102 protein-coding genes, 1 tRNA gene, 3 pseudogenes and 2 riboswitches (1 of these 108 running past the window's edge) are annotated in these 113,279 nt (G+C 70.7%); of the genes and pseudogenes, 47 read left to right on the forward strand and 59 right to left on the reverse strand.

Annotated features, from left to right (window positions below; translation table 11 throughout):
• Positions 1–620: 620 nt before the first annotated feature.
• Positions 621–1,241 (reverse strand): response regulator transcription factor, encoded by a 621-nt coding sequence (locus AB0M54_RS11115; RefSeq protein ID WP_364470447.1) that lies wholly within the window; start codon positions 1,239–1,241, stop codon positions 621–623.
• Positions 1,242–1,307: 66 nt separating this feature from the next.
• Entirely contained in the window at positions 1,308–1,625 is a 318-nt protein-coding gene (locus AB0M54_RS11120; RefSeq protein WP_364322640.1) for a hypothetical protein, read from the reverse strand.
• A gap of 281 nt (positions 1,626–1,906) precedes the next feature.
• Here AB0M54_RS11120 and AB0M54_RS11125 point away from each other — a divergent pair, with 281 nt between their 5' ends.
• The 5 genes from AB0M54_RS11125 (at position 1,907) to AB0M54_RS11145 (ending at position 9,473) form a co-directional block, all read left to right on the forward strand.
• On the forward strand, positions 1,907–2,995 hold the full coding sequence (locus tag AB0M54_RS11125; protein ID WP_364322638.1) for an ABC transporter substrate-binding protein: 1,089 nt from the start codon (positions 1,907–1,909) through the stop codon (positions 2,993–2,995).
• A gap of 180 nt (positions 2,996–3,175) precedes the next feature.
• Positions 3,176–5,920, forward strand: a complete 2,745-nt coding sequence (locus tag AB0M54_RS11130) for an AbfB domain-containing protein (protein ID WP_364470449.1) — start codon at positions 3,176–3,178, stop codon at positions 5,918–5,920.
• Positions 5,921–5,977: 57 nt separating this feature from the next.
• Complete coding sequence (locus AB0M54_RS11135; RefSeq protein WP_364322634.1) at positions 5,978–7,498, forward strand: sugar ABC transporter ATP-binding protein; 1,521 nt, start codon at positions 5,978–5,980, stop codon at positions 7,496–7,498.
• A complete protein-coding gene (locus tag AB0M54_RS11140) occupies positions 7,495–8,460 on the forward strand; it encodes an ABC transporter permease (RefSeq protein ID WP_364470451.1) in 966 nt (321 codons plus the stop codon). The genes AB0M54_RS11135 and AB0M54_RS11140 overlap by 4 nt, the downstream gene beginning before the upstream one ends.
• Entirely contained in the window at positions 8,457–9,473 is a 1,017-nt protein-coding gene (locus AB0M54_RS11145) for an ABC transporter permease (protein ID WP_364322630.1), read from the forward strand. Before AB0M54_RS11140 ends, AB0M54_RS11145 begins: the two co-directional genes overlap by 4 nt.
• A 308-nt stretch (positions 9,474–9,781) precedes the next feature.
• Here AB0M54_RS11145 and AB0M54_RS11150 read toward each other — a convergent pair whose 3' ends face one another.
• Positions 9,782–12,916: a DUF6531 domain-containing protein gene (locus tag AB0M54_RS11150; RefSeq protein ID WP_364470453.1), complete on the reverse strand. Its 3,135-nt coding sequence runs from the start codon at positions 12,914–12,916 to the stop codon at positions 9,782–9,784.
• Positions 12,917–13,062: 146 nt separating this feature from the next.
• Here AB0M54_RS11150 and AB0M54_RS11155 point away from each other — a divergent pair, with 146 nt between their 5' ends.
• Both AB0M54_RS11155 and AB0M54_RS11160 read left to right on the forward strand, forming a co-directional pair.
• On the forward strand, positions 13,063–13,293 hold the full coding sequence (locus AB0M54_RS11155; protein WP_364322626.1) for a hypothetical protein: 231 nt from the start codon (positions 13,063–13,065) through the stop codon (positions 13,291–13,293).
• A complete protein-coding gene (locus AB0M54_RS11160) occupies positions 13,290–13,889 on the forward strand; it encodes a hypothetical protein (RefSeq protein WP_364322624.1) in 600 nt (199 codons plus the stop codon). The genes AB0M54_RS11155 and AB0M54_RS11160 overlap by 4 nt, the downstream gene beginning before the upstream one ends.
• Before the next feature lie 37 nt (positions 13,890–13,926).
• On the opposite strand, the gene AB0M54_RS11165 is transcribed toward AB0M54_RS11160, so the two are convergent.
• Complete coding sequence (locus AB0M54_RS11165; protein ID WP_364322678.1) at positions 13,927–14,529, reverse strand: response regulator transcription factor; 603 nt, start codon at positions 14,527–14,529, stop codon at positions 13,927–13,929.
• Positions 14,530–14,718: 189 nt separating this feature from the next.
• On the opposite strand from AB0M54_RS11165, the gene AB0M54_RS11170 reads away from it, so the two are divergent.
• Positions 14,719–18,015, forward strand: coding sequence for a BTAD domain-containing putative transcriptional regulator (locus AB0M54_RS11170; RefSeq protein WP_364470455.1), 3,297 nt, complete (start codon positions 14,719–14,721; stop codon positions 18,013–18,015).
• A 73-nt stretch (positions 18,016–18,088) separates the two neighbouring features.
• On the forward strand, positions 18,089–21,400 hold the full coding sequence (locus AB0M54_RS11175) for a BTAD domain-containing putative transcriptional regulator (RefSeq protein ID WP_364322620.1): 3,312 nt from the start codon (positions 18,089–18,091) through the stop codon (positions 21,398–21,400).
• A gap of 10 nt (positions 21,401–21,410) precedes the next feature.
• Here AB0M54_RS11175 and AB0M54_RS11180 read toward each other — a convergent pair whose 3' ends face one another.
• The 3 genes from AB0M54_RS11180 to AB0M54_RS11190 all read right to left on the reverse strand — a co-directional run bounded on the left by AB0M54_RS11180 (position 21,411) and on the right by AB0M54_RS11190 (position 23,851).
• A complete protein-coding gene (locus AB0M54_RS11180; RefSeq protein ID WP_364322618.1) occupies positions 21,411–22,130 on the reverse strand; it encodes a zf-HC2 domain-containing protein in 720 nt (239 codons plus the stop codon).
• Positions 22,127–22,636, reverse strand: a complete 510-nt coding sequence (locus AB0M54_RS11185) for a sigma-70 family RNA polymerase sigma factor (RefSeq protein WP_364322616.1) — start codon at positions 22,634–22,636, stop codon at positions 22,127–22,129. The genes AB0M54_RS11180 and AB0M54_RS11185 overlap by 4 nt, the downstream gene beginning before the upstream one ends.
• Before the next feature lie 186 nt (positions 22,637–22,822).
• Entirely contained in the window at positions 22,823–23,851 is a 1,029-nt protein-coding gene (locus AB0M54_RS11190; RefSeq protein ID WP_364470457.1) for a neprosin family prolyl endopeptidase, read from the reverse strand.
• A gap of 357 nt (positions 23,852–24,208) precedes the next feature.
• Here AB0M54_RS11190 and AB0M54_RS11195 point away from each other — a divergent pair, with 357 nt between their 5' ends.
• The 5 genes from AB0M54_RS11195 to AB0M54_RS11215 all read left to right on the forward strand — a co-directional run bounded on the left by AB0M54_RS11195 (position 24,209) and on the right by AB0M54_RS11215 (position 28,061).
• Positions 24,209–25,207: a magnesium transporter CorA family protein gene (locus AB0M54_RS11195; RefSeq protein ID WP_364322612.1), complete on the forward strand. Its 999-nt coding sequence runs from the start codon at positions 24,209–24,211 to the stop codon at positions 25,205–25,207.
• A 40-nt stretch (positions 25,208–25,247) separates the two neighbouring features.
• Positions 25,248–26,492, forward strand: a complete 1,245-nt coding sequence (locus AB0M54_RS11200; RefSeq protein ID WP_364470459.1) for a protein kinase — start codon at positions 25,248–25,250, stop codon at positions 26,490–26,492.
• Positions 26,493–26,723: 231 nt separating this feature from the next.
• Positions 26,724–27,194: a cysteine dioxygenase family protein gene (locus tag AB0M54_RS11205; protein ID WP_364322607.1), complete on the forward strand. Its 471-nt coding sequence runs from the start codon at positions 26,724–26,726 to the stop codon at positions 27,192–27,194.
• On the forward strand, positions 27,191–27,628 hold the full coding sequence (locus AB0M54_RS11210; RefSeq protein ID WP_364470461.1) for a rhodanese-like domain-containing protein: 438 nt from the start codon (positions 27,191–27,193) through the stop codon (positions 27,626–27,628). Before AB0M54_RS11205 ends, AB0M54_RS11210 begins: the two co-directional genes overlap by 4 nt.
• A gap of 64 nt (positions 27,629–27,692) precedes the next feature.
• Positions 27,693–28,061 carry a hypothetical protein gene (locus AB0M54_RS11215; RefSeq protein ID WP_364322604.1) on the forward strand — a complete coding sequence of 123 codons (369 nt, stop codon included), beginning with the start codon at positions 27,693–27,695 and terminating at the stop codon, positions 28,059–28,061.
• On the opposite strand, the gene AB0M54_RS11220 is transcribed toward AB0M54_RS11215, so the two are convergent.
• The gene (locus tag AB0M54_RS11220; RefSeq protein WP_364322603.1) at positions 27,975–29,636 is read right to left on the reverse strand and encodes an MFS transporter; all 1,662 of its coding nucleotides are present in this window, start codon (positions 29,634–29,636) and stop codon (positions 27,975–27,977) included. The genes AB0M54_RS11215 and AB0M54_RS11220 overlap by 87 nt on opposite strands.
• A gap of 51 nt (positions 29,637–29,687) precedes the next feature.
• Here AB0M54_RS11220 and AB0M54_RS11225 point away from each other — a divergent pair, with 51 nt between their 5' ends.
• Positions 29,688–30,422 carry a TetR/AcrR family transcriptional regulator gene (locus tag AB0M54_RS11225; RefSeq protein ID WP_364470463.1) on the forward strand — a complete coding sequence of 245 codons (735 nt, stop codon included), beginning with the start codon at positions 29,688–29,690 and terminating at the stop codon, positions 30,420–30,422.
• Here AB0M54_RS11225 and AB0M54_RS11230 read toward each other — a convergent pair.
• On the reverse strand, positions 30,394–30,999 hold the full coding sequence (locus AB0M54_RS11230; RefSeq protein ID WP_364322601.1) for a flavodoxin family protein: 606 nt from the start codon (positions 30,997–30,999) through the stop codon (positions 30,394–30,396). The two genes, AB0M54_RS11225 and AB0M54_RS11230, sit on opposite strands and share 29 nt — an antisense overlap.
• A gap of 242 nt (positions 31,000–31,241) precedes the next feature.
• On the opposite strand from AB0M54_RS11230, the gene AB0M54_RS11235 reads away from it, so the two are divergent.
• Positions 31,242–32,816: a GGDEF domain-containing protein gene (locus AB0M54_RS11235; protein ID WP_364470465.1), complete on the forward strand. Its 1,575-nt coding sequence runs from the start codon at positions 31,242–31,244 to the stop codon at positions 32,814–32,816.
• 4 nt (positions 32,817–32,820) lie between these two features.
• Here the strand turns inward: AB0M54_RS11235 and AB0M54_RS11240 are convergent, their stop codons facing one another.
• Positions 32,821–33,402, reverse strand: coding sequence for a hypothetical protein (locus AB0M54_RS11240; protein WP_364322599.1), 582 nt, complete (start codon positions 33,400–33,402; stop codon positions 32,821–32,823).
• Between the two features lie 31 nt (positions 33,403–33,433).
• Entirely contained in the window at positions 33,434–33,808 is a 375-nt protein-coding gene (locus AB0M54_RS11245) for a hypothetical protein (RefSeq protein WP_364470467.1), read from the reverse strand.
• A gap of 112 nt (positions 33,809–33,920) precedes the next feature.
• On the opposite strand from AB0M54_RS11245, the gene AB0M54_RS11250 reads away from it, so the two are divergent.
• Positions 33,921–35,363 carry a glycoside hydrolase family 76 protein gene (locus AB0M54_RS11250; protein WP_364470469.1) on the forward strand — a complete coding sequence of 481 codons (1,443 nt, stop codon included), beginning with the start codon at positions 33,921–33,923 and terminating at the stop codon, positions 35,361–35,363.
• A 117-nt stretch (positions 35,364–35,480) separates the two neighbouring features.
• Here AB0M54_RS11250 and AB0M54_RS11255 read toward each other — a convergent pair whose 3' ends face one another.
• The gene (locus tag AB0M54_RS11255) at positions 35,481–36,086 is read right to left on the reverse strand and encodes a TetR/AcrR family transcriptional regulator (RefSeq protein WP_364322596.1); all 606 of its coding nucleotides are present in this window, start codon (positions 36,084–36,086) and stop codon (positions 35,481–35,483) included.
• A 172-nt stretch (positions 36,087–36,258) separates the two neighbouring features.
• Here AB0M54_RS11255 and AB0M54_RS11260 point away from each other — a divergent pair, with 172 nt between their 5' ends.
• Together AB0M54_RS11260 and AB0M54_RS11265 are read left to right on the forward strand one after the other, a co-directional pair.
• Positions 36,259–37,158 carry an ABC transporter permease gene (locus AB0M54_RS11260; protein WP_364322594.1) on the forward strand — a complete coding sequence of 300 codons (900 nt, stop codon included), beginning with the start codon at positions 36,259–36,261 and terminating at the stop codon, positions 37,156–37,158.
• Entirely contained in the window at positions 37,151–37,930 is a 780-nt protein-coding gene (locus AB0M54_RS11265) for an ABC transporter ATP-binding protein (protein WP_364322592.1), read from the forward strand. Before AB0M54_RS11260 ends, AB0M54_RS11265 begins: the two co-directional genes overlap by 8 nt.
• Before the next feature lie 30 nt (positions 37,931–37,960).
• On the opposite strand, the gene AB0M54_RS11270 is transcribed toward AB0M54_RS11265, so the two are convergent.
• The gene (locus tag AB0M54_RS11270; RefSeq protein WP_364322590.1) at positions 37,961–39,004 is read right to left on the reverse strand and encodes a hypothetical protein; all 1,044 of its coding nucleotides are present in this window, start codon (positions 39,002–39,004) and stop codon (positions 37,961–37,963) included.
• A 2-nt stretch (positions 39,005–39,006) separates the two neighbouring features.
• Positions 39,007–39,147, reverse strand: a riboswitch (cyclic di-AMP (ydaO/yuaA leader).
• Between the two features lie 263 nt (positions 39,148–39,410).
• A riboswitch (cyclic di-AMP (ydaO/yuaA leader) is annotated at positions 39,411–39,550 on the forward strand.
• A 3-nt stretch (positions 39,551–39,553) separates the two neighbouring features.
• Here AB0M54_RS11270 and AB0M54_RS11275 point away from each other — a divergent pair.
• Positions 39,554–40,594 carry a hypothetical protein gene (locus tag AB0M54_RS11275; RefSeq protein ID WP_364322588.1) on the forward strand — a complete coding sequence of 347 codons (1,041 nt, stop codon included), beginning with the start codon at positions 39,554–39,556 and terminating at the stop codon, positions 40,592–40,594.
• A 54-nt stretch (positions 40,595–40,648) separates the two neighbouring features.
• On the opposite strand, the gene AB0M54_RS11280 is transcribed toward AB0M54_RS11275, so the two are convergent.
• The 7 genes and pseudogenes from AB0M54_RS11280 to AB0M54_RS11310 all read right to left on the reverse strand — a co-directional run bounded on the left by AB0M54_RS11280 (position 40,649) and on the right by AB0M54_RS11310 (position 50,713).
• Complete coding sequence (locus AB0M54_RS11280; protein WP_364322586.1) at positions 40,649–43,018, reverse strand: glycoside hydrolase family 65 protein; 2,370 nt, start codon at positions 43,016–43,018, stop codon at positions 40,649–40,651.
• 55 nt (positions 43,019–43,073) lie between these two features.
• The gene (locus AB0M54_RS11285; RefSeq protein WP_364322674.1) at positions 43,074–43,814 is read right to left on the reverse strand and encodes a beta-phosphoglucomutase family hydrolase; all 741 of its coding nucleotides are present in this window, start codon (positions 43,812–43,814) and stop codon (positions 43,074–43,076) included.
• A gap of 79 nt (positions 43,815–43,893) precedes the next feature.
• Positions 43,894–44,412 (reverse strand): ATP-binding protein, encoded by a 519-nt coding sequence (locus AB0M54_RS11290; protein WP_364322584.1) that lies wholly within the window; start codon positions 44,410–44,412, stop codon positions 43,894–43,896.
• 46 nt (positions 44,413–44,458) lie between these two features.
• Positions 44,459–45,346, reverse strand: coding sequence for a hypothetical protein (locus tag AB0M54_RS11295; RefSeq protein ID WP_364470471.1), 888 nt, complete (start codon positions 45,344–45,346; stop codon positions 44,459–44,461).
• A gap of 132 nt (positions 45,347–45,478) precedes the next feature.
• Entirely contained in the window at positions 45,479–46,978 is a 1,500-nt protein-coding gene (locus AB0M54_RS11300) for a hypothetical protein (RefSeq protein WP_364470473.1), read from the reverse strand.
• A 334-nt stretch (positions 46,979–47,312) separates the two neighbouring features.
• Complete coding sequence (locus AB0M54_RS11305) at positions 47,313–48,611, reverse strand: ATP-binding cassette domain-containing protein (protein WP_364470475.1); 1,299 nt, start codon at positions 48,609–48,611, stop codon at positions 47,313–47,315.
• 122 nt (positions 48,612–48,733) lie between these two features.
• Positions 48,734–50,713, reverse strand: a pseudogene (locus tag AB0M54_RS11310) (CDP-glycerol glycerophosphotransferase family protein).
• Between the two features lie 146 nt (positions 50,714–50,859).
• Between AB0M54_RS11310 and AB0M54_RS11315 the strand changes: the two are divergent.
• Positions 50,860–51,048, forward strand: a complete 189-nt coding sequence (locus AB0M54_RS11315) for a PspC domain-containing protein (protein ID WP_364322576.1) — start codon at positions 50,860–50,862, stop codon at positions 51,046–51,048.
• Between the two features lie 16 nt (positions 51,049–51,064).
• Here the strand turns inward: AB0M54_RS11315 and AB0M54_RS11320 are convergent, their stop codons facing one another.
• From AB0M54_RS11320 to pdxH, 7 genes are read right to left on the reverse strand one after another with little or no spacing between them, the layout of a single operon-like run.
• A complete protein-coding gene (locus AB0M54_RS11320; protein ID WP_364470477.1) occupies positions 51,065–51,781 on the reverse strand; it encodes a DUF4230 domain-containing protein in 717 nt (238 codons plus the stop codon).
• A 28-nt stretch (positions 51,782–51,809) separates the two neighbouring features.
• Entirely contained in the window at positions 51,810–52,979 is a 1,170-nt protein-coding gene (locus AB0M54_RS11325; protein WP_364470479.1) for an acyl-CoA dehydrogenase family protein, read from the reverse strand.
• On the reverse strand, positions 52,976–53,269 hold the full coding sequence (locus tag AB0M54_RS11330; RefSeq protein WP_364322570.1) for a type II toxin-antitoxin system VapB family antitoxin: 294 nt from the start codon (positions 53,267–53,269) through the stop codon (positions 52,976–52,978). Before AB0M54_RS11330 ends, AB0M54_RS11325 begins: the two co-directional genes overlap by 4 nt.
• A 36-nt stretch (positions 53,270–53,305) precedes the next feature.
• On the reverse strand, positions 53,306–53,911 hold the full coding sequence (locus AB0M54_RS11335; RefSeq protein WP_364322569.1) for a nitroreductase family protein: 606 nt from the start codon (positions 53,909–53,911) through the stop codon (positions 53,306–53,308).
• The gene (locus AB0M54_RS11340) at positions 53,901–54,830 is read right to left on the reverse strand and encodes an aldose 1-epimerase family protein (protein ID WP_364322567.1); all 930 of its coding nucleotides are present in this window, start codon (positions 54,828–54,830) and stop codon (positions 53,901–53,903) included. Before AB0M54_RS11340 ends, AB0M54_RS11335 begins: the two co-directional genes overlap by 11 nt.
• Positions 54,831–54,840: 10 nt before the next feature.
• The gene (locus tag AB0M54_RS11345) at positions 54,841–56,160 is read right to left on the reverse strand and encodes an MFS transporter (protein ID WP_364322565.1); all 1,320 of its coding nucleotides are present in this window, start codon (positions 56,158–56,160) and stop codon (positions 54,841–54,843) included.
• Positions 56,157–56,780: a pyridoxamine 5'-phosphate oxidase gene (pdxH, locus tag AB0M54_RS11350; protein ID WP_364322672.1), complete on the reverse strand. Its 624-nt coding sequence runs from the start codon at positions 56,778–56,780 to the stop codon at positions 56,157–56,159. The genes AB0M54_RS11345 and pdxH overlap by 4 nt, the downstream gene beginning before the upstream one ends.
• Positions 56,781–56,965: 185 nt before the next feature.
• Here pdxH and AB0M54_RS11355 point away from each other — a divergent pair, with 185 nt between their 5' ends.
• From AB0M54_RS11355 to sepH, 3 genes are all read left to right on the forward strand, one after another.
• Positions 56,966–58,072: a citrate synthase 2 gene (locus tag AB0M54_RS11355; RefSeq protein WP_364470481.1), complete on the forward strand. Its 1,107-nt coding sequence runs from the start codon at positions 56,966–56,968 to the stop codon at positions 58,070–58,072.
• Between the two features lie 30 nt (positions 58,073–58,102).
• Positions 58,103–59,224: a phosphoserine transaminase gene (serC, locus tag AB0M54_RS11360; protein ID WP_364322561.1), complete on the forward strand. Its 1,122-nt coding sequence runs from the start codon at positions 58,103–58,105 to the stop codon at positions 59,222–59,224.
• Between the two features lie 167 nt (positions 59,225–59,391).
• On the forward strand, positions 59,392–60,495 hold the full coding sequence (sepH, locus tag AB0M54_RS11365) for a septation protein SepH (RefSeq protein ID WP_364322559.1): 1,104 nt from the start codon (positions 59,392–59,394) through the stop codon (positions 60,493–60,495).
• 22 nt (positions 60,496–60,517) lie between these two features.
• On the opposite strand, the gene thpR is transcribed toward sepH, so the two are convergent.
• Positions 60,518–61,036, reverse strand: a complete 519-nt coding sequence (gene thpR, locus AB0M54_RS11370; RefSeq protein WP_364470483.1) for an RNA 2',3'-cyclic phosphodiesterase — start codon at positions 61,034–61,036, stop codon at positions 60,518–60,520.
• A gap of 68 nt (positions 61,037–61,104) precedes the next feature.
• Between thpR and AB0M54_RS11375 the strand changes: the two genes are divergently transcribed.
• Complete coding sequence (locus tag AB0M54_RS11375) at positions 61,105–62,292, forward strand: erythromycin esterase family protein (protein WP_364322555.1); 1,188 nt, start codon at positions 61,105–61,107, stop codon at positions 62,290–62,292.
• Here AB0M54_RS11375 and AB0M54_RS11380 read toward each other — a convergent pair.
• On the reverse strand, positions 62,270–63,064 hold the full coding sequence (locus tag AB0M54_RS11380) for a hypothetical protein (protein WP_364322553.1): 795 nt from the start codon (positions 63,062–63,064) through the stop codon (positions 62,270–62,272). The two genes, AB0M54_RS11375 and AB0M54_RS11380, sit on opposite strands and share 23 nt — an antisense overlap.
• A gap of 56 nt (positions 63,065–63,120) precedes the next feature.
• Between AB0M54_RS11380 and AB0M54_RS11385 the strand changes: the two genes are divergently transcribed.
• The gene (locus AB0M54_RS11385) at positions 63,121–63,468 is read left to right on the forward strand and encodes a MerR family transcriptional regulator (RefSeq protein ID WP_364322551.1); all 348 of its coding nucleotides are present in this window, start codon (positions 63,121–63,123) and stop codon (positions 63,466–63,468) included.
• Here the strand turns inward: AB0M54_RS11385 and AB0M54_RS11390 are convergent.
• The 4 genes from AB0M54_RS11390 to AB0M54_RS11405 all read right to left on the reverse strand — a co-directional run bounded on the left by AB0M54_RS11390 (position 63,465) and on the right by AB0M54_RS11405 (position 67,584).
• A complete protein-coding gene (locus AB0M54_RS11390; RefSeq protein ID WP_364322549.1) occupies positions 63,465–63,980 on the reverse strand; it encodes a hypothetical protein in 516 nt (171 codons plus the stop codon). The genes AB0M54_RS11385 and AB0M54_RS11390 overlap by 4 nt on opposite strands.
• A 160-nt stretch (positions 63,981–64,140) precedes the next feature.
• The gene (locus tag AB0M54_RS11395; protein WP_364322547.1) at positions 64,141–65,472 is read right to left on the reverse strand and encodes an MFS transporter; all 1,332 of its coding nucleotides are present in this window, start codon (positions 65,470–65,472) and stop codon (positions 64,141–64,143) included.
• Positions 65,473–65,544: 72 nt separating this feature from the next.
• A complete protein-coding gene (locus AB0M54_RS11400; protein WP_364322670.1) occupies positions 65,545–65,991 on the reverse strand; it encodes a MarR family transcriptional regulator in 447 nt (148 codons plus the stop codon).
• 117 nt (positions 65,992–66,108) lie between these two features.
• Complete coding sequence (locus AB0M54_RS11405; RefSeq protein ID WP_364322545.1) at positions 66,109–67,584, reverse strand: NCS2 family permease; 1,476 nt, start codon at positions 67,582–67,584, stop codon at positions 66,109–66,111.
• Positions 67,585–67,698: 114 nt separating this feature from the next.
• Here AB0M54_RS11405 and AB0M54_RS11410 point away from each other — a divergent pair, with 114 nt between their 5' ends.
• Entirely contained in the window at positions 67,699–67,905 is a 207-nt protein-coding gene (locus AB0M54_RS11410) for a DUF2530 domain-containing protein (RefSeq protein ID WP_364322668.1), read from the forward strand.
• Positions 67,906–67,914: 9 nt separating this feature from the next.
• Here AB0M54_RS11410 and AB0M54_RS11415 read toward each other — a convergent pair whose 3' ends face one another.
• On the reverse strand, positions 67,915–68,745 hold the full coding sequence (locus AB0M54_RS11415) for a DUF3027 domain-containing protein (protein ID WP_364322543.1): 831 nt from the start codon (positions 68,743–68,745) through the stop codon (positions 67,915–67,917).
• Positions 68,746–68,840: 95 nt separating this feature from the next.
• On the opposite strand from AB0M54_RS11415, the gene AB0M54_RS11420 reads away from it, so the two are divergent.
• From AB0M54_RS11420 to AB0M54_RS11430, 3 genes and pseudogenes are all read left to right on the forward strand, one after another.
• Positions 68,841–70,649 (forward strand): MFS transporter, encoded by a 1,809-nt coding sequence (locus AB0M54_RS11420; protein WP_364322541.1) that lies wholly within the window; start codon positions 68,841–68,843, stop codon positions 70,647–70,649.
• Positions 70,646–71,257, forward strand: coding sequence for a futalosine hydrolase (locus tag AB0M54_RS11425; protein WP_364470485.1), 612 nt, complete (start codon positions 70,646–70,648; stop codon positions 71,255–71,257). Before AB0M54_RS11420 ends, AB0M54_RS11425 begins: the two co-directional genes overlap by 4 nt.
• 73 nt (positions 71,258–71,330) lie before the next feature.
• Positions 71,331–72,204: pseudogene (locus tag AB0M54_RS11430) on the forward strand (1,4-dihydroxy-6-naphthoate synthase).
• A gap of 143 nt (positions 72,205–72,347) precedes the next feature.
• Here the strand turns inward: AB0M54_RS11430 and AB0M54_RS11435 are convergent.
• The 3 genes and pseudogenes from AB0M54_RS11435 to AB0M54_RS11445 form a co-directional block, all read right to left on the reverse strand.
• Positions 72,348–72,518: pseudogene (locus tag AB0M54_RS11435) on the reverse strand (cold shock domain-containing protein); the annotation flags it as partial.
• Positions 72,519–72,560: 42 nt separating this feature from the next.
• Entirely contained in the window at positions 72,561–73,196 is a 636-nt protein-coding gene (locus AB0M54_RS11440) for an HAD hydrolase-like protein (protein WP_364470487.1), read from the reverse strand.
• A 97-nt stretch (positions 73,197–73,293) separates the two neighbouring features.
• Complete coding sequence (locus AB0M54_RS11445) at positions 73,294–73,491, reverse strand: hypothetical protein (protein WP_364322535.1); 198 nt, start codon at positions 73,489–73,491, stop codon at positions 73,294–73,296.
• Between the two features lie 79 nt (positions 73,492–73,570).
• On the opposite strand from AB0M54_RS11445, the gene AB0M54_RS11450 reads away from it, so the two are divergent.
• Entirely contained in the window at positions 73,571–75,967 is a 2,397-nt protein-coding gene (locus AB0M54_RS11450) for a helicase-associated domain-containing protein (RefSeq protein WP_364470489.1), read from the forward strand.
• Between the two features lie 95 nt (positions 75,968–76,062).
• Entirely contained in the window at positions 76,063–77,724 is a 1,662-nt protein-coding gene (locus AB0M54_RS11455; protein WP_364470491.1) for a DNA repair helicase XPB, read from the forward strand.
• Between the two features lie 4 nt (positions 77,725–77,728).
• Here the strand turns inward: AB0M54_RS11455 and AB0M54_RS11460 are convergent, their stop codons facing one another.
• The 4 genes from AB0M54_RS11460 to ligD (AB0M54_RS11475) are packed head-to-tail and all read right to left on the reverse strand — an operon-like array spanning position 77,729 to position 80,377.
• Positions 77,729–78,172: a hypothetical protein gene (locus AB0M54_RS11460; RefSeq protein ID WP_364470493.1), complete on the reverse strand. Its 444-nt coding sequence runs from the start codon at positions 78,170–78,172 to the stop codon at positions 77,729–77,731.
• Entirely contained in the window at positions 78,169–78,510 is a 342-nt protein-coding gene (locus AB0M54_RS11465; RefSeq protein ID WP_364322527.1) for a PadR family transcriptional regulator, read from the reverse strand. The genes AB0M54_RS11460 and AB0M54_RS11465 overlap by 4 nt, the downstream gene beginning before the upstream one ends.
• 33 nt (positions 78,511–78,543) lie before the next feature.
• Positions 78,544–79,458, reverse strand: a complete 915-nt coding sequence (gene ligD / locus AB0M54_RS11470; protein WP_364322525.1) for a non-homologous end-joining DNA ligase — start codon at positions 79,456–79,458, stop codon at positions 78,544–78,546.
• Entirely contained in the window at positions 79,448–80,377 is a 930-nt protein-coding gene (ligD, locus tag AB0M54_RS11475) for a non-homologous end-joining DNA ligase (protein ID WP_364322666.1), read from the reverse strand. Before ligD (AB0M54_RS11475) ends, ligD (AB0M54_RS11470) begins: the two co-directional genes overlap by 11 nt.
• Positions 80,378–80,479: 102 nt before the next feature.
• Here ligD (AB0M54_RS11475) and AB0M54_RS11480 point away from each other — a divergent pair, with 102 nt between their 5' ends.
• Genes AB0M54_RS11480 through AB0M54_RS11495 form a run of 4 tightly spaced genes read left to right on the forward strand, consistent with a single transcriptional unit; the run spans position 80,480 to position 84,303 of the window.
• Positions 80,480–81,358 carry a Ku protein gene (locus tag AB0M54_RS11480; RefSeq protein ID WP_364322523.1) on the forward strand — a complete coding sequence of 293 codons (879 nt, stop codon included), beginning with the start codon at positions 80,480–80,482 and terminating at the stop codon, positions 81,356–81,358.
• 9 nt (positions 81,359–81,367) lie between these two features.
• Positions 81,368–81,856 (forward strand): NUDIX domain-containing protein, encoded by a 489-nt coding sequence (locus tag AB0M54_RS11485; protein WP_364322521.1) that lies wholly within the window; start codon positions 81,368–81,370, stop codon positions 81,854–81,856.
• Positions 81,857–81,868: 12 nt separating this feature from the next.
• Positions 81,869–83,137: an MFS transporter gene (locus AB0M54_RS11490; RefSeq protein WP_364470496.1), complete on the forward strand. Its 1,269-nt coding sequence runs from the start codon at positions 81,869–81,871 to the stop codon at positions 83,135–83,137.
• On the forward strand, positions 83,104–84,303 hold the full coding sequence (locus tag AB0M54_RS11495) for an MFS transporter (RefSeq protein ID WP_364470498.1): 1,200 nt from the start codon (positions 83,104–83,106) through the stop codon (positions 84,301–84,303). Before AB0M54_RS11490 ends, AB0M54_RS11495 begins: the two co-directional genes overlap by 34 nt.
• Before the next feature lie 60 nt (positions 84,304–84,363).
• On the opposite strand, the gene AB0M54_RS11500 is transcribed toward AB0M54_RS11495, so the two are convergent.
• On the reverse strand, positions 84,364–84,774 hold the full coding sequence (locus tag AB0M54_RS11500) for a DUF6232 family protein (RefSeq protein ID WP_364470500.1): 411 nt from the start codon (positions 84,772–84,774) through the stop codon (positions 84,364–84,366).
• 442 nt (positions 84,775–85,216) lie between these two features.
• On the opposite strand from AB0M54_RS11500, the gene AB0M54_RS11505 reads away from it, so the two are divergent.
• The 3 genes from AB0M54_RS11505 (at position 85,217) to AB0M54_RS11515 (ending at position 87,534) form a co-directional block, all read left to right on the forward strand.
• The gene (locus tag AB0M54_RS11505; protein WP_364322513.1) at positions 85,217–85,663 is read left to right on the forward strand and encodes a DUF2231 domain-containing protein; all 447 of its coding nucleotides are present in this window, start codon (positions 85,217–85,219) and stop codon (positions 85,661–85,663) included.
• A gap of 86 nt (positions 85,664–85,749) precedes the next feature.
• Positions 85,750–86,301 carry a type 1 glutamine amidotransferase domain-containing protein gene (locus tag AB0M54_RS11510; RefSeq protein ID WP_364322511.1) on the forward strand — a complete coding sequence of 184 codons (552 nt, stop codon included), beginning with the start codon at positions 85,750–85,752 and terminating at the stop codon, positions 86,299–86,301.
• A 57-nt stretch (positions 86,302–86,358) separates the two neighbouring features.
• Positions 86,359–87,534: a geranylgeranyl reductase family protein gene (locus AB0M54_RS11515; RefSeq protein ID WP_364470502.1), complete on the forward strand. Its 1,176-nt coding sequence runs from the start codon at positions 86,359–86,361 to the stop codon at positions 87,532–87,534.
• Here the strand turns inward: AB0M54_RS11515 and AB0M54_RS11520 are convergent.
• The 7 genes from AB0M54_RS11520 to AB0M54_RS11550 all read right to left on the reverse strand — a co-directional run bounded on the left by AB0M54_RS11520 (position 87,507) and on the right by AB0M54_RS11550 (position 92,273).
• On the reverse strand, positions 87,507–88,076 hold the full coding sequence (locus AB0M54_RS11520) for a DinB family protein (protein ID WP_364470504.1): 570 nt from the start codon (positions 88,074–88,076) through the stop codon (positions 87,507–87,509). The genes AB0M54_RS11515 and AB0M54_RS11520 overlap by 28 nt on opposite strands.
• Before the next feature lie 31 nt (positions 88,077–88,107).
• On the reverse strand, positions 88,108–88,650 hold the full coding sequence (locus AB0M54_RS11525) for a DUF6226 family protein (RefSeq protein ID WP_364322506.1): 543 nt from the start codon (positions 88,648–88,650) through the stop codon (positions 88,108–88,110).
• Positions 88,651–88,717: 67 nt separating this feature from the next.
• Positions 88,718–88,903 (reverse strand): DUF397 domain-containing protein, encoded by a 186-nt coding sequence (locus AB0M54_RS11530; protein WP_364322504.1) that lies wholly within the window; start codon positions 88,901–88,903, stop codon positions 88,718–88,720.
• 184 nt (positions 88,904–89,087) lie between these two features.
• Positions 89,088–89,279 (reverse strand): DUF397 domain-containing protein, encoded by a 192-nt coding sequence (locus AB0M54_RS11535; RefSeq protein ID WP_364322502.1) that lies wholly within the window; start codon positions 89,277–89,279, stop codon positions 89,088–89,090.
• A gap of 59 nt (positions 89,280–89,338) precedes the next feature.
• Positions 89,339–90,325 (reverse strand): helix-turn-helix transcriptional regulator, encoded by a 987-nt coding sequence (locus tag AB0M54_RS11540; RefSeq protein ID WP_364470506.1) that lies wholly within the window; start codon positions 90,323–90,325, stop codon positions 89,339–89,341.
• Positions 90,326–90,441: 116 nt separating this feature from the next.
• Positions 90,442–90,888, reverse strand: coding sequence for a DUF6232 family protein (locus AB0M54_RS11545; protein ID WP_364322498.1), 447 nt, complete (start codon positions 90,886–90,888; stop codon positions 90,442–90,444).
• A gap of 464 nt (positions 90,889–91,352) precedes the next feature.
• Complete coding sequence (locus AB0M54_RS11550; protein ID WP_364470508.1) at positions 91,353–92,273, reverse strand: AraC family transcriptional regulator; 921 nt, start codon at positions 92,271–92,273, stop codon at positions 91,353–91,355.
• A 144-nt stretch (positions 92,274–92,417) separates the two neighbouring features.
• On the opposite strand from AB0M54_RS11550, the gene AB0M54_RS11555 reads away from it, so the two are divergent.
• Positions 92,418–92,759 carry a putative quinol monooxygenase gene (locus AB0M54_RS11555; protein ID WP_364470510.1) on the forward strand — a complete coding sequence of 114 codons (342 nt, stop codon included), beginning with the start codon at positions 92,418–92,420 and terminating at the stop codon, positions 92,757–92,759.
• A 112-nt stretch (positions 92,760–92,871) separates the two neighbouring features.
• Here AB0M54_RS11555 and AB0M54_RS11560 read toward each other — a convergent pair.
• Positions 92,872–92,945 (reverse strand) — tRNA-Thr (locus AB0M54_RS11560).
• 135 nt (positions 92,946–93,080) lie between these two features.
• On the opposite strand from AB0M54_RS11560, the gene AB0M54_RS11565 reads away from it, so the two are divergent.
• Positions 93,081–94,802, forward strand: coding sequence for a metallophosphoesterase (locus AB0M54_RS11565; protein ID WP_364470826.1), 1,722 nt, complete (start codon positions 93,081–93,083; stop codon positions 94,800–94,802).
• A 4-nt stretch (positions 94,803–94,806) separates the two neighbouring features.
• On the opposite strand, the gene ricT is transcribed toward AB0M54_RS11565, so the two are convergent.
• Complete coding sequence (ricT, locus tag AB0M54_RS11570; protein ID WP_364322492.1) at positions 94,807–95,643, reverse strand: regulatory iron-sulfur-containing complex subunit RicT; 837 nt, start codon at positions 95,641–95,643, stop codon at positions 94,807–94,809.
• Positions 95,644–95,804: 161 nt separating this feature from the next.
• On the opposite strand from ricT, the gene AB0M54_RS11575 reads away from it, so the two are divergent.
• From AB0M54_RS11575 to AB0M54_RS11590, 4 genes are all read left to right on the forward strand, one after another.
• Positions 95,805–97,430, forward strand: coding sequence for a hypothetical protein (locus tag AB0M54_RS11575; RefSeq protein ID WP_364470512.1), 1,626 nt, complete (start codon positions 95,805–95,807; stop codon positions 97,428–97,430).
• A 414-nt stretch (positions 97,431–97,844) separates the two neighbouring features.
• Positions 97,845–98,171, forward strand: a complete 327-nt coding sequence (locus tag AB0M54_RS11580) for a YbaB/EbfC family nucleoid-associated protein (RefSeq protein ID WP_364322488.1) — start codon at positions 97,845–97,847, stop codon at positions 98,169–98,171.
• Complete coding sequence (locus tag AB0M54_RS11585) at positions 98,168–98,470, forward strand: hypothetical protein (RefSeq protein ID WP_364322486.1); 303 nt, start codon at positions 98,168–98,170, stop codon at positions 98,468–98,470. Before AB0M54_RS11580 ends, AB0M54_RS11585 begins: the two co-directional genes overlap by 4 nt.
• Before the next feature lie 25 nt (positions 98,471–98,495).
• On the forward strand, positions 98,496–99,122 hold the full coding sequence (locus tag AB0M54_RS11590; protein ID WP_364322484.1) for a hypothetical protein: 627 nt from the start codon (positions 98,496–98,498) through the stop codon (positions 99,120–99,122).
• A gap of 50 nt (positions 99,123–99,172) precedes the next feature.
• On the opposite strand, the gene AB0M54_RS11595 is transcribed toward AB0M54_RS11590, so the two are convergent.
• Positions 99,173–100,366 carry a DNA polymerase III subunit delta' gene (locus tag AB0M54_RS11595; RefSeq protein WP_364470514.1) on the reverse strand — a complete coding sequence of 398 codons (1,194 nt, stop codon included), beginning with the start codon at positions 100,364–100,366 and terminating at the stop codon, positions 99,173–99,175.
• On the reverse strand, positions 100,359–102,476 hold the full coding sequence (gene tmk, locus AB0M54_RS11600; RefSeq protein ID WP_364470828.1) for a dTMP kinase: 2,118 nt from the start codon (positions 102,474–102,476) through the stop codon (positions 100,359–100,361). Before tmk ends, AB0M54_RS11595 begins: the two co-directional genes overlap by 8 nt.
• 248 nt (positions 102,477–102,724) lie before the next feature.
• On the opposite strand from tmk, the gene AB0M54_RS11605 reads away from it, so the two are divergent.
• On the forward strand, positions 102,725–103,930 hold the full coding sequence (locus AB0M54_RS11605) for an amino acid deaminase/aldolase (protein WP_364470516.1): 1,206 nt from the start codon (positions 102,725–102,727) through the stop codon (positions 103,928–103,930).
• 4 nt (positions 103,931–103,934) lie between these two features.
• Here AB0M54_RS11605 and AB0M54_RS11610 read toward each other — a convergent pair whose 3' ends face one another.
• Positions 103,935–104,564 carry a TetR family transcriptional regulator gene (locus tag AB0M54_RS11610; protein WP_364322478.1) on the reverse strand — a complete coding sequence of 210 codons (630 nt, stop codon included), beginning with the start codon at positions 104,562–104,564 and terminating at the stop codon, positions 103,935–103,937.
• Between the two features lie 149 nt (positions 104,565–104,713).
• On the opposite strand from AB0M54_RS11610, the gene AB0M54_RS11615 reads away from it, so the two are divergent.
• Positions 104,714–106,015 (forward strand): D-arabinono-1,4-lactone oxidase, encoded by a 1,302-nt coding sequence (locus AB0M54_RS11615; RefSeq protein WP_364322660.1) that lies wholly within the window; start codon positions 104,714–104,716, stop codon positions 106,013–106,015.
• Here AB0M54_RS11615 and topA read toward each other — a convergent pair.
• The 5 genes from topA to AB0M54_RS11640 all read right to left on the reverse strand — a co-directional run.
• Entirely contained in the window at positions 106,012–108,783 is a 2,772-nt protein-coding gene (topA, locus tag AB0M54_RS11620; protein ID WP_364322476.1) for a type I DNA topoisomerase, read from the reverse strand. The two genes, AB0M54_RS11615 and topA, sit on opposite strands and share 4 nt — an antisense overlap.
• A 169-nt stretch (positions 108,784–108,952) precedes the next feature.
• Positions 108,953–109,783 carry a hypothetical protein gene (locus AB0M54_RS11625; protein ID WP_364470518.1) on the reverse strand — a complete coding sequence of 277 codons (831 nt, stop codon included), beginning with the start codon at positions 109,781–109,783 and terminating at the stop codon, positions 108,953–108,955.
• Entirely contained in the window at positions 109,774–110,304 is a 531-nt protein-coding gene (locus tag AB0M54_RS11630) for a hypothetical protein (protein ID WP_364322472.1), read from the reverse strand. The genes AB0M54_RS11625 and AB0M54_RS11630 overlap by 10 nt, the downstream gene beginning before the upstream one ends.
• 110 nt (positions 110,305–110,414) lie before the next feature.
• Positions 110,415–112,778, reverse strand: coding sequence for a sodium-translocating pyrophosphatase (locus AB0M54_RS11635; protein ID WP_364470520.1), 2,364 nt, complete (start codon positions 112,776–112,778; stop codon positions 110,415–110,417).
• Positions 112,779–113,010: 232 nt separating this feature from the next.
• Positions 113,011–113,279 carry the 3' portion of an ATP-binding protein gene (locus AB0M54_RS11640; RefSeq protein ID WP_364322468.1) on the reverse strand. The gene runs 172 nt beyond the window's last position, so 269 of the gene's 441 nt are visible here — the last part of the coding sequence; its start codon lies beyond the right edge, outside the window — the gene reads right to left on this strand; its stop codon occupies positions 113,011–113,013.

A 113,279-nucleotide genomic window follows, 5' to 3' on the forward strand; every position in this document is an offset into this window, starting at 1 on the left:
TCGTACGGATCAAGGAGACACGACGTCAGCGAGCGACCAACACCCATTTTCAGCCCGGAACGGGCCACCTCGCCAGAGGCGACAGGGACTAGCCCGCAGGCGACCGGCCCATCCGGGCCGGCGAGAGCGCGAACACGGTCGACGCGGCCCAGCTCAGAATCGTGCACGCGCCCACCGTCCGATGTGGCCCGGCCGACGTGCGGTCGCCGAGGCCACATCAGGCCGTCATTCCGGAGCCGTCCACCTGATGGTTGGCACGAGTCCGCCGGCCATGAAGAGTGGCTCCATGACCTGCATCGTCGGGATCACGGATGGGCGGACCGTGACCATTGGTGGGGACTCGGCCGGAAGCGACGGGTGGCACGTCGCCGTGCGGTCGGATTCCAAGGTGTTCCAGGTGCGGCCGAGCTCACCGAGGGCGTGCGGCCACCCTTCGCCGTGGTGCAGTCGGAGTGACCTCGGGTTCATGCGCGGCTGGATGACGCCGACGCGGAGGGCACAGCCGGCACGGGTGAGTCGATCTTCTCCAGAGCAGGCTCGCTCATGCATGGCAGCGGATCTGCCGGCAAGGCGGCGCTCACGGCCCCGCTTGAGACATTGATCGAAGAATCACCGCGTGGCTAGATCACGCCGGCGCGGAGGGCGTAGGCGACGGCGTGGGAGCGGTTGCGGAGGTTGAGGCGGTGGGTCACGCCGTAGATGACGTTCTTGACGGTGCGCTCGGAGTAGCAGAGTTTGCCGGCGATCTCGTTGGTGTCGAGGCCGTCGGCCATCAGGCGGAGGACGTCGACCTCGCGGGAGGACAGGCCGCCGGCGCCGCCGGTCGGGTTCAGGACCTCGCGCTGCAGGCGCTCGACGTGCTTGATCAGCTCGCCGACCAGGGCCGGCGGCAGCACGCCACCACCGGTGACGGCGGCCTGGACGGCCCGGGCCAGGCGCTCGCCGGAGACCACGGCGCGGGGCAGCACGGCCACGACCCGGCACTCGACGGCGGTGAGCAGGTCGGCCTCGGAGACCTCTTCGACGATCAGCACGACCGGCGCGGTGCTGTCGGCGGCGGAACGACGCAGCGCCGCCAGCGACTCGGGGCGCAGCCGCTCGGTCGCCACCACCCGGACGGACGCCTCGGTCCAGCGGTCCGCCGGCAGCAGGGTCAGCTCGGTGCACTCCTGGAGGTGGGTGAGCAGACCGGCGCGGGTGAGCGGGTCGGACGACTGGACGGCGACGCTGATCTTCTCCATGCCGACCAGTCAAAAGCTTGACGCTTCACGAATCCTTCAGAGTCGCTCCATAAATCTGGAGCGGGCCTAGAGGCGCCGCGCCTGGCGTAGAGCCGAGATGTATTTGGGCAGCTCATCGGCCGCCGCTTCGAGCCGGCCGGGCACTGTCTGGTCTTGGAAGACGGCGTCGGCGACCATCTGGGCGGCGGGGCCGGGCAGGCCGTCGAGAGTGGGCGTGTCGAGTTCGCGCCACAGCCGGATCACGCGCAGCCGTTCGCAGACCGCGGCGAGCGTGCACTCGAGCGCGGCCACCAGACGGTCGGCTTCCTCCGCCTCGATCGTCAGCCGGCCGTCGCCGGCGAGATCGAGGAAGACGTCGCCGGCGAAGGGCTGTTCCTCGGACATGACACAAGTTCATCAGTGTTGGACGCGCGGCGCGACCCCGTGATGCGTGGAGTGCCCGCCCGAGCAGGCACGTCTGCCCAAAAGACGCCATGCATCGGGGTCGATCATGCCCGCCCGCCGCAACCCGGCTCTGACCTGCGAGAGAGCGCTCCATCACGGACCCGTAAACGTTTGCGCGTGCGACCTTGACAACAAAAGTTCGATGGTGGGTGAATGTGTTTCCGGGTGATTACCCCCTGATGTCACTCAGTTCGACGAAAGCCCCTCGAAGGAGCTATGTCATGAGCGCTCGTTCCGGCCGCATGCGGCCGGCGATAGTCACTCTCAGCGTTGCCCTGCTGGCGATCAGTGCGTGTGCGAAGTCGGAGGACAACGGCTCCGGCAGCGGACCCACCACCGGATCGTCCGGAGGCGCCCAGGTCGTGGAGTCGGCCGCGCCCGGCGTCGCCAGCTGCACCCTGCAGCAGTACGGCGGCACCAAGGTGGACCTGAAGACCGCGAAGGTCGGCTTCTCCCAGTCCGAGAAGGAGGCCAACCCGTTCCGGACCGCGGAGACCAAGTCCATCCAGGACGAGGCGGCCAAGGTCGGCATCCCGTCCGGCAACCTGACCACCTCGAACGCCAACTCGCAGTTCAACAAGCAGATCAGCGACGTCGAGCAGATGATCGACTCGGGCGTGCAGCTGCTGATCATCGCGCCGCTGAACTCGGACGGCTGGGACTCGGTGTTCGCCAAGGCGGCGGCCAAGAAGGTCCCGATCATCACCATCGACCGCAAGATCAACGCGAAGTCCTGCACCGACTACCTGACCTTCATCGGGTCGGACTTCGAGAAGCAGGGTCAGCGCGCGGCCGACGAGATGGCCAAGGCGCTGGGCAACAAGGGCAAGGTCGCGATCCTGCTCGGCGCCCCGGGCAACAACGTGACCACGCTGCGGACCAAGGGCTTCAAGGACCAGATCGCCAAGGTCGCGCCGGATGTTCAGGTCACCTTCGAGCAGACCGGCAACTTCTCCCGCGAGGAGGGCCAGAAGGTCTCCGAGCAGCTGCTGCAGTCCAACGGCGACATCAACGGCATCTACGCCGAGAACGACGAGATGGCCCTGGGCGCGATCGTCGCGCTGAAGGGCGCCGGCAAGAAGGCCGGCGACGTGAAGATCGTGACGATCGACGGCACCAAGGGCGCCGTGCAGGCGGTCGCGGACGGCTGGGCCTCGGCGGTCATCGAGTCGAACCCGCGCTTCGGCCCGCTGGCCTTCGAGACGGCGACCAAGTTCTTCAACGGTGAGCCGATCCCGGAGGACATCATCATCTCCGACCGGCAGTACGACGCCAGCAACGCCAAGGCGGACCTGAACAGCGCCTACTGATCCGACCACGACGGGCGACGCCGCTTCCAGCACTCGGAGGCGGCGCCGCCGGTCGTGACCACGCCCGGTAAAGAATGTTTCCAGAAAAAGGCCACATAGACCGACGTCTATTGCCAGCGGATGTGTCCGCGGGACACGATGAGTTCCCCCAACAGCGCACTTTCTCGAAGGAGAGAGAACGTGACTGCACATCCCCGCTCTCGACGATGGCTCACCGGCCTGGCCGCGGCACTGATCGCCTCCACCGGGGCGGTCGTCGTGAACGCCGCGCCGGCCGCTGCCTTCGTACCCAAGACACCCCCGCTGACCACGCCCTGGACCGGCCAGGTCTCCACCACCAATCCCCTGCCGGAATATCCCCGCCCGCAGCTGACCCGCCCGGACTGGCAGAGCCTCAACGGCATCTGGCAGTTCGCCCGGGCGAGCAACACCAACACGCCACCGGTGGGCCAGACGCTGGCCGAGGAGGTGCTCGTCCCGTACCCGATTGAAAGCGCTCTCTCGGGGATCATGCGGCACGAGAACTTCATGTACTACCGGAAGAACTTCACCGTCCCGGCCGGCTGGTCGGGGCGCAACGTACAGCTCAACTTCGGCGCCGTGGACTGGCAGTCGAAGGTCTGGGTCAACGGCGCCCTGCTGGGTACGCACGAGGGCGGTTACGACAAGTTCTCGTACGACATCACCAGCGCCCTCCGGGCCGGCTCGAACGAGGTCATCGTCGGCGTCTGGGACCCGGTCGAGGGCCAGGACATCCCGGTCGGCAAGCAGCGCCTCAACCGCGGCGGCATCATGTACACGCCGTCCTCGGGCATCTGGCAGACGGTCTGGCTGGAGCCGACCACGGCCCAGCGCGTCACCCGGCTCGACACCACCCCGAACGTCGCCGCCGGCGGCCTCGACCTGGTCGTGCAGGGCACGCAGGCCGGCGCCGGCGTGACGGCCCAGGTGCTGAACGGCGCCACTGTGGTCGGCACGGCGACCGGCACGGTGGGCAGCAGCTTCCGCGTACCCGTACCCAACGCCCGGTTGTGGACCCCCGACGACCCGTTCCTCTACAACCTCAGGGTGACCATGGCCGGCGGCGACGCCGTCGGCGGCTATTTCGGCATGCGCTCGGTCGGCAAGGCGATGCTCGGCGGCACGCTGCGGCCCACCCTGAACGGCAAGTTCGTGTTTCAGCTGGGCACGCTCGACCAGGGCTTCTGGCCGGACGGCATCTACACCGCGCCGACCGACACCGCGCTCGCCTTCGACCTGGAACAGCAGAAGGCGCTCGGCTTCAACATGGTCCGCAAGCACATCAAGGTGGAGAACGACCGCTGGTTCTACCACGCCGACCGGCTCGGCCTGATGGTCTGGCAGGACATGCCGGCGCTGGCCAGCGGCCGCGAGCCGTCGACCGTCGGCCGGCAGCGGTTCGAGCGTGAGCTGCGCGAGATGATCGACGAGCACAAGGGCATCACCTCGATCGTGCAGTGGGTGCCGTTCAACGAGGGCTGGGGCGAGTACGACGCCGGCCGCATCGCCGACCTGGTGAAGAGCTGGGACCCGACCCGGCTGGTCAACCACAACTCCGGCTCCAACTGCTGTGACTCCGACCCCGACCCGGGCAACGGCGACGTGATCGACGACCACCAGTACGTCGGCCCGGGCATCAGCCGCCCGCCCACAGCCACCCGCATCTCGGTCAACGGCGAGTACGGCGGCCTCGGCCTGCGTACCCCCGGTCACCAGTGGCCGAGCGGCGGCGAGTTCGCGTACGAGTGGTTGCCCGACTCGAACGCCCTGACCAACCGCTACATCCAGATCACCGGCCGGCTGGTTGACCTGATCAACGGCAACGGGCTGTCCGGTTCGGTCTACACCGAACCGACCGACGTGGAGGAGGAGCTCAACGGCTTCTTCACGTACGACCGGCAGATCCGCAAGATGGACTTCGCGCGCGTCCGGGACACCCACCTCCGGGTGCTCGGGGCGGCCAACGGCACCACGCTGTCGCTGAACAAGCCGGCCTCGCTGCGGGTGACCACCACCGGATACACCGACCGCTACCTGCGGCACCGCGACGGCGCCGCGCGCACCGATGTGATCAACGCGAGCAGCGCGGTCGGCGACAAGCAGGACGCCACGTTCTTCGTGAGGGCCGGCCTGTCGAACAGCGCCTGCTATTCGTTCGAGTCCCGCAACTTCCCGGGCCGGTACCTGCGGCACCGGGCGAACCGGGTGTACAGCGAGGCGAACAACGGTGGCACCTTCACCGCCGACGCCACGTTCTGTGCCCGGCCGGGGCTCTCCGGCGGCGGCACCTCGCTCGAGTCGGCCAGCCTGCCCGGCTCCTACCTGCGGCACCGTAGTGAAGAGGTGTGGGTCGAGGCGGGCACGGGTGGCGCGTACGCGCAGGATGCCACCTGGGCGGTCAACTCGGGCTGGTGGCGCAGCGGCGCCGACCTGCCGATCGGGCAGCGGCGGTCGTTCCGGGTCACCACGCCTGGCTTCGACACGCGTTACCTGCGGCACCGGGACGGGCTCGCCCGCACGGACGTGATCACCGCGAGCAGCGCGGCGGCCGACCGGCTGGATGCCACCTTCATCGTCAAGGCCGGCCTGGCCGACAGCAGCTGCTACTCGTTCGAGTCGGCGAACTTCGCGGGCCAGTACCTGCGGCACGCGAACTACCGGGTGCAGAAGGCGTCGAGCGACGGGACGACGGTGTTCCAGCAGGACGCCACGTTCTGTGCCCAGCCGCCGCTGAACGGCGGGTCGGGGAACGTCTCGCTGGAGTCGTTCAACTACCCCGGCTACCACTGGCGGCACTACGGCGAGGCCGTCTACATCGCCGGCAGCGGCGGCGGCAACGCCTGGGACAACCCGTCCAGCTACAACGCCGACACCACGTGGAACAACGCGGCTCCGCTTGGTTAGCGCTAACAAAAATGTCAGACCTTGACGGATTATGTTGAGAAGTGAGTGAATGCGTTCATGCCGCTGTTAGAGGTCGCCGGCGTCACCAAGACGTTCCCGGGCGTCCGCGCTCTGGACGATGTCTCGTTCACGCTGAACCAAGGGGAAGTTCACGCCCTGGTCGGCGAGAACGGCGCCGGTAAGTCCACTTTGATCAAGGTGCTCACCGGCGTCTACCAACCCGACGACGGCGAGGTGCGCTACCGCGACCAGAAGGTCTCCTTCGGTACGCCGATGGACGCCCAGAAGGCCGGGATCTCCACGATCTATCAGGAGGTCAACCTCATCCCCTTGATGAGCGTGGCGCACAACCTCTTCCTCGGCCGCGAGCCGCGCACCAGGTTCGGCACGCTGGACGAGGGGCGGATGAATCGCGAGGCGGCGGACATCCTGCGGCGCTACGGCGTCACCACGGATGTCCGTCGCCAGCTCGGCACGCTCGCGCTCGGCGCACAGCAGATGGTCGCGCTGGCCCGGGCGGTGATGATCGACGCCCGCGTGGTGATCATGGACGAGCCCACCTCGTCCCTGGAGCCGCGCGAGGTCGAGACGCTGTTCGGCGTGATCCGGGACCTGCACGCCCAGGGCATCGGCATCGTGTACGTCAGCCACCGCCTGGACGAGCTCTACCGGATCTGCGACGCGGTGACGATCCTGCGCGACGGCAAGCTGGTGCACACCGGCCGGCTCGAGAACCTGGAGCGGATCAAGCTGGTGTCGCTGATGCTCGGGCGGGAGATGTCCGAGGTGCGACGGGAAGGCGCGACCGCGTTCTCCGGCGAGCACACCGGCTCGGAACAGGCCGCCCCGGTGCTGAAGGCGACCGGCCTGAACAGCCGGCACAAGCTGCACGACATCAGCTTCGACGTGCGGCCCGGCGAGGTGGTCGGGCTGGGCGGCCTGCTCGGCGCCGGGCGCAGCGAGACGATCAAGGCGATCGGCGGGGCATACCCGCTGGACGCCGGCGAGATCGAGGTCGGAGGCAAGCCGTTCAAACGGCCGACCACGATCGGCGCGGTCAAGGCGGGCATCGCCATCCAGCCCGAGGACCGCAAGGCGGAGGGCATCATCGCCGGTCTGTCCGTACGCGAGAACATCGCCCTCGCCATCCTCCCCCGGCTCTCCCGGCTCGGGGTGGTCTCCGAAGCGAAGATCGACAAGGTCGTCGACATCTACATGCGACGGTTGCGGATCAAGGCGTCCAGCCCCGATCAGCGGGTCGGCGACCTGTCCGGCGGCAACCAGCAGAAGGTGCTGCTGGCCCGGCTGCTGGCCACCCAGCCCAAGGTGCTGCTGCTGGACGAGCCGACCCGCGGCATCGACGTCGGCGCCAAGGCCGAGGTGCAGGGCCTGATCGACGAACTGGCGGCCGAGGGCCTCGGCGTGGTGCTGGTCTCGTCGGACGCCGATGAGCTGATCGAGGGCGCCGACCGGGTCGTGGTGCTGCGCGACGGCGTGGTGGTCGGCACCCTCACCGGCGACCAGGTCACCGCCGAGGACCTGCTGGACACCATCGCCACCGCGGGAGGCAACGCATGACGACTCTTTCCTCTCCCGCGCGCGGTCTGGACCTTGCGAAGATCAAGAGCTGGTTGCCCACGTACGGCGTGTACGCCGCGATCGTGCTGCTGATCCTCTTCAACATCATCTTCACCCCGAACTTCCTGACCTGGAGCAACCTGCGCATCCAGCTGATCCAGGTGGCGCCGATCGCGATCGTCGCGCTGGGCATGGCGCTGGTCATCGGAACCGAGGGCATCGACCTGTCGGTCGGCTCGGTGATGGCGCTCGCGGCCGCGCTGATCCCGCTCTACCTCGGCTACGGCGTGGCCGGCGCGATCCTCATCTCACTGGTCGCCGGCCTGGCCGTCGGCCTGGTCAACGGCACCCTGGTCGCCCGGGTCGGGCTGCAACCGATCGTCGCCACGCTCGCGCTCTTCGTCGGCGGCCGCGGCCTGGCCCTGGTCATCTCCGGCGGCCAGCTCAAGGACATCCGCAACGACGACCTCATCTTCCTCGGCTCCGGTGACCTGTTCGGCCTGCCGGTCCTGGTCTGGATCGCCGCGGCGCTCGTGCTGATCGTCGCGTTCGTGGTGCGCCGCACCGTCTTCGGCCGCCGCCTCCTGGCCATCGGCGGCAACCGCAAATCGGCCGAGCTGGCCGGCCTCCCGGTCAAACGAGTCCTGATCACCGTGTACGTGATCTGCTCGGCCCTCGCCTCGATCGCCGGTGTCCTGGCCGTCGCCCGCATCCAGTCCAGTGACGCCTCGGCGGTCGGCCTGCTGATCGAACTCTCCGCGATCACCGCGGTCGTGGTCGGCGGCACCCCGCTCACCGGCGGCAAGGTCCGCGTGCTGGGCACGGTGGCCGGCGCCCTGCTCATGCAACTGGTCGTGGCGACCATGATCAAACACAACCTGCCGGCGTCGACGACCGAGATCGTGCAGGCCGTGATCATCCTGGTCGCCGTCTACGTCGCCCGCGAGAGGAAGACCCGGTGACTCAGTTGGCTACCGAACCCGAGGTTCCCGCGGTCGTCGCGGCGGACGTGCGCCGGGCGGAGCGCACCGACCGGATCGTCGGCCTGGTCCAGCGCCAGGGCGCCCTGGCCGTGCTCGTCGTGGTGGTGATCATCGCGTCGATCACCTGGCCGAACTTCCGCACGTTCGACAACGCCGGCACGATCCTGGTGGCCGCGGCGCCGCCGATGCTGATCGCGCTGGGCATGACCTTCGTGATCATCACGGGCGGGATCGACCTGTCGGTGGGCTCGCTCTACGTGCTCGGCGGGGTCGTCTCGGCGTACGCGTCGCAGTGGGGCGTCGGTGCCGCGTTCCTGGCCCCGCTGCTGGTCTGCGGGCTGATCGGCATCGCGAACGGGCTGCTCATCGCGTACACCAGAATGGCGCCCTTCATCGTCACCCTGGCCGCCCTGCTCGGGGCGCGCGGCCTGATGCGCGCGATCAGCACCGAGGGTTCGGAGACCTACCTGGTCAAGAGCGACGCGTTCCGCTCGTTCGGCACGGGCTCGTTCCTCGGCATCGGCTACCCCGTGTGGCTGGCCGTGGTGCTGGTCGCGATCGGCATCGTGGTGCTGTCCCGCACCCGGTTCGGGCACGCGGTCTACGCGATCGGCGGCAGCGAGGACGCGGCCGGCCTGATGGGCATCGCGGTGCGAAGGACCAAAATCTGGGTGTACGTCCTGAGCGGACTGCTCGCCGGCCTGGCCGGGGCGATCAACGCGGCGAAACTCGGCTCCGGCGTGACCGTGCTGGGCACCGGCATGGAACTCGACGCCATCGCCGCCGTGGTGATCGGCGGAACCCTGCTGACCGGCGGCGCGGGCACCATCGCGGGCACCGTGGCCGGCGTCCTCCTCCTGGGCGTCATCCAGAACATGATCAACCAGGTCGGCAACGTCCAGTCCAGCTACCAGCAGGTGATCAGCGGCGCCTTCCTGGCCGTCGTCGTGGTGGCCCAGACCTACTTGGCCAAACTCCGCCGCGTGACCTGACAACCCGCCGCCTGACCATCTTGGACGTCGCGCGCGCATCGCCGCCATCTCGCCAACCGCCTGCTGATCTTGGCGATTCGGCGCGCGCACCGCCACCTCCCCCACCCCTCTGGGTGGGCGGTGAATGTAGCGCGCGACTACGACCGGATCCGGCGGTTATCCACAGCCCGGGGTGCCCAGCTACCACTGTGCGGAACGGCCGGGTCGCGGCGATCCGAGGGGCCGCGCAGGGCATGCGCGCCCACCGGCGTCGTCGGCCAGCCCGATATGTAGGGATCCGCCGCAACACGTCTCCGGGTCGTAAGGACCTACCAGTGCGCGGAGAGCGCCGCCCGGGTCGCGGCGATCTGCTGGGCCGCGTAGACCGTGCGGGGCTCCCAGGAATCGTCGGCCGGGCGGGGCACGAGGGGGTCGGCCGCGTAGAGGTACGGGTTGGGGCCCCCGCGCAGGCCTCGGCGGTCGGGGCTCAGGTAACGGGCGGTGCCCGGGTCGTAGTAGCGGCCCCGGTCGTGGTGCAGGCCGGTCTCGGCGTCGCGGTAGTGGCCGGGGAAGCGCAGCGGCGTGGCTGAGGTCGGGTCGAGGCCCCACAGGGTGGCCCGGCGCTGCCAGACGCGTTCGCCGGAGGGGTCGATCAGGTCGGTCGGTGTGCCGGCCTCGTCGGTGACCACCACGCCGATTCGGCCGTCCTCGACCTGGGCGACCACGTGGCCGGTAGCGGGGTGGTGGACCCAGGTGGTCACCCGGACCGGTCCGTCGCCGACGGTGTGGTGCTGTTCGACCAGGCGGTGGCCGAGCCAGCGGAAGGTGAAGCGCTCGAGGGCGCACTCCTTGGCGATGCGCCGGCCCAGGCCGTCGTACCGGTAGGTCCAGCGCACGCCGTCGGGGGTGGTGACCGCGGTCATCCGGTCGGCGTCGTCCCACTCGTGCTCCCAGTGCCGGCCATCGGCCGCGGCGCGGCGGATCAGCCGGCCGGCCGCGTCGAAGACCTGCTGGTCGCCGGTCGCCGGGGTGATGAGCAGGCCGGTCGGGTCGTACGCGTAGCGCTCGGTGCCGAAGCCGGTCACCCGGCCCAGGGCGTCGCGGTCGATCTCGCGGCGCTCGCGGCGGTCCTCGATCGCGATCACGTCGCCGTGGGCCCGCCGGAACTCGCGTCGCTCCCGGCCGATGACCTGCGCCACGGGGCGGCCGGCGGCGTCCCGGGAGGTGGCCACCACGACGGCGCCGTCGAGCCGGCGGGTGATCTCGGCACCGAACCGGTCGTACTCGAAGGTGAGCGTGTGGCCGGCGATCCGGGCGACGGCGTCGTGCTCCCATGCGGCCCGGCCGGTGACCACGCCGTCGAGACTCTCGGCGATCACCCGCCCGGCGTCGTCACGCCACACCTCGACGCGGGCGCCGCCGTGGACGGCCGCCCCGGCCAGGCGGCCGTCGGATGTCCAGGAGAAGCGGGTCACCCGGTCGCCGACGCGTTCCTCGGTCAGCCGGCCGGCGTCGTCGTAGGCGTACCCGATCGCGCCGTCCCGGATCAGGCGGCCGTGCCGGTCCCAGGCGAAGGTCCGCTCCCGCCCCTGGAAGTCGGTCTCGCGTGCGGGGCGGCCGGCCGCGTCGTACTCGAACCGCCAGGTCTGGCCGAGCTCGTTGGTGACGGTCAGCGGGCGGTGCTCGGCGTCCCAGCGGTGGATGCGCCGGCCGCCGGTGGCGTCGGTGCGGGTCACCGGGTGCGCGGCCGAGCCGTACTCCCAGGTGGTGCGGCCGCCGCGGGCGTCGGTGTGCGCGATCGGGCGGTGCTGGGCGTCCCACTGGGTGGTGACGGTCACCCCGACCGGGTCGGTGACGGCGATGACCTGCCGGTGGTCGTTCAGCGTGCAGGTGGTGGCGGCGCCGGACGCGTCGGTCACCACGGTGCGCCCGGGCTCGTACGCGAAGGTGCTCTTGCCGGACCGGACGCAGCGGCCCGTCCGGTCGTACCCGAAGCTGTCGGAGCCGCGCCGGACCACCCGCCCGGCCGGGTCGTACTCGTAGGCCGTGCCCCCGCCGCGCACCAACCGCTCGTCGCCGTCGTAACCAAATGCCACCGCGCCGATCGCGACCACCCGGCCGTCCTCGGTCCCGATCGCGATCCGCGCGCCGCACGTCCGTCGCACCTCGACCGGCACGCCGAGCCCGTTGCGCCGCACGTCGACCCGGTGCCCGCCGAGCGTGATCGCGGTGAGCCACGCCGCCCCCTCGCCGTCGGGCGGGGCGAACCACCACGAACACCCGCTCGCCGGGTCGATGACGACAAAACCGCCTTCGGGGGTACGCGAAAGCGGGCGATCCGTGCCGTGCCGCGGGTGGGCCACCCCGGACGGGCTGGGCGCCGGATAGCTGAACAGCGTCCCGTCCTCGAGCATCAGGTGCAGCCCGTCGTCCTCGACCTGCACCCGCTGGTCCATCGTGGACATCCAGCCCGGCCCGAAGAACCGGCCGGCCTGCTGATCCGACCGATGCGTGCGGGACAACCGGATCGGCAGCTCGCCGGGCACGTCCAGGTCGGTCTCGGTGATCACGACCCGGCCGGCGCCGACGTCGACGTGGTCACGTAACGCCGCCGGGGCGGCCGAGGCTGGGTGGGCCCGCCGGCCGGTCGCGGTCAGGCTCTTCGTGACGACGACCGCCGCCGGCCCCGGCCGCTCCACCTTCACGCCGGCGAAGTCCGCGGCCACCGGCCGCCATCCGGCCCGCAGCCCGGCCACCGTGGTCATCCCGACCACCCCGGGTAATCCGCCGAGCACCCCGAAGACCAGGCCCAGCCCGTTGCCCCGGCCGGCGGTAAGGTCGGCCAGAGCCACGCCGAGCAGCGGGCCACCGACCGCGGGGGCCAGCCAGGACGCCGGGGCGCAGGCGGCCAGCGCCACCGCGCCGGTGGCCACCGACACCCACTTCGCCGATTCGCAGGTCGCCTCCCACAGCATCTGGAAGCCGTCGGCCAGCTTGTCCCAGAACGACCGCGGCGGGATGCCCGCGGCCGAGGCCACCCGGATCTCCTTGGCGCAGGTGGCGGCGGCGTCCTCGCGGACCTGCCGGGCCTGCTCGGCCAGCACCTTGGCCGCGTCGAGGGCGAGGCCGTCACGGGCTTCGGTCAGGGCCCGGTCGGCGTCGGCCTGCGCGGCGCGGAGCCGGGGGACGTACGCGGACAGGGCCTCGGCCGCCATCCGGTGCGAGGCGCAGACCTGCCGGATCTGCTCGGGGAAGTCGCCGTACTGGTCGGCGAACCGCTCCGCCGACAGCCCGGTCCAGGCGAGCACCGCCTCGTCGCCCATCGAGCGGACGGCCAGGCCCGCGGCCTCGGCGTCGTCGGCGAACCGCATCAGCCGACCGGCCAGGGCCTCGGCCGCCTCGCAGGATCCCGGCGCCGGGTCCGACTCCAGGTCCAGGACCCACCAGTCGAGCGGGCGAGACATGCGGTCCTCCTCGGGTGTTGCACAACGCTGCAAATGGTGGGCACCCAACTCCCGCGAGGAAACGACTTGGGGCGAACAGACCTCATGTCAGGTCCGTTCATCCCGATCGGCCATGACCGTCGCGGGGGCTTTGGCACAGTGCTCGTGTGGATCACTCGGAGGTCGAAGGGCTGAGCCGCGCCCTTCAGGACGTGTCGGCGGCGATGTGGACCGCCCCGGAGTGGATCACCGGCACGATCGGCGATCCGGCCGTCGACGGCGCCATCCGGCAGTTCGAGTCCGGCTGGGCCGACGGCCGCGTCCAGGTTCAGGAGAACTGCAAGACGCTGGGCGACCTGGCCGACCGGGCGCTACGCCGGTCCGGGGCGGCGGGATGACGGGCGCCGTCGCGCCCACCGGTTTCGCCCTCTCGGTGCCGCCGAGCTGGTACGAGGTCGACCTGCACCCGCAGACCCGGAACGGCTCGATCACCAGCCTGGTGCGCGACCGGGTGACCGAGGTGCCCGCGCTCGAACCGCACCGCCTCGCGCTGACCCACGCCCTGCGCGCCGCCGCCCGGACCGCCCATTCGCATGGTGCGGTCTACTGCGGGGTGCTGGCCGAGGGCTTCGACGCCGCGCTGCTCACCGCCACAGTGACGGTGTCGGTGGTGGCCGCGCCGGGCGAGGTGGCCGCGGTCGGCAAGCACCTGCGCGCCATCCCGGAACGCGGGGCGGACAAGCCGTGGCGGGTCGTCGAGGACGTCGAACTGCCGCACATCGGCCGGGTCACCCGGACCCGGGGTGTCGAGGACGTGCCGATGCCGGACGGCGCCGGCTGGGTGCGGACCGCCCTGCTGCAGACCTTCGTGCCGTTCCCGGGCGCCGGACCGGCCCGCGTCGCGCTGGTCACCGGCAGCAGCCCCGCGCTGCCGCTGGCGGCCGAGATGCACGACCTGTTCGACGCGGTGACGACCACCTTCCGCTTCCTCTGACCGCCGCGACGCGGAAGGTGGCCGGCGCGTCCGGGTCCTAGAAGACCCCGGCCCGCATCGCGTAGGCCACGGCGTGCGAGCGGCTCTTCAGGTTGAGCCGGTGCGTCACGCCGTAGAGCACGTTCTTCACGGTCCGCTCCGAGTAGCAGAGCTCGGCCGCGATCTCCGGGGTCTCCTTGCCGTCGGCCAGCAGCCGGAGCACGTCGATCTCCCGGGCGGTCAGGCCCGAGGCGTTCAGCCCGTTCGGGGCGAGCACCTCGCGCTGAAGCCGGTCCACGTGCTTGAGCAGCTCGCCGACCAGGCTGGGCGGGATCACCCCGCCGCCGGCCACGGCGGTACGGATGCAGTGGCGCAGCCGGTCCTCGGTCAGCGCCGACCGGGGCAGCACGGCCACCACCCGGCACTCGACGGCGGTCAGCAGCTCACCCTCGTTGAGCTCGCTGACCACCAGCACCACCGGCTTCCCGGTGGCCTCGGCCGCGCGGCGCAGGCTGGACACCACATCGTGGCGCAGCCGGTCGGCCGCCACCACGGCGACGTCCGACGCGGCCCAGTCCTCCACGATCTCCACACCGGGGTCCTTCTCGATCAACCCGGCCAATCCGGCGTGACTCAGTGGATCCTGCGCCTGCAAGACGATCTTCACGGGGTCTCTCTCCTCACGACCAATCGACACTTCTCAGTCTGGGGAGGGGGGCTCCAGGGATTCTTCACACTTCCTCCATCCGGATCAACAACCGTCTGGTGGGACCCGGAGAACAGTGCTTGTAGAGATGGACGACAATGTCCGGGCCGGGGGGCCGAAACGGGGTGGCGTCGAGGGGGGCGGATGAGCGGAGAATTGCACGCGGAGGTGTTAGGCCAATTACGCGCAGTTGTCGACGGCGCCGACGTGGCCCTCGGCCCCTCCCGCCAGCGTGCTGTCTTCGCCGTACTGGTTTCGCAGGTCGGACGGGCGATGACCCGCGACGAGCTGGTCGACGCGGTCTGGGGGGACAGCGCACCGGCCAGCGCGGGAGGCAGCCTGCACACTTATGTGTCCGGGTTGCGGCGCGTTTTGGGTTCGGCTGCGGAGCGTCTTTCCACGGTTGCCGGCGGTTATCAATTGACGGCGTCGTCGGTCGATGTCGAAAAACTGACACATTGGCGGGGCGAGGCCGGCCGGCGGTTCCAGCAGGGCGATCTGCCCGGCGCCATAGCGGCGCTCGACCAGGGAATCGCGCTTTGGCGCGGCGAGCCGTACGCGGACGTTTCCGGACCGTACGTGGAACAGGAACGACAGCGGCTCGCCGAGATGCGCCTGAGCATGCTGGAACAGCGCGCCCGCGCCGCGCTGGAGCTGGGCCGCGGCGGTGAGGTGGTGACCGAGCTGCAGGGCCTGGTCCGCGATCATCCGCTGCACGAAGCGCTCTACGAGCTGTTGATGCGCGCGCTGGCCACCTCCGGGCGTACCGCCGACGCTCTCGAGGTTTATCAGACCGCGCGCGACACGCTGATCGCCGAGCTGGGCATCGAGCCCGGCGCCACCCTGCGCAAACTCCAGAAAGACCTGCTGGCCGGCGACGCCACCGAGACTGCGCCGGCCCCGGCGGCGCGCCCCGAGCCACTCCCCCGGCTCCAGATCGCGCCCGCACACGTCACCCGGGCCCGCTCCGGCGTCCCGTTCGTCGGGCGCCACGACGAACTCAGCCTGCTCAGCGGCCTGGTCGACGACCTGGCCCAGGGGCGGGGCAACGCGGTCTGGCTGGAGGGCGAGGCCGGCATCGGCAAGTCCGAGCTGCTCGCCGCCGCGTTCGCCCGGACCACGGCGGCCGGCTGCCAGGTCGCCTGGAGTGTGGCCGACGAACTGGGCCAGCGGGTGCCGTACCAGGTCCTGATGGAAGCTCTCGGCCTGGAGAGCACGTCCAGCGATCCACGGCTGGCCGCGGAGGCCGAGCGGGTGCAGGGCGAGGGCGACACCGGCCTGCTCGCCTTCGTGCGGGAGGCCTGTCTCCAGGCGCCGCTGCTGCTGATCGTGGACGACATGCACTGGGCCGACGAGTCCAGCGTGCTGGCCTGGGGGCGGCTGGCCGGCGCCGTGCGGCGCCTGCCGCTGCTGCTGGTGGCCGCGACCCGGCCGGACACCCGGCTCGGTCAGCTCCGCCGGGCGCTGATCGGCCGCGAGGCGCACATGCTCGATCTCGAGCCGCTGAGCACGCCCGAGGTCGAGACGCTGATCGGTGGCATCGTCGGTGGCGCGCCCGGCGAAGGACTGCGGTCGCTGGCCGCCCGCGCCGGCGGCAACCCGCTCTACACCCGGGAGATGGCGGCCGACCTGGTCCGGCAGCGGTCGGTCACGGTGATCGACGGCGTCGCCGAGGTCGCCGAGTCGGTGGTGGACAAGATGCCGGCCTCGCTGATCGGCGCGGTCCGGCGCACCCTCGAGTCGCTGTCCCCGGACACCCAGGAGGTGCTCCGGCTGGCGGCGTTGCTGGGTATGGAGTTCGCCGCGGCCGACGTGGTGGCGCTGACCGGCCGGTCGCCGGTGCTGCTGGTGCGTACGTTCGACGAGGCCGTCGCCGCGCACGTGATCGTCGAGTCCGGCCGGTTCCTGACCTTCCGCCACCCCTTCCTGCGCCAGGCGCTGCACGACGCCATCCCGTTCCCGCTCCGGGCCACCTTGCGCCGGCACGCGGCCGAAGCGCTGGCCCAGGCGGGCAGCCCGGTCAACCGGATCGCCGAGCAGCTCGCGGCCGAGCCCATGGTGATCGACACCTGGGTGGTTCGCTGGATCATCGGCAACCTGACCCGGCTCATCGAGCAGGCCCCGCGCATGGTCGCCGACCTGCTCCGCCAGGTGCTGGCCACCGACGTGCCGGCCCGCGACCAGCGCGAGCTGCTGCTCGTGGCGACGACCAAGCTGCTGTTCCGGCTGGACGAGTTCCCGGAGACCGAGGGGCGCGAGGCGTTGAGCGTCGCGACCGATCCGGCCGACCGGGCCGAGATGCGTCAGCTGCTCGCGGCCATGCGATACCGGCGCGGCGACAAGCACAGCGCCATCACCATGCTCAACGAGGCGCTGGAACAGCCCGACGCGCCGGAAATCTGGCGGACCCGGCATCAGGTCCTGCGGGCCCAGTTCAGCCGTGGTGACCTCGGTGACCTGGACAAGGCCGAACATCAGGCGATCGAGACGTTCGAGCTGGCCGATTCCGCGTACGAGGCGGCCTTCGCCCTGCAGACCCGCTGGCTGGTCGATTCGATCCGCCGCGATCACCTGGCCGCCCTGCACCACATCGACACGGCCATCGAGACGCTCGGCGAGCAGGACGCCGCCCTGCTCTACGACCTGATGGACAACCGGGTGTTCTCGCTGCAGAACCTGGACCGGCTCAAGGAGGCCGGCGAGACCATCCGCTCCGGCGCCGACGTGGCCCGGCGCCACGGCCTGCCGGCCACCCTCCAGGTGGCGTCGGCGGTGCAGTTCTACTGGCAGGGCCGCTGGGACGAGGCGCTGACCGAGATCAACGCGGTCACCAGCACCGATCCGGGCATGACCTTCCACGGCACTCGGGAACTGCCGGCGGTCGCCATGCTGCTGCACGGCGTGGCCGCCCTGATCGCCGGCCGGCGTGGCGAGTGGGCCACCGCCCAGGCCCACCTGGACGCCGCCGACGCCCAGCTGCCGACGACCGCCTCCGAGCGGGAGGCCTGTGACTTCCTGCTGATGGCCCGGTCGCTGATGCTCGAGCGGGAGGGCCGGCCCGAGGAGGCGCTGGCCGTGGTGAAGCCGCTCTGGGAGTCCACCTACGCGCCGATGATGCTGCGCCACCAGTGGCTGCCCGACATCGTCCGGCTGGCCGGCGTGGTCGGCGATGACGAGGTGGCCACCAGCGCGGCGGCGACCTGCGCGGACGAGGCGGCGGCCGAGACCGTGCCGGCCCGGGCCTTCACCGCCGCGGCCCGGATCCGCACGCTGCGCACCGGCAACCCGGAACACGCTCGGCAGGCGGCCGAGCACTACCGTTCGGTCGGGCGGGTTCCCGAGCTGGCCGCGGCCCTGGAGGAGGCGGGCGATCCGGCCGCCGCCGAGATCTATCGTTCGCTCGGCGCCGCCTGGGATCTCCGGCGGCTGAAGGGGGCCTGACTTTTAGTTTCAGGGCATCATTCGAGTGGGCGGGGGGCCACGGGAAGAAACGCACAGACGTCGAGGGGGGCGGATGAGCGGTGAATTGCACGCGGAGGTGTTAGGCCAATTACGCGCGGTTGTCGACGGCGCGGACGTGGTCCTCGGCCCCTCCCGCCAGCGTGCTGTCTTCGCCGTACTGGTTTCGCAGGTCGGACGGGCGATGACCCGCGACGAGCTGGTCGACGCGGTCTGGGGGGACAGCGCACCGGCCAGCGCGGGAGGCAGCCTGCACACTTATGTGTCCGGGTTGCGGCGCGTTCTAGGTCCGGCTGCGGAGCGTCTTTCCACGGTCGCGGGCGGTTATCAATTGACCGCGTCGTCGGTCGATGTCGAAAAACTGACACAGGGCCGGAGCGAGGCCCATCGCCGGCTGCGCGAGGGGGATCGCGCGGGGGCGATCGCCGCCCTGGACGCCGGGCTCGCGCTGTGGCGCGGTGAGCCGTACGCGGGTGTCACCGGACCGTACGTGGAACAGGAACGGCGACGGCTGGGCGAGATGCGGCTGGGCATGCTGGAGCAGCGCGCCCGGACCGTGCTGGAGCTGGGCCGCGGTGGCGAGGTGGTGACCGAGCTGCAGGGCCTGGTCCGCGATCATCCGCTGCACGAGGTTCTGTACGAGTTGCTGATGCGCGCGCTGGCGAGCTCCGGGCGTACCGCCGAAGCTCTCGAGGTTTATCAGACCGCGCGCGGTGTCCTGATCGCCGAGCTGGGCATCGAGCCCGGAACGGCGCTGCGGAAGGTGCAACGCGACCTGCTCGCCGGTGAGATCGCCGAGGTCGCGCCGCCGGTCGTCGCGCCGCCGCCACCGCCCGTCCCGGAACCGATCCCGCGGCTGCGGATCGTGCCCGCGCATGTCACCCGGGCCCGTTCCGGCGTCCCGTTCATCGGGCGCCGCGACGAACTGGAGCTGCTCAGCGGCCTGGTCGACGACCTGGCTCAGGGCCGGGGCAACGCGGTCTGGCTCGAGGGCGAGGCCGGCATCGGCAAGTCCGAGCTGCTCACCTCGGCGTTCGCCCGGGCCACCGCGGCCGGCTGCCAGGTCGCCTGGGGCATCGCCGAAGAGCTCGGGCAGCGGGTCCCGTTCCAGGCGCTGATGGAGGCCCTCGGGCTCGAGACCACGTCCAGCGACCCGCGCCTGGCCGCGGCGGCCGAGCGGCTCCAGGGCGAGGGCGACACCGGCCTGCTCGGGTTCATCCGGGAGGCCTGCCTGCGGGCGCCGCTGCTGCTGATCGTGGACGACATGCACTGGGCCGACGAGTCCAGCGTGCTGGTCTGGGGCCGGCTGGCCAGCGCCGTCCGGCGGTTACCGCTGCTGCTCGTGGCCGCTTCCCGGCCGGACACCCGGCTGGGCCAGCTCCGCCGGGCGCTGATCGGCCGCGAGGCGCACATCCTCGACCTGAAGCCGCTCAGCACGCCCGACGTCGAGACGTTGATCGGCGACATCGTCGGCGGCGCGCCCGGCGAAGGACTGCGGTACCTGGCCGCGCGGACCGGCGGCAACCCGCTCTACACCCGGGAGATGGCGGCCGACCTGGTGCGCCAGCGGTCGGTCACGGTGGTCGACGGCGTCGCCGAGGTCGACGGCACGGTCGCCGACCGGATGCCCGCCTCGCTGATCGGGGCGGTCCGGCGCACCCTGGAATCGCTGTCCCCGGACACCCAGGAGGTCCTGAGGCTGGCCGCGCTGCTCGGCATGGAGTTCGCCGCGGCCGACGTGGTCGCTCTGACCGGCCGATCGCCGGTGCTGCTGGTGCGTACGTTCGACGAGGCCGCCGCCGCGCACGTCATCGTCGAATCCGGACAGTTCCTGACGTTCCGGCATCCGTTCCTCCGGCAGGCGCTGCACGACGCGATCCCGGTCCCGCTTCGGTCCACCTTGCGGCGGCACGCGGCCGAGGCGCTGGCCCGGGCGGGCAGCCCGGTCAACCGGATCGCCGAGCAACTGGCCGCCGAGGTGCTGGTGGTCGACACCTGGGTGGTCGGCTGGATGACCGGCAACCTGACCCGGCTGATCAAGGCCGCGCCACGGGTCGCCGGCGACCTGCTGCGCCAGGTGCTGGCCACCGACGTGCCGACCCGGGAACAACGCGAGACGCTGCTGCTGGCCACGACCAAGCTGCTGTTCCGGCTGGACGAGTTCCCGGAGGCCGAGGCGCGCGAGGCGCTGGGCCTGGCCTCGGCGGTGCCCGCCCGCGAGGAGATGCGCCACCTGCTCGCCACCATGCGGTACCGGCGCGGCGACGAGCACGGCGCGATCGGGCTGCTCAACGAGGCCCTCGAACGGCCCGAGGTGCCCGAGCTCTGGCGGACCCGGCACCGGATCCTGCGCGCCCAGTTCAGCCGGGGCAGCCTCGACGACCTGGACAAGGCCGAACACCGCGCGGTGGAGATGCACGAGCTGGCCGACTCGGCGTACGAGAAGGCCTTCGCCCTGCAGACCCGCTGGCTGATCGACTCGATCCGCCGCGACCACCTCTCCGCCCTGAACCACGTCGACCAGGCTATCGAGACGGTCGGCGACGAGGACGCCGCCCTGCTCTACGACCTGATGGACAACCGGGTGTTCTCGCTGCAGAACCTGGACCGGCTGGACGAGGCGGGCGAGACCATCCGCTCCGGCGCCGACGTGGCCCGGCGGTACGGCCTCCCGGCCAGCCTCCAGGTGGCGGCGGCCGTGCAGTACTACTGGCAGGGCCGGTGGGACGAGGCGCTGACCGAGATCAGCGAGGTCACCGACACCGATCCGGCCATAACGTTTCATGGCACCCGGGAGCCACCGGCGGTGGCCATGCTGCTGCACGGTGTGGCCGCGCTGATCGCCGGTCGGCGGGGCGACCCGGCCACCGCCAAGGCCCACCTGGAGGCGGCCGAGGCGCAACTGCCGGCCACCATCGCCGAGCGGGAGGCCTGCGACTTCCTGCTGATGGCCCGGTCGCTGACCCTGGTGCAGGAGGGCCGGCCGGAGGACGCGCTGGCCGTGCTCGCGCCGCTGTGGGAGCCGACGTACGCCCCGCTGATGCTCCGCCACCAGTGGCTGCCCGACATCGTCCGGCTGGCCCGCTCGGTCGGCAACGAGGAGGTGGCCGCGACCGCGGCGTCGACCTGCGCCGACGAGGCGGCGGCCGAGACCGTGCCGGCGCGGGCGTTCGCGGCGGCGGCCCGGATCCGCACGCTGCGCACCGGCAACCCGGAGCACGCCCGGCAGGCCGCCGAGCACTACCGCGCGGTCGGCCGGCTCCCGGAGCTGGGCGCGGCGCTGGAGGAGGCCGGCGACCCGGCCGCCGCCGACATCTACCGCACCCTGGGCGCCGCCTGGGACCTGCGCCGGGTCAAGGGAGTGTGAGGGCCGGGCCCTATTTGAGGTGGGCGGTGCCCAGCACGTGTCCCTGCCGGTCGGCGATCGCGACCGCGCTGACGTTGGGCAGCTGGATCGAGCTGGCTCCGATCACCTTGGCGCTGCCGCTGGGCGTCGGCCCCCAGACGGCGGCCTGCTCGACCTGCCCGCCGTAGTTGCGGATCTGGCAGATGAACGGGCCCTCGCCCTCGAGCCGGGACACGTCCAGCGACACCGAGACGCCCCAGGTCTTCGGGGTGAGCACGGCCTCGCCGGAGAGGCCGCTGCCCGCCTCCGACTCGAACTGGGCGGTGACCAGCTCGGGGCTGGGCAGCACCTGCGGCTGTCGCTGGCCGCGGTCGGCGGTGATCACGCCGAAGCCGACCGCCACCGCGACCAGCACCACGGCCGCGGCGGCCAGCCAGCGGACCCGGGCCAGCCGCTGGGTGCGGGACTTCTCGGCGCGCATCCGGCGGAGCAGGCCCTCGATGCGTTCCGGGCTGGGCCGGGTGCCGATGGCCAGCGCCGGCCCGGCCGCCTCGGTGCCGCCGTTGGCCCGGACCGTCTCGGGCAGCCGCTGCAACAGCTCGGGCACCGGCGCCAGGATGTCGAGCTCGCCGCGGCAGTCGTCACAGTCGCGCAGGTGGGCGTCCAGACGGTCGGTGTCCGCCTCGTCCAGGCCGCCGAGGAGGTAGCCGCCGAGGAGGCGGCGCAGCTCGTCGTGATCGCTCGTGCTCATCGCAGCACCCCCATCTCCTCGAACGCGGTACGCAGAGCCCGGACGGCGTAGTAGGCCCGCGACTTGACCGTTCCCTCGGGAACGGCGAGCTTGCGGGCGGCGTCGGCCACGCTCTTCCCCTCGTAGTACATGGCGCGGACCACGGCCTGATGCTCGTCCGACAACCGCTCCAGCGCCTCGGCCACCAGCCAGCCCTCGACCAGCTGGTCGACGTTGTCGGCCGAGGGCACCGCGTTCACCGCGGCCTCGTCGGCGACCAGGTGGGGGCGGCGCTGCTCGGCCCGCCAGGCGTTGGTGACCACGTTACGGGCGATGGTCAGCAGGTAGGAGCGGGTCCGTCCCGGGTCGGTGTCCAGGTGGTCGATGTGTTTCCAGGCGCGCAGCAGGGTCTCCTGCACCAGGTCTTCGGCCTTGTGCCGGTCCCGCACATAGCGCGAGATGAAGCTGAGAAGCACCGCGTAATGCTCCGTGTAGAGCGCGGTCATCAGCTCCTCGTCGGGACTCACCCGTCTCTTCATCGCCCGCCTGGTCTCTCCTCGGTGTGCGGTCCGGCCACCTCCTTGTACACCGTGAAGCTGGGTTCGGTTCGACCCGGGTGCGGACACGCGGTCGAGACACCTACAGGGAGATGCCCGGTCCCCCCTCGCCGGGGACCGGGCATCGTCTTGGGACGGACACCGCTCAGGTAGTCGTCAGCAGTCGCCCGGACCGCCGAACTTGAAGGTGCGATCGCTGTAGAAGTCGGTCGGGTACACCGGCGGCTTCTTGGGGTCGGGATCCGGGTCCGGGTGCGGGCTCTTCGACTCGAGCGTGTACGCCACCTTCGGCCCGTTGATCAGCGAGAGGCTGTTGAACCGGTTCGCCGTGTCCTTGCCGGCCAGGGTGCCGTTGCCCATGTCGGTGCAGGGCTCGTACTTGGACGACGCGACCTCACCGAACCACTGGACCAGTCCGCCCTTGGTGTACCGGTCCTTCCACAGCTTGTTGTCGAAGTACCCGATCCACACCGAGTCGTACGCGATCCACCAGGCGTCGTCGAACTGCTGGATGCCGAACTTCTTGTAGACGCCGGTCGGCAGCGTGTCGCCGGGGACCACGTCCTTGCTGATCTGCGTCCACCCGCACGAGTTCCAGCAGGTCTCCTTGTCGTCCACCCAGTGGTAGACGAACAGGTGCGGGTCGACGTCGCCGTTGACGTTCCGGCTGACCACCCAGCCGACCTCGACCTTCTGCATGCCGTCGGCGGACTGCACGGTCATCTCGGCCAGGGTGTGGTAGTCGCCCTCGGCGAGGTACGGCTTGCTGATCAGCACGTTGGCCGAGGTGCCGTCGGTCTCCGCGTACTGCCAGCCGGAGGCGTAGTGGTACTTGACGTCCTTCGCCTTCTTGGGCTCCGCCTCGCGCAGCGCGCCGACGACCGGCGGCGCGGGAGCGACTGTCGTACGGCTGTGCCGCAGCGTGCGCTTCTTGTTGGTGAAGCCCTTGGGACCGAACTCCGGCACCGGGAGGGTCGACGCCTTGGCACCGGCCGGCGCGATGTCGGCGCCGGTCGCGGCGAGCGAGTTGCTGGTGGCGCCGGGCGCACCCTTCTTCACCGGCGACGGCTTCTCCCCCCACGGCAACAGCGGCGGCGGCTGGCGTAAGCCGTCATCGGCGGCCGCGGCGGGAGCGGACGATTGCGCGGCGGCGGCCGCGGGCACCTCGTCCGCGTTGGCGTTCACGATCGAGAGGACACCAACGGATCCGGCTACGGCAGCGGCTAGGCCGGCGGCCAATAAACCGCGGCGGGGAATCGACACGTGTCCGTCCTCGTTCATCGGGGGATCGGAGGCTGAGTGTGCGAGGGACCTCCGGCACCGGCTCTTGAGCGGCGACGCCACCATATAGCTTCCTCAATTGCGCAGTCGCGCTCTGAGCTGCTTTTCCGCCTTGACGGTCGGCCGTGTGGACCGATCAGGTGATGGCACGACCATTGTGGTCGACGGAGCGTGTCGGTGTCGTCGCTGAACGCCGACTTCAGCGACCGTTCAGAAAGAGGCAAACTGCAGGGTGGCTCTTTCGGGTCTAGCGTGAGATCCATGTCCGGCGTGCGCGTACTCGCTCTCACCGCGGACGGGGCCGAGGAGCACTCGATCGCCGACGTGGCGGCGCTCCTTATGCGGGAAGAAGTCCTGATCTGGGTGGACATTCCAGAGTGCAGTGACGAGGCCGTCGCTCTGCTCACCGATGTTCTCGAGTTGCATCCCCTTGCTGTCCGCGATTGCCTGCAGCGCAATCGGGTGCCCCGGGTACGGATCTATCAGCATCAACAATTGCTGATCCTGCATGGTCCCGAACGTGGTCCTTCCGGACATGTCCATTACATCGAATTGGACCAGATCATCGGTGAAAAGTATGTGGTCACCGTGCACGGCCCGATCAATCCCGCTGTCGACCCAGACGTCGCTTTGCGCGAGACGAGCGCAGTCCGGCGGCGGATCGAGTCGGGCCGGCTGCGGCCCCGGACGCCGATCGAGCTCTCGTACGCGATCGTCAGCGCCCTGACCCACCGCCTGGAGCAGTTCATCGAGGATCTCACCCGGGACGTGTGGATGCTGGAGCAGCGGGTCACCGGCGGGCACATGGGCAATCCCGAGGAGTTCCTGGAGGAGCTCTTCCAGGCCCGGCACGGCCTGCTCGCGGCCCGCACGATGGGCGCGCTCGGCGCCGAGGTGTACGGCCGGTTGGCCACCCTGGGCAACCGCCTCCCCCACGCCGAGGTCGACCTTCCGCTGGTCAACGACGTGGTGGACCAGCTCAACCGGATCCGCGGCCTGGCCGACGGCGAGCGCGAGTACCTGCAGGGCGTGATCGAGTTCTACCGGGCGCGGGCCGAGACCAAGATGACCATCGCGGCCGAGCGGCTGGCCGTGATCGCCGTGGTCACACTGCCCATCACGGCGCTCTCCTCGATCTACGGCATGAACATCATCGTCAACGACCGCACCCACGTCAGCGCGCTGATCGGCGTCCTGGCCGTCATGGTGATCATGTCGGTGTTGCTGCTGACCTGGGCCAAACGGCGCGGCTGGTGGTGAGCCGACCCATCCGCCGGCCCCGCGGCTCCGAATCAGGCGTGTGGACGACCTGGTCAACGGCCGCTACCGCCTGCTCGATCTGATCGGCGCGGGCGGGATGGGCCGCGTCTTCCTGGCCCACGACGAGCTGCTCGACCGGCAGGTGGCGATCAAGTCGCTCTACCAGGACGAGGTCATCCGGGAGGCACGGGCGGCCGCGCGCCTCGACCATCCGAACGTGGTCCAGGTCTTCGACGTGATCGACTCGCCCGGCGACTGCTGGATCGTGATGGAGTACGTGCCGTCGCGCTCGCTCCAGCACGCCGCCCCGGTCACCCATCGCGAGGCGGCCCGGATCGGGCTCGGCGTCCTCGACGCGCTGCGCGCCGCGCACACCGCCGGCGTGCTGCACGGTGACGTCAAGCCGCACAACGTGCTGCTCGCCGACGACGGCCGGGTGGTGCTCACCGACTTCGGCCAGGCCACGGTGGACCGGGCCGGGCCCGACCCGGCGATCGGGTCGCCGCAGTACCTGGCGCCGGAGCGCATCCGCGGCGAGCGGTCCGGGCCGGCGGCCGACCTGTGGTCGCTGGGCGTGACGCTGCACGCGGCGGTCGAGGGCCGGTCGCCGTACGCCCGGGACACCGCGCTCGCCTCGCTGCACGCGGTCCTCACCCAGCTGCCGGATCCGCCGGCGAGGCCCGGGCCGCTGACCCCGGTCATCGCGAAGCTGCTGGTGCCGGCCCCGGGCGCCCGGCTGACCGCGGACCGGCTGGAGCCGTTGCTGCGGCGGGTGGCCGACCGGACGATGGGCGTCTTCCCGGTGCCGGCCCGGAAGGCCGGACGACGGCTGGCCCGCAGTACGAAGATCAGCGTCGCGCTGGCCGCGGTGGTGCTGGCCGGAACCGCCGGGACGGCCCTGGCCCGCGAGGCCGTGACCCCTCCATCGGTACGCCCGTCCGCCTCCCCGCCCGCCGCCGACCTCTGCGACGAGGTGTCCGTGGCCGGCTCGTACGTCGATGACGGCCCGGACGCGCCGGGGTATCGGCCGGCCGGCTGGGCCGGGTTCGACGATCCGCTCGGATTCCGCCTGGCCCTGCCGCCGGGCTGGACCCGCGCGTCCGACGGCCGGGCGGCCTGTTTCCGCGATCCGGGGAGCCGGCGCTCGTTGCGCGTACGGCCCGATCTTGCTCTGGAACCCACCCCGGCCAACCCGTACGACCACCTCATGGACCAGATCGTGGCGAGCTTCACCCCGCTCCCACATGGTGGTACCGGCATTGACCCGTCGCCTCGTGGCCGATGACCATGGTCGCATGAATCGGCAGGGCCTCCTTCTCACCGCCCGCCTGGCGATCGACCTGGCGCGGTGCGCCAGCGCGCGCTGTCCGCGCTGACCAGCGCCTTCTCTCCCACATTTCCCCCTTGCGCGACCGGATTTCGCACCGGCGGATCCGCGTGTCTGCGCACGCTTGGTCGCCGTATCGCGGTAAACCTATAGAACTGATAGGCAATATATGCAAACGGAGGAGCTCCCGTGACCGCCATCGACCTTCGCCTCGACCACCTCGCCATCGCCCGGCAATACGCCGACGACCCGTCGAGCTGGCCGGTCGCGCCGCGGTTCACCCCGGGTGAACGCTGGTACCAGCGCCTCAACGTCGCCGACGACCACGAGGTCTGGCTGCTCACCTGGCTGCCCGGCCAGGGCACCGACCTGCACGACCACGGCGGTTCGGCCGGCGCCTTCCACGTCTACGCCGGAACGCTCACCGAGGACACCGTGGCCGGCGAGGACGGCCCACCCCGGATCGCCGCCCGCGAGCTGGGCGAAGGCGCCGGTCGCCGGTTCGGCACCCGGCACATCCACCGGATCACCAACCGGTCGAACCGCCCGGCGATCAGCATCCACGCGTACGGTCCGGCGCTGACCACCATGACCCGCTACCGGATCGCCGAGGGTGGCCTGGCCGTGGAGACCGTCGAGCGGGCGGGAGCGCAGTGGTGACCGCCGTCCTCCGTACCACGCCCAGCTTCGTCGCGCCGCCGCCGGGCTCGACCGGCATCGACGACCTGCTCGCCGCCGCCCGCACCCGCATCCGCCGGCTGGACCCCCGGCAGACCTTCGTCGCCGTCGAGCGGGGCGCCGTCCTGATCGACATCCGCCCGGCGGCCCAGCGGGCCCTGAACGGCGAGATCCCGGGCGCCCTGATCATCGAACGCAACGTGCTGGAGTGGCGCCTCGACCCCCGGAGCGACGCCCGGCTGGGCTTCGCCACCCGCTACGACCTCGAGGTGATCATCACCTGCCAGGAGGGTTACACCAGTTCCCTGGCCGCCGCCTCACTCCAGGACCTGGGCCTGCACCGGGCGGCCGACCTGGCCGGCGGCTTCGCCGCCTGGAAGGCGGCGGGCCTGCCTACCGTTGGTACTAGGGGATAAGTCAGGGGATCTGGTGGGGTTAGCACCACCCCTCGCGCGGCCGGGCGGCCCTAGGTTTGTCGGCATGAAGCGAATCGGTAGCGCTCTCCTCTGGCTCGCCGGGGTCTACTTCGTCGCTCGCGCCGTGGTCGAGCCGTTCACGATCGACTTCGGCGACCCCTCGACCTATCTGCACGACTGGGGCGGCCCGGGCCTGATCGGCGTGCTGTTCGTGCACTGTGGACTGGGCGTGGTGGCCGCCGCCCTGATGGCCTGGCGGCTGATGCGGAGCTCGTCGCTCCGGCTCCAGGCCGACCGGTCCGCGCCACCGCCGGACGGCGACGCGGACCGGCCACACCGGGTGCTGTCAATGGCCGGCGTCGGGGCGGGCCTGCCGGGGCAGCAGGAACGCGGCGGCGAAGGCGACCAGGATCATCAGGAACGCCACGCCTAGGCTGCGCACGGCCGAGTCGCGGAAGGCGTCCTTGACGACACCCTGCGCGTACTCGCCGACCCGGTCACCGGTCGGGCCCGCGGGGGCGGCCCGGCAGGACGCGGGCTGCACGTCCGGGTCGTCCTCGGCGACCCGGTCGTGCAGGCACGCACGGATCCCGGCCGCGACGCCCGCCTGCTGACCGGCGGGCACGCCCGCCTCGGCCAGCACCGCGGTCAGCTTGGCCGGCGACTGGTCGACGTGCGAGGTGACCGACCCGGGCAGCAGGCCGAAGAAGACCGTGCCGAGCAGCGCGATGCCGAACGCGCCGCCCAGCTGCTGCACCGAGGTGAGCGCGCCGGAGGCCGAACCGGTCTCCTCGTCGTCCACGCCGGCCAGCACGATGTTGAAGAACGGCGCCATGGCCAGGCCCATGCCGACGCCGAGCGGGAGCAGGCCGGCGATCAGGTGCCACGGTTCGAGGTCGGCGCCGGACAGCGCCACGGTGGCGGCCACCACGCCGGTCCCCACCAGCATCACGGCGATGCCGAGCATCAGCAGCCGCCGGCCCAGCCGCTCGGTCAGCCCCGACCCGGCCGCGATGAAGCCGGCGATCATGCCCACCGCCTGCGGCAGCGTGGTCAAACCGGCCTTGATCGGCGAGTAGCCGAGCCCGACCTGCAGGTAGAGCGTGAAGATCAGGCCGACGCCGATCAGCGCCCCGAAGAACACCATGCCGACCGCCAGGCCGCCGGTGAACGCCCGCTTGCCGAACAGGCTCGGGGTGACCAGCGGGTCGAGGCCACGCTTGTCGCGCCGGTTCTCGTAGGCGCCGAACAGCCCGAACACCACCAGGCCGGCGGCCAGCATCACGAAGATCCAGACCGGCCAGTCCAGCTCGCGGCCCTGAACCAGCGGGAAGAGCAGCAGGAAGCCGCCGATCGCGGCGAGGACCACGCCGGCCAGGTCGAGCCGCAGCGGCCGCTCGGACTTGAACTCGGGCAGGAACTTGAGCGCGCCGATGATCGCGAAGAGGCCCAGCGGGAGGTTGATGAAGAAGATCATCCGCCAGCCGGCCCCGAAGTAGTCGGCGTCGACCAGCCAGCCGGCCAGGATCGGGCCGCCCACCGCGCCGAGGCCCATCACCGGCCCGAACGCGCCGAAGGCCTTGGCCTGCTCGGCCGGCGAGAACATCTGCCGGATCATGCCGAGGCCCTGGGGCAGCATGAGCGCGCCGAACAGGCCCTGCACGGCGCGGGCGCCGATCAGCATGCTCGGGCTCCACGACACCGCGCAGAGCATCGAGGCGAGGGTGAAGCCGGCCGCGCCGATCAGGAACATCCGGCGGCGGCCGAAGATGTCGCCGAGCCGGCCGCCGGTCAGCAGGCCGATGGCCATGGCCAGGGTGTACGCGGCGCCGAGCCACTGGATCAGCGAGTACGACCCGCCGATCTCCGCCCTGATCACCGGCCCGGCGATCGACGTGACCAGGGCGTCCAAGAGGTCCATGACCTCGACCGCGAGGATCACGAACAAGGCGGCCCAGCGCCATCGATACGGAGTTTCGGTCTTGTCCAGAACACTGTTCGTCGTCACGAACACCGTTCTACGGCCGAACACTGTTCGCGTCAAGTACATTGTTCGATGATGGACATCCCCCTGCCGCCGTGGCGCCAGCCCTCCCCCACGCGGGCCCGCGCCGCCCGCCCGCCGCTGACCCGTGACCAGATCGTTCGGGCCGCGCTGCGCATCGTCGCCGCCGAGGGGCTCGACGCGGTGAGCATGCGCCGGGTGGCCGCCGAGTTCGACACCGGCGCGTCCAGCCTCTACGCCCACGTGGCCAACAAGGACGAGCTCTATCAGCTGATGTTCGACGAGATCTGCCGGGACATCCCGATCCCGGCGCCCGACCCGGCCCGCTGGCAGGAACAGATCAAGGAACTGGCCCGGTCCGGGTACGAGGTGATGGTGCGCCACGGCGACGTGGCCAAGGCCGCGATGGCGCAGATTCCGACCGGGCCGCACGCGATGCGGGTCTCCGACGCGATGTTCGGCCTGCTGCTGGGCGCCGGGATGGACCCGACCAAGGCCGGCTGGGCGCTCGACCGGATCTTTCTGTACATCGTCGCCGACGCCTACGAGAACTCGCTCTACCTCCAGCGCTTCGGCGACTCACCGGAGCGGGTGCACGAGTACTTCGTCGAGTTCACCGGCCAGCTGCGCGACTACTACGAGTCCCTGCCGGCGTCCCACTATCCCCACCTGCGCGCCCACGGCGAGGCGCTGACCAGCGGCGACGGGCGTCAGCGGTTCGAGTTCGGGCTCGACATGCTGGTCGACGGGCTGGCCCGGCTCATTCCGGCGGCGCCTGCATCGGAGTAGCGGCCAGGGCCCGCGCCACGGTGACCAGGTTCTGGGCCATGGCCCGGCCGGTCTTGTCGGCCCAGTCGTGGCCACGCTGCTCGTCGAGGTAGTCCGGTCCGGCGCCCGGGCCCAGGTGCCAGTAGGTCCAGGACTGCCCGGGAATGGTGTAGCCGATGTCGCCGAGCGCGCCCGCGATCTCGCCGATCACGTGGTGGGCGCCGTCCTCGTTGCCGGTGTTCACCACGCCGGCGACGCGGTTGTAGGCGACCGGGCGACCGCTGTCGTCGGTCTCGGTGATCAGCGCGTCCATCCGCTCGATCACCCGCTGGGCCACCGACGAGGGCTTGCCCACCCAGGTCGGGCTGGCGATCACCAGGATCTCGCTGGCCAGCACCTTCTCGCGGATGGCGGGCCAGGCGTCGCCCGGGCCCATGTCGTTCTCGACGCCGGGCTTGATGTCGTGGTCGACCGCCCGCACCCACTCCACGGTCACGCCGTCCTTCTCCATCGCCTCGGCCACCACGCGCGCGAGGGCCTCGGTGTTCGACGGCTGAGGCGACGGCTTGAGCGTGCAGTTGATGACCAGGGCCCGCATGAGGAAGAACCTTTCCGGTGTACGCCGTGACGATCAGGACGTACCCGACGATGAGCCTTCTACACCCGGCGGCGATTCGAGGCCGTCCCGGCCGCGACCGGCTCCTCCCGGTCGTTCACCAGCGGCTTTCCGCGCTCTGCACGATCAACTTCGGGCCGCGGTGGGAGTTTTCGCGAAACCGAAAAGTCAGGCGTTTCGGTCTGGGCTATTGGCACCAGCAGCAAACTGCCGATACTGGGGTCATGTCGGAGTGGATCGAGCCGCATGACCGGTTTCCCGTGCCGGTCACCGCTTACGGTCCACTTCATCTGCTCGCGCGCCGGGCCTACGAGCTCGCCACCGGCGGCCACACCCCCGAGGCGATCCGGGCCGCCGAGGCCTACCTGACGATCGCCGAGGCGGTCGACGACCAGCGGACCATCGCCTTCCTCCAGCAGGCGAAGATGTACGCGTTCCTCTACGGCGGCCGGATCGACGACGCCACCGCGGTGGGCGAGCTGCTGCTGGCCACCCACCGGCGCACCGGCAACGTGGTGGCCGAGGCCAAGGTGCTCTGCGACCTCGCACAGATGCGGGTGCTGCAGACCCGCTACGTGGACGGCATGCGTTACCTGGCCCGGGCCGGCATGCTGCTCGACCTCTGCCCGCGGTCCGAGCGCCACCGGTCGGCGATGTGCTCCTTCGCGCACGCCGCGGCCGTGGCCCAGATGTACGAGACGGCGGCCGACGCGTACGAGCGCCTCACCGCCCAGGACGGCGACAGCTCCCGGACCACCACCTTCGACCTGGTCTACTCGCGCACCCTGCTCTACTGGGGCGTCCGCCTCGACCACGTCGGCCGCTTCGACGAGGCGGCCACCCGGCTCCGGCGCACGGCGGCGATCACCCGGCGCTGGCTCGACCAGCACCCCGGCGACCCCTGCATGACCGCGGTCCAGGCCCTGGCCCTGGCCAAGCTCGGTGACACGGCGGTGGCCGAGAAGCTGGCCGAGTCCGCGATCATGCCGTTGCGTGAGGGCGAGAGCTGGGAGTTCGCCCGGATGGCCCATCTCGCGCTGGGCATCAGCAGGCGCGCCTCGGGCCGGCTGTCCGAGTCCCGCCGCGAGTTCCTGGCCGCTCACCAGCTCTGCGACTTCTCCGCGCCCCATCCCGACGAGCGCCCGATCATCCGCTATGAGATGGGCCTGACCGCGGTCGCCCTGGACGGCGGCCAGCCCAGCCGCGACCTGTTCGCCGCGGTCGCCAACCAGGTGCGCGAACTGTGGCAGCTGCGGCTGCAACGGGTCGGCATGCTGCGCCAGGCCCGGCAGCGCGAAGAGGTGGAGGCCGCGCGGGCCGACGCGGAACAGGAGAGCCGCCGCGACGCGCTCACCGGGCTGGGGAACCGGCGCCGCTTCGACCTCCTGCTCGGCCAGGTGGACGCGGGCGAGCTGGGCCGGCCGCTCACCCTGCTGCTGGTCGACCTCGACCACTTCAAGGCGGTCAACGACGCGTACTCGCACAGCGCCGGCGACCGGGTGTTGCGCGAGGTGGCCACGTTGCTGGTGAGCCACTGCCGGCCGGGCGACGAGGCGGTGCGGTACGCCGGCGACGAGTTTGTGCTCTTCCTGCGCGGCGACGCGGCGCACGGCCGGGACGTGGCCGAGCGGATCCGGCAGTCGGTGGCCCGGGCCGAGATCCTGGCCGGGGTGCGGCTGACGGTCAGCGTGGGCATGGCCGAGCTGACCGACGGGATGACCGCCGAGGCGCTGTTCCGCGCGGTCGACGACCGCCTCTACGCGGCCAAGTGGAGCGGGCGCAACACGATCGCCGCCTGACCCTTCAGTTCGGATAGACCACGCCGGACTCACCGGCGTACGTGTGCCTCGTGCCGTCCTTCCAGTAACCGGAGGCGGGCGCGTCCAGCCACACCACGTACGGCAGGCCCTTCTTCAGGCCGGAGATGGTGGCGGTGACCGTGCACCCGCCGGCCGGCGCGACGTCCTGCCACACCGGGTCGGGCTGCTTGCCCGACCGCAGCGGCTGCGGCACCGCGGTGATCCGGTAGTTCGAGGCGCGCTGCCGCGGCCAGGACACGGTCAGCGAGCCGGCGCCGGGCGTGATCGTCATCGGGATCAGCACCGGCTCGGCGGTCCGGGCCCTCGGGCAGGACGGGTCCCGCGGCGGGAACGAGACCGGCGGCAGCGAGGCGCCGGCGTACTTGCCGTTGCCCACGGTCGGCGTCGGGCTCGGCGTGGCCTTGCCGGTCTCACCGACGATCCAGCCGGCGTCGCTGACCGGGCCGCCCGCCGAGTCGCTCGCCTCGGTGTTCGGCTTCATCGACATGTCGAAGCCGAGCGCCGCGCAGCCGCTCAGCAGCACCGGCACCAGCAGCGCGACCACACCCACCACCGCTTTACGCATGACCTCACGATCGGCGGCGGCCCGGGATGGCTTAGGCCGGGAACAGCTCGTGGCCGGCCAGCTCGATCAGGCCGTCCTCGGTGACCCGGGCCAGGGTACGCAGCCCGTCGTCGTCGCGCAGCCGCAGGTCGGAGCCGTCGACGGCGTAGGAGCCGTGCGCATTCCGCTCCCGGCCCTGGACGCTCAGCTCGTACGTGAGATCGCCCCGGAGCACCAGCCTCACGGTGCCGTCGGCGCTGCGCCAGGACCCGGCGACGGCCGGCGGCTCGACGGTCCCGGTGACCACGGCGGGCGGCGGCGCGACGGCGAGCGCCTGCACCCCGCCGCCGCCGCTCAGGGCGATGGCGAGCAGGGAGGTGGCACCGAGAACGGTGATGTTGAGGCGGGGGCTACGGCGGTTGCGCATGGCGGTTCTTTCGGCCGATCCGTCCCCCCGGAAAAACCGTCCGACCGTGGCAAACCGGTTGCTTATCCCCCATCCATTGACGTACGCGAATCTTTACGGTTTGTTGACAACTATGTCGAAGCGCAGACTGGCTCGTCTGGCGATCGTCTCCGCCGTGGCGGGCCTTCTCACCGTCCCCTTCATCCCCTCATCCCCCGCGCAGGCCGCAACGGTCTGCAACCGTTACTGCGACGGCCGTGACGCGGCCCTCGCACCCGGCGACCGGCCCACGGTCAGCGCCACGATCTACGGCCGCACCCTTCGCGTGCACGTCAACGACACCGATGCCATGGCGTGGGGCACGGTCGAGGGCGGCCAGGCCACCGACGAGGTCTGGCTGGACCGATCGTTCGACGGCGGCCGCGGCTGGGCCGACGGCAGCCGGCTCGGCGCCACCCGCATCCCCACGGGCGGCACCTCGACCCGCACCACCCAGTTCAACGTCGACGACTGGAACAACGTCGGCGTCGGCGCCCTGCGCGCCTGCGGCAAGGCCGGCGATCGCCCCGAGATCGCCTGCACGCCGTGGACCCGGAGCAACTGGAACGCTTGGGACCGGCGGACCTCGGCGGCGACCGCGCTGATGATGCGCTGGGACCGCGGCACCGGCCTGTTCGACACGAACGGCTGGTGGACCGGCGCCAACGCGCTCACCGCGCTCGAGGAGAACATCCGGGTCAGCGGGATGAACAGCTACCGCTACGCGATCGCCGGCACCTACGACAAGAACGTCAACTCCCGGCTGGGCCAGTTCCGCAACGAGTACCTGGACGACACCGGCTGGTGGGGGATGGCCTGGGTGGCCGCGTACGACCTGACCGGCGACAGCCGCTACCTGAGCACCGCGCGGGCCGACGCCGACCACATGTTCGCCTACTGGGACACCCGGTGCAGTGGCGGCGTCTGGTGGAGCACCGCCAGGACCTACAAGAACGCGATCACCAACAGCCTCTACATCCAGCTCAACGCGGCCCTGTCCCAGCGGATCTCCGGCGACAGCGTCTATCGGCAACGGGCCGTGGCCGGGTGGACCTGGTTCCAGACCACCGGGATGGTGAACGGCCAGAACCTGGTGAACGACGGCGTCAACCTGAGCACCTGCCGGAACAACGGCGACGTCACCTGGACCTACAACCAGGGCGTGCTGATCAACGCGCTGGTCCAGATCAACCGGCTGACCGGGGACGCGAACGCGCTGACCGTGGCCCGCCGGATCGGTGACGCCATGACCACCAGCACCTATCTCTCCCCCAACGGCATCCTCACCGAGCCGAACGAGTCCGGGTGCAGCGGTGACGGCGCGTCGTTCAAGGGCGCGGCGATCCGGGGCCTGGGCGTGCTGAACTCGGCGACGGGCGGGGCGTACAACGCGTACCTGCGGCGGCAGGCCGACAGCAACTACGCCACCAACCGGGACACCATCGACGCGTACGGCAGCCACTGGGCCGGACCGCGGGTGGCCACCAACCACAGTTGCCAGCACAGCGTCCTGGACTTGCTCAACGTCACTAACTGACTACTTTTCGCGACTCTCGGGTCCGGCCGGGCATTCCGTCTGCCGACCGTGTTGGTGAACGCCAACACGGTCGGCTTCGGCGCGTCCCTGGTCCTGAGCCGCGCCGATGCCGGCCGATCAGCTCTCCGGACCGCTCCGCAACGCGGCCAGCACGGCCGAGGTCAGCTTCTCCAGGTAGTCGTCGCCGAGCTCGGTGCGGGCGACCGCGAGACGCCAGTAGAGCGGGCCGAGGATCAGGTCGACGGCCAGTTCCGGGTCGGCGCCGGCCGGCAGCTCACCCCGGGCCACGGCCTGGCCGACCAGCTTGTCGCCGACCGCCTGCTGGTGCGTGCGCAGCGCCTTCTGCAGGGTCGCGGCGATCTGCGGGTTGCGCGACGCCTCGGCCATCAGGTCGGGGATGATCTGCGACGCTATCTGGTGCTGGAGCGCCTTGGTCACGATGAACATCAGCAGCTGGAGATCGCCGGCGAAGCTGCCGGTGTCGGGCAACGGGACAGCCCGGCCTGCGACATCGGACACGATCTCGAGGACCATCTCGAGCTTGTTGCCCCATCGGCGGTAGATTGCGGTCTTACCGACGCCGGCCCGGCGGGCCACCGCCTCGATCGACAGGCGGCCGTAACCGACCTCGGCCAGTTCACTCATCACCGCGTTGCGGATCGCCACCGTGATGTCCCCACGGAGGACGGCGGCCCCGGCCGGTGCACGCTTGACTGTCGCCACACGGTGACTATAGCGCTACGACGGAACGGTTGCGTTCCGCCGTTAGGTCGGATAGCGTCATTCGTACGTCGATACGAATGCGTTTCGTCGACGGAAGCTGGTTATCGTGTTGTCGCGCAAATCCCCCTGGTCCCGGAGATCCGCGGGACCGACCAGATCGGAGCGCCACCTCATGCCCCAGACGGCGGTCGCCGATTCCGGCACCGGCATCCCGCTCAAGGAGCTGGCCGCGCGGCACGGCCTGCATTCGGCCGCCGCCCTGCCGAGCCTCCCGGCCTATTTCCGGGAGATCTGGGCGTACCGGCATTTCATCACGGCCTATTCGGCCGCCCGCATCACATCGTCGTTCGGCCAGACCCGGCTCGGCACGTTGTGGCAGGTCATGACGCCGATCCTGAACGCCGCGGTGTACTACCTGATCTTCGGCGTGCTGCTCAACACCAAGGGCGGCGATGTCAGCAACTTCATCGCGTACCTCTGCACCGGGGTCTTCCTCTTCGGCTTCACGCAGACGGTCACCCAGGCGGGCATCAGCTCGATCCACGGCAACCTGGGCCTGATCCGGGCGCTGCACTTCCCCCGGGCCGCGCTGCCGATCTCGATCCTGCTGATCGAGCTGCGCAACATGACCGCCTCGATGACCGTGCTGTTCATCATCGTGCTGGCCACCGGCGAGCCTCTCACGGTGGAGTGGTTGCTGGTCCCGCTGATCCTGGCCTGCCTGGCCACGTTCAACTGCGGGCTGGCCCTCTTCGGCGCCCGGCTCGGCTCCAAGCTGACCGACATCCGCCAGTTGGTCCCGTTCTTCATCCGGGTCTGGATGTACGGCTCGGCGGTGCTCTACCCGGTCCAGCGGTTCACCGACCACCTGCACGGGTGGAAGCTCTGGCTGATCGAGGCCAACCCGATGCTGGTCTACATCGAGCTGATGCGGCACTCGCTGATGGAGAACGTGAAGCTCGCCAGCCCGGTGTCCCAGCTCTGGATCGAGGCCGGGGTCTGGGCGGCGCTCATGTTCAGTGTCGGCATCGTCTACTTCTGGCGCGGAGAGAAGGGCTACGGGCGTGGCTGACCCGACCGAGGAACGCGTACCGACCGTCGTCGTCGACGACGCGCACGTGGTCTACAAGGTGCACGGTTCGCCGGCCTCCGGCACCGGCTCGCCGATCGCCAGCCTCAAGCGGCTGGTGACGCGGACCAAGATGGCGAACATCCGCGAGGTGCACGCGATCAAGGGCATCAGCTTCGTGGCCTACAAGGGCGAGGCGATCGGGCTGGTCGGCAGCAACGGCTCCGGCAAGTCGACGCTGCTGCGGGCGATCGCCGGGCTGATGCCGGCCGAGCGCGGCGCGGTCTACGCCGCCGGGCAGCCCTCGCTGCTGGGCGTGAACGCCGTGCTGATGAACGACCTGTCCGGCGAGCGCAACGTGATGCTCGGCTGCCTGGCCATGGGCATGTCCCCGGCCGACGCGAAGGCCAAGGTGAAGGAGATCGTCGACTTCTCCGGCATCAACGAGCGCGGCGAGTTCAGCACCATGCCGATGCGGACCTACTCCTCCGGCATGGCGGCCCGGCTGCGGTTCTCGATCTCGGCGGCCAAGAAGCACGACGTGCTGCTGATCGACGAGGCGCTGGCCACCGGTGACGCGCGGTTCCGCCGGCGCAGTGAGCAGCGCATCCGCGACCTGCGCGCGGACGCCGGCACGGTGTTCCTGGTCTCGCACAGCGACTCGACCATCCGCGACACCTGTGAGCGGAGCATCTGGCTGGAGTCGGGTGTGATCCGGGCCGACGGCCCGACCGAGGACGTGCTGAAGGAGTACGCGACCTTCATGAGCAAGTAGGTCGCGTACTCCCCTGGTGTCCCGTCCGGCTTACTTCACCGACAGATGCACGTGGTTGGTGTGGTCGGTGGACGGGTCGCCGCCCGCACCGGAGTACGACTTCCACCCGCTGCTGGGCAGCCAGATCCGCCGGAACCAGATGACGTAGAGCACACCCAGCGTCTTCGCGTTGCTGATGAAGTAGTTCGCCAGGTTGTTGCCGTACGTCTTGCTACTGCCGGTGGCGTCGCCGCCGAAGCCACCCTTGTCGGCGGCGAAGTCGCAGGCGCGGCCCAGCGGATGCTCGCCGCTGTTCTGCTCGCGGAAGCAGTGCACGTAGTGGTTGAACCCGTCAGCCTGCGCCTCCTTCATGGCGTGCAGCAGGCGCGGCGTGATGCAGCCGCCACTGGTCGGGTCGTTGACCGTGCAGCCGCCGTTCAGGTTGCCGCCCGGGCTGGCCTTGGCGCTGCTGCCGCCGCCACCCGGTGACCCGGCGTCCTGACCCTGACCGGCCGCCTTCAGCACGCCCTCGGCCTGCGCCTTGCGCTTGGCCATCACGGTGAGCTGCTTCTGCTGGTCGGCAATCTCGGCGTCGACCGCGGCCTTGGCCCGGAGCTGCTCGTCCCGGGCGTCCTTGAGGTTCCGCAGCGCGGCGTCCTGCTTGACCGCGACGGTCTCCAGGATCTGCACGCGGTCGAGCATCCCGGTCGAGTCGCCGGCCGACGCGTTGATCAGCGCGCCCATCGTCCCGAGCCGCCCGGTGCGGTAGCTCTGCCGGGCGATCTCGTCGAGCTCGGCCTGCCGCGGACCGAGTTCTTTGTCCAGTTCCTTGATCCGGGTGACCAGCTTGGCCTGCCGGACCTTGGAGGTGTCCAGCGCCTCCTTGGCGTCCACGTAGCCCTTGGACGCGGCCTCGACCTGCTGGATCAGCGACTTGGAGCCGCCTTCGCCGTCGTCGCCGTTGTCGCCCGGTGCGGCCAGGGGCCGGGGCGCGGCCAGGGCCGGGCCCGCCACGGTGGTGGCCGCGAGCCCGCCGAACGCGACTGCGATGGCGAGGGCGCACGCCAGTCGCTTCCGGACAGAGTTCTGCCTCATGCCGTTCCTTCCGTCGGCCGCCGACCGGGTTAGCTGACGGGTTCGGGAGGGAAGCGCTCCCTACCGCAACGAGTGCGGATACACCCCACTACCTGGGATTTGGGTCCCCGGCTCGCCGTGTGGCGATTGAGCGGCGATCACCGTTTGATAACGCTGACCGACAGGAACGATACCTACGAATCCGATATTCGCCACCTTCGCACTGAGAGCCACTAGGCATGTGCTATCAGTTATTTCGACTACGGTGAGAATGCGACGACTCACATTGATGTGAGGTCACCAGGTAATGTCACCTAAAGTCGTTGCTCAATAACGCCTTTTGACCGGTTCAGCGGGCTGAAGACGGGCGTTTCGTCAGGTAAGCTGGCCGCCGGTCACTGCCAGGAGGCACTACCCCCAAAGTGCCGGCAGGCCACCACCTAATCGCCCGAAAGGCGAGCCGGGGAACCATGTTCCTCCGGGGTGAATCCGCGGAACCTCGCGGTAGGGAGCGCTTCCCTCCCGAACCCGTCAGCTAACTCGGCCGGTGGTTACACGGAAGGATTGTGCATGACGGCAAGCCCACGCCGGTGGCTGGTCCTCGCCCTGGCACCGCTCGTCGCTGTAACCGTTTCGGTGTTCGCACCCGCGTCACCGGCGAGCGCCGAGCCGGGTGACGGCAAGAACTCCACGAAGAGCGGTTCCGCCGAGGCGCCCGAGGAGGGCAAGCAGGACGCGCTCCTGGAGGATGTGCTCGACTCCACCGGTCGTCGTTACCTGGCCGCCAAGACCGCGGTGCAGAAGTCGACGAAGACCCAGCTCAACCTCTCGGTGCAGGTGAAGCAGGCGGAGGCCAAGCGCGATCTCCTGCTACCCCAGGTCGGCCGGATCGCCGGGCAGCAGTACCGCAACGGCGGCCTGTCCACGGCCAGCTTCCTGCTCGACAGCCCCGGCGCCGGCGGCTTCCTCGACCGGGCGATCTCGCTCGAGGAGCTCAGCGCGCTGAACGACAACAAGCTGCACGAGCTGAACGAGGCGATCGACGAGGTCGCCCGCAACAAGGCCCGCCTCGACCAGGAGGTCAAGGAGCAGAAGGCCAACATGGTGCTGATGCAGAAGCAGAAGGACGCGGCGGACAAGGCGCTGGCCCTGGTCGGCGGCTCGCTGACCGACGGCTTCGTCGACGCGACGTCCAAGGTCGCCGAGCCTGCGCCGCGAGACAAGAACGGCGACTTCGGCCCGCAGAGCTGCAACGTCAAGGACCCGACCACCAGCGGCTGCATCACCGCCCGCACCCTGCACATGTACCAGCAGGTCAAGAAGGCCGGGTTCGACCGGTTCGTCGGCTGCCACCGCAACGGCGGCCCGTTCGAACACCCCAAGGGCCGGGCCTGCGACTGGTCGCTGCAGAAGTCGGGCTTCGCGAAATACCACAACGCCGACACCAAGAAGTACGGCAACGACCTGATGGCGTTCCTGGTCCGTAACGCCGACCGGCTCGGCATCCTCTATGTGATCTGGAACAAACAGATCTGGTTCCCGACCCGCGGCTGGGGCAACTACCACGGCGTCAGCACGCACGAGGACCACGTGCACGTGTCGATGCTCTAGGTGTGACGAAGAAAAAACCCCTGCCCTCCGAAACCGGAGAGCAGGGGTTTTTCGTCAGTGGCCGCTGGTCGCGCGCCGGACCGGGGCACGGCCGGCGGGCTGCTGCGGCGGCGGGCCGGTCGGTGTCCCGGGCGGGATCGGCACGGTCATCGACTTGCCCTGCACCACCTCGATCTCCTTGCCGTGGTGCACGAGCTGGAGGCGGGACGAGCCCTGCCCGTTGCGCAGCGAGTAGGTCACCTCGTCGGCGGTCACGTTGACCCGCAGCCGCAGCCCCCGCCAGAGCAGCGAGAACTCCAGCTTGGTGATCCGGCTGGGCAGCCGCGGCGCGAAGGACAGCTGACCGTTGAAGTCACGCATGCCGCCCAGGCCGGCCACGAGCGCGATCCAGGACCCGGCCAGCGACGCCACGTGCACGCCGTCCCGCGCGTTCTGGTGCAGGTCGTGCAGGTCCATCAGGGCGGCCTCGCCCAGATAGTCGTGGGCCAGCTCGAGGAAGCCCACCTCGGCCGCCATCACCGCCTGGATGCAGGCGGACAGCGACGAGTCCCGGACCGTACGCGCGTCGTAGTAGGCGAAGTTGCGCGCCTTCTCCTCCGGCGTGAACGCGTCGCCGCGCACGTACATCGCCATCACCAGGTCGGCCTGCTTGACCACCTGCTTGCGGTACAGGTCGAAGTACGGGTAGTTCAGCAGCAGCGGGTACGCCTCGGGCGCGGTGTTCTCGAAGTCCCACTCCTGGAGCCGGGTGAAGCCCTGCGACTGCTGATGCACGCCCAGCTCACGGTCGTACGGGATGTGCACGGCGGCCGCCGCGTCCCGCCAGGACGCCGTCTCCTCGTCGTCGACCCCGAGCCGGCGGGCCACCTCGGGATGGCGCTTGGCCACCTCGGCGGCCGAGAACATGTTCTGCTGCGCCATCAGGTTGGTGTAGATGTTGTCGTCCACCACGGCGGTGTACTCGTCCGGGCCGGTCACGCCGTCGATGTGGAAGCGGCCGTGCCGGTCGTGGTGGCCCAGCGAGCGCCACAGCCGAGCGGTCTCGACCAGCAGCTCCAGGCCGACCTCGCGCTCGAAGTCGTCGTCGCCGGTGGCCTGCACGTAGCGGCGCACCGCGTCGGCGATGTCGGCCCCGATGTGGAAGCCCGCGGTGCCGGCCGGCCAGTACGCCGAGCACTCCTGACCGCGGATCGTCCGCCACGGGAACGCCGCGCCCTGCAGGCCCAGCGTCTGTGCCCGCTCCCGGGCCAGGTCCAGCGTGGAGTGTCGCCAGCGCAGCACGTCGGCCGCGGCGGACGGCTGGGTGTAGGTCAGCGCCGGGAGCACGAAGGTCTCGGCGTCCCAGAACGTGTGGCCGTCGTAGCCCGGTCCGGTGAGCCCCTTGGAGCCGATCGGCCGCTGCTCGGCCCGGGCGCCCGCCTGGAGCGTGTGGAACAGCCCGAAGCGGACCGCCTGCTGCACCTCGGGGTCGCCCTCGACCTGCACGTCGGAGTGGTCCCAGAACGCGTCCAGGTATTCCCGCTGTGCGTCGACCAGCCCCTCCCAGCCGTCCAGCCGGGCACTGGCCAGCGCGCCGCCGACCTGGTCGCGGACGGCGGGCAGCGAGCGGTGGCTGGACCAGCCGTAGGCGGCCAGCTTGACCACCCGCAGCTTCTGACCCGGCTCGAGCTTGCAGGCGACCGTGGTCCGCAGCCAGTCCGGGTGGCCCTCGGTGGTGATGGCGTGCTTGCCCGGCGTCTCGACCAGGTGCTCCATCGCCGCGGCCATCCGCAGGTCGCTGGCCTTGGTGCGGTGCACCAGCAGGCCGCCGGTCTTCTGCTCGAGCATCTCCTCGGCCTGCAGCGGGTGGTCGAGCACGGCCGCCACCCGCGGGTCCTTGCTGGTCGGCGGCAGCTGCTCGTTGGCCACCAGCTCGGACTGCAGGATCAGCCGCGCGCTCTGGTCGAGCGGCTCCACCTCGTACAGGATGGCCACGACGGCACGCTGGGTGAACGACACCAGGCGGACGGTGCGGATGCGGATCGCCTGGCCGGAGGGCGAGACCCACTCGGCCGTCCGCTCCAGGGTGCCGGCCCGCAGATCCAGAACACGTTCGTGCGAGCGCAGGTCGCCGTACCTGACGTCGAACGGCTCGTCGTCGACCAGCAGCCGCATGAGCTTGGCGTTGGTCACGTTGACCATCGTCTGGCCGGACTCCGGGAAGCCGTAGCCGGCCTCGGCGTACGGCAGCGGGCGCAGCTCGTAGAACGAGTTCAGGTACGTGCCGGGCAGGCCGTGCGGCTCGCCCTCGTCCAGGTTGCCGCGTACCCCGATGTGCCCGTTGGCCAGCGCGAATACCGATTCGGACTGGGCCAGGAGATTCAGGTCGAGCCGGGTCTCCCGGATATGCCAAGGGTCGACGGGGTACGCCCGTTCACGGATCACGGTGGTGCCTCTCGATGAACTGAGGAAGGACAAAAGTCTGAGCGAAAGTACGCGCCTAGCGCGTCAGGAGTTCGGACAGATCCTGAACCACGATGTCGGCGCCGTGTGCCTTGAGCGCCTCGGCCTGGTTCACCCGATCGACGCCGATGGTGATCCCGAAACCGCCGGCTCGTCCCGCCTCGACGCCGGCCAGCGCGTCCTCGAAGACGGCACAGTTCTCCTTGGGCACGCCGAGCAGCTCGGCGGCGTAGAGGAACGTGTCCGGCTTCGGCTTGCCCGGCAGGCCGCGCTCGCGGGCCACCACGCCGTCCACCCGGACCTCGAGGAAGTCGGTGATGCCGGCCGCCGCGAGGACGTCCTTGCAGTTGGCGCTGGCCGACACGACGGCACGGCGCAGGCCGGCCTCCTGGGCGGCGCGCAGGTAGTCCACCGATCCGGGGTAGACCTGCACCTTGCCCTCCCGGATCTTCTCCAGGACCAGGATGTTCTTCTTGTTGCCGATGCCGTTGACGGTCTCGGCGTCAGGACCGTCGTCCGGGCTGCCCTCGGGCAGGGTGATGCCTCGCGAGGACAGGAAGGTGCGTACTCCATCGGCGCGCTGCCGGCCGTCGACGTACTGGTGGTAGTCGGCGCCGGAGTCGAACGGCACGTAGGGCTCGCCGCGCTGTGCGTACCAGGTCTCGAGGAACTGGTCGAACGTCTGTTTCCACGCTGCGTTGTGGACGAGGGCGGTCTGCGTGAGCACACCGTCGAGGTCGAAGAGGCAGGCCGTTACGTGAGGAGGAAGACCGAGCACGCGCCCCAATGTAGTCGTCATGCCGTGTGGATACGCCGCAACGGGGCACCCAAGGTTTCCGGCGCGCTGCACTGAGGTTTCAGGCGGTCGACGACCCGCCGTTGACCAGGTCAGACGTGGTGTGAGCAGCCGGGCCGGCCATGCGCAGGCCGATCGTGGTGCCGATCGGACCGGTCGCCATGCTGACCTCGTCGCACAGCCGGTACGCCAGCCAGATGCCCCGGCCGCCCAGATCGAACACGTCCGGCGCCTCGGGCGGGCGTTGGTAGGGAAGCGGAATGCCCGGCCCGGAATCGGTGATTGTGCACCAGACGGACTGACCGGACCGGCTCAGCACGACCCGCCCGCGGCCACCCGCGTGGAGCACGACGTTGGTGATGATCTCGTTGATCGCCAGCACGAAGGCCTGCAGCCGGTCGGGGCCGAAACCCGCGTCGAGCAGCCAGGCCCGGACGCCGTGGCGGATGACGGCGATGTCGTCGACGCCGAAGACACGGTCGTAGAGGTCGGCGGCGACCGCGGCCGTCGCGACCCGCTCGCGCGACGCTGCCGGACGCACTGCGTCCAGGTCACGGCGTCGCCCACGTGTTTCGTCCACCGACGAGCAGCCTACGCGGGTCTGCTCGCCGGTGGCAGATGCGACCTCAGAAGAGATCGGCGATGGTCCGGAAGATCTCCGCGTAGAAGTTGCCGTCGAGCTGCCGGTAGAGGCTGAACTTCATGTCCGGGCTGCCGAAGAACGGCCGCAGCGTCCACGCCAGCTGGGTGCCGACGAAGCCGAAGAGCAGGATCCAGATGTAGAGCAGCGTCATGCTGGGCGGCGCGGCCGGCTTGGGCGCCATCGGCGGCCGGGCGTACGGGTGGTGGGTGCCCGGCGGGAACGGCCGGGCCTGCGGTCCGGGCACCGGGACGGGCTGCTGCGCGGCCGGCGCCTCGGCCGGGGCGAGCGCGGCGACCAGCACCGGCACCGGCGGGCTGACCGGCGCCGCGTTGTCCTTGATCTCGGGCCGGGCCTCGGTCTTCACCTCGGGCGACAGCAGGCCGTGCTCGTTGAGCACCCGCATGCCGCCGGTCAGGAAGCGCAGGCCGACCAGCGCCGACAACGCCAGGATGGCCACGTTGAGCAGCTTGAAGAAGCCGTAGTCGTTCGCCGTGATCAGGAAGAACAGGCTGATCGGGGCGAAGGCCAGGGCGAGCATCGCGGTCACCGTCAGCGCGACCATGACCAGCGACAACGACTGCCGGACACTGAGCCGCGCACCGAAGACCAGATTGAACAGATAGAGCGTGGGCAGACAGATCGCCAGCGTGACGAGGAAGAGCAGCGGCAGCTTCACCGCCGACGTCAGCGCCATCTGCACACTGTGGAACGAGCCGAGGACGGCGCCGTAGACGGCCAGCGCGACCACCGAGCTGACCAGCATCTGGCCGGTCAGCCTGGTGAGATCACGATCCTCGACGACTTGCTGCCAGATGCCTTGCCGGTCCCGGAGGATGCGCTCGATAACCAGCAATCCCGATGTCTTGGCCACGCCGGTTCACCCCTTAACGACAGGTCGCAACGTCATCGTCGATACGGCACCGCACCGACGTGTGCCAGGGAGCATAGACCGAAAGGTCAAGGGTTGGTAACAACGACCTTCATTAATCGCCTGAACGAAGACTCAGGAACCCGGGCGAATGACCGCCGGGGTGGTGAGCAGCCACGCCGCGGTGGTCCGTGAGCTGGTCGGGAGCCGGTCATCGGCCCTCACCTCGGCCAGCAGCGTGCGGTGGCCGTCGGTGCCCATGCCGTAGGTGACCCCGTGCAGGATCTGCTCGCCCAGACCGCTCCGGGCGCGCTGCCACGCCTCGAACTGGGTCTGCAGGATGCGCCGCCAGGTGTCCTCGTCGAAGGCGCCGGCGCAGTGCGGGGTGGCCCACGCCGCGGCGTGCCGGGCCGCCTCGCTCGACCCCGGCGCGGTCAGGATCTGCCGGATCAGCGTGCGGTGCTCGGTGGCGCCCAGGATCGTGAGGGTACGCAGCGTCGGCGCCAGCCCGGCCTCACTGCGCCGCCGGAAGTCGGCCACCACGTCCTGCAGCAGCGCCGTCGCGACCGCCGGGGCGTACGGCGTGGCCGCCACGAACATCGCCGCGTGCATCCGGTCGTCCGGGTTCGCGCTGAACAGGGCGTCGTCGACCAGACCGGTCAGCACCGGGTCGGGTCCGTGACCGGGCAGCACCTCGGCCGCCGCCACGATCGCGGCCCGGCGCGCCACCGGCCGGGGCGGGCGCGTGTGGTCCGGCCCGCCGGGCGCGGGACCGCCGGCCAGCGATCGGCCCACCTCGAAGATCAGCGGGCGCAGGTCGCGGGACAGCACCGAGTCGTCCAGCAGCCCGGTCATCGACGCGCCCAGCCGCCCGAGCTCGTCCGGCGTGAAGTGCCCGGCCCGCACCTTGCGGACGCTGGCCAGCAGCGCGCCGTAGAGCGACCGGCCGTCGTCGGCGGCCGCGATGGTCCGGCAGATGTGCCGGTTGGCGTCCGGGTGGGCGGTGGCGTCGAGCAGCGACAGCGGCTCCACCACGACCGGCGTGCTGCGGTCGACGGCCAGGCTGATGCACGCGTCGACCGCGTGCACGCCGGCGTCCGGGTGGTCCAGCAGCCGGCTCATCGCCTCCTGCCGCTGCAGCCAGGCGGTGTCCTCGGCGACCACCAGCTCGCCGAGCAGCCGGTGGGAGACCCGTTCCCACAGCCCCGGCGGGTGCAGCACCAGCCCCGGGCAGGCCTGCACCAGCTCGCTCAGCTCACCCCAGCGCTGCCCGGTCATCGGCTCGCCGGTGGTGGCCCGCTCGAGCAACTCGTGGAAGCGCCGCTGATCGGGCACGGCGCCGGCGGCGATGATCAGCGGGCTCGTCCCGGCCGCCCGGTCGACGGCGTCCTTGAGCGCGGTCAGCGAGTGCGGCGCCAGGCCGAGCAGGTCCTCGTACCGCCGGATGGTCTCGCGCCGCGGCACCACCGTGCCGTCCTCCCACCGGGTGACCTGGGAGGGCGCGAGGGGACGCTCGCCGCCGGCCCGGAACGCGGCCGCGAACTCCTTGCCGGCCCTCAGCCGCGGGTCCCGGGCGAGCCGCCGGTTGACACGCAGCAGCCAGCTGATGCGCTCACGGACCGGCGTGGCTGACACGGGCGCAAAGGTACCGCTCCATGACAGATCCACTCAATGACTCGCAAGTCCAGCATTGGCCGAAAGCGATCTCCGTCCTGGCCGATTGCAGTCCACTGGGAACGCTGCAATTGATCATCCAGCGGAGCGCGCTCAGGCGCTAACGTCCGGAAAGGCTCATCTGGCGGGATGAGCCGGGCCCTGTGCCAGGTGGCGGCGGCACAGGGCCTCAAATCAGGATCAAGGGCATGAGGTCGTAGCCGGGTGGGTGGTCCCGACCGTCGCTCCCGCCGAGGGTCGCTTCGCTCCACGTGCGTAAACGGTCACCCTTCGGCGCTTCGCGCCAAACCCCTGGCTATCGCCAGCCGACGTCGATGCGGTCGCCCTTGTCGTCGAAGAAATGCAGGGCGTCCATGCGGACGGACACCGCCAAGGGGTGACCGGGTGAGACGGCGGGGTAGGGGGCCAGGCGTACGGCCAGTTCGGCGGGGCGGCGGTGGTGGCGGCCGTTGTCGCCGAGGACGCTGGTCTGCTCCGGGTCCTGTACCGCGGCCGCCGCCGTGCCGCGTCCGGTCAGCCGGGACAGCGCGCCGCCGATCTTGCGCAGGGTGCCCGGCTCCTCGGTCGCGTTCTCGTGCGCCGCCTGGCCCATCTCGTCGACCACGATCGCGGTGGCGCCGATGTCCAGGAACGCCAGCGACTCGTGGCCGTGGTGCTCGAGGTAGCGGATCCGCCCGTGCATCACGTCGCCGGGGGCGTCGGGGGCGACCGGCGTGAGGGCCTCGGCCCGCATCCCGACCACGATCCGCTCGCCGTGGTAGCGCGCCACGGCCCGGGCCCGGATGTCGGTCCACGGCAGGTAGAGGGCCTGCTCCCCGAAGTTGAGGGCGATGTACCGGTCGAGGTGGACGTAGACCTGCGCCTCCAGCAGGTTCATCCGGGGCGCGCCGAGGAACGCGGCGACGTACAGGGTGGCGGGCCGGCCGTACACCTCGGTCGGTGTCCCGATGTCCTGCAGGACGCCCTTGCGCAGGATCGCCACCCGGTCGGCCATGGTCAGCGCCTCGGCCTGGTCGTGGGTCACGTACATGGTGGTGACGCCCAGTTCCCGGGTCAGCCCGGTGATCTCCGCCCGCAGTTCGGCCCGCAGCCCGCTGTCCAGGTTGGACAGCGGCTCGTCCATCAGGAAGAGCTCCGGCCGGCGGACGATCGCCCGGCCCATCGCCACCCGCTGCCGCTGCCCGCCGGAGAGCTGGCTGGGCCTGCGGGCCAGCACGTCGCCGATGCCCAGCGCGCTCGCCACGTTGCCGACCTGCTCGCCGCGCTGCTGCGGTTCGATGCCGGAGAGCTTGAGCGGGAAGCCGATGTTGTCGTTCACGCTCATGTGCGGATAGAGCGCGAAGTCCTGAAACACCATCGCGATCTTGCGGTCCCGGGGCGCCACGTCCAGAACCGGTTCGCCGTTCAGCAGGATGTCGCCGGCGGTGGGGTCCTCGAGCCCGGCGATCATCCGCAGAACGGTCGACTTGCCGCATCCGGACGGGCCGAGCAGGACCATGAATTCGCCATGCTTCACGTCGAGGCTGACCCGGTCGACCGCCAGCGTTCCGTCCGGCCAGACTTTGGTGACGTCGTTGATACTGACGGTGGACACCGTCTGCCTCCTGCGGTCCCTGAGCAGCGACCATGACGGTCTGCGATCGCGACCACTGTGACCAGCGATATAGACGTTCAACCATCGGTCGAACGTTCCATTTGCCCAGTGTGATCACTTGACTACGGAGGCATGACCCGCTGAACCACCCGTTCCGCCGCGTGTCCGTCGTCCAGGGCACAGAAGCGCGCACGGAACGCCGCCCTTGCCGCGGTCGCCTCCGGGTCCGAATAGGACTCCGATCGCATAGTCGCCAAAAGTTCCGAATACGTCACTGCGACCGATCCGGGAGGTTGTGCGAGCAGATCGAAATAAACTCCGCGCACCTCGCGATAGGCGGCCCAGTCCGGCGCGAAGATCACCACCGGGCGGTCCAGCACCGCGTAGTCGAACATCGCCGATGAATAGTCCGTTATGAGAACGTCGGCGTCCAGATAGAGGTCCTCCACCACCGGGTACGCCGACACGTCCACCACCCGCCCCGAGGACGACCACACCGAAGCGTGGAAGTAGTGCGACCGCACCAGCAGCACCGTCCCCGGTCCCAGCCGCTCGGCCAGGTCCTCGACGTCCAGGACGGGCGTGCCCGGCGGCTTCCACTCGCGGTGCGTGGGGGCGTACAGCACGACGCGGTCGTCCGCCGCCAGGCCGAGCTTCGCGCGTACCCCCGCGATCTCGCCCGCCGTGACCACCGCCAAGCGATCGTTGCGCGGATAGCCCACCTCGAGGGTCTCGTGCCGGGCCGGATAGGCCCGCGCCCAGGCCGCGGTGGTGTGCGCGTTGGCCGAGAGGCTGAAGTCCCAGCGGTCGGCCCGGGCCATCTGCGCCGCGAAGTCGGTGTTCATCGCGCCGGCCGGATGCTCGACCTGGTCCAGGCCCATCTTCTTGAGCGGCGTGCCGTGGTGCGTTCAGCGACGCCACCGCACCCCGGCTGACCACCCAGACGCCGCGGATGTCGGGCCGGAGGCGCTCGGCGGCGGCCGCGATGGCGGCCGGGTTGCAGGCGACCCCGCGGTACCAGTACGCGGCGTACACGGCGAGCCGCGGATCGATCGGCCGCCGCAGGTGGAACCGGTAGTAGCCGCGGTAGACGGCCTGCCGCGCCTTCCCGGCCCGCCCCCGGAGCGCGGCCACCCGGTGTGCCACGGCCGCCATCAGGTCGTACGCCCGATAGGCCGGCCAGTGGCCGCGCGCCACGAGCCGGTGCCGGACACCCTCGCCACCGCCGGGCCGCGGGTAGCTCCCCTGCCGCACCACCTCGTCGTGGAGCCGGGCGAAGAATCGTCGCCGCGACCGGCGCGGCACCCGCTCGGGGTTGGCCAGCACGACCAGGCCGTGCCAGACCATCCGGCGGACCAGCCGCCTCCGCAGGTCCGGGCCGGCGTGCTCGGACACCGCGGCCAGCGCGTCGGCCCACTGGTCGAAGACCTGGAAGTGGCGATCGTCCAGGGTCCGGGTGATCGCCCGGTCCGCCGCTGCCGGTAGTGCACGCACACCCGCGGCAGCACGCTGATCCGCTCGGCCACGGCCAGCAGCGGGTAGGTGAACGAGACGTCCTCGTACCAGCCCGGCGCGAACCGGATCTCTCGCTTGACCAGCAGCTCCCGCCGCACCACCTTGTTCCAGGCCACGTGCAGAACGTCGAGGATCTCGGGGTACGCCTCGGCGGTGAAGCCCTCCGGCGCCGCCGCCAGGACGTCCCGCCCCGACCCCGGCTCGACCCGTCCGTCCCAGTGCACCCGGTCGAACCCGACGAAGAGCACGTCGGGGTCGGCGTCCCGGAGCCGGCGGGCGATCGCGCCCAGCGCGCCGGGCGCCACCCGGTCGTCGCTGTCCACGAACCACACGTAGTCGCCGAGGGCCGCGTCCAGCCCGGCGTTGCGGGCCCGGCCCAGGCCGACGTTGGCCGGCAGGGTCAGCACCCGGACCCGGGGATCACGCCCGGCGTAGGTGGCGAGGATGGCGCCGCTGCCGTCCGGCGAGCCGTCGTCGACCGCGACGATCTCCAGGTCGGCGCCGGCTGGGCCGAGCAGCGAGTCGAGGCATTCGGCCAGATAGCCCTGCACTCTGTGTACTGGAAGCACCACGCTGAGCAGCGTCATCGGAGCCGAGGTTAGCAAGTCCGCACATCAGGGAACCCCCGTGTCCAGATCTACGGGGTTCACCCGAGGCGGGACGCGCCCGGGATTCCTACCGTGGAAGGAGGTCGCGGCACCGCGCCGCGGCCGATCCGAAGGAGTGAGTTGCCGTGACGACCCGCCGCCTGTCCCGCCCCCGGAACGACCGCTGGATCGCCGGTGTGTGCTCCGGCCTGGCCCGCCGCTTCGGCATCTCCAGCAACATCATGCGCCTGATCTTCGTGCTCTCCTGCCTGCTGCCCGGCCCGCAGATCCTGATCTACATCATCCTCTGGGTCATGCTGCCGCAGGAGGTCTGACCCCGGCGGCCGGCCGTCAGGGGCTGCCGAAGGTGACCGTGACCGAGGTGTAGCCGAGCCGGGTGAGGAGAGACTCCAGCATCTTCTGGGTGTTCTCCCTCGCCCGCTCGTCCAGTTCGCTGCCCCGGGCGGCCTCGGTGATCCGCTTCTGCGCCTCCTGGTAGACCCGCTGCTGCTTGTTCGGGTCGGCCTTGAAGGCGTCGCCGATCCGGTTGAGCAGACCACGCTCCTCGGCCACCACATAGCTGCGTTCCATGTCGAGCGCCGCCTGCGACAACTGCGGCGGCGGCAGCGTGATCCGCACGGACTTGTACTTCTCGTCCACGACCAGCGCGCCGTCGGCCAGCGTGCCGAAGTCCACGTAGGCCTCGACCGTGCCCGACCCGACGAACAGCGTGCGCTGGTTGATCAGGAAGTCCGGGATGTTCTCCTTGTTCTGCTGCAGGTCGACGATGACCTGGAAGGTGCCGTCGGCGGCCACGTACCGGCTCAGGTCGCGCATCGACTGGAGCAGCACCGGCTGGCTGCGGTCGGTCTCCTGGTCGTCGAACGGGTTGTCGAAACCGGGCAGCACGTTGAGCGCCCGCATCCCGAAACACAGCCCGATCAGCACGGCGAAGACCACGCCGGTGAAGGCGAGAACACGCAGGCCGCCGCGCCGGCGCTCGACCGGCGTCTGGTCCGGCGGCTCGACGGGCGGAAACTCGCGGGTGGTTTCCTCTACCTCAGCCATGTCTTCACGGTAAGGCCGATCGGGCCATTTAGCCCGCGAACGCGTTCAGACCCGTCAATGCCTGGCCGATCACCAGCTGATGGATCTCCGAGGTTCCCTCGTACGTGAGCACGCTCTCGAGGTTGTTGGCGTGCCGCATCACCGGGTATTCGCCGGAGATCCCGTTGCCGCCGAGGATCGTCCGGCACTGCCGCGCGATCGCGATCGCCTCGCGGACGTTGTTGAGCTTGCCCACGCTCACCTGCTCGGGGCGCAGGGCCCCGGCCGCGTCCCGGCGCCGGCCCAGATGGAGCGCCAGCAGGAAGCCCTTCTGCAGCTCGAGGGCCATGTCGGCCAGCTTGGCCTGGGTCAGCTGGAAGCCGGCGATCGGCCGGCCGAACTGCTCACGGCTCGTCGCATAGTCGATGGCCGTGTGCAGGCAGTCACGAGCCGCGCCCAGAGCGCCCCAGATGATGCCGAATCGCGCCTCGGTCAGGCAGGAGAGCGGCGCCTTCAGGCCGCGCGCCCCGGGCAGCCGGGCCGACCCGGGCAGGCGTACCTCGTCGAGGGTGATCTCGCCGGTGCTGGACGCACGCAGCGACATCTTGTGCCGGATCTCGCGGGCGGCGAACCCGGGCGTGTCGGCCGGCACCGCGAAGCCGTACACACCCTCGTCGGCCCGGGCCCAGATCACCGCCACGTCGGCCACCGGCGCGTTGGTGATCCACATCTTGCCGCCGGTGAGGACCCAGTCGTCGCCGTCGCGGCGGGCCCGGGTGGACATGTTGGCCGGGTCGGAACCGTGGTCGGGCTCGGTCAGCCCGAAGCAGCCGATCAGCTCGCCGGCCGCCATGCCGGGCAGCCACCGCTGCTTCTGCTCGTCCGATCCATAGGCGTGAAGAGCGAACATCGCCAGCGAACCCTGCACGCTGACCAGCGAACGCACGCCGGAGTCGGCCGCCTCGAGCTCCATGCAGGCCAGGCCGTACTGCACGGCCGAGGCGCCGACGCAGCCGTACCCCTCCAGATGCATGCCGAGCAGGCCGAGCTTGCCGAACTCGCGGGCCAGGTCGCGGACCGGAACCGTGCCCTGCTCGTACCACTCGGCGACCTGGGGGCGGACCCGGTCGTCGGCGACCCGGCGGACCAGGTCGCGGATGTCGCGCTCCTCGTCGCTGAGCAGCTCGCTCAGGTCGAGAAGATCGAGCGGGGCGGTCATGGCACGACCAGCACCCGGGCGTGGATCTGGTTGCGCTGCTGAAGCGCCGCCCGGAGGGCCCGGTGCAGGCCGTCCTCCAGGTAGAGCGAGCCGCGGTACTCCACGACGTGTGGGAACAGGTCACCGTAGAACGTCGAGTCCTCAGCCAGCAGCTTGTCCAGCGCTAGCTCGCGTTTCGTGGTGATCAGGTCGGCCAGACGGATGGGTCGGGGCGGGATCTCGGCCCAGTCCTTCAGCGTCGTGTTGTGGTCGGGGTACGGAGCTCCGTCCCGGACGCCTTTGAAGATCACGACGGCACGCTCCCTTCCGACCCTGCCTTTCCGGCCTTACCCAGTCCACCGGCCATGATGCACCACTTCGTCGACCGGGCGGTGACCCCGGCGTAGTGACGGTGACCTCTTGTCGGCCGCGCGGTAGCCGACAGTGAGCGCGCCGATCGGCGTGAACTCGGCCGGCACGCCGAACGCCTCCCGGAACGCCGGGTGCGATCCGGCCGGCAGACCGATGAAACAGGAGGCCAGACCCTGGTCGACCGCGCTCAGGTGGATCAGCAGCGCGGCGAACCCGGTGTCGATGTCCCAGTAGGGCACCGGCCAGTGGGCCTCGTCACGATCGGTCCAGCCCTTGTCCGACTGGGCGTACCGATCGAGATAGACCGACTTGTTGGACATCGGCACGATGATCAGCGGCGCCCGGCTCATCCGGGTCAGCCAGTCGTCCGGGAGATCTTCGTCCCACCGGGTGACCGACCAGTAGAGTTCACGGTCGGCCGGCTCCTCCAGCACCAGGAAACCCCAGCCCTGGGAGAAGCCCGCCGACGGCGCCCGGAGCGCGTGCGCCAGCAGCTTGTCGCGTACCCCGGCCGGGATCGGGCGGTCCGGGTCGTAGTTGCGGACCATCCTGCGCCGGCGGAGGACCTCGTCAAACTCCATGCGGCCGGATGCCCCAGGTCGCCGACCAGGTCTGGCCCGGCGCGAGCACGATCAGGTCGCGGCCCGAGCGGAACGCGTCCGGCGGGCAGGTCATCGGCTCGATCGCCAGCGACCGGCGGAACCGCTCGCCGGTCAGGGTGTCCCCGGAGAACACCTGCCACCACTTGAAGTTCTCGTCGGCCCAGACCTCGACCGAGGCCGAACCGTCCGGCGCCGCGATGGTCACCGCCGAGCCACCGTCCGGACCGTGGTCGATGTCGCCGAAGGTGGTGTCCAGCACCACGTCGCCGACCCGGCGGGGCTCGGTGAAGTCGTACTCGCTGCCGGTCACCTTGACCGCGCCGATCGGCAGCAGCCGCTGGTCGGCCAGCACCCGGGTGTGGCCCGGCACGTGCAGCAGGATGTCGTCGACCGCGACGCCGGCCAGCTGCAGGTAGGGGTGCACCGAGTAGCCCCACGGCGCGTCCGCGTCGCCGGTGTTCCGCACCTCCTGCTCGCACCGCAGGCCGTCGGCGCTCACGCTCCAGCGGGTGCGCAGCAGCAGCGACCAGGGGTAACCGACCTGGGGCGGAAGGTCGAACTCCAGCGTGACGGCGCCGGCCGACTGCTCGGCGACATGCCACCGCGACCAGTTGGTCAGGCCGTGGATCGCCACGTTGCGGGGCGGCTCGGTGATCGCGAGCTGGTGGCTGGTCCCCTGGAACGAGTAGTGCCCGTCGCGGATCCGGTTGGGCCACGGGGCCAGGATCTGCCCGGCCGAGGCCGGCGAGATCTCGTCCGGGCCGAAGCCGTCGAGCACCTCGCGGTCACCGGCGCGGTACACCCGCAGCACGCCACCGACCTCGGCGAGCACGGCCTGGTGACCGTCCGCCTCGATGGTCCACTGGGTGCCCGATCTCGCCCGTACGACGCTTGTCATGGGTTGGACATTAGCGGGTCGCCTGGCCGGTATCGTCGCGTCCCTCGTCCTCGGCCGGAGGCCGGTAGCGCAGCAGCGCCGGGAAGGCCAGGGCCAGCGCGATCGCCACGCCCGCGGCCGCGAATCCGCCACCCGCCCAGGACGCGGTCGGACCGGTCAGATCGGCGGTGGCGCCCGACCTCAGGTCGCCCAGCCGGGGCCCGCCGGCCACCACGACCGTGAACACCCCCTGCAACCGCCCACGCAGCCGGTCGGGCGCGAAGACCTGCAGGATCGACTGCCGGTAGACCGCGCTGACCAGATCGGCCGCGCCGCCCACGGCGAGGAGCAGCACCATCAGCCAGAGCTGCCGGGCGAACCCGGCGAAGCCGACCGCCACGCCCCAGCCGACCACGGCGATGACCAGCGCCACCCCCTGCCGCCGGACCTTGCTGATCCAGCCCGAGGTGAGCCCGCCGATCACCGAGCCGATCGCGATCGCGGCGAACAGCCAGCCGACCGCCGACCCGCCGCCGAACCGGTCCTCGGCGATCTCCGGGAACAGCGCCCGCGGCATGGCCAGCACCATCGCCACGATGTCGACCGCGAAGGAGAGCAGCAGCACCGGCTGGGTGGCCAGGAACCGGAGCCCGGTGGCGATGCCGCGCAGCCCGGCGTTCGGCTTCTCCTCGCCCTCGACGTGTTCGACCGGTGGGATCGGTGGCAGCCGCCAGGTGGCCCAGAACGTCACCGTGAACAGCAGCGCGTCCACCGCGTAGGCCAGGACCACGCCGCGGTCGGTCGAGTACGCCCCGAAGATCAGCCCCGCCGCCAGCGGCCCGAGCACCCCGCCGGCCGTGGTCGTCGTGTAGCCCAGCGTGTTCGCGGCCGGCACCAGATGGACCGGGACGATCCGCGGGATGATCGCCTGCCGGGCCGGCGAGCTGATCGCGAACCCGGCCGACTGCACCGCCATCAGCACCAGCAGCACGACCGGGCTGTGCACCCGCATGACCGCCTGGAGCAGGAAGCCCAGCGTGGACAGCCAGGTCAGCGCCGAGCTGGCGAGCAGCAGCTTGCGGCGGTCGACCACGTCGGCCGCCGCGCCGCCCCACAGCCCGAAGATCAGCAGCGGCACCAGGCCGGCCACCCCGAGCAGGCCGACCCAGGCCGACGACCGGGTGATGTCGAACATCTCGACCGGCACCGCGACCGAGGTGAACTGGAAACCGAAGAAGCTGGCGCCGTTGCCGATCCACATCCGGCGGTACGCCAGCCCGCGCAGCGGCCGCGTGTCGATCACCCAGCTGCGGGTCGCCCGTTCGGTGGCCTCGACGGGCTCCTGAGTCACGGTGCGAGCCGTTCGATCACCCAGGTCGCGCCGTCCCGCCGGTAACGCAAGCGGTCGTGCAGCCGGCTCGTCCGGCCCTGCCAGAACTCGACGGTGTCCGGAACGACCCGCAGGCCACCCCAGTGCGGCGGCGGGGGCACCGGGCTGTCGGCGAAGCGCTCGGCCGCCTCCTCGTACCCCTCATCGACCCGAGCCCTTGAATCGAGCACCTGGGACTGCGGGCTGGCCCAGGCGCCGAGTTGCGAGCCGCGCGGCCGGGACGCGAAATAGGTCTCGGTCTCGGACCGGCTCACCCGCTCGACCGCGCCCGCGACCAGCACCTGCCGCTGCATCGGAAACCACGGAAAGACCAGGCTGGCGTACGGGTTGACGGCCGCCTCGGTGCCCTTGCGCGACTCGTAGTTGGTGTAGAACACGAAGCCGCGCTCGTCGTAGCCCTTGAGCAGGACCGTCCGGGCGCTCGGCCGGGCCCCGGCGTCGGCGGTGGCGACGATCATCGCGTTCGGCTCGGGCAGACCCCACGCGCGGGCCTCGGCGAACCAGGCCGCGAACTGCGCCGGCCAGCCGTCGGCGAGGTCGTCCTCGAGCAGTTCGCCGTGCTCGGTGTAGTCACGACGCATCCCGGCCGGTTCCGCGGTCACCCTCTGGCCCCTCTCGATAATCACTTATGAACCTAAGTCGCCACCCGTGATCCGTCAGGTCCGTCAGGATGGATGTCGCGGAGAGCACATTCGCGCCGGGTCGCCCGCCGGTTACCCAGCGGGCAAGATGAATCACTTACGGGTCCCAAGCTCCGGGAGGCGACGTGACCGACTTCAAGCCTGGCCTCGAGGGTGTGGTCGCCTTCGAGACCGAGATCGCGGAACCCGACAAGGCCGGTGGCTCGCTGCGCTACCGCGGCGTCGACATCGAAGACCTGATCGGCCAGGTGTCCTTCGGCAACGTCTGGGCGCTGCTGGTCGACGGCCGGTTCGGTCCGGGGCTGCCGCCGGCCGAGCCGTTCCCGGTGCCGGTGCACTCCGGCGACATCCGGGTCGACGTGCAGTCCGCGGTGGCCATGCTGGCGCCGTACTGGGGGCTCAACCAACTCCTCGACATCACCGACGACCAGGCCCGCTCCGACCTGGCCCGGGTGTCGGTCACCGCGCTGTCGTTCGTGGCCCAGGCGGCGCGCGGGCTGGGTCTTCCGGCCGTGCCCCAGAAAGACATCGACAAGGCGCAGACCGTGGTCGAGCGGTTCATGCGGCGCTGGCGCGGCGAGCCCGACCCGCGTCACGTCAAGGCCGTCGACGCCTACTTCATCTCGGCCGCCGAACACGGCATGAACGCGTCCACGTTCACCGCGCGGGTGGTCGCCTCGACCGGCGCCGACGTGGCCGCGTGCATCTCCTCCGGCATCGGCGCGCTCTCCGGCCCGCTGCACGGCGGCGCGCCGTCCCGCGTGCTGCACATGATCGAGGGCGTCGAACGCAGCGGCGACGCCGAGGGGTACGTGCGGGGTGTGCTCGACCGCGGCGAGCGGCTGATGGGCTTCGGCCACCGGGTCTACCGCGCCGAGGACCCACGCGCCCGGGTGCTCCGGCGCACGGCCAAGGAACTGGGCGCGCCGCGCTTCGAGGTGGCCGAGGCGCTCGAGCGGGCCGCCCTGGCCGAGCTCAAGGCCCGCAAGCCCGACCGGGTGCTGGCGACCAACGTGGAGTTCTGGTCGGCCGTGGTGCTCGACTTCGCCGAGGTGCCGTCCCACATGTTCACGTCGATGTTCACCTGCGCCCGGGTGGCCGGCTGGAGCGCGCACATCATGGAGCAGAAGAAGCTCGGCCGCCTGGTCCGCCCCTCGGCCCTCTACGTGGGACCGGCCACCCGCAAGCCGCAGGACGTGGAGGGGTGGGACCGGGTCCCGCATAATGCATAGCGGCCATCCCCCCGCCGGAAGGATCCCCAGGTGACCGACGCGATCCGCATTCCCGACGACCTCAGGCCGGTCGACGGACGGTTCGGCTCCGGGCCGAGCAAGGTCCGTCCCGAGGGGGTCGAGGCGCTGGCCGCGGTCTCGCGCACCTACCTGGGCACCTCACACCGGCAGCGCACGGTCAAGGACCAGGTGGCCCGGCTGCGCCGGTCGATCGCCGAGTTCTTCACCGCGCCGGCCGGCTACGAGGTGGTCCTCTCCAACGGCGGGACCAGCGCGTTCTGGGAAACCGCGGCGTTCGGGCTGATCCGCGACCGGGCCCAGCTGGCCGAGTTCGGCGAGTTCGGCGGCAAGTTCCGCAAGGCCGTCGCGGACGCGCCGTTCCTGGCCGCGCCGTCGGTCCGGCAGGCGCCCGGCGGGCAGGCCGCGTTCCTGGCGGCGGAGCCGGGGGTGGACACGTACGCGAGCGTCCACAACGAGACCTCGACCGGCGTGGCCGTGCCGGTGCGGCGGCCGGCCGGGGCCGACCCGGGCGCGCTGGTGCTGACCGACGCCACCTCGGGCGCGGGCGGCCTCGACGTCGACCTCACCCAGACCGATGCGTACTACTTCGCGCCGCAGAAGGCGTTCGGCTCGGACGGCGGGCTGTGGATCGCGCTGCTGTCGCCGGCCGCGCTCGACCGGGCGGCCGAGATCAAGGCGTCCGGGCGCTACATCCCCCAGTTCCTCGACCTGGTCACGGCCATCGAGCAGAGCCGGCTCGACCAGACGTACAACACGCCCGCGCTGGCCACCGTCTTCCTGGCCGCCGAGCAGACCGAGTGGATGAACGCGCAGGGCGGTCTGGCCTGGTCGGCCAAGCGCAGCGCGGAGAGCGCGGCGGCGATCTACGGCTGGGCCGACCGGTCCGAGTTCGCCACGCCGTTCGTCACCGACCCGGCCGTGCGCTCGAACGTCGTCGCCACCATCGACTTCGCCGACGGGGTCGACGCCGCGGCGATCGCCAAGGTCCTGCGGGCGAACGGCATCGTGGACACCGAGCCCTACCGCAAGCTCGGCCGCAACCAGCTCCGGGTGGCCCTCTACCCCACGGTCGACCCCGCCGACGTCGAGGCGCTCACCAGGTGCGTCGACTATGTTGTCGAACGGCTCTGAATTTCCGCCACGGACTACCACGAAGATCATCTCTGCTGCTCAACGACTCGCCCGGCGTGGCTTACCCCCATCGGGTGACCGGGGCGCGTAGCGTGTTCCTCAAATGCGCCCGGGTGACCGAGTCTCGGGAGGCAGCAGGCCAGCGAGCGACGAGACGGAGGCAACGCATGCGGCCGGTACGCTTCGTCGCTCTCTCCGAGGACGGCCAGGCGCTGGTGCTCGCCGACGAGGTCGGCCGGCTCCTCGCCCTGCCGATCGACGACCGCATCAACGGTGCCATCGTCGAGGGCCCACACCCCCACCCGACCTCGGGCGCCGGTTCGGCCGTCGCCCTGGCCACAACCGAACACTCGATGGCGGTGCTGTCCCCGCGCGACATCCAGTCCCGCATCCGGTCCGGTGAGTCGGCCGAAGACGTCGCCCGCATCGCCGGTGTGCCGGTCGACCGGGTGCTCCGCTACGCCGGCCCGGTGCTGCAGGAGCGGGCCATGCTCGCCCAGCACGCCCGCCGCACCCGGCTGAAGACCTCCGACACGGGCGCCCCGCTGGCCGAGGTCGTCGACAGCCGGCTGGCCCAGCACGGCATCGACGCCGAGAAGATCTCCTGGGACGCCTACCGCCGCGACGACGGCACCTGGCGGATCATCGCCACCTGGCCGTCCGGCAAGGCCACCGCCCAGGCGGTGTGGGACCTCGACAAGGCTCGCCAGGTCGTGTCGCCCCACGACGACATGGCGCAATACCTGTGCGCCGAGCGGCCGACCCAGATCCTCGGTCAAGAGCCGGCCCCCGAGCGCAGTGCCGACCGCGGCCACGGCCTGCCCGGCCCGACCCGCTCGGTCGAGCCCGCCCGCGGCGGCCACGGCCTGCCCTCGTCGGGCAACGAGCCCTCGCGCCCCTCACGCGACCCGATCCGCGCCGGCCGCGACGCCCTGCTGGCCTCCCTCGACCGCCCGCTCAACCCGGCCACCGGCCGCGGCCTCGACGCGGTCCCGTCCGACACGCCCCGCCGCCCGGTCGCCGGTGGCGCCGCGGCGCTGCTCGGCAGCGGCGCCGGTTCCGCCTTCGACGAAGACTCCGACCTGCCCAAGGAGGTGCCGGCCGTGCCGTCCCTGGCGGTGCTGCGGCCTCGCCGCACGGTGGGCCAGGGCGGTCAGCAGCAGAACTCGGCCACCACCGACGAGTCCGGCGAGCAGAAGCCCCGCAAGCGCCTGCCAAGCTGGGACGACGTCCTCTTCGGCGGCGGCCCGGCCGCCCGCGAGTCAAGCTAGCGCAACCCGCCCTGCGCGCGGGTCAAGCCTGAGCGACCCGCCCATCGCACGGGTCAGGCTGGAGCGGCCAGGCGCTGACCCGGTCGTAGCCGAGCCCCTCGGCATGCCGGCTGTGTACCAGCACCAGCTCGCTGGCAGTCCAGGGTGGCCCCGCATAGGCGTTCAGCGCCGCCCGCACCTCGGCGTGATCCCGGTAGGACACGGTCAGATGGGGCGTGAACGGTCCGTTGCCGAGCGGCAACCGGGCGCGGAGCCGGAAGAACGCCGGCAGGTCGCCGTCCACCCCGGCCCAGAGCGCCGTTCCGAAGTTCCCGCCGCCCGCCAGCCGCAGCCGGATCGGCCCGCCGCCGGCCGCCGCCGCACCGACCGCCTGCGAGATCTCGGGCAGTTCCTCGTCGGGATTCTCGCCGAGGAACGCCATCGTGATGTGCCACCGTTCGACCGCGGTCAGCCGGACCGGCCTGGTCATCGCGTCGCGCAGGTGCCGACGCAACTCGTCGCGGACATCTTCGGGCGGGAACAGGGCAACAAACAGTCGCACGAGCGTGACCCTAACCCGGTAATCTTCGCGGCGTTCCACCCGGGACGTCGGCCCTTCAGGAGGGTTCGTTGCATTCGCTCGACCTGACGTCCTTCCGCGACCTGGTGGGCGACGCCCGGATCGTCGGCCTTGGCGAGTCTTCCCACTATGTCCGGGAATACACCGTGGTGCGCCACGAGATGACCCGGCTCCTGGTCGAAGACCTGGGCTTCACGCTGGTCACGGTCGAGTCCGGGTTCAGTGAGGGCCTGCTCGTCAACCGCTGGACCCATGGCGGCGAGGCGCCGGTGGCCGAGGTGGCCGCCGAGGGCATGACCTACCGCTTCGGCGAGTACCCCGAGATGCACGACTTCCTGACCTGGATGCGCGACGTCAACGAGGGCGGCGGCAGCGTCACGTACGCCGGTCTCGATCTGCCCGCCGATCTGGCGTCGCTGCTCCCGCCGCTGGACAGCCTGGACGGCTACCTGTTCGACGTGGACCCGGACGGGTCGGCGCTGATCGGTCAGGCCCGGCGGCTGGCCGAGCGGTTCGCCGGACCGCACACGATGGCCGCCTTCGCCGCGTACCGGGCCATGGAGTCGGCCGACCGCAACCACCTGACCCTGCTGCTGGCCGGGCTGAGCGCCCGCTTCGACGCGATGCGCCCGCTCTATGTCCGCCGCACCGGCGCCGACCGGTACGAGACCACGCGGCACGAGCTGCGGCTGGCCGTGCGGCTCGACCAGATGCTGCGTACGCAGACCGAGGCCGCCGAGGCCGGCATCCCCACCGTGGTGAACGTCCGTGATGCCGCCATGGCCGACACCGCCCTGCGCCTGCTCGACCGCGCGGGCGGGCGGATGGTCCTGCTGGCCGCCAACACTCACCTCCAGCGCGTCCCGATGCGCCTCGACCAGTACGAGCTGCCGGTGGCCGGCGTCCATCTGGCCGACGCCCTGGGTGACGCCTACGTGGCCGTGGCCCTGACCTGCGACGGCGGGAGCACCCCGAGCCGCCGCGCCAACCCCGACTCGCCGGGTGGCGTCGACCTGGTCAGCGTCGACCTCCCCGACCCGGCCGAGGGCAGCGTCGAGGCCTATCTGCGTACGCTGCCGCACGGCGACCGGGTGACCGACCTGCGCCCGTTGCGCCGGGCGGCCGGCTTCGGCCCCCAGCGTCTCCGCGTGATGGATGGGTACCTGGACGTTCCCGTGGCGCACGCCTTCGACCTGATCGCCGCCCTCCCCAAGATCACCCCAGCAACGCGCTCCTGACCAGGTCTGCGGCGTTGACGTCGTGGTTCGTCGGGCCGAGGATGCGGGGCGCGTCGGCCGGGCCGGGGACGGTGTGCCCGGCCCCGTGCAGGGTGTAGAGCACGACCGAGGGCCATTCCGCGCGCTCCACCGACGTCCCCGGCAGCGTCGTGGTGACCGGTTCGCCGGCGACGCCGTTGCGTTCCGCGAAGTAGCGCGCCGTCTCCGGCATCGACCGCATCGGCCCGCCGACCCGGAAGAACTTGCGCAGCAGCCATCTCATCTCGCCGCCCTCGTACGCGACGATCGGGTCCTTGGTGCCGTGGATGAGCAGCATCGGCACGGGCGCCGGCGCCGTTCCCGGCAGGAGGAAGTTCGCGGGCGCCGGCATGGTCGCCCCGATGACGGCGGCGCCGGAGAGCAGCGAGGGCGTCTCGTGGAGGAGCCGCATCACCATCTGCCCGCCGTTGGAGTAGCCGACCCCGAAGACCCGGCTCGCTCCCAGCTGATCGATCACGGCCCGGGTGAACCCGACGTCGTCGATGTTCGCGAGCCGGGCCGGGAAGGAGCTCTCCCGCCGGGCGTCGTTCCAGTTGCCGCGGTAGCCATCGAGGTAGGCGACCGCGGTCCCGTCGCCGGCGAGCGCGTCGTAGATCCCGCCGGTGAACGCCCGATGCTTGGCGCCGGTCTGCTTGGACCCGTGGAAGACCAGGATCAGGTCGGCCGCTCCGGGCGCCCCCACCAGGGTGAAGGTGCGCTTCCGGCCGGCCACCTCGACGCTGTCAACGATCATGGGACGACGCTAAACTTTGACATCGTGTCAAGGTCAAGCGTTGAGGACGGCCGCCGATGATGATCAGCCAGCTGAGCGCGAAGACCGGCGTCAGCCCCCGTTCCCTGCGCTATTACGAACAGCAGGGCCTGATCACGGCGGTACGCCGGCCCAACGGCTACCGCGACTACGACGACGGGTCGGTGATCACCGTGCTGACCATCCGCTCGCTGCTCGACCTCGGGTTCCCGAGCGACCTGATCCGCACGGTGCTGCCCTGCACCACCGGCGGGAAGGTCGACCAGGCCGTCTGCCAGGGCGTGGTCGAGCGCGTCGCCGGCATCCGCGACGACGTTGCCGCCCGTGTCATTCACCTGGAGCGGACCAGGGACGCGCTGACCAGCTTTTTGAACGAGAACGTCTAGCTGGGCCGGATCGGCGGCAGGCCGGCCGCCACCAGCTCGGCCTCGACCCGGACGCGTTCGATCTCGCGGTCCAGGCTGTCGGTCAGGCAGGACAGGTGGTGTGAGACCGACAGGTAGGTGCAGGCGACCTGGAGCCAGCGGTCGTAGGCGCCGACCACCGCCTGCGCCCACTGCTCGGACTGTTGCGTCACCCCGCCCAGCCGCTGGCGGTCGAGGCGCCGCAGCTCGCCCAGCATCTGGTCGAAGGCCGGCAGCGGGTTGAACGACGACACCGGGCCACATCGGCAGGACGGGCCACCGGCGGCGTCCAGGCCGGCGCACTCGGCCTCGGCGAGGGCCATGAAGCCTCGCTCGAGCCGGTTCAGCCGGGCGCGGTCCCATCGGGCACGCTGCGCCCAGGCCCGGCGGAGGGCCTGGCCCTCGGCGGAGCGGATCATCTTGAACAGTGCACACGTCAGACCAAACAACGCGGTCAGCGCTGCCATGAGCACCACGGTGTGCGGAGTCATCACCAAGCGACGCTATGTTCCCGCCGCCGCTGACACTTCGACTGTTCGGCCGAGCCGCCGTGCCATCCCATTCTCCGTCCCACTCTGCGAACAACCACAGAGGACGGTGAAAGCCCGATGAACGTCAGGTGACCAGCGCATTCACCGCCGCTCGGGCCGTGACTCAGGCGGCGGGGCGGACCTCGGTAATCGGCTCGGGCTTCAGCACGGCCGTGGCGGCGGTGGGCATCGGCACCAGCGAGAGCGACGGCCGTGGGCGTACCCGGAACCGCAGCCGGTCCCCGCTGGAGCGCAACTGCCAGACCAGCGCGCCCACCCCGGCGACCGCGCACACCGCGCCGGCCCCCCAGATGCTCGACGGCACCCCGTAGTGCTCGCCCCACCAGCCGGCCAGCGACGCTCCGATCGGCGTGGTGCCGAGGAAGACCAGCACGTAGAGGGCCATCACCCGGCCCCGGTAGGCCGAGTCGACGCCCATCTGCACCCGGTGGTTGGCCGCCTGGGCCAGGTAGATCGAGCAGAACCCGGTCGGCACCAGCAGGATCATCGCCACGATGAAGCTGGGCGCGAACCCGACCGCGATCTCGAACAGGCCGAAGCCGATCGCCGCCCAGACCACCAGGTACGGCCCGGGCCGGGCCCGCCGTCCGCTGCCGGCCAGCGCGCCGCAGAGCGAGCCGAGCGCCAGCGCGGTGGTGAGCAGCCCGAACGTGGACGGACCGGCCTTGAAGTCGATCTTCGCCAGCGAGGCCAGGGTGACCGGGAAGTTGAAGCCGATCATTCCGATCACGGCCATCAGCACGATCGGCAGCACCAGGTCGGGCCGCCGGCGCACGTAGCGCAGGCCGTCCTTGATGCTGGTGTCGGCGCCCTTGTCCGGGCGTTCCGCCGAGAACAGTTCGGTCACCCGCATCGCGCCGTAGCTGAACGTCGGGGCGATGCAGAGCACGGTGGCGATCACGAAGACCGGGCCGGTGCCGAACAGGGCCAGGGCCACACCGGCCAGCGCCGGTCCGCCGATCCGGGCGGTGTTGAAGGTGGCCGCGGAGAGGGCCAGGGCATTCGGCAGCAGCCGCATCTCGACCAGTTCGGAGACGAACGCCTGCCGGACCGGGGTCTCGATGGCGCTGGCCGTGCCGAGCAGGCCGGCGAAGAGGAAGACGTGCCACAGCTCCACGACGCCGGAGGCGACCAGGATCGCGAAGACGATCGCGGTGACCGCGAACACGGCGTTGGCCGCCACGAGCAGCTTGCGCTTGTCGTACCGGTCGGCCAGCTTGCCGCCCCACAGGGTGAGCAGCAGCACCGGGGTGAACTGCAGGGCGGTGACCAGGCCGAGCGCCTTCGGTGAGTTGCCGGACAGGTCGAGCACGAGCCAGTCCTGGGCGGTGAACATCATCCAGGTGCCCAGCAGCTTGATCAGCTGCCCGGTGGCGAAGAGCCGGTAGTTGCGAACCTGCAGGGACCGGAATGTCGTGCCTAGCACTGCCCGCACTCGGGTTGCGCCTCCTCAACGGTCGTACGCGTCATCGTCGTGTGACGGAACGACCGGAGGCTGGCCCGACGATCAGGCCTTGGCCACCTGGTGCATGATCTCAGCCGCGCGGGCGAGGGTGTCGCGGTCGGAAGGACTGAGGTCGGCCAGGTGCCGGGCCAGCCATTCGTTGCGCGCTCGCTCGAACTGTGCGTACACCGCACGCCCCTGTTCGGTGGGCGCCAGGATCACCTGGCGTCCGTCGCTGGGGTGGGGCGTACGCACAACGAGTCCTTGTTCTTCCAGCTTGCCCACGATCTTGGTCATCGTGGGCGGCTGGACCCGCTCGACGTCGGCCAGCTCACGAGGAGTCAGCGCGCCGGCCAGCTGAAGGCTGGTCAGCGCGGACAGCTGACTGAACGTGAGGTCGCCGACCGGGCGGGCCTGGCGGACCCGTCGGTTGAGCCGGGTGATCGCGTCACGCAGTGTCGCAGCCAGATCATCGGCTGTAGCGCGCTCCGTGGTCACCGACCGCTCCATCACGTTGTTTAGCCTAGCTAATGAGCTTGGCTAACGACATCCGTTGTGCGGTGACCTAGGACATGTTCCACATTCAGTCCCAGTCGTCCCGCCCCGAAAGCGAATGTGGAACATGACCTAGAGCACCAAGCTCTCCAGCGGGCCGCGGAGGAAGTACAGGACGAAGATAGCGGCCACGCCGTAGAGCAGCGGATGCACCTCCCGCGCCTTGCCCACGGCGAGCTTGATCACCACGTACGAGATGATCCCGGCCCCGATCCCGTTGGAGATCGAGTACGTGAACGGCATCAGCGTGATGGCCAGGAAGGCCGGGATCGCGATCTCGTAGTCGGTCCAGTCGATCTGCCGCACCGCGGTGATCATCAGGAAGCCGACCAGCACCAGCGCCGTCGACGCGGCCTCGAACGGCACCACCGAGACCAGCGGCGCGAAGAACATCGCCAGCAGGAACAGGCCGCCGGTGACCAAGCTCGCGACGCCGGTGCGGGCGCCCTCGGCCACACCGGCGGCGCTCTCGATGTACGAGGTGTTGCTGGACACGCCGGCCGCGCCACCGGCGGCCGCGGCCACCGAGTCGACGAGCAGGATCTCGCGGGTACGCGGCGGCATGCCCTCGGCGTCGAGCAGCCCGCCCTCCTGGCCGACCGCGACCATCGTGCCCATCGTGTCGAAGAAGTCGGTGATCAGCAGCGTGAAGACGAACATGATCACGACCAGGAAGCCGGCCCGGCTCCACGAGTCGAAGACGTTGAAGTTGCCCAGCAGCGACAGATCGGGCAGGTCGACGATCTTGTCGGGCAGCGCCGGCACGTTCAGCGACCAGCCACCCGGGTTCGGCTTGCCGTCCACGAAGGACGGGCCGGCGTGGGCGATCGCCTCGACGACGATGGCCAGCCCGGTGGTGCCGAGGATGCCGATCAGGATCGCGCCGCGCACCTTCCGGACGAACAGCACGATGGTGAGCAGCAGACCCAGCACGAAGACGAACAGCGGCCAGGTGGTCAGCTTGCCGCCGAGGCCCAGCTCGACCGGCACCGTGGTGTTGGCGGCGTCCGGGATGCGGCGGACGAACCCGGCGTCGACCAGCCCGATGATCATCAGGAACAGGCCGATGCCCACCCCGATCGCGGTCTTGAGCTGGGTCGGCACCGCCTTGAAGACCATCGTCCGCAGCCCGGTGAGCACCAGGATGGCGATCAGCACGCCCTCGATGACCACCAGGCCCATCGCGTCGGCCCAGGTCATCTCGGGCGCGATCTCGAACGCCACCAGCGCGTTCACGCCCAGCCCGGCGGCCAACGCGAGCGGGAACCGGCCCACCACGCCCATCAGGATGGTCACCACGCCGGCCACCAGCGCGGTCGCCGCGGCCAGCGCCGGAATCGCCAGCGAGTTGCCGTCCGCGTCCACACCGCCGCCCAGGATCAGCGGGTTCAGCACGACGATGTAGGCCATCGTGAAGAACGTCGCCAGCCCGCCGCGCACCTCCCGGCCCACCGTGGATCCGCGCGCGGAGATGTCGAAATACCGATCAAAACCGCTCTTCGGCGTACGCGATGCCGGCGCTTCTGATTCGGGCGTGCTCGTGGCCATGGGCGCATCGTGTCAGAACGTCTGTGACGGAGGAAGATCACCGATGTTACGAACCGGCCACCGCGTACCCTGGTCGCCGTGACCAAGCCCCGCCCTGAGCCCCTGGACCCGCCGATGGTGCCGTTCGCGCTGGGCGGCATGGCCCTGTTCGCGATCGCCCTGCTCGTGGTCTGGCTGGCCGGCGCGCCCGGCTACTGGCTGTGGACCTGCGTGGCCGGCTTCATCTGGGGCATCCCCGGCCTGCTCACGATGTTGCGCCACGACGCCAACCGGCGGCGCCGGCGGGCCCTGTCACACCCGCAGTTCGAGGTGCACTCGTAACGACGCGGGTCAGGAGTGGCCGTAGTCCTCGGCCGGCTCCGACTCTTCGACCGAGCCGTGCGGGCGGCTGACCGCGACCGCCTCCACCTCGGAGTCGTCGTAGATCGTGGGCAGTTCCTCGACCGGCGCCTCGGCGTTGCCCAGCATCGTCTCGGAGTGTGCGCCGCAGCCGTGGTCGGCGCTGACCGCCCGGGCGTCATCCGGCGCGTAGAGATTGCCGCAGACCCCGAACATGCCGCGCATCGACCCGGCCAGCGGCATGTAGAAGCCGCAGGTGCCGCAGCGGGCGTTGCGTGGCGCCGCGGTCGAGATCGCCGCCTCGGGGCCGGACTCGCCGTCGTACCAGCGCTGGGCGGTCTCCATCCGCCCTTCCTGGGACATCACCCGGGACCGGCCCAGGCCGAGTTCCCAGGAGACCTCCTCGACCGCGGGGTCGTCGCTCAGCACGTACCCCTGAGCGAGCCTGTCGTCGTCCGGCGCGGTCGGCATCAGGTCGCCGACGCCCAGGTCGCCGGGCTGGAGCCGCTCGTTCCAGGGCAGCCAGCCGGGCGCCAGCAGCGCGTCGGGCCCGGGCAGCAGGACGGTCTCGCACACGGTCACGTGCCGGCTGCGCGGCACCCGGGTCACGGTCACCGCCCACCGCCAGCCCCGGTAGCCGGCCAGATGGCTGTCGAAGAAGTGGGTCACCACGCGGTCGCCCTCGGCAATCGCCTCCAGGTGGTCACCGATGTCCTCGGCATCGACCTCGGTGATCGCTCCCCTGGCCACGCCGATGGCATCGGCGCAGACCTGGTCGAGCTTCGCGGCACGGGCGGTGGTCCTGGTGGTCACGTGGCCCATTGTCCCCTACCGGGACTCTCCCCACGCACCGACTCCCCCGGATTCGATGTGCGGGGGGCGCGACTCTCTCGCTTCGATCAGTCAGGATGGTTCACATGCCGTTGCTTCCCACGCTCGGGCAGACCTTCGCAACCGGGGTCCGCGCCGTCCGCGCGCTTGTGCGTGGGTCGGTGCGGGGCGGGGCGTGGGCGACCCGCCGGGTGGGCGACGCCCGGGCCCGGGGCGCCAACAACGAGGCCGGCATGGTCCGGCTCTTCGACCTGCACGCGCTGTCCGTCGCCGGCGACACCCTGATCGCCATCGGCCTGGCCGGAACCATCTTCTTCGACGTGCCGCTCGGCGAGGCCCGCAGCAAGGTCGCCCTCTACCTGCTCATCACCATGGTGCCGTTCACGCTGCTGGCCCCGGTGGTCGGCCCGCTGCTCGACCACTTCCGGCACGGCCGCCGGTACGCCCTGGCCACGACCATGCTGGGCCGGGCCTTCCTGGCCTATGTGATCTCCGACAACCTGCTCGGCTTCGGCCTCTACCCCGCCGCCTTCGGCGTGCTGGCCCTGTCCCGCGCCTACGGCGTGGCGAGATCCGCGGCCGTCCCCCGCCTGCTGCCCGCCGGGGTCGGCTTGTCGCAGGTCGGGGCCAGAGCGAGTGTCTACGGTACATTCGCCGGCGCCATCGTGGCACCGATCGGCCTGGCCGCGTTCTGGTTCGGCCCGCAGTGGTCGCTGCGCGTGGCCAGCGTCATCTTCGTCGTCGGCATGGTCATCGCCCTGCGCCTGCCGGCCAAGGCCGACTCCGACCCGCCCGAAGAGATGCCCCGCCCGCTGCGTACGGTCCTCCGCCTCCGCCGCGGCTCGGACCGCCCGCTGTCCGGCGCCCTCGTCATCAACGCCCTGATCGGCAGCGCCTGCCTGCGGCTGCTGTACGGCTTCCTGCTGCTCTACTTCGCCTTCGCCATCAAGGCCGGCCAGCTCGGCACCACCCTGCTCGGCCGCGACATCGGCGACGCCGCCGCCGTGGCCCTGGTCGGCGGCGCCCTGGTGACGGGCACCTTCCTGTCCACCGCGATCGGCACCCGGCTGCAGATCCGCCGGCCGGCCGCGCTCCAGTCGGCCGGCCTGACCATCACGGCCGGCACCGCGGTGATCGCCCTGGTCTTCTACAACCTGGCCCTGGTCGCGCTGCTGGCCCTGGTGGCGGCCACCTTCAGCGGCATCTCGAAGCTGGCGATCGACGCCAGCATCCAGGAACGGGTCCCCGAGCGCCTCCGCGCCAGCGCCTTCGGCCACTCCGAGACCGTCCTGATGATCGCCTGGGTCATCGGCGGCGCCATCGGCATCATCCCGCTGACCGGCCGCCTGGGCGTGGCCCTGGCCGCCGCCATCGCCACCGCCGCCGCCATCCGGGCCGCCTTCGTAGCCACCCGCCTGCGCCACGAACGCCTGCACGGCCGCCCCGACGCCACCCCCGAGCCACCGACGGACCCGTCCGCCCCGCCCCACCCGACGGCCCGCCCCAGCACGGGCAACCTCCCCGCCGACCCCTGGCCCACCGCCCCCACGGTCACTCCACGCCAGGACGCCATGCCCCCCTTCCCCAGAACCGCCGAGAGAACCCCCGCCCGTCCTCAGCACGGCGACGAGACAACCGTGCGCCACCACCCCCGCCGCCCCGAGCCCGACACCGAGCTCAACCCCACCCTGGTCGACCAGCCCGAGGCCAAGAAACGCCGCCCCTGGCAACGCAAGGACAAGGACAAGGCAAAAGCAACCCCACCCCCGCCGCCTCCGCCCCCACCGCCTCCGGCCAAGCCCGATCCGGCCCTGGCCCCGCCCGGCTTCCACGTCTACCGCCCCAGCTCAGCCGACCGCCCCAACGGCAACGGCGCCAACCACGACGACCGATGACCCTGCTGATCATCACGGCCGTGGAGCCCGAGGCGGCCGCCATCCGCGCCGGCCTGTCCCGAGCCGACGTGGCCGCGGTAGGCGCCGGCCCAGCCGCCGCAGCCGCGGGAACAGCCCGCCGGTTGGCCCTCAAGCCGTACGAGGCAGTCCTGTCCGCCGGCATAGCCGGCGCCTTCCCAGGCCGCGCCGCACTGGCCGCCACCATCCTCGGCGCCCGCAGCATCGCCGCCGACCTGGGCGCCGAGTCCCCAGAAGGATTCCTGCCCATCGACACCTTGGGCTTCGGCACCAGCACCCAGCCGGCCGACCCGGCCCTCCTCAAGACCTTGCAGAACGCCCTGCCCCAGGCCTTGACCGGCGACATCCTCACCCTGACCACAGTGACCGGAACCGCCGAAACAACCGAAAGGCTGGCCGGCGCACATCCCGAGGCGCTGGCCGAGGCGATGGAAGGCCACGGCGTGGCCACAGCGGCCGCCCAGGCCGGCGTGCCATTCGCCGAGCTACGCACCATCTCCAACCTGATCGGCCCCCGAGACCGCAAAGCCTGGCGCCTGCCGGAGGCCCTGACCGCCCTCTCTCAAGCCGCAGCCAACCTCCCCTGGTAGACCCACCCACCAAGAGTGTGGCGTTGCAGACAGACCCAGGAGACCCAGGAAAAACAGGACTACGGTCGCGAACGTGGCCCTCTCCTTGGCAGTCTCCCCCTGTCCGAACGACACGTTCGTCTTCCACGCACTGGTCCACGGCAGAGTCCAGGGCGCCCCACCCATCGACCTCACCTTCGCCGACGTCGACGTCACCAACACCGCCGCCGAGAAGGGCGAATACGACCTGGTCAAGGTCAGCTACGCCGCGCTGCCATGGCTGCTCGACGACTACCAGTTGCTCCCCTGCGGCGGCGCGCTGGGCCGGGGCTGTGGCCCGCTCGTGCTGACGAACGGCCGTGAAGACCTGGCCGGCGCCACGGTGGCCGTGCCCGGCGACCGGACCACGGCCTACCTGCTGTTCCGCCTCTGGTCGGCCGGCCGCCCGCCCGCGAACATCGAGGTCGTCCCGTTCCACGAGATCATGCCCGGCGTGGCCGACGGCACCTACGACGCCGGCCTGGTCATCCACGAGGCCCGGTTCACCTACCCGCGCTTCGGCCTGACCGCCATCCAAGACCTGGGCGAGTGGTGGGAACGTGACACCGGCCTGCCCATTCCGCTGGGCGCCATCCTGGCCAAGCGTGGCGTCGTCGATCCGGCCGAGGCCACCGAGTGGATCCGCCGGTCGGTGAGCATGGCCTGGGCCGACCCGACCGCGAGCGAAGAGTTCGTGCTGGCCAATGCCCAGGAGATGGAGCCCGAGGTGGTCAAGCAGCACATCGACCTGTATGTGAACGAGTTCACGCTGGACCTGGGCCAGGAGGGTTTGGCCGCCGCCGACGCCCTGCTGGGGCGTGCGGCGGCGGCGGGAATCACGCCCGCGACCCGGGGCCTAGCCCTCTAGTTCCTTGGCCACCGCGTGGACGAGCTGCGCGATCTTCTGGGCCGACCGCTTGTCCGGGTAACGCCCACGGCGCAGGTCGGGCTGCACCTTCGCCTCGAGGATCTTGATCATGTCCTCGACCATGCCGTGCAGTTCGTCGACCGGCCGGCGCCGCAGCTCGGCCATGGACGGCGGCGCGTCCAACACCTTCAGGCCCAGCGCCTGGGCGCCCTTTCGGCTGTCGACCACGCCGAACTCGACCCGCTGACCGGTCCTCAACTCTTCGGTTCCGGCCGGGAGCGCGCCCTTGGGCAGGAACACGTCGCCGCCCTCATCGCTGGTGACGAACCCGAATCCCTTCGCCGCGTCGTACCACTTCACTCGACCCGTGGGCACCGCTGACCTCAACTCACATCAAGAATTTCGCCGGGGGGAGAACTACGTCTCCAGGCTATCCAAGGTGTCGGTCCGACTCCCAACCGTTATCTCGTCCAGGAGGGCGGGAAAACCGGTCAGGTCGGGGAGCACGTAGGAGGCCCCGGCGGCCCGGAGATCAGCGGCGGAGCACGGTCCGGTCGCCACGCCGATGCCCGGAATGCCCGCTGTGCGGGCGGCGACCATGTCACCCGTGTGGTCACCCACATACCACCGGACCCCGTGCTCGGTGAGCGCCGCGGCCTTCCCCTCGGCGAAGAGGTCGCCGGCCAGTTCGTCGTAGGCCAGGCCGAGGTGGTCGAGGTGCAGCTCGGCCAGCCGGCCCAGCTTGGAGGTGACCACGACCACGCGCAGGCCGTGGGCGCGCACGGCGTTCAGCGCGGCGGCGGCGCCGGGGGTGGGCAGGGCCGGTTCGATCGCGTACGCCGGGTAGAGCGCGCGGTAGGTGGTGACCGCCTCTTCCACCTGCTCGGGCGGGAACCACTCGCGCAGCTCGGTGCGCAGCGGCGGCCCGAGCCGGGTGACCGCGAGGTCGGCGTCGACGTGGACACCGGTCTTCGCGCTCAGCGCCCGGTAGGCCGCCGCGATGCCGGGCCGGGAGTCGATCAGGGTCATGTCCAGGTCGAACCCGACTGTCATGACCGACTGCACCGAGCGGCACTCAGCCGCACCTCACAACGGCCTCGCAGGCGAGGGCCAGAAGGGCATGACGAAAGCAGCTCAGCTTCCCGTTGGCTCACGGAGTCAGGGTCGGGGTGTAGGTCAGCTGGTCGACCGGCAGCGGGAAGGTCTGGTCGTCACCGAACGGCGAGGGCGCCGCCGGCTTGTCGGCCGTGATCTCGGAGATGGCCAGGTGGCCTTCCTTCGGCGACCGGGCGCGGCTCGGACCGCCCTCCCGCACCTCGGTGCCCGGCACCTTCGGATGTGCTTCCACGCCACTGCCCCCTCGAGGATCGACATCGGGCCCACGCTGGACCCGCCACCATCGTCCCATGGCCAGTAACGTGGAAGGGATGGCCACGACATTCGCCGATCAACTCCGGTCCCTGCCCGATGAGGCCCTGGGCGCGCTGATCCAGCTGCGCCCCGACCTCGTCGTGCCGGTGCCTTCGGACGTGTCCGCACTGGCCGTGCGCGCACAATCCCGGGGTTCGGTGGCACGCTGCCTGGACTCGCTGGACGAGTTCACCCTGACCATCCTCGATGCCGCGCGCCTCAGCCGGGCGCCGGAAACCGCGCTGACCTCGACGGATGCGATCGTCGAGCTGGCCGCGTCGGCGCCGCCGGACGACGTTCGGGTGGCCATCGGCCGGCTCCGGGCCCGCTTCCTGCTGCACGGGCCGGAAGACGCGCTGCAGATCGTCGGCGCCGTGGACGAGGTGACGTCGCCGTACCCGGCGGGCCTGGGCCGGCCGGCCGACTACCTCGATCCGTCGGCGGCCGGGCTCTGCCTCGACCGGGCCAAGCTGCGCCGCACCGTGATGGAGGCCACGCCGGACGCCCGCAAGGTGCTCGACCGGCTGGCCGCGGGCCCCCCGATCGGCGCGCTGGGCGGCCGCAGCGCCCATGACGGCGTGGTGTCCGAGCCGGTGCGCTGGCTGATCGATCACCACCTGCTGGTGCGGGTGTCCGAGGCGGGCCGGTCGCCGCGGCCGGACGGCGAGCTGGTCGAGCTGCCTCGCGAGGTGGGCATGCTGCTGCGCCGCGAGACCGGGCCGCTGGGGCTGCTCCGGCCCTGTCCGCCGGCGCCCGAGACCCCGGTGCGGGACGGCAAGGCGGTGGACGCGGCCGGCGCGGGGCAGGCCCTCGAGGCGGTACGCACGACCGAGAGCCTGCTGGAGGCGCTGGCCGCCGATCCGGCGCCGGTGCTCAAGGCGGGCGGGCTGGGCGTCCGTGACCTGAAGCGGCTGGTCCGCGAGGTGAACGTCGACGAGCCGACCGCGGCCCTGATGCTCGAGGTGGCCCACGCGACCGGTCTGCTCGGCGAGGCCGACCGCAGCGGCAACGGCCGGTCCCTGGCCGGCGGCGGCGACGAGATCTTCCTGCCCACCGGCGCCTACGACCTGTGGAAGGCGCAGAGCATCGCCCAGCGCTGGACCGCCCTGGCCCGCGCGTGGCTGATGATGACCCGGCAGTCCGGTCTGGTCGGGCAGCGCGACGAACGCGACCGCCCGATCACCGCGCTCTCCCCCGAGGCCGAGCGGCCGGCGGCGCCACAGGCCCGGCGAGAGGCCCTGATGGCTCTGGCCGCGCTGCCCACCGGCACCGCGCCGCCGGTCGAGGACGTGCTGGGACTGCTGTTCTGGCAGGCGCCACGCCGGGCCCGGGGCCGCGAGGCGGTGCACCGGGACGCCCTGGACAACGCCGCCCTGCTCGGGGTGACCGGGCGGAACGCGCTCACCTCGTACGCCCGCCTGCTTCTCGACCCCGAGGACGGCGACCCGCTGGGCGCGGAACCGGCCACCGACACCGTCCGCGCGCTCGACGGCCTGCTGCCCGCCCCGGTCGACCACGTGCTGGTGCAGGCCGACCTGTCGGTCGTGGTGCCCGGCCCGCCCGAGCCCGAGCTGGCCACCGAGCTCGACGTGCTGACCGAGAAGGAGTCGGCGGCGATGCGCCGGGTGACCGCGGCCAGCGTGCGGCGGGCGCTCGACGTCGGGTATTCCGCCACCGACGTGCACGCGCTGTTCCGGCGCCGGTCGCGGACGCCGGTGCCGCAGGCGCTGACCTATCTGATCGACGACGCCGCCCGCAAGCACGGCGGTCTGCGGGCCGGTTCGGCCGGCGGCTACCTGCGCAGCGACGACGAGGCGTTGGTGGCCGAGGTGCTGGCCGACAAGCGGCTGAGCACGCTGGGCCTGCGCCGGCTGGCGCCGACCGTGCTGGTCAGCCCCCATCAGGTGAGCCGGCTGCTGGGCGCGTTGCGAGATGCCGGTTACGCGCCGGTCGCCGAGGACGCGGGCGGGTCGGCGGTGCTCAGCCGGCCGAAGGTTCGGCGCGCTCCGTCGCGTACCCCCTTCTCGGTGAGGCTGGCCGACCACCAGGCCGGCGCCCCGCAGCTGGCCGGGCCCCGCCTGGCCGGGGTGGTCGAACAGATCCGCAAGGGCGACATCGCGACCCGCGCGGCCCGCCGCGCGCCGGTGAGCGTGCGCGCCTCGACCGGGGCGGGGGTGCCCGGCCTGACCGCGGTGCAGGCTCACAGCCAGGCGATGGCGATGCTCGAGAAGGCGGTGCGTGAGAAGACGCGGGTCTGGGTCGGGTACGTCGACTCGCACGGCGCGACGCTGTCCAGGCTGGTCCGTCCGGTGTCGGTGAGCGCGGGCTATCTGCGCGCCGAGGACGACCGGACCGAGACGCTGCACACGTTCGCCCTGCATCGCATCACCGCAGCCGTACCCGAGGAGCAATAAAAATGTTTTTGGTCCGGTCTATGGGCGGCGGCGGGGCCGAGGACGGCGTGTCAGACTGGAGGGTCTTTTTCAACACCCAGTGGAGAGGCTGCTAAGTGAGCGGCGGACCATTGATCGTCCAGTCCGACAAGACCCTGCTCCTCGAGGTCGACCACCCGGATGCCCAGGCCTGCCGGATGGCCATCGCGCCGTTCGCCGAGCTGGAGCGCAGCCCGGAGCACGTGCACACCTACCGCCTGACCCCGCTCGGCCTGTGGAACGCGCGGGCCGCCGGGCACGACGCCGAGGGCGTGGTCGACGCGCTGATCAAGTTCTCGCGCTACCCGGTGCCCCACGCCCTGCTGGTCGACGTGGCCGAGACGATGGACCGGTACGGCCGGCTCCAGCTGGTCAACGACCCCGGGCACGGCCTGGTGCTCCGCGGCCTCGACAGGATCGTGCTGATCGAGGTGGCGAAGAGCAAGAAGCTGGCCGGCATGCTCGGCGCCCGGATCGACGACGAGACGATCATGGTGCACGCCTCCGAGCGGGGCCGCCTCAAGCAGGCGCTGCTCAAGCTGGGCTGGCCGGCCGAAGACCTGGCCGGGTACGTGGACGGCGAGGCCCACGAGATCGCGCTGGCCGAAAACGGCTGGACCCTGCGGTCGTACCAGCAGGAGGCCGTCGACGGCTTCTGGGCCGGCGGCTCCGGCGTGGTCGTGCTGCCCTGTGGCGCCGGCAAGACGCTGGTCGGCGCGGCGGCGATGGCGACCGCCAAGGCGACCACGCTGATCCTGGTCACCAACACGGTGGCCGGCCGGCAGTGGAAGCGTGAGCTGGTCGCCCGCACGTCGCTGACCGAGGACGAGATCGGTGAGTACAGCGGCGAGCGCAAGGAGATCCGCCCGGTCACCATCGCGACATACCAGGTGCTCACCTCGCGGCGCGGCGGCGCGTTCACCCACCTCGACCTGTTCGGCGCCCGCGACTGGGGCCTGGTCATCTACGACGAGGTGCATCTGCTCCCGGCGCCGATCTTCCGGTTCACCGCCGACCTGCAGGCCCGCCGCCGGCTCGGGCTGACCGCGACGCTGGTGCGCGAGGACGGCCGCGAGGGCGACGTGTTCTCGCTGATCGGCCCGAAGCGCTACGACGCGCCGTGGAAGGACATCGAGGCGCAGGGCTGGATCGCGCCCGCCCTGTGCACCGAGGTGCGGGTCACGCTGACCGAGGCCGAGCGGATGGCGTACGCGGTGACCGACGCCGAGGAGCGCTACCGGGTGGCGGCCACCGCCCGCACCAAGCTGCCCGTGGTCCGCGCCCTGGTCAATCGACACCCGGACGAGCAGGTGCTGGTCATCGGCGGCTTCCTCGACCAACTGCACCAGCTCGGCGAATACCTCGACGCCCCGATCATCCAGGGCTCGACCACGAACAAGGAGCGGGAGCGGCTGTTCGACGCGTTCCGCTCCGGTGAGCTGCGCACGCTGGTGCTGTCGAAGGTCGGCAACTTCTCCATCGACCTGCCCGAGGCGGCGGTGGCGATCCAGGTGTCCGGCACGTTCGGGTCACGCCAGGAGGAGGCGCAGCGGCTCGGCCGGGTATTGCGGCCCAAGGCGGACGGGCGGCAGGCGCATTTCTACACCGTGGTGTCCCGGGACACCATCGACACCGAGTACGCCGCACACCGACAGCGGTTCCTGGCCGAGCAGGGTTACGCGTACACCATTGTGGACGCCGACGACGTGCTCGGCCCGCCGCTGCCGCAGATCGACTGACCCGCTAGCGGGTCGGCAGCGGGTCCGGCTTGACCGGGGCCTGCTCCACCATGTCCTGGGCGGGCGCGGGCGCGTCGCTCACCCGGACCATGGCCACCGCCGCGCCCAGTCCCAGCAGGAAGACCACGAAGATCCCGGTGATCATGAAGATCACCCAGGGGGGAACGCCGCCTCGTGGCGCCGGCGGCGGCGGCGGTGTGGGCGTCGCCCGCGGCGGCTGCGGCCCCGCCTCCCAGTAGGCGGCGGCCGCGATCGCCTCGGGGCTGCCCAGCCGCTGGAGCACCTCGATCATCTCGCTGTCCGAATACGCGCCCCGCTCACGGGCGGTCTCGATGTGCGCCGAGAGGTCGGCCAGCAGCTCGTGGCGCTGCAGCAGCGGCAGCCCGCTCAGCCGCAGCTCGACCTCACGCAGGTATTCGCCCACCACATCGGTCTTCTGAATGCTCATGCCCCACCGGTCCCTACGAGTCGGTCGACGGTCTGCCGGAACGACGTCCACTCGGCGCGGAAGGCGCTCAGCGCCGCCCGCCCGCTGTCGGTGAGCGAGTAGTACCGCCGGGGCGGCCCGGCCGGCGACTCGCTCCACTTGCTGTTCAGCCAGCCCACCCGGCGCAGCCGGGACAGCAGCGGGTAGATCGTGCCCTCGGTGCTGGCGAGGCTGCGCTCCTCACCGAGCCGGCGGACGATCTCGGTGCCGTAGATGTCTTCCCGCTCGACCATGGCCAGGACGCAGAACTCCAGGGTTCCGCGGCGCAGACTGCTGGCGAGCTGGGCGACGTCGGTCATGCGTGACACGGTACCTTGCGACGCAAGGTACGCCTAGGGCAGCTGTGGGCCACGCTCCAGCAGCGGCGCGAGCAGGTCGCCGAACTCGTCGACCCGCTCCAGCACCTCATCCGCCTCGAACTGGCGCGCCTCCGCGTCACCCGTACCCATCGCCTCGACCTCTTCCCAGGTCAGCGGCGTCGACACGGTGGGCGCGGGCTGGGCCCGCAGCGAGTAGGGCGCGACCGTGGTCTTGGCCGCGGCGTTCTGGCTCCAGTCGATGAAGATCTTGCCCGGCCGCAGGTTCTTGGCCATCTTCGCGGTGATCGACCTGGGCACCATCGCGGCCAGCTCCTCGGCCACCTTCTTGGCGTAGAGCGAGACCTCCTCGGCGTCCTGCTCACCGGAGATCGGGCAGCACAACTGCATGCCCTTCTTGCCCGAGGTCTTCGGGTACGCGGCCACCCCGTCCGCCTCCAGCCGGTCGCGCATCAGCACCGCCACCCCGCAGCACTCCTGCAGCCCGGCCGGCGCGCCCGGGTCGAGGTCGACCACCATCAGGTCCGGGTTCTCGCCGACCCGCCACTGCGGCGTGTGCAGCTCCAGCGACGCCAGGTTGGCCACCCAGACCAGGGTCGCGAGGTCGTCCACCACGACGAAGTCGATCGTCTCCCGGGACTTGGTCGACCCGGGCACCGGCAGACGCTCGGTGTGCACCCAGTCCGGCGTACCCCCCGGCTTGTTCTTCTCGAAGAAATGCGCGCCGTCCACGCCGTTGGGGAAGCGGATCCGGGTCAGCGCCCGGCCCTCCAGGTGCGGCAGCAGGAGCGGGGCCAGCCGCGTGTAGTAGTCGATGACCTCACCCTTGGTGAACCCGGCGGCCGGATACATCACCTTGTCCAGGTTGGACAGCTCCAGGTCCCGGCCCTCGATCGTGACCGGGTACGTCTTGCGCTGCTCAGGAGCCATCGTCATCCTCCTCGTAGCAGTCGGCCGGACCCTTGTCCGGGCGCAGCCGCAGGAATCGAGGGAACCGCAGCCGGCCGTCCGGCGTGCGGTTGCCGTAGCGGACCTCGACCACCAGATCGGGACGTACCCAGTGCGCGCCGCGCGCATCCTCCCGGGGCACCGCCCCGGCCGGGAACGGCGACTTCTCGGCGGCGATCGGGGCGAGCACCTCGAGCAGTTCCCGCTCCGACGCGCCGCTGATCCCGCCGCCGACCCGGCCGCGATAGCGCAGCCGGCCGTCCGGCCCGGGCGAGCCGACCAGCAGGCCGCCCAGCCGCCGCGCCCCGGTCCGCCACCCGCCGATCACGTAGTCGCCGGTGTGCTCGAACTTCACCTTGACCCAGTCCGGCGACCGCAGCCCCGGCGTGTACGGCGTGCCCACCCGCTTGGCCACCACGCCCTCCAGCCGGTACTCCCGGGCCGCGGCCGAGGTCGCCTCGCCGTCGGTGAAGACCGGCGGGACCATCCAGTTCCGGCCGGCCAGGTCGAGATCCTCGAGCAGTTCGCGGCGGACCGCGTACGGCTGCTTCTTGAGGTCCTCGCCGTTCAGCCGGAGCAGGTCGAAGATCATGTACGTGACCGGCAGCGTCGCCGCCAGCGAGGCCGCCTTGTTCCGGTCCCGGACGTGCATCCGCTCGGCCAGCGCGGTGAACGACGGCACGCCACGCGCGTCCATCACCACCATCTCGCCGTCCAGAAGCGTGTCCGGCGGCAGCCGTAAAGATGCTATTTCCGGATATGCGATGGTCACCGTGGTGCCCGACCGCGCGTACAGCCGGGGCGGCTCCTGCCCGCAGGCCGCGATCACCCGGACGCCGTCCCACTTGAACTCGTAGCTCCAGCCGGGCCCGCGCGGCAGCGGGCCCGGCGTCGCGAGCATCGGGGACAGCGGGGCCGGCACCTGATCACCATAAGCACTTACGTCAGCTTCGGCGGGCTGCCATCCTTGATCCGAGCAGCGCAAACAGGTTAGGTGGCAGACATGCGTGCGATCTGGAAAGGCGCGGTCTCGTTCGGCCTGGTGTCGATCGCCGTGAAGCTCTATTCCGCGACCGAGGAGAAGGACATCCGGTTCCATCAGGTGCACCGCACCGATGGCGGCCGGATCAAGTACAAGCGCACCTGCTCGGTCGACGGCGAGGAGGTGACCTACGACGACATCGCCAAGGGCTACGACATCGGCGGCGGCGAGATGGTCATTCTCACCGACGACGACTTCGCCGACCTGCCGCTGACCACGTCCCGGGCGATCGACGTGCTGCAGTTCGTGCCGGCCGACGAGATCGACCCGATCATGTTCGCCAAGGCGTACTACCTCGAGCCCGAGGGCCAGGCGGCCAAGCCGTACGTGCTGCTCCGCGACGCCCTCCAGGACGCCGACCGGGTGGCCATCGTGAAGATCGCCATCCGCCAGCGGGAACAGCTCGCCACCCTCCGGGTCCGCGACGACGTGCTGGTCCTCAACACGATGCTCTGGCCCGACGAGGTCCGCGGCGTCGACTTCGGCTTCCTCGACGAAGACATCGAGACCCGGCCGGCCGAGCTGGCCATGGCGAGCTCGCTGATCGACTCGATGGCCGGCAGCTTCAAGCCCGAGGAGTTCACCGACAACTACCGGGCCGCGCTCCAGGAGGTCATCGACGCCAAGGTCGAGGGCCGCGAGGTGGTCGCGCCCGAGGAGGCCGACGAGGAGCCGGCCGCCGCGGTCGACCTGATGGCCGCGCTCAAGGCCAGCGTCGAGCGGGCCAAGGCGGCCCGCGGTGAAGCTCCGAAGGCCGCTCCGGCGAAAAAGACCGCGGCCAAGAAGACCGCCGCCAAGAAGGCCGCTCCGGCCAAGCGCGCCGCCAAGAAGTCCGCTTAATCTTGCGGCGTGGGATTGTCTTGGGCTGAGTCATACCTGGGCCGTCAGCGGGCCTTCGCCGGCGATGACGAGCGGCTGCTCTTCGTCGCCTCACGCGGTGTCATCATCGACGACCAGAACCGTCTGTTGCTGATCCAGCGCTCCGACAACCATCGCTGGGCCATCCCGGCCGGCGCGATGGAGCTGGGCGAGAGCATGGAGGAGTGCGCGATCCGCGAGACCTGGGAGGAGACCGGTCTCACCGCGACGTCGCTGACCCCGTTCGCCTTCTACTCGCGGGCGCAGTTCGTCAACGACTACGGGCACGCGTACCAGCAGATCCTGATGGCCTTCCGGATCCACACCTGGGAGGGTGAGCTGCTCAAGGCGACCGACGAGACGATCGACGCCGGCTTCTTCCCGCTGGACGCGCTGCCCGGCGAACGGTCGTTCATCATCGAGGAGACCCTGGCCGACCTGGCCACGTTCGAGTCGACCGGCCGGCTGGTGCTCAAGTAGCCCATGCTGGGAATGGATCTCTCGCCCCTCCGCACGTCCCGCGACTTCCGGCTGATGTTCACGGCCGGCGCGGTCTCGGGTTTCGGGTCGTTCATCACCTACGTCACGATCCCGTTCCAGGTCGCCGCGATCACCAACGACCCGCTGATGGTCGGCCTGCTCGGCGTCTGCGAGCTGGTCCCGCTGATCGTGATGAGCTTCGTCGGCGGGGCGCTGGCCGACTTCGTGGACCGCAAGCTGCTGGTCCGGCTGGCCGAGATCGCCCAGACCGCCCTGTGCGGCGTGCTCCTGCTCAACGCCCTGTCCGACGAGCCCCACCTCTGGCTGCTGTACGTGGTGGCCGCGCTCGCCGCGACGTTCGGCGGGCTGGCCCGGCCCGCCCTGGACGCGATGATCCCCCGGCTGGTCGAGCCCGAGCAGATCCCGGCCACCATGTCGCTCCAGTCGCTGCAGTACAACGTGGCCCAGCTGGCCGGCCCGGCGCTGGCCGGCATCCTGATCGCCACCATCGACCTGGCCTGGGTGTACGCGTTCGACCTGCTCACCTTCGCTGTGTCGCTGGTCTGCATCACGCTGGTCCGGGCGGTGCCGCCGCCCGGCGACGCCGACCGCCCGTCGCTGCGTTCGGTGGTCACCGGCCTGCGTTACGCCCGGAGCCGCCCCGAGCTGCTCGGCACCTACCTGATCGACGTCAACGCGATGTTCTTCGGCATGCCGCAGGCGCTCTACCCGTTCCTGGCCAACCAGCTCGGCGGGCCCAAGATCCTCGGTCTGTTGTACGCCGCCCCGGCTGCCGGGTCGATGCTGGCCACGCTCACCTCACGCTGGTCGGGCCGGGTGCACCGGCACGGGCTGATGGTGGTCATCGCGGCCGCCTGCTGGGGCCTCGGCATCGTCGGCGCGGGCCTGTCCGACTGGCTCTGGCTCACCCTGTTCTGCCTGGCCTTCGCCGGCGCGTCCGACATGATCTCGGGCATCTTCCGGGCGATCATCTGGAGTCAGACCATCCCCGACCACCTGCGCGGGCGGCTGGCCGGCATCGAGATGCTGTCGTACACCACCGGTCCGCTGCTCGGTCAGGTCCGGTCCGGGGCGATGGCCCGGACCGGCCTGGGCGTGGCCGGCTCGATCTGGGTGGGTGGGGTGCTCTGCATCGTGGGTACGGCCGTCCTGGCCGCCCTGTTGCCCAAGTTCGTCCGGTACGACGGCAAGGACGGCATCGCGCGCAAGAAGGCGGAGGACGAGGCATGGCTGGCACGGTCCACGACGACACCCGGGTGAGGGCCGCGACGCGGGCCGTCTACGTCGCGTTCATCGGCTCGGGCTGGGCCATGTCCAGCTGGGCCACCCGGATCCCGCAGGTCCGCGACGGCCTCGACCTCACACCGAGCCGGCTGGGCCTGGTGCTGCTGGCCATCGCGTGCGGCTCGATCGTCGCGCTGCCGCTGGCCGGCACGATCGTCACCCGGTTCGGCTCGCGGCTCACGATCACCGCGATGGCCGTCGTCCTCTGCGTCTCGATGACCGGCATCGCGCTGGGCTACCACCTCGGCGTCGTACCCGTGGTCATCTCGCTCTTCGGGTTCGGCTTCGCCCAGGGCGCCTGGGACGTGGCGATGAACGTCCAGGGCGCGGTGGTCGAGCAGAAGATCGGCCGGTCGATCATGTCCCGGTTCCACGCGGGCTTCAGCGTGGGTACGGTGGCCGGCGCCCTGACCGGCACCGCCACGCTCGCCCTGGACATCTCGGTCACGGCCCACCTGATCTTCTTCGGCCTGGTCATCGCCGCCTGTGTGATCGCGGCCGTCCGCGGCTTCGTGCCCGACACCGATCCCGTCTCCGCCGCCGACCCGGCCGCCGGCCCGAAGCCGTCCGTCCTGGCCGCCTGGATCGAGCCCCGCACCCTGCTGGTCGGCCTGTTCGTGCTGGCCTTCGCCTTCGCCGAGGGCACCGGCGTGGACTGGATCGCGGTGGCCGTCATCGACGACTACGGCGCGGCCGTCACCAGCGGCACCCTGACCTACGCCATCTTCCTGGCCGCGATGACGGTGGGCCGCTGGTTCGGCCCCGGCCTGCTCGACCGCTACGGCCGGGTCCCGGTGGTCCGCGTCCTGGCCCTGATCGCCCTGGCCGGCCTGGCCCTGTTCGTCTTCGGCACCGCCCTGCCGATCGCCGTCGCCGGCGCCCTGCTCTGGGGCCTGGGCACCTCCCTGGGCTTCCCGGTCGGCATGAGCGCCGCCTCCGACGATCCGGCCCGAGCCGCGGCCCGGGTGAGCGTGGTCGCCTCGGTCGGCTACTGCGCCTTCCTGGGCGGCCCCCCACTGATCGGCTTCCTGGGCGACCACATCACCGTCCAGAAAGGCCTGATCGCCGTGGCCGCCCTGCTGGCCGTCTCGCTGATGGTCGCCTCGGTGATCCGCCCCCTCGACCCCACCCGCAAGAACTGACGGCGTCACCGACCGATGCCCGGATGCCCGGGCGTCGCAACCCGGGCATCCGTGTTCGCGTCAGTCGTTCCACTCCTCGATCGCTCGGCGTAGCGCCCGGGCGACCTGGTTGAACACCTGGGCGTTGGTGCTCGCGAAGAGGATCACGCCGTCGCCGCGGTAGGTCGCGTGCAGTTCCCAGAGGCGCGGACGACAACGCCACCAGGCGTGGACGGCGATGCCCGGGATGCTGATGGCCAGCAGGCCCAGCGCGATCATCGCGGGGGTCTCGACCACGGGCCAGATGGCCACGGCGAGGGCCACCGAACCGGTGGCGGTCTGGACGGTGGGCGGCCGGCTGCGGTCGACGGCGGTGTTCGTGATGCCGACGTCGTGCAGCTCGCGGATCGCGAAAATCTTCCCCGGCATGGTGCGCCAGACGAAGAACTCGCTGGTCACCACGACATCAGGCCCACGGTAGTAGGTGCGCATGGCGAACTCCTTCCCCGGACTCCTTGCGAGGAGAGGGAACAGCGAGCCACCATTGGCGCAGAGAGAATTCCCCGCCTCGCTCGTTGCAACTGCCGCACGGAGCTCAGAGGCGACAAAGGCACCCGGTTGCCGCCGGGTGCCTTTGCTGTCTTCCCTTCGAGTTCCGCCCTGTTGCCTGCCTGTAGTACAGCACGGCTACCCGGCTGTCCGCTACACATCAACCTGCCACCTTGCAGATTGCGTACAGGCCAAGTCGGCGTACTCTCCAAAGAGACCCAGAGTGAGCTGGGCAAACGTGATCGGGTGAATTCTCTGGGGCCGGTGGCGGTCGCGGGGGAGAATGACAGCGTGAGTCACCTGACGTCGGGTTTCACCAGAGATGGGCACGGGTACGGCCACTGACGACCTTGGATCGCGAACAGCTGGGGAGGCTGGTCAACCCATGGAAAGTCGACTCCGGATCGCCGGCGAGGCTATCCACCCGGTCCTGATCATGTTCCCGTTGGGACTGTTCACTATGGCCGTCCTCTTCGACCTGGCCAACAACCTGGGCGCCCCCGCCATCATCGGGCAGCTCGCCTACTGGAACATCCTGGCCGGCCTGATCGGCGGCATCCTGGTCGTGCTGGCCGCCGCGATCGACGTGGTGTTCGTCCGCAACGGGCGGGCCAAGCGGGCGGGTGTCCTGCGCAACCTGATGCACATGGGTGTGCTGATCGTCTTCACGGTCGTCCTGATGCTGCGCATGCAGTCCCCCGACCGGGTCGCCGGCTGGGGCATTCTCGCGGTCGAGGTTCTCGCGCTGACCGGCTCGTTCTACGCCGCGTGGTTCGCCGGCGAGCTGGCCAACCGCCGCTCGGTTCCCGCGCTCGCTCCCCGCCGCAGCTGAGCTCCCGGATCCATACCGGATCTGGTTTGCCACCTTTCCTCCCGGGCACGCAAGGAAGGTAGGACAAGCGCAATCGAGGAGGAGAGATGACCGCTTCGATCAAGGGCAAGCGGGTGGCGTTCCTGGCGACCGACGGCGTCGAGGAGGTCGAGTACACCGAGCCGCGGAAGGCGGTCGAATCCGCGGGCGGCTCGGCCGAACTGCTGTCGATCAAGTCGGGCGAGATCCAGGCCGTCAATCACATGGACAAGGCCGGCACCTACCCGGTCGACAAAGAGGTCAAGAACGCCAGCCCCGATGAGTACGACGCGCTGGTGCTGCCCGGCGGTGTGGCGAACCCGGACTTCCTGCGCGCCGACGCCGACGCGGTCCGGTTCGTCCGCGAGTTCGTGACCTCGGGCAAGCCGGTGGCGGCGATCTGCCACGGCCCCTGGACGCTGGTCGAGGCCGGCGTGGTCGACGGCCGGACGCTGACCAGCTGGCCGAGCCTGCGCACCGATCTGACCAATGCCGGCGCGACCTGGGTCGACGAGCAGGTCCACGTCGACGACACCCTGGTCACCAGCCGCAAACCGGACGATCTGCCCGCGTTCTGCGACGCGATGCTCGATCAGATCAGCCAGCCCGCGCACGCGTGATGCGGTCCGTGGGGCCGGTCTCCCGGCCCCACATCCATCGGCCCTAGACTCTTCAGGGTGATCGCTGAGCCGGACTTCGACGTGGCCGTCGTCGGGGCCGGCCCGGCCGGGCTGGCGGCGGCGCGGGCCGCCGCCGCGGCCGGTGCCCGCACCATCCTCATCGACCGGGCCGAACACCCTCGTTACAAGACCTGTGGTGGCGGCCTGATCGGCACGTCGCTCGCGTTGGCCGCGCCCCGCATCCAGGTGCCCAGCCGCGACTCGATCTCGTCGATCACCTTCACCGACGACGGTCATCGGGCCTTCACCCGGCAGTCGGCCAGGCCGCTGCTGACCATGGTCCGGCGCGACGAGTTCGACCACGCGTTGCTCGAGGCCGCCGCGTCGGCCGGCGCCAAGGTGCTGCAGAACGCCCAGGTGCGCGCGCTCGACCAGGACGCCGAGTCGGCCACCGTGACGTTCGGCGACGGCGTCTCGCTGACGGCACGGGTGGTCATCGGGGCCGACGGTTCGGCCGGTGTCACCTCCCGCTACGTCGGCGTCGCCTTCGAACAGCAAGACCTCGGCCTCGAGGTGGAACTGGCGGCGACCCGGGAAGACCGGGAGGCGCGGCGCGGCCGGGTCCAGCTCGACTGGGGCGCCGAGCCCGGCTCGTACGGCTGGGTCTTCCCCAAGGACGACGAGCTCACCGTCGGCGTGATCATGGCCAAGGGCAAGGGCGCCGAGACCAAGGACTACCTGACCAAGTTCCTGTCCACGCTGGGCCTGAACGGTCGCGACGTGCGCCGCGACTCGGGCCACCTGACCCGCTGCCGTACGCCGGACGCCCCGCTGACCCGCGGCCGCGTGCTGGTCGCCGGCGACGCCGCGGGCCTGCTCGAGCCGTGGACCCGCGAGGGCATCAGTTACGCCCTGCGTTCCGGCGCCTGGGCCGGCGAAGTGGCCGCCCGGGCCGCCGAGCAGGGCGTCGGGGCGCTGGACGGCTATCCCGCCCTGGTCCGCAAGCACCTGGTCCCCGAGATGACGGCCGGCCACCGCCTGCTCGGCGTCTTCTCGCGGCACCGTCATCTGGTGCACGCCGCGATGGCCACGCCGATGGGCTGGCGGGCCTTCGAGAGCTTCTGCCAGGGCGACCTGTCGATGGCCGCCGTCCTTCAGCGCTCCCCCATCCGGGTCGCGGTCGGCCTGCTCGGCGGCGACGGCGATCAGGCCGCGGCGAAGCCCGCCCGATAGAGGTCGCGGAGCAGGCCGATCTCGCCGCCGTGGTGGAACGTCTCGCGGTTCAGGTGGAGCGCCAGTTGGGCCATGCTCTGCTCGGCGAAGAACGCGGCCCGGGGGCCCAGCGGCGCCTCGAACGCCGCCGCGTCCATGGACAGCAGGCCGTCACGCCACCATTCGTACGACCGCTGCAGGAACTCGATCGCGCCGACCGCCGTGGCCGGCAGCGACACCGGCCGGTGGCGCGGGTCGAACATGTCGGCGTCGGCGGGCACGCTGCCGTCACCGAAGAACGTGCTGGCCCGGGTGTGGAAGCAGCCCACCGCGATGTGATTGATCCGCCAGGCCAGCGTGGTCACCGGGGGCGGGTCGGGTTCCTGGCCAGGTTGCGCCTCGTCGGCGGCCTGGTTGCCCGCCGCGTCGGGACGCACCGACCAGGCGCCGGGCGCCGGCTCCCACAGGTATTCCTCGTCGCTCAGGCCCCGCAACCGTGGCATGAGCGTGTAGTCCCAGTAGAAACCGAGTTGGTCGACCGCGATGGCGCGTACCCAATCCATGGGGTCCGGTCTATCACCAGGGTCTGACAATTCAGGAGATCGACCGGCGGGTCCAGGGCGCCCACTGCACGGCCGCGGCGAAGCCCTCGCGCCGGGCCGAGCGGGCCGCGGCCGTGTCGAGCAGGGTCTCGCGGCGGACGTTCAGGTCGGGGCCGATCAGGCGCACCTCGGACCACGAACCACCGACGCCCCGGCGCACCCGCTCCCAGAGACCGCCCTCGACCAGCGCCGACGTCTGGGCCCGCAGCGCGTCGGCGAGCGCGTCGGGCTCTTCCCCGCACGCGTCGCAGCCACAGTTCGGCAGGCTTTCCTCGTACCACCGCCCGAACCGGAGCACCACGCTCGGGAAGTCGGTGAAGGCGATCGCCAGCGGCGCTGCTGCCGGGGTACGAGGAACCAGACGGACCGTCCGGTAGAGCTCGGCGCCGAGCGGCTCCTTCGCTTCCCGGCGTTCGACGGTGAACTGCTCGGTCAGCTCGGCGAGCACGTGCTCGGCCGCGTCGTGCAGCATGGCGAAGCGTCCCGGGTTGGTGACCCGGGAATACTCCTCAGGCTTGCCGTCGCCGTCTCTCATCAGAGCAAGTATGCCGTCGCGCGCGTGTCGTCCGGCCAGGTTCGGCACACGTCCGCCGGCCCGGGGATCAGCGGAACTCGCGCGCGCCGTCGAGGAATGCGGCCCATTCGGCGTGGGTGAACGTCACCACGACCTCGGGATCGGCGGAGTTTCGCACCAGAACGTGATGGTCGAGCTTCGCCACTTCAACGCAGTCACCACCCTGGCACCTGCTGCTGCGGCGCCAGATCGGCTGTTGTTGCGACTGGATCATCGTGCCTCCTCCGTGACTCCGCGTTCCACGGTAAGCGACACCCTGATGATCAAGCAGCGATGAACATGAATGAATAGACGGTTCTATGATGTTTCACGACAAAGAACCGCTATGCGCTTTTCTGCGGGCGTCCGATCCGCGTCTCCGACCGTGAAGCCGAGGTCCGGACGCCCGTTTTTTAAGACTAGAAGCGGAACTCTCCGGCGTTGACGCCCTGCACGAAGGCCTTCCACTCGTCAGCGGTGAAGTGAAGCGGCGCAGTCTCCGGGTTCTTCGAGTCACGGACCAGGTATTGGTCCGCGACCTTCGCAACCTCGACGCAGCTGCCCCCGCTGCAGCTGGAGCTCTTCAGCCACTTCGGCTCGACAACAGTCACTCTGTGGTCTCCGGTTCAAGGAGGGCACCGTTCGGTGCCAGGGTGTATATAAAAGAAGATTACGCGTCGTCACCGGCGCTGATCATGTTTTCGAGATAAGAGATTCGGTCTCCCACGAACGTGGCAGTCTCGTCCTCGTCGAGGGACACCTTCCACAGCTGTTCGAAACGCTGCAGGTGCCTCGAGGTCGCGTTCTTGTCCTCGATGATCTCGTCGGTGATTCCGTTCTCTCGATACATGACCTCATTGCCGGGCCCGACACCGCCCAACGACAGCAGATCGAAGCTGGCATTGTTGGCGATGGGCACATCGAGGTCGAAGGGCAACATCCGCATGCGGATGAGATCTTCGGTCGCCAGGCGCTGCATTTCGCGAAGCTGCCTGACGAACACCGCCGGACCGCCCGTCGAGCGCAGGAACACGCCCTGGTCCAGAACGGTGCGGTACTCCATCGACCCGAGCCGGCTCAGCATCGCCTCGCGACGCAACCGCCGAGCCTCGATCACCGCCTCTACCCGGTCCGCGGAAAGCGGGTCCCCCGAGAACGGCTGCGCCTCGTCCGCGAACGGGCCGGTGAGGGCACGCGCGTACTCGGGCAGCTGCAAGGCCCCGGGGAAATACCTGATATTGAAGGTGCGGACCGCGACGGCGACCGACTCGTACTCGAAGAATTGCCGCAACTGCGGACTTATGTCGCGGAAGGAGGCGTCTTGCCACCACGCGACATGCTGACGCAATCGAGCAATTTTCGCATCACCGATCAGCGCACTGATTTGCGCCCGATCCTTGATCTTCAGGTAACTCAGCAACGGCCGAAGGTCATTCGGTGAAATGCTGACATCGCCATTCTCGATGCGAATGACTTTGCTGAGAGACCATTCCATCTCTTCAGCGACCTCGAGTTGGGTCAGGTTCGCGGCCTCTCGCGCCTCACGCAGCGCCAGCCGCACGCGTCTACGCGCGACGGTGGGCGACACGGGTGGCGGGACGGCCTCGGCCATGACTCCTTCATCTTCGCCGTTGAAGAGATCCAGCAAATCTGCCACCTCGCTGCTTGCCTGTTGGCAGGCAGCGAGGTCGCGGTCACTCTACATGGAAACGATGCGGAAGCTTCTTGGGTTCACCGAAACGAGATGAGTCACACGGTGGAGCCCGACGGTGATCATGAGGCGGCGGCGAGGCGGTGGTCCGAGTGGTCCCGGCGGCCGTTCTCCAGGCTGCGCCGGAGAGCGCGAGTGACCTGGTTGAACACCCGAAGGTCGCGGCTCTCGTAGACGGTGGTGCGGGCGCCGCGGACGGTCGCCACGACGCGGTAGACGCGGGCGCTCGACATCTGTCGACTGCAGACGGCGACGACGGCCGCCGACACGGCGAGTGCGGCCAGGGGGATGCCGGCCACCGCCCCGGCGGTCAGTCCGGCCGCCCCGGCGAGCGCGGCCAGACCGGCCGACGCGACGAGGAGGGCGTCCGCGAAGCGGGCCCGCGCGGTCTGCTCGACGCGCTGGATCGCCCGCAGCTCGCGTACCGGAACGATCCTGGGGGTGGTGCCGAGCCAGACGAAGTTGTCGGCGGTCACGAAGGCGTCGGGTCCACGGTAATAGGTGCGCATGGCGTTCCCCTTTTCGCTCCTGGTCGAGGAAGGAAAGGGCCGCTGAGCGGCACGGAGAGAATTCCCACCTCGCTGAGTCGGAGAGCGGAAATGTGCGGAGGCAGTAACGGCACCCGGTTGCCGCCGGGTGCCGTCCTTTTCTTCCCCCTCGATGTTCCGCCCGTTTGTGCCTGAACTCAGTACAGCATGCGGGGGTGGCTGAACGCCACCGTTCAATGTGCCACCTGGCAGATGGCGCACTAGCAACCTGCCTGGTGATCGGTGATCAGGGCGTGACCAGCGAGAACGAGCCGCCAGGCTCGGCAGCGAAACGCCGCTCCCGGCGGGGCGGTATCAGGGTCGTGCCCGAACCGCCACCCCAGTCGACCAAGATCAGCCTGCGGCGACGCCTGACCCGGCACGCCCAGGCCCGCCGGCCGGCCCCGACCGTTGTCAGCGTGCGCTACCGCGCAGACCACTGAGGATCAGGCAACGCGTGAATGACGCCGGAATTGTGCGGGCGGTGCCGACATCTCGCGGCGGAACGCGCGACTGAAGGCGTAGACCGAGGTGTAGCCGGTCTCGTTCGCAATATTCTCGATGGAGTCATCGCTGTCGCGGAGGCGCCGCGCCGCAAGGTTCATCCGCCACCGGGTGAGGTACGCGGCTGGGCCTTCGCCGGTGGCCGTCTCGAATCGCCGGTTAAGCGTCGTCCGGGACACCGCCGCCTGTTTCGCGAGGGCGTCGGCGGTCCAGGCATGGGACGGATCGCGATGGATCGCGGCGACGGCCGAGACGACGACGGGGTCGCGGAGCGCCCGCCACAGGCTCGATTCGCAATCAGTCTCGCCGTTCGTCCAGGACCGGAGAGCGTTGGCGAGAAGCACATCGACGAGCCGATCGATGATGACGCGCGATCCGGCGCCGAGCTCCTGCAACTCGAGATCGAGCAGGTGCAGGGTCGCCGCCGTTCGCGCGCCGGTCGACTCAGCGCGGACATGGATCACATCGGGAAGGTGCTGGAACCACGGCAAGGGCGCGAGCGTGTCGCGAGAGTAGGACGCGGCAACCAATTGGGCGGTAGTCGGCCCGTGACCCAGCCTCATGAAATCTCCGCTGTGCTGCGCCCTGATGACCGTCTGCCCGTCGCACATCGCGGCCTCAGTGGTGGGAGAACTCGCGAGGATGTGCGCGATCCCGGAAGGCATCAGGAAGACGTCGCCCTCAGCGAATGTGCGAATGCCGTCCTCCCGCGTGACGACCACACCCTCGCCGGATATCACGCCGTAAAGGGCGGCGTCGGTCCACTCGGGCCTCATCATGCCCCATTCGCCACCCCCGACGATCCGCACGCCCGAACTCGCGGTGACGCCGGACGCGGTCAACACCTCAGACAGAACGTCCACCTCGCCACCCTACGGCTTCAATCCCGGCGAGTGGTCCAAACGGACAAAGAACTGGGTTGATTTGGCATTGTTCGGCCCGTCCGTCGTTTCTAGGCTTCTCGTGGGCAGCGAACCCCCGCCGGCCAAAAACGAGAGGGATCACGGATGAGTGACACCGACGAAGGCCCCCTTCCGGCCAGGATCATGGCGGCGACCAGTCCGGTCGCGATGTTCGGTGAGGCCCGGATCCGGCCCGGAAAAGTAGCCGAATTCGAGGAGCTGATCCGCTCCATTCTCCCGAAGATCCGACAGGAGGACGGCTGCATCCACTACACGGTCAACCGCTCACACGACGACGACTCCGCCTTCGTCCTCTATGAAGAATGGGAGAGCGGGGCGGCGATCCTCGCGCACCTGCAGCAGCCGTTCATGGCCGACTACTTCGGCAAGGTGCCCGGTTTCACGGTCCCCGGGGCTGAGCTCCCCGGATGGAGCTCGCCACTCTGACCGGGCAAACCCGGCCATCTCCGCGTCCAGCGAGTTTTCGGGGGTGACTCACATCTTCATCGATAAATATGATGCCCTGACCAGCGTCTCCCGCTGGTCAGGGCATCCTGTGAGCCGCCTGACGGAATCGAACCGTCGACCTACGCATTACGAGTGCGTCGCTCTAGCCGACTGAGCTAAGGCGGCAACGGTACGCAAGTGTACGGCATGTCCACCGCCGGATCGGAACGGGTTACCGGGACTGTCGACCGGCGGGTCTAGAGTCCATCGGTGATGAACGATCACTCCGCCCCATCGGACGGGCCGCCGGCATCCCGGCCGATGCCCGTCGAGGCCGAGCACCCCGTCCGCCGCCGGCCCCGCAGTCTCGACCCTCAGGAACTCGGCTTCACGCCGCAGCGGCCGGTCGGCTGGCTGGCGCCGTTACTGCTGCTCAGCACGGGCGTGCGGACGCTGCTGGCCGTCCTCTTCGGCGCCTATCTGGACAAGCGTGAGCTGCAGAACGCGCTCTCCGGCGACGTCTTCGAGCAGCCGGGCACCGACGGCGAGATCTGGATCGACTACGTGGCCGACCTGGGCGACGGGTTCCCGGCGACGTACTCGGTGGCCTATCTGCTGGCGCAGCCGTCGCTCGAGGCGGGCGGTCAGCTGCTCCCCCGCGGTGATGTGTTGCTGATGGGCGGCGACCAGGTCTATCCGCTGGCCAGTGGGGACGGCTACGAGAACCGGATGAAGGGGCCGTACCGCGCGGCGCTGCCGGAGGCGCCGGCCGAGCGGCCGCCCACGCTGTTCGCGCTGCCCGGCAACCACGACTGGTACGACGGGCTGACCGCGTTCATCCGGCTCTTCGCACGGCGTAAGGACGGTCACATCGGCGGGTGGCGGACGGCGCAGCGCCGGTCGTACTTCGCCGTGAAGCTGCCGTCGAACTGGTGGCTGTTCGCGATCGACGAACAGTTCGGGGCGTACATCGACGATCCGCAGCTGCTCTACTTCGAGAAGGCGGCGGCCGGGCTCGGGCCGGACGACCGGGTGATCCTGATGACGCCGTCACCGACCTGGGTCAAGGCGGCGACCAAACCCGAGGCGTACGACGCGGTCGACTACTTCATCCGGACCATCCTCGGGCCGACCAAGGCCCACGTGCGGCTGCTCGTCTCCGGCGACCTGCACCACTACGCCCGGTTCACCGGCGAAGACCGCGAGCTGATCACCTGTGGTGGCGGCGGCGCCTACCTCCTGGGCACGCACACGCTGCCCGAGGAGCTCACCGTCCCGCCGGAAGACACCCTTACCCGCAGCGCCAGCCGCAGCCGGAAGTACTCGCTGACCTCGACGTTCCCGTCGTTCGAGACGTCCCGCCGGATGGGCTGGGGCGTCTTCCGCCGGATCACCGTGCGCAACCCCGGCTTCGCCACCATGCTCGGCATCGTGCAGACGCTCACCATGCTGGCCATGTCCGGCGCGGCGAGCATCAGCGGCGGCCCGATCCAGCGGTTGTTCAGCATTCCGCTCGTACTCATGTGTGTGGTGATCCTGGCCGGCGCCATCGCCTTCGCCCAGCCACCGAAGGCCGGCGTGCCCAACCACGCGGCACATTGGATCCTCGGCATCATCCACGGTGGACTGCAGATCGCGCTGGCCGCCGGCGGCACCTGGGTCTGGCAGCAGCTGCCGTTCCGCGACTGGATGTGGCCCGGGCCGCTGGTCGTCGCCATCGTGCTCTACCTGCCGGTCATCGGCTTCGTGGCGACCCAGCTCTGCGCGCTCTATCTGCTGGTGGCGAGCCGGTTCAAGGTCAACGTCAATGAGTTGTACGCCGGGCAGGGCATCGAGGACGCGAAGAGTTTCCTGCGCATGCACATCGAATCCGACGGCACGCTCACCATCTATCCGCTGGGCGTCGACAAGATCTGCCGAACGTGGGTGGCCGACCCCGAGGGCTCGCCGGAGCAGTCATGGGTGCGCCCCGACGAGCCGCTGAGCGTACGCCTCATCGAGGAACCGATCCGCGTCGCCGGACCACAAGCGGCGCGCCACTAACGGATCAGCCGTAGGCCTCGTCGTGGGCCTGGCGAGGGGCGCACACCGAGGCGCGGCTGCACGAACAGCGCGAACCATCCGATTCCAGGCGCACCACGACCTCGTCCTTCGGCACGCTGTGGCCCACGACCCGGCCGGCGCCCTCGGGCGTGGTCACCCGGCTGCCGACGGCCGGTGCGGTCTCGGCGAACTTGGCGTACAGCGGATGTTCGTACTTGAGGCAGCACATCAGCCGGCCGCACGCGCCGGAGATGCGCAGCGGGTTGAGCGGCAGGTCCTGATCTTTGGCCATGCGGATGGTGACCGGCTCGAAATCGGTGAGGAACGTCGCGCAGCACAGGTCACGGCCGCACGAGCCGATGCCGCCCTGGACGCGGGCCGAGTCGCGCGCCGACAGCTGGCGCAGCTCGACCCGGCAGCGCAGGGTGGCGCCGAGATCGCGCACCAGCGACCGGAAGTCGACCCGGTGGGGCGCGGTGAAGTAGATCGTCGTCCGCGCGCCGCCGTTGTCGGCCTGTTCCAGCACGTGGTCGACGGCGACCACCTTCATCGGCAGGTCGTGTGCCTTGATCAGCTTCTTGGCGGCGACCTTGGCCTCGGCCTTGCGCTTCCGGAGCATCTCGTCGCGGCGCAGGTCACGGTCTTCGGCGAGGCCGGCCAGCTTGGGGAACCCGCTGGTGTCCTCGCTCACCCACTGCGCGGCCCAGACGCACTCCGCCACCTCGGGGCCGTCGTCGGTCGGCACGAGCACCCGGTCGCCGACGACGGGCGTGAACTCACCCGGATCGAGGTAGTAGAGCCGGCCGTAACGGTTGAAGCTGACCGCGCACAGCATGCCCATGGCGCTGACTCTACGTCGGATCTTCACGTGGGGCGAAATGTCCGTGTTTGGGGTACCCGCGTGGGTTGCGGCATTGATCCGACGCAACCGTGGTGATCGACCGTCGTTGTGAAGTCCCGTAGATGCCGCTCGCTGCGGCTGATCTTCGGGGAGGACTCGCCATGACGCCCGCCAGGCCGATGGTCGCCAGGACGTTCGCCGCCAGTGTCGCCGCGCTCGGGGTTGCCGGGATCATCGCCGCGCCGGCCTCTGCGACGGTCGTCCTGGCGGCGCCGGCGCCGGCTGGGGGCTGCGCTCAGCCAGAGCGCTATGCCGCCCAGTCCGGCGCCGAGCTGCTCAAGATTTCCAAGCTGACCGTACGGTCGAACGGGAAGCCCGGCGACGGACGCGGCAGACACATGGACGCCCACGGTGATCGTGCCGGGCGCACGCCGTCGCCCGGCACGCTCCGGACACCGGTCGGGGATGCGCCGACGCCTGGTCCGGGCACGACGGCGGGTTCATCGGCCGATGCCGGGCCGGCCGGCGGTGATCGGGGCAAGCCTCGCCCGAGCGGCGGGTCGCTGCTCGGGAACCTCGGCGGGGCCGTCGGGCTGGGCAGCGGCGGCCCGGGCGGTGGCCAGGGCGGCGGCCAGGGCGGCGGCCAGGGCGGCGGGGCGCCTGCCGATCCCGGGCCGCGGGAGGTCACGGTTCGTGGGCTGCATGTGGGCGAGGCCAAGTCGGCGATGATCGGGCTGGCCGGGCCGAACGCCGCGGCGCTCACCCGGATGGTCAACAGCGCGGAGCAGTCGCGGGCCACGTCGCCGCTGGTTCAGCAGGCGCCGCCGAACCGCAAGGCGCGCAAGCAGGAGACGCCGGCCGCCGAGGCGGGACCGATCCTGATGGACGTCGGGTCACTGGCCACCGACGCGACGTGGCGGAGCGGAATGGCGTGCGGGAAGGCGTACGGCGACATCACCCGGGCGGCCGCCACGCTCGGTGCCGCCCAGGTGAGTGGCAGCGGGAGTTCGGCGCTGGTGGCCGTACCCGAGAAGGCGCAGAGCGTGAGCACGACGGCGCTGGAGCGGACCGCCCAGGGCGCCCGGACCGTGTCCCACGCCCGCCTGAGCGCGACGGCGTTCGAACTGCTCGACGGCGCCGTGCAGATCGAAGTGCTGCGGTCGCCGAGCCTGCGAACCACGATGTCCACCGTGGAGGGTGGCGACGTGCGTTACGTTCCGGCGGCCATCCGGATCACCGGCGACGGCATCAAGACCACAAAGCTGGACGCGGCCGGTGACAGCATCGAGCTGACGTTCAGTGAGCGGCAGACCGAGTCGTTGCGCCTGCCGGACCTCGGCCCCAGAACCGTCGGTGATCTGCCGCTGCCGACCATCCCCGGCCTGCCGCAACTGCCCGCCGGCGAGCCCGAATCGGCCCCGTCGCCCGGCCCCGGCACCAGCGTGAAGATCAGCCTCGGCCGGGTTCGCCAGGCCACCGAGGGGCGCGCGATCGCGGCGAAGGCGTCCGCGATCACCGTCGGCATCACCCAGGGCGGCCCGGCCGACGACGGCTACGGCCGCAACGCCGACGTGGCCCTCGACCTGGCGATCGGCGCGCTCGAATCGGCGGCCGTCGCGCCCGAGCCCGCACACGGCGACGTCGAGAGCGCGTACGCCGGCACCGGCGGCGGCCTGCCGGTCACCGGCCCCGGGGCGAGCGTGATGGTGGTCATCGGCGGCGCCCTGCTGGCCTCCGGCGTGGTCGCCGTCCTGCTCGGCCGACGCCGGCGGCGCTTCGAGGCCTGACCTCTCGAATGCTGGGATCCTGTCGTCGACTATCGTCGGGACCGGCATTCGTCCGGTTGAATCGGGGGCGCGCCGAAGATTCTTCACGAGCACCGTTATGGTCTTCGATGGATTGGACCTGCGGGGGGTGCAGGTGGCGGCGGCGCCGCATACGGAGGCTTCCGTGTGCGGCGCCGCCGCACTCCCGCGGCTGCCTGGCACCCCACCTCGCTGGGGGGTGGGTTGCGTGCATCGACGCGCCGCCGCCTCCCCCACCCCGGCACTGGGTGGGTCGGAATGTAGCTCGCGGGAGCGACGATCCGGGTTGGTTTTCCACAGGGCGAGGCTTTGTCCACAGGGGATCTCGCGTGTGGTGGCCGAATTCGATACCGTTCCGGAACGCAAGCACGGCGGTACGCCCGGTGAGGAGTCTGCATGCCCCGCGAGATTGACGAGGCGTGGATCGACGAGGCCATCGAGCGCTACCGCCGCATCGACACGCTGCGGGCGGAGTATGAGAAGGCGGTCGCCGCGCATGTTGTCTCGGTGCACAGTCCGGACGATTCGGTGGAGATTCTGGTGACGGCGGCCGGGGAGATCACCGACGTGCGGATACGGGGCAGTCTGCAGCATCGCCAAGCGGCAGACCTGGCAAGGGAGGTGCAGGCGGTGGTGACCAACGCGACCGAGGCTGCCCGCTGGGCGCGCGAGAAGCTGCACGACGAGGTGTTCGGCGCGTTCCGGTCGCTGGGGGAACCGTGATCGCCGACTCCGTTGCCACGAATCTGTCGGCGGCCGCGTCGACGCTGTCCACGGTGGATCGCCGGCTGCCGTTGCTGGAGGGTTCGGCGTCGGCCTTCGGTGGGGACGGGGGCGGGCTGCCGGGACGGCTTGGTCGGCGGCTGCACGCCCATTGGTCGGCGGTGCTGGAGGCGCGGGCCCGGGAGGCTGCCGACACGGCCGCGCGGCTGGCCGAGCTGGCCGAGTCGGTGCGGGTGACGCAACGGGACTATGTGGAGTCGGATGAGAGCGCCGCCCGTCGGATCAAGCGGGCCGGGTGATGATGTGCCGATCCGAGGGGTCGTCGTGAGCGACCGGCTCGATGCGGTGCTGGAGACCGCGGCGCCGCTGCTCAAGCGGGTCGGTGAGGTGCTGGCCGCGGTCGGTGCGCCGGCGGGGCATGAGGTGTGGCCGGCGTTGCGGCGGGTGCGGTTGCTGCCGTGGGACGCGGTGCAGGCGGTGGCGGCGCTGCGGCCGGATGATCTGGCCGATGCTGGGCCCGAGTTGCGGCTCCATGCGCGTGACTACGCCGGGATCGCCGAGTCGCTTCCGCCGCCGGGCATCTGGGCGGGCGAGGCCGCGGATGCTTACGAGGCCTCGCGCCGACGGCTGGCCGGGCATCTGAGCGGCGATGACGCCGGCCTCGACGAACGGCTGGCCACGACGGCGGCGCTGGCCGACGATCTTGCCGCCTGGATGTCCCGGGCGCGGTCCGACCTGGCGTCGACCCTGGCCGGCATTCTGACCTCGGCCGAGGCGCTGAGCCTGGCCGCGCGGGCGCACAGCACGACCATCGACCCGGCGGCCGCCGGCGAGGCCGAGGCGGCGGCCCGGGTCGCGGTCATGGTCCTCGACGCGGTCGCGGAGACCTACGACGCCGCGGCCGATCTGATGGCCGCCACCGAGCCGCTGGCTGAGGTCCGCCGACCGTAGGCCGTGTCTCGAAACCCCGGCAGCCAGGTGAGAACCGCGGCCTGGATCGGTCAGCCGCGCCAGAGGTTGACCATCATCGCCTCGACGGCGATCTTGGGCTTGACGTTGAGGTCGATGGCCTCGCGGCAGGCCAGGACGGCCTCCAGGCGGCGCAGGGTGCTCTCGGAGGTCCACTTCTCGGCGGCGGCCGCGGACTGTTCGGCCGTGTCCGAGTGGACCACCGCCACGGGCGCCTTCAGCTTGGTGATCAGCACGTCGCGGTAGAAGCCGGCCAGGTCGACCAGGGCCCGGTCGAGGGCGTCACGCTGGGAGCGGGTCGCCCGGGAGCGTTGCCGTTTCTCCAGGTCCTTGAGCTGGCCCGCGGCGCCTCGCATCGCGCCGGCCGCGCCACGGCCGGTGCCGCCGGCGCCCAGGGCCTGCTCGAGCGCGGAACGCTCGGAGGTGTCGGTCTCGGCGACGGCGGACGCCGACTCGGCCTCGGCCGCCTCGATCAGGGCGGACGCCGCGTCGAAGCAGGCGCCGATGCCGGTCAGGCGGCGCGGGACGGCCAGCACGGCCTCGCGGCGTTTGCGGGCGTCGGCGTCGCCGGCCAGGCGCTTGGCCCGGCCGACGTGACCCTGGGCGGCGGCCGCGGCCCACGCCGCCACGTCGGGCTTGACGCCGTCGCGGCGGGTCAGGACCTCGGCCACCGCGGCGGCGGGGGGCTGGCGCAGCGGGATCACCCGGCAGCGGGACCGGATGGTGACCGAGATGTCGTCGGGGTGGGTGGACGGCGTGCAGAGCAGGAACACCGTACGCGGAGGTGGCTCCTCAATGGCCTTGAGCAGCGCGTTGCCGGCCTGTTCGGTGAGCCGGTCGGCGTCTTCCACCACCACCGCCTGCCAGCGGCCGTTCGACGGGGCGCTGCTCGCCCGCAGGACCAGCTTGCGCATCTCGTTGACCCCGATGGACAGGCCGTCGGGTACGACGAAACGCACGTCGGCGTGCGTACCCCCCAACGCGGTGTGGCATCCGTGGCACTCGCCGCAGCCGGACCCGTCGCGTTCGCACTGCAGGGCCGCGGCGAAGGCGCGGGCCGCGACCGAGCGGCCGGAGCCGGGCGGGCCGGTGAAGATCCACGCGTGCGTCATCGCGCTCGGGCCGGTGACCGTGCCCGTGACGATCCGGGCGGCCGACCCGGCGGCGCGGCGCAGCACCTCGACCGCCTCGTCCTGGCCGACCAGGTCGGCCCACACGTCACTCACGGCGGCCATTGTTGCTCGTGCCGGGCGACTCGGCCAGATCTTCCATGACCTCGACCGGCGTCTCGGCCGTACGGACGTCGTCGGGGTGGGTGACGCGCTCGTCGGTGGTGATGGGTGAGGTCTCGGCCGGGGCGGGATCGACGTGGTCGGGAGTGGTGGCAACCAGGCCGTCGACCCGCTGGGAGACGAGTTTGGCGATGTCGTCGGGCGTCGAGGAGGCGTCGAGGACCAGGTAGCGCTTGGGGTCGGCGGCGGCCAGGTCGAGGAACGCGTACCGCACCCGGTCGTGGAAGGCGCGCGACTCGCTCTCCAGCCGGTCCGTGCCCTGCCCCCGCGAGTCGACCCGGGCCAGCCCGACGTGCGGGTCGACGTCGAGGAGGACCACCAGGTCGGGTTTGAGCCCGCCGGTCGCCCAGGACGACAGCCAGGAGATCTCCTGCACCGGCAGCGTCCGGCCGGCGCCCTGGTAGGCGAGCGACGAGTCGACGTACCGATCGCTGATCACCACCGCGCCGCGGGCCAGGGCCGGGCGGACGACGGTGGCGACGTGGTGGGCGCGATCCGCCGCGTACAGGAGAGCCTCGGCTCGTGGCGCGGGCGCGTCGGTCTTGTCCAGCAGCAGGCCCCGGATGCGGACGCCGACGTCGGTGGCGCCGGGCTCGCGGGTCACCACGACGTCGCGGCCCTGCGCGTGCAGCTCCGAGGCCAGGCGGGTGACCTGCGTGGACTTGCCGGCGCCCTCGCCACCCTCGAAGACCACGAAGATGCCCTGCCGGGTGAACTCCTCGTTCGGCGACAGCGGGCGCCCGCGGATCGACCCCCAGAGGTCGGCGAGGACGGGTACGCCCTTCTTGTCGTCCATCTGCCTGAACGCGCTGATCCCGCTCCACACGCCGAAGACGCCCGCGACCAGGAGCAGGATCCGGGTCGCGGAGATCGAGATGTCGACCGGGCCGACCTCGATGATCCGGGAGCCGCCCAGGCCGACCAGCACACCGGACAGCGCGATGGCCAGCAGCAGCACCATTCGGGTGCCGATCTGGACCACCGCGACGACCCGGCCGCGCACGTCGTCGCCGACCTGGCCGCCGAGCAGGGTGAGGCCGGACAGGAAGGCCATGCCCGCGCCGGCGCCGACGAAGATCGCGCCGACCAGCGCCATGGACAGGTGGATGGCGATGGCCAGGAACATCACCGAGCCGCTGGCCAGCACGATGCTCAGGCCGAACCAGCGGCGCCGGGAGAGCTCCTTGACCACCATCGGGCCGAGGCCGATGCCGATCGCCAGGCCGATGAACAGGGTGGCGAAGAGCAGCGAGAACGCCGCGTCACCGGCGCCGAGCGAGGCGGTGAAGAAGCGGGCGGTGCCGATCACGATGCCGGCGCCGGCGAACGCGCCGAAGATGCCCAGGACCAGGCCACGGACCAGGGGCGTGGTGCCGATGTACTTCCAGCCGTCCAGGAACTGCCGGAGCATGCTCTGCTCGGCCGCCTTCTGCTTGCGTTCCCGGACGCCGAGGCTGATCTCGCGGATGCCGAAGTAGACGACGATCGCGGTGGCCAGCCGGGACCCGGCGTTGACCCACAGGCCGAGCTGGGACGGTTCGGCCCAGTCGGGCATGTTCGGAAACGGGCCGCGGACCAGACGGTCCAGCGCGGCGAGGCTCAGGGCCGCGAAGATCGGGGTGATGCCGTACGTGGTGATCAAGGTCAGCTGGTTCGACACCTCGAGCCGGCTGCGCGGGATCAGGTTCGGTACCGCGGCCTCCTTGGCCGGGATCCACATCAGGGTGACGGTCTCGCCGATGAAGGTGGCGGCCACCGCCCAGGTCACGATCAGGCCGCCGTTGTCACTGATCAGCGCGACCGCGGGGATCGACCCGTACACGAAGAATCGGATGATGTCGCAGATGACCATCGTGTAGCGGCGGTCGAAGCGGTCGGCCATCACGCCGGCGATCGGGCCGAGGATGAGCGCCGGCACCAGCCGGATGGCGATCGTGCCGCTGAACGCGCCACCCTGGGCGACACTGCCGGTGACCTGCTGCGACGCGAAGAGCGCGGTGGCCAGCAGGCCGAGCCAGTCGCCGAACGAGGCGACGCTGAGCACCAGCCAGAGCCGGCGGAAGGGGCGGATCCGCAACACCGAGCGCAGAGCGGCCACCCCGGAGAGGTCGACCGGGGGTGCGTCGTCCTGGCGCGAGTCGGTGTCGATGGCCGTACCTCCCGTGGTCAACTGCCGCTGAGCACTGTATCCGGCCGCCGATGGGGCACGCCGAGAGGACGTTGGCATGCCCGAACGAGTGGCGCATAGATGAACCTGTTTCGCATTGCTCGCGGAGGCGTTATGTTCCCCAAGTGACCGCCCCACGCCTCAAGCTGCGCGAACGCCTGGATCGCGCCACCGCGCATCTGGAGACCCCGATCGCGGTGGTCGATCTGGCCGCCTTCGACGCCAACGCGACCGCGCTCGCCGCCCGGTCGCGTGGCAAGCCGATCCGGGCGGCCAGCAAGTCGGTCCGGGTCCGGGCCCTGCTGGAACGGGTGCTGGCCCAGCCGGGCTGGCGCGGCGTGATGGCGTACACCTTGCCGGAGGCGATCTGGCTGGTCCGCGAGGGCGTCACCGATGACGTGCTGGTCGCGTACCCGACGGCGGATCGCTCGGCCCTCGCCGAGCTGGGGAAGGACGACCAGCTCGCGTCGGCGATCTCGCTGATGGTCGACCACCCGGCGCATCTCGATCTGATCGACCAGGTCGCGCCCTCCAGCCGGCGGGCCGAGATCCGCGTGTGCCTCGAGCTCGATGCGTCCTGGCGACCGATCGGTCAACTTCATGTCGGGGTACGCCGCTCGCCGGTGCACTCCGCCGGGCAGGCGGCCGCGCTGGCCCGGCGCATCACCTCGCGTCCCGGGTTCCGGCTGATCGGGATGATGTCGTACGAGGCCCACATCGCCGGCCTGGGTGACGCGCCCACCGGCCGGGCGGCCCGCGGCCGGGCGATCCGCGTGATGCAACGCATCGCCCTGCCCGAGCTGCTCCGGCGCCGGCAGGCCGCGGTGGCCGCCGTCCGCGAGCACGCCGACCTGGAGTTCGTCAACGGCGGTGGCACCGGCAGCCTGGCCGAGACCGCCGCCGACCCGTCGGTCACCGAGATCGCGGCCGGTTCCGGGCTGTACGGCCCGACCCTGTTCGACCAGTACACGAACTGGCGGCCGACGCCGGCCGCGCTCTTCGCGCTGTCCGTGGTCCGCCGCCCGGGGCCGCGCATCGCGACGGTGCTGGGCGGCGGCTGGATCGCGTCCGGACCGCCCGAGCCGTCCCGCCAGCCCACGCCGTACCTCCCGGAGGGCCTGAGCTTCCGGGGGGACGAGTGGGCCGGCGAGGTGCAGACCCCGCTGGTCGGGGCCGCGGCCTCCGGCCTGCGCCTGGGCGACCGGGTGTGGTTCCGGCACGCCAAGGCCGGCGAGCTGTGCGAGCACGTGAACGAGGTGCAGCTGATCGACGGCGACACGGCCGCGCCGACGCCGACGTACCGAGGCGAGGGCCATGCCTTCCTGGGGTAGGGCCTCAGTCGGAGACGTGCCGGTGCAGGTATTCCCGGATCAGCGCCTTGGCCTCGCGGATGACCGCCTCGTCGCCGGTCATCTCGCGGCGGAACGCCATCTTGATCAGCGCGTCCGCGGCCTCGACGGCGATCTGCAGCGCGAACCGCAGCTGGCCGCGGTCGCCGATCTGGAACTGCTCGACCAGCAGCTCGGCCAGGCGCTCGGCGATGACCGCGTTGTTGTCCCGTTCCGCGTCCAGCAGGTGCAGGTCGACGACGTCGCCGAAGTGCAGCGTACGGAAACCGGGCACCGTGCGGTGCATGGTGATGAACGAGTCGATGGCCGCGTCCACGCCGTCCCACCAGTGCGCGAACGTCTCGTTGGCGAAACGCGCGGAGAGGGCCTGCAGGTAGGCATCCATGTTGCGCATGGCGAGCGCCTGCACGATGGCCCGCTTGTCCGGGAAGAACTGGTAGACGGAGCCGATGGCGACCTCGGCCCGCTCGGCGAGCAGCGTCGTGGTCAGGCCTTCATAGCCGACCTCATCGACGAGCTCGGCGCAGGCGTCCAGCATGCGCTGGACCCGGGCAACGCTTCTGCCCTGCACCGGGACCCGCCGCAGCGGCCCGGTGGTGACGGTTGGTGTCGACACGCGTCGCCACTCCCTCTCAGCAGTGATAATGGGAACGTTACTCGGATCAACGAGCGAGCAGCATCGACGGGACGCCGAGGCGACACGGCATCACCGGATCTGTGCGACTGTCCGCTCGGTGGAGGGACATTGCCGTGACGACCAGTGACATTTCCGCTCCCACAGGCTCCACCCGCTGGCGCAACTGGGCCGGCAACGAGCAAGCGGTGGCCCGCGAGGTCTGCCTGCCCGGCAGTGTCGAGGAGGTCGCGGCCCTCGTCAAGGAGGCGGCGGCGGCCGGTCGGCGGGTCAAGGCGGTCGGCAGCAGCCACTCCTTCAGCGCCATCGCGGTGGCCGATGACCTGCGGGTTCTCCTGCCCCGCATGGCGTCTCCGATCGACGTCGACGGTCATCTGGTGACCGTGCAGGCGGGCATGCCATTGTCCGTGCTGAACGTCTGGCTCGCCGGGCGCGGCCTCGCGGTGCCGACCCTCGGCGACATCGACGCGCAGACCGTGGCCGGCGCGATCTCGACCGGTACGCACGGCACGGGCCTGGCCCAGTCGACCATTGCCTCATGTGTCGAAGCGGTGACGATTGTCACCGGATCGGGTGACGTGCGCAAGGTCGACAAATCGGACGAGGACTTCCCTGCGGTCCGGCTCGGTGTCGGAGCGCTGGGCATCCTGGTCGATGTCACGCTGCGCTGCGTGGACGCGTTCACCCTGCGGGCCGACGAGCGCCCGATGCCGCTGGCCGACGTGCTGGCCGGGCTCGACGACTGGCTCGCCGCCGAGGACCACGTCGAGTTCTTCTGGCACCCGCACACCAACGGGACCCAGCTCAAGCGCAACTCGGTGGCGCCGGCCGACGACCGGCCGCTGTCCCGTTTCCGCCGCTGGCTGGACGACGACTTCCTGTCCAACTCGGTCTACCAGGCGACCTGCCGGCTCGGCGCCCGGGTTCCGGCGGTCGTCCCCACGATCAACCAGATCGCGGTGCGGGCCCTGACCGCCCGCACCTACACCGCGCGGTCGGACAAGGTCTTCTGCACGCCGCGCCGGGTCCGGTTCCACGAGATGGAGTACGAGGTGCCGCGCGCCGCCCTGCCCGAGGCGATGGCCGCGCTGCCCAAGATCATCGACGACCTGCCGTTCCGGGTGCAGTTCCCGGTCGAGGTGCGGTTCACCGGCCCGGACGACATCTGGCTCTCACACGGGTACGGGCGGGAGTCCGCCTACATCGCCGTGCAGCAGTACGCCGGCCGCCCGTACGAGGAGTACTTCCGGGCCTTCGAGGCAGTCTGCGAGCCGCTGGGCGGGCGCCCACACTGGGGCAAACAGCACTACCGGGACGCGGACTCGTTGCGGACGGCCTACCCGAAGTTCGACGACTTCCTGGCCGTGCGGAACCGCCTCGACCCGGCCCGGGTCTTCGCGAACGAATACCTGGACCGGGTGTTGGGCGCCTAGTCGGTCTTGGCGGCGGTCGCCTTCTTGGGGGCCGCCTTCTTGGCCGGCGTGGCCTTCTTCGCGGGCGTGGCCTTCTTGGCGGCGGTGGTCTTCTTGGCCGCGGTCTTCTTGGCCGGAGCCTTCTTGGCGGCCGCCTTCTTGCGCGGCGCCGGACCCTTGGCCCGCTTCTCGGCCAACATCTCGGAGGCCTGCTCGACGGTCAGTTCCTCGGGGGTCTGACCCCGGCGCAGCGACGCGTTGAACTCGCCGTCGGTGACGTACGGACCGAACCGGCCCTCCTTGATCACCATCGGCTTCTCGGTGACCGGGTCGGCGCCCATCTCGCGCAGCGGCGGGGCGGCGGCCCGGCGCTGCCGCGCCTTCGGCTGCGCCAGCAGGGCCAGCGCCTCCTCCAGGGTCACCGTGAACAGCTGGCCCTCGTTCTCGAGCGAACGGAAGTCGTTGTCCCGCTTCACGTACGGGCCGAACCGCCCGTTCGCGGCCAGGATCTCCTTGCCCTCGGCGTCCTTGCCCAGGACGCGGGGCAGCTCGAGCAGCTTGAGCGCCTGCTCCAGGGTCAGCGTGTCGGGTGTCTGCGTGTTGAACAGCGACGACGTACGGTCACCGCTCTGCACGTACGGTCCGTAGCGGCCCGACTTGAGCGTGACCGCCTCGCCGGTGGCCGGGTCGTCGCCCAGGCTGCGCTCGCCGCTCCCGCCCAGGAACAGCTCCTCGACCTTCTCGGGAGTCAGCTCGTCGGGAGCGACGCCCTCGGGGATCGAGGCGCGGTTCTCGGCCGACTCTTCCTCTTCGCCGGGATTGTGGCGCTGGAGGTAGGGGCCGTACCGGCCGACCCGGACCACGATCAGGCGGCCCTCGTCGTCGGTGTGCAGCGGGATCGAGTTGATCGAGCGGGCGTCGATGTCGCTCAGGTTCTCGGTCACCATCTTCTTCAGCCCGCCGGCCTTGGCGATCGAGTCGTCGGTGCCCAGGTCGGAGCCGAAGTAGAAGGAGGTGAGGAAGTCGACCGAGGCGTGGTCGCCGCCGGCGATGTCGTCGAGCTGGGTCTCCATCGCCGCGGTGAAGTTGTAGTCGACCAGGCGCGGGTAGTGGTTCTCGAGCAGCTTGATCACGGCGAAGGCCAGGAACGACGGGATCAGCGCCTGGCCCTTCTTCACCACGTACCCGCGGTCCTGGATGGTCCGCATGATCGACTCGTACGTCGACGGGCGGCCGATGCCCAGCTCCTCCAGCGCCTTGACCAGCGACGCCTCGGTGTAGCGGGCGGGCGGCGAGGTGTGGTGCCCGAGCGCGTTGAGCTCTTCGGCCGTCAGCGGCTGGTCCTTGGCCAGGGGCGGCAGCGGGCGCTCGGCATCGTCGGAGTCGGCGGTCTCGTCATCCGACGACTCCACGTAGGCCCGGAGGAAGCCCGGGTCGGTGATCGTCTTGCCGGTCGTGCCGAAGTCGACCTCTTCGTTCGCGGTCGAGATGGCCCGGATCCGCACCGAGATCGAGTTGCCGACCGCGTCGGTCATCTGCGACGCGACGGTACGGCGCCAGATCAGCTCGTACAGCCGGAACTGGTCGGAGGTCAGCTCGTTGGCCACCTCGCCCGGGGTGCGGAAGTTGTCGCCGGCCGGGCGGATCGCCTCGTGTGCTTCCTGCGCGTTCTTCGCCTTGCTGGTGTAGCGGCGCGGCTGCGGCGGCACGTTGTTCGCGCCGTACAGGTCGGCGATCTGCCGGCGAGCGGCGCTGATCGCGGTCTCGGAGAGGTTCACCGAGTCCGTACGCATGTAGGTGATGTAGCCGTTCTCGTACAGCGTCTGGGCCGTACGCATCGTCTGCGAGGAGGAAAGCCGCAGCTTGCGCGACGCCTCCTGCTGGAGCGTCGAGGTGATGAACGGCGGGGACGGGCGGCGCCGGTACGGCTTCTCCTCGACCCGGGTGACGGCGAACGGCCGGTCTTCCAGCCGGGCGGCCAGCCCGCGGGCGCCGTCGCCGTCCAGATGCACCACGGCCGCGCCCGGCTTGACCTTGCCGGTGGTCGGCTCGAAGTCGCGGCCGGTGGCGATGCGGTCGCCATCGAGCGCGATCAACGTCGCGCTGAACGTCCGCGGGCCGTCCTTGACCTCGCCCTGCACCGCGAGCCGGGCGTTGATGTCCCAGTACTCGGCCGACCGGAACGCCATCCGCTGACGCTCGCGCTCGACCACGATGCGGGTCGCCACCGACTGGACACGCCCGGCCGACAGCTTGGGCATGACCTTCTTCCACAGGACCGGGCTGACCTCGTACCCGTACAGCCGGTCGAGGATCCGCCGCGCCTCCTGCGCGTCGACCAGGTCCTGGTCGATGTCGCGCGGGTTGGCCACCGCGGCCTGGATGGCCGGGCGGGTGATCTCGTGGAAGACCATCCGCTTGACCGGGACCTTGGGCTTGATCGTCTCGACCAGGTGCCAGGCGATGGCCTCGCCCTCGCGGTCCTCATCGGTCGCGAGGAAGATCTCGTCGACCTCCTTGGCCAGCTTCTGCAGCTTGGCGATCTGCTGCTTGCGGTCGGCGGAGATCACATAGAGCGGGTGGAAGCCGTTGTCGACGTCGACGCCGAGCCGCGCCCAGGCCATGCCCTTGTACTTGGCCGGCACCTCGTCGGCGTTCTTCGGCAGGTCGCGGACATGACCGACGGAGGCCTCGACAAAATAGTCGGGCCCCAGATAACCGGCGATCGTTTTGGCCTTCGACGGGGACTCGACGATGACCAGACGGGTCGTCCTGGCTTCACTCGGCACGGCACTCCTACACTTCTTGCTTTCCTGCGTTTCAAACTAACGCGCCGGACGGCCCCGCATTCCCCGGGGGCTCCGGGCGTCGGATGGTAACGGTCCGACCACGGCATGCGTCCGACGGCGACACCGTACACCGGGAATATGGAGTCGTGTCGCACACAAGCCAGGAAGATCACGCACCAGCGCCGCCCGGCCAGACCTCGACCGGCGCCGACGCCGGACGCTCGCCGACCAGCTCAGCCAGCCTGCCGAGAGGTCCGCGACGGGTGATCCGGTAGCGCCGTCCATGATCCGACAAACGGCCGTCGAGACCGGTCCGGCGCAGCGCGGCGATGATCATCTCAGACTCGACGTCGGGGTTCAGCTCGAGCGTGAAATCGCCCGGCCCGGCCGTGCCCGCGGCCGCGACCCAGAGGCGCAGCCGGGGTCCGCTGAGAAAGAGGCCGTCGGCGGCCGCCGGCCACGTGCGGGCCAGGGCGTCCAACCGGCTCGAGTACGCCGTACGCACCTCGAACCTCGGCCCGGCCGGCTCCTCGCCCTCCGCCTCCTCGACAATTTCTTCAGCGCCCGGCGCGTCACTCACCGCAACCGGGGGCGCCGGGCCCTCTTCACCCTCCGCGATCGGCGGGTCGGGATCTTCGGGCGTGGCGGTGACCTGGAGCTCGGGCACCTGTCGCTCCGGCTCGTCGAACGGCCGCCAGTGCACGACCAGGCCGCGGGTGAGCAGTTCGGCCGCGAGCACGTGCACCCGCCAGGCGTCGTGCACGCCGATCGCCACCCGGGCGGTACCGCCCATCTTGTCCAGGCGCCCCGGGCCGACCAGCAGCCCGGCCAGGTCGAGCGGGGACGAATCGGTGGTCTCGGCGCCGAAGATCGGCAGCTGACGACCGCCGGGCGTGGCGCGGGACAGGGCCCGCCGCGCGCGGGAGGCAACCGGAACCGGCGCGGGCAGCAGCTCGCGCGGTATCAGCGGCCAGCCCGTCTCGGCCATGGTCAGCGGCACTCCGGTGCTTCGTCGAACGCCTGCTTCAGCTCCACCGAACTCAGATTGCCGGTGTCGAGCTCACTCTGCTCGTACTCCTGCTTGAGTTTGTCGACGACCACGGTGACCTGCTCGTAGAAGGCCTTCTGAGGGCTGGTGGCGAGCCCGGCGACGCCACCACGGGCCCGGGCGTAGGCGTCGCGCATGCCGCTCAGCGACGCCGTGAAGCTCTCAGCCACCTGCTCGCCGTTGTCGACGTCGGGGACGCCGGCCCGCTCCACCCCGGCGCGGGCCCGCTCGCTGGCCGTCTCGGCGCCGCCGAACAGCCGGACCAGATTCTCCTTGGCCTGCGCGGGCGTGGTCTCGGCGGTCATCTGCTCCTGGGTGCGGTCGGTCAGGGTGCCGATCTCGGCGCGCCAGGGCGCCAGCGCGTTGCACACCGCCGCCGCCCAGTTGCGCGGGCCGGTGGTGTGCGAGCAAGCCGCGAGGGACACACCGACGAGGAGGGAGACGACGATCAGCAACGGTCGGGCCGGGCGCATGGCGAAAAGGGTACGGGTTGGGTCCGACACCGCTTCATCGTCATCAGCCCATGAAAAGAGCGCCCGGCGTGTCGCCGGGCGCCCTTTCTTGATCATCTACGTCGAGCGGGTCAGGCGCTGATCTTCTCCGAGGTCGGCGAGGCCGGCGCCTCGTCGCCCATCGAGATCGGCTTGCGCTTGCTGTTGATCACCGCGGCGACGATGACCAGAGCCGCCACCACCGCGATCGCGATCCGCAGCGCGTCGTTCTGGTCGCTGCCGATGCTCCAGGCCACGACCGCCGGGGCGATCAGCAGCGAGACCAGGTTCATCACCTTGAGCAGCGGGTTGATGGCCGGGCCGGCGGTGTCCTTGAACGGGTCACCGACGGTGTCACCGATGATCGTCGCCTCGTGCGCGTCGGAGCCCTTGCCGCCGTAGTTGCCGTCCTCGACCAGCTTCTTCGCGTTGTCCCAGGCGCCACCCGAGTTGGCCAGGAAGACGGCCATCAGGGTGCCGGTGCCGATCGCGCCGGCCAGGTAGGCCGCCAGCGCGCCGGCGCCCAGGCCGAAGCCCACCGCGATCGGCGCCATGATGGCCAGCAGGCCCGGCGTGATCAGCTCGCGCTGCGCGTCCCGGGTGCAGATGTCGACCACCCGGCCGTACTCGGGCCGCTGGGTGCGGTCCATGATGCCGGGGAACTCGCGGAACTGACGGCGGACCTCCATCACGACCGCGCCCGCCGAGCGGGACACGGCGTTGATGGCGAGGCCGGAGAAGAGGAACACCACCGCGGAGCCGATCAGCAGACCGACCAGGTTCCGCGGGTTCGCGATGTTCAGCAGGTTGAGGACCTCGGTGCCGATCTGCTCGGCGGTGATGCCGGCCTCGGCGAGCGAACCACGCAGGGTGTTCACGTACGAGCCGAACAGCGCGGTCGCGGCCAGCACGGCCGTCGCGATCGCGATGCCCTTGGTGATCGCCTTGGTGGTGTTACCCACGGCGTCCAGCTCGGTGAGGATCTGCGCGCCGTCCTCGGTGACGTCGCCGGACATCTCGGCGATGCCCTGCGCGTTGTCCGAGATCGGGCCGAAGGTGTCCATCGCCACGATGACGCCGACCGTGGTCAGCAGGCCGGTGCCGGCCAGCGCCACCGCGAACAGCGACAGGGTCAGCGAGGTGCCGCCGAGCAGGAACGCGCCGTACACGCCGGCGCCGATCAGCAGGGCCGAGTAGACCGCCGACTCGAGGCCGACGCTGATGCCGGCCAGCACGACGGTGGCCGCACCGGTCTGCGACGACTTGCCGATGTCCTGCACGGGACGCCGCTGGGTCTCGGTGAAGTAGCCGGTCAGCGCCTGGATGGCGGCGGCCAGCACGATGCCGATCACGACCGCGCCGATCGCGACCCAACGCGGGTTGGCGCCGCTCGCGACCACATCCGCGTCGATCGCGGCGTCGGTGCCGAAGCCCGCGAACGTGGCGGGCAGGTAGATGAAGCTGACCACCGCGACGATGACTGCAGACAACACCGCCGAGATGTAGAAGGCCCGGTTGATCGCGGTCAGGCCGGTCTTGTCGGACGCCCGCAGCCGGGTGATGAACACCCCGACGATCGCGATGACCACACCGATCGTCGAGACGATCAGCGGGAAGATCAGGCCGTCCTGACCGAACGCCGCCTGGCCCAGGATCAGGGCCGCGACCAGCGTCACCGCGTACGACTCGAAGAGGTCGGCGGCCATGCCGGCACAGTCGCCGACGTTGTCGCCGACGTTGTCCGCGATCGTGGCGGCGTTGCGCGGGTCGTCCTCGGGGATGCCCTGCTCGACCTTGCCGACCAGGTCGGCGCCGACGTCCGCGGCCTTGGTGAAGATACCGCCGCCGACCCGCATGAACATGGCGAGCAGGGCGGCGCCGAAGCCGAAGCCCTCGAGCACGGTGGGAGCGTCACCGCGGAAGATCAGCACGACCAGCGCGCCACCGAACAGGCCCAGGCCGACGGTGAGGAAGCCGACCACGCCACCGGTGCGGAACGCGATCGCCATCGCCTTCTCGCGGCCGCCGGCCTCGCCGGCCGCCGCGGCCACCCGCAGGTTGGCCCGGGTCGCCAGGGCCATGCCCCAGCCACCGATCAGCGAGCTGAACACCGCGCCGACGATGAAGAACAACGAGCGGCCGATCTTGACCCAGGTCTCGTTGTCGGTGTCATGCACCGGGAGCAGGAACAGCAGCACCACCGCGATGACGACGAAGATGCTCAGCGTCTTGAACTGGCGGAAGAGATACGCCGAGGCGCCCTCCTGCACGGCGCCCGCGATCTCCTGCATGTTCGCCGTACCACGGCCGGCGGCGAGCACCAGCTTCACGAAGTACGCGGCGAAAGCGAGCGCCACCAGCGCGAAAGCGATGGCGATGATGACGAAACTGACGTTCGAACCACTCAGGGACACCGCGCCGCCCTCCGCGGCGAGATATTCCACTTTGCCGGACATCCAATGTCCTCCTGTAACCCGACAACCCCCGGGCGGCGGACGTCACCGCCAGGGTGCCTCCCCGCCCACTAGCGGGTGACGACGACTAGGTCCCGCGGCTGCGGGACCAGGAGCAGTAGCTGATAACCCGCGTACTGTATAGGCCCGCCGTGTTTGTGGTCACACCCAGGCCCGGCCGTGTCGTGGTGATCTTCGCCGCTGTGCTAGTCGGCGTGGCGAGGTTTAAGAGTCACTACCGTCGATTGACCGGCCACGCCATCCGGACCTCGGTGCCGGTGCCGTCATCGACGGGACGCACCTGGAGGTCATCGACAAATCCGGCCAGCAGCGCGAATCCGACACCGGTGGTGAGCGCCTCGTCGGTCAGCGACTCGTCGGCCAGCTCATCCGGCGGGAGCTTGGCCAGGCCGATGCTGGCGTCGATGGGCGCGTGGTCGATCACCCGGACCGCGTACGAGTCGGCATCGGACATCTCGACGGTGACCAGGTCGGCCAGGCCGT

It is taken from the genome of Actinoplanes sp. NPDC051470 (assembly GCF_040682035.1).
GTDB lineage: Bacteria > Actinomycetota > Actinomycetes > Mycobacteriales > Micromonosporaceae > Actinoplanes.

Excerpts from the sequence above, each read along its gene's own strand:
- AB0M54_RS11215 (WP_364322604.1), top strand. The coding sequence starts at position 27,693 with ATGAAGCGAATCGGTAGCGCTCTCCTCTGGCTCGCCGGGGTCTACTTC.
- AB0M54_RS11405 (WP_364322545.1), bottom strand. The coding sequence starts at position 67,584 with ATGGCCACGAGCACGCCCGAATCAGAAGCGCCGGCATCGCGTACGCCG.
- AB0M54_RS11250 (WP_364470469.1), top strand. The coding sequence starts at position 33,921 with ATGTCGAAGCGCAGACTGGCTCGTCTGGCGATCGTCTCCGCCGTGGCG.
- AB0M54_RS11135 (WP_364322634.1), top strand. The coding sequence starts at position 5,978 with ATGCCGCTGTTAGAGGTCGCCGGCGTCACCAAGACGTTCCCGGGCGTC.
- AB0M54_RS11545 (WP_364322498.1), bottom strand. The coding sequence starts at position 90,888 with ATGCGCACCTATTACCGTGGACCCGACGCCTTCGTGACCGCCGACAAC.
- AB0M54_RS11115 (WP_364470447.1), bottom strand. The coding sequence starts at position 1,241 with ATGGAGAAGATCAGCGTCGCCGTCCAGTCGTCCGACCCGCTCACCCGC.
- AB0M54_RS11575 (WP_364470512.1), top strand. The coding sequence starts at position 95,805 with ATGACGCCCGCCAGGCCGATGGTCGCCAGGACGTTCGCCGCCAGTGTC.
- AB0M54_RS11120 (WP_364322640.1), bottom strand. The coding sequence starts at position 1,625 with ATGTCCGAGGAACAGCCCTTCGCCGGCGACGTCTTCCTCGATCTCGCC.
- AB0M54_RS11325 (WP_364470479.1), bottom strand. The coding sequence starts at position 52,979 with ATGACCGCCCCGCTCGATCTTCTCGACCTGAGCGAGCTGCTCAGCGAC.
- AB0M54_RS11340 (WP_364322567.1), bottom strand. The coding sequence starts at position 54,830 with ATGACAAGCGTCGTACGGGCGAGATCGGGCACCCAGTGGACCATCGAG.
- AB0M54_RS11525 (WP_364322506.1), bottom strand. The coding sequence starts at position 88,650 with ATGAGAGACGGCGACGGCAAGCCTGAGGAGTATTCCCGGGTCACCAAC.
- pdxH (WP_364322672.1), bottom strand. The coding sequence starts at position 56,780 with ATGCGTCGTGACTACACCGAGCACGGCGAACTGCTCGAGGACGACCTC.
- AB0M54_RS11440 (WP_364470487.1), bottom strand. The coding sequence starts at position 73,196 with ATGACAGTCGGGTTCGACCTGGACATGACCCTGATCGACTCCCGGCCC.
- AB0M54_RS11495 (WP_364470498.1), top strand. The coding sequence starts at position 83,104 with ATGGCTGGCACGGTCCACGACGACACCCGGGTGAGGGCCGCGACGCGG.
- AB0M54_RS11510 (WP_364322511.1), top strand. The coding sequence starts at position 85,750 with ATGACCGCTTCGATCAAGGGCAAGCGGGTGGCGTTCCTGGCGACCGAC.
- AB0M54_RS11480 (WP_364322523.1), top strand. The coding sequence starts at position 80,480 with ATGCGTGCGATCTGGAAAGGCGCGGTCTCGTTCGGCCTGGTGTCGATC.
- AB0M54_RS11320 (WP_364470477.1), bottom strand. The coding sequence starts at position 51,781 with ATGGCTGAGGTAGAGGAAACCACCCGCGAGTTTCCGCCCGTCGAGCCG.
- AB0M54_RS11380 (WP_364322553.1), bottom strand. The coding sequence starts at position 63,064 with ATGATCGTTGACAGCGTCGAGGTGGCCGGCCGGAAGCGCACCTTCACC.
- AB0M54_RS11565 (WP_364470826.1), top strand. The coding sequence starts at position 93,081 with ATGCCCGTCGAGGCCGAGCACCCCGTCCGCCGCCGGCCCCGCAGTCTC.
- AB0M54_RS11140 (WP_364470451.1), top strand. The coding sequence starts at position 7,495 with ATGACGACTCTTTCCTCTCCCGCGCGCGGTCTGGACCTTGCGAAGATC.
- ligD (WP_364322525.1), bottom strand. The coding sequence starts at position 79,458 with ATGGCTCCTGAGCAGCGCAAGACGTACCCGGTCACGATCGAGGGCCGG.
- AB0M54_RS11630 (WP_364322472.1), bottom strand. The coding sequence starts at position 110,304 with ATGCGCCCGGCCCGACCGTTGCTGATCGTCGTCTCCCTCCTCGTCGGT.
- AB0M54_RS11275 (WP_364322588.1), top strand. The coding sequence starts at position 39,554 with ATGACGGCAAGCCCACGCCGGTGGCTGGTCCTCGCCCTGGCACCGCTC.
- sepH (WP_364322559.1), top strand. The coding sequence starts at position 59,392 with ATGCGGCCGGTACGCTTCGTCGCTCTCTCCGAGGACGGCCAGGCGCTG.
- AB0M54_RS11490 (WP_364470496.1), top strand. The coding sequence starts at position 81,869 with ATGGATCTCTCGCCCCTCCGCACGTCCCGCGACTTCCGGCTGATGTTC.
- AB0M54_RS11235 (WP_364470465.1), top strand. The coding sequence starts at position 31,242 with ATGTCGGAGTGGATCGAGCCGCATGACCGGTTTCCCGTGCCGGTCACC.
- AB0M54_RS11270 (WP_364322590.1), bottom strand. The coding sequence starts at position 39,004 with ATGAGGCAGAACTCTGTCCGGAAGCGACTGGCGTGCGCCCTCGCCATC.
- AB0M54_RS11450 (WP_364470489.1), top strand. The coding sequence starts at position 73,571 with ATGGCCACGACATTCGCCGATCAACTCCGGTCCCTGCCCGATGAGGCC.
- AB0M54_RS11400 (WP_364322670.1), bottom strand. The coding sequence starts at position 65,991 with ATGGAGCGGTCGGTGACCACGGAGCGCGCTACAGCCGATGATCTGGCT.
- AB0M54_RS11580 (WP_364322488.1), top strand. The coding sequence starts at position 97,845 with ATGCCCCGCGAGATTGACGAGGCGTGGATCGACGAGGCCATCGAGCGC.
- AB0M54_RS11180 (WP_364322618.1), bottom strand. The coding sequence starts at position 22,130 with ATGAGCACGAGCGATCACGACGAGCTGCGCCGCCTCCTCGGCGGCTAC.
- AB0M54_RS11415 (WP_364322543.1), bottom strand. The coding sequence starts at position 68,745 with ATGGGCCACGTGACCACCAGGACCACCGCCCGTGCCGCGAAGCTCGAC.
- AB0M54_RS11230 (WP_364322601.1), bottom strand. The coding sequence starts at position 30,999 with ATGCGGGCCCTGGTCATCAACTGCACGCTCAAGCCGTCGCCTCAGCCG.
- AB0M54_RS11240 (WP_364322599.1), bottom strand. The coding sequence starts at position 33,402 with ATGCGTAAAGCGGTGGTGGGTGTGGTCGCGCTGCTGGTGCCGGTGCTG.
- AB0M54_RS11530 (WP_364322504.1), bottom strand. The coding sequence starts at position 88,903 with ATGATCCAGTCGCAACAACAGCCGATCTGGCGCCGCAGCAGCAGGTGC.
- AB0M54_RS11150 (WP_364470453.1), bottom strand. The coding sequence starts at position 12,916 with ATGTCTCGCCCGCTCGACTGGTGGGTCCTGGACCTGGAGTCGGACCCG.
- AB0M54_RS11465 (WP_364322527.1), bottom strand. The coding sequence starts at position 78,510 with ATGACCGACGTCGCCCAGCTCGCCAGCAGTCTGCGCCGCGGAACCCTG.
- AB0M54_RS11335 (WP_364322569.1), bottom strand. The coding sequence starts at position 53,911 with ATGGAGTTTGACGAGGTCCTCCGCCGGCGCAGGATGGTCCGCAACTAC.
- ligD (WP_364322666.1), bottom strand. The coding sequence starts at position 80,377 with ATGCTCGCGACGCCGGGCCCGCTGCCGCGCGGGCCCGGCTGGAGCTAC.
- AB0M54_RS11460 (WP_364470493.1), bottom strand. The coding sequence starts at position 78,172 with ATGAGCATTCAGAAGACCGATGTGGTGGGCGAATACCTGCGTGAGGTC.
- AB0M54_RS11170 (WP_364470455.1), top strand. The coding sequence starts at position 14,719 with ATGAGCGGAGAATTGCACGCGGAGGTGTTAGGCCAATTACGCGCAGTT.
- AB0M54_RS11555 (WP_364470510.1), top strand. The coding sequence starts at position 92,418 with ATGAGTGACACCGACGAAGGCCCCCTTCCGGCCAGGATCATGGCGGCG.
- AB0M54_RS11125 (WP_364322638.1), top strand. The coding sequence starts at position 1,907 with ATGAGCGCTCGTTCCGGCCGCATGCGGCCGGCGATAGTCACTCTCAGC.
- AB0M54_RS11260 (WP_364322594.1), top strand. The coding sequence starts at position 36,259 with ATGCCCCAGACGGCGGTCGCCGATTCCGGCACCGGCATCCCGCTCAAG.
- AB0M54_RS11225 (WP_364470463.1), top strand. The coding sequence starts at position 29,688 with ATGGACATCCCCCTGCCGCCGTGGCGCCAGCCCTCCCCCACGCGGGCC.
- AB0M54_RS11410 (WP_364322668.1), top strand. The coding sequence starts at position 67,699 with ATGGTGCCGTTCGCGCTGGGCGGCATGGCCCTGTTCGCGATCGCCCTG.
- AB0M54_RS11500 (WP_364470500.1), bottom strand. The coding sequence starts at position 84,774 with ATGCGCACCTACTACCGTGGGCCTGATGTCGTGGTGACCAGCGAGTTC.
- AB0M54_RS11505 (WP_364322513.1), top strand. The coding sequence starts at position 85,217 with ATGGAAAGTCGACTCCGGATCGCCGGCGAGGCTATCCACCCGGTCCTG.
- ricT (WP_364322492.1), bottom strand. The coding sequence starts at position 95,643 with ATGGGCATGCTGTGCGCGGTCAGCTTCAACCGTTACGGCCGGCTCTAC.
- AB0M54_RS11385 (WP_364322551.1), top strand. The coding sequence starts at position 63,121 with ATGATGATCAGCCAGCTGAGCGCGAAGACCGGCGTCAGCCCCCGTTCC.
- AB0M54_RS11635 (WP_364470520.1), bottom strand. The coding sequence starts at position 112,778 with ATGTCCGGCAAAGTGGAATATCTCGCCGCGGAGGGCGGCGCGGTGTCC.
- AB0M54_RS11520 (WP_364470504.1), bottom strand. The coding sequence starts at position 88,076 with ATGGATTGGGTACGCGCCATCGCGGTCGACCAACTCGGTTTCTACTGG.
- AB0M54_RS11245 (WP_364470467.1), bottom strand. The coding sequence starts at position 33,808 with ATGCGCAACCGCCGTAGCCCCCGCCTCAACATCACCGTTCTCGGTGCC.
- AB0M54_RS11175 (WP_364322620.1), top strand. The coding sequence starts at position 18,089 with ATGAGCGGTGAATTGCACGCGGAGGTGTTAGGCCAATTACGCGCGGTT.
- AB0M54_RS11160 (WP_364322624.1), top strand. The coding sequence starts at position 13,290 with ATGACGGGCGCCGTCGCGCCCACCGGTTTCGCCCTCTCGGTGCCGCCG.
- AB0M54_RS11420 (WP_364322541.1), top strand. The coding sequence starts at position 68,841 with ATGCCGTTGCTTCCCACGCTCGGGCAGACCTTCGCAACCGGGGTCCGC.
- AB0M54_RS11195 (WP_364322612.1), top strand. The coding sequence starts at position 24,209 with ATGTCCGGCGTGCGCGTACTCGCTCTCACCGCGGACGGGGCCGAGGAG.
- AB0M54_RS11425 (WP_364470485.1), top strand. The coding sequence starts at position 70,646 with ATGACCCTGCTGATCATCACGGCCGTGGAGCCCGAGGCGGCCGCCATC.